Annotated in this window: 103 protein-coding genes and 2 pseudogenes (1 of these 105 only partly in view); 51 read left to right on the forward strand and 54 right to left on the reverse strand. The window is 64.8% G+C overall.

The genetic code is table 11. The annotated features are described in order from the left end of the window. Window positions 1-9 precede the first annotated feature (9 nt). A complete protein-coding gene (locus ACIBJI_RS09725; RefSeq protein ID WP_397083766.1) occupies window positions 10-3,756 on the forward strand; it encodes a type I polyketide synthase in 3,747 nt (1,248 codons plus the stop codon). A gap of 70 nt (window positions 3,757-3,826) precedes the next feature. Here the strand turns inward: ACIBJI_RS09725 and ACIBJI_RS09730 are convergent, their stop codons facing one another. After that, window positions 3,827-4,582 (reverse strand): alpha/beta fold hydrolase, encoded by a 756-nt coding sequence (locus ACIBJI_RS09730; RefSeq protein WP_364350660.1) that lies wholly within the window; start codon window positions 4,580-4,582, stop codon window positions 3,827-3,829. 268 nt (window positions 4,583-4,850) lie between these two features. Beyond that, entirely contained in the window at window positions 4,851-6,554 is a 1,704-nt protein-coding gene (locus ACIBJI_RS09735) for an MFS transporter (RefSeq protein WP_364350657.1), read from the reverse strand. A 125-nt stretch (window positions 6,555-6,679) separates the two neighbouring features. Here ACIBJI_RS09735 and ACIBJI_RS09740 point away from each other — a divergent pair, with 125 nt between their 5' ends. Beyond that, entirely contained in the window at window positions 6,680-7,570 is an 891-nt protein-coding gene (locus ACIBJI_RS09740) for a sigma-70 family RNA polymerase sigma factor (RefSeq protein ID WP_396955615.1), read from the forward strand. A gap of 115 nt (window positions 7,571-7,685) precedes the next feature. Here ACIBJI_RS09740 and ACIBJI_RS09745 read toward each other — a convergent pair whose 3' ends face one another. The 4 genes from ACIBJI_RS09745 to ACIBJI_RS09760 are packed head-to-tail and all read right to left on the reverse strand — an operon-like array spanning window position 7,686 to window position 10,837. After that, on the reverse strand, window positions 7,686-8,228 hold the full coding sequence (locus ACIBJI_RS09745; RefSeq protein ID WP_396955616.1) for an AAA family ATPase: 543 nt from the start codon (window positions 8,226-8,228) through the stop codon (window positions 7,686-7,688). Between the two features lie 6 nt (window positions 8,229-8,234). Further along, complete coding sequence (locus tag ACIBJI_RS09750) at window positions 8,235-8,732, reverse strand: hypothetical protein (protein WP_364350649.1); 498 nt, start codon at window positions 8,730-8,732, stop codon at window positions 8,235-8,237. After that, window positions 8,729-9,820 (reverse strand): MerR family transcriptional regulator, encoded by a 1,092-nt coding sequence (locus ACIBJI_RS09755; protein WP_397083769.1) that lies wholly within the window; start codon window positions 9,818-9,820, stop codon window positions 8,729-8,731. Before ACIBJI_RS09755 ends, ACIBJI_RS09750 begins: the two co-directional genes overlap by 4 nt. A 45-nt stretch (window positions 9,821-9,865) precedes the next feature. Beyond that, window positions 9,866-10,837: a cation diffusion facilitator family transporter gene (locus tag ACIBJI_RS09760; protein WP_397084227.1), complete on the reverse strand. Its 972-nt coding sequence runs from the start codon at window positions 10,835-10,837 to the stop codon at window positions 9,866-9,868. A gap of 302 nt (window positions 10,838-11,139) precedes the next feature. On the opposite strand from ACIBJI_RS09760, the gene ACIBJI_RS09765 reads away from it, so the two are divergent. The 4 genes from ACIBJI_RS09765 (at window position 11,140) to ACIBJI_RS09780 (ending at window position 14,306) form a co-directional block, all read left to right on the forward strand. Continuing rightward, window positions 11,140-11,949, forward strand: a complete 810-nt coding sequence (locus tag ACIBJI_RS09765) for an SAM-dependent methyltransferase (RefSeq protein WP_364350643.1) — start codon at window positions 11,140-11,142, stop codon at window positions 11,947-11,949. 24 nt (window positions 11,950-11,973) lie between these two features. Then, window positions 11,974-13,254, forward strand: coding sequence for a sensor domain-containing diguanylate cyclase (locus ACIBJI_RS09770; protein ID WP_364350640.1), 1,281 nt, complete (start codon window positions 11,974-11,976; stop codon window positions 13,252-13,254). A gap of 28 nt (window positions 13,255-13,282) precedes the next feature. Further along, window positions 13,283-13,630, forward strand: a complete 348-nt coding sequence (locus ACIBJI_RS09775; RefSeq protein ID WP_396955972.1) for a GNAT family N-acetyltransferase — start codon at window positions 13,283-13,285, stop codon at window positions 13,628-13,630. A gap of 175 nt (window positions 13,631-13,805) precedes the next feature. Next, on the forward strand, window positions 13,806-14,306 hold the full coding sequence (locus ACIBJI_RS09780; protein ID WP_364350637.1) for a CGNR zinc finger domain-containing protein: 501 nt from the start codon (window positions 13,806-13,808) through the stop codon (window positions 14,304-14,306). A gap of 62 nt (window positions 14,307-14,368) precedes the next feature. Here ACIBJI_RS09780 and ACIBJI_RS09785 read toward each other — a convergent pair whose 3' ends face one another. The 3 genes from ACIBJI_RS09785 to ACIBJI_RS09795 all read right to left on the reverse strand — a co-directional run bounded on the left by ACIBJI_RS09785 (window position 14,369) and on the right by ACIBJI_RS09795 (window position 16,523). Continuing rightward, window positions 14,369-14,767 (reverse strand): hypothetical protein, encoded by a 399-nt coding sequence (locus ACIBJI_RS09785; protein ID WP_364350634.1) that lies wholly within the window; start codon window positions 14,765-14,767, stop codon window positions 14,369-14,371. A gap of 36 nt (window positions 14,768-14,803) precedes the next feature. After that, complete coding sequence (locus ACIBJI_RS09790) at window positions 14,804-15,583, reverse strand: hypothetical protein (RefSeq protein ID WP_396955620.1); 780 nt, start codon at window positions 15,581-15,583, stop codon at window positions 14,804-14,806. 673 nt (window positions 15,584-16,256) lie between these two features. Continuing rightward, window positions 16,257-16,523 carry a hypothetical protein gene (locus ACIBJI_RS09795; RefSeq protein ID WP_364350628.1) on the reverse strand — a complete coding sequence of 89 codons (267 nt, stop codon included), beginning with the start codon at window positions 16,521-16,523 and terminating at the stop codon, window positions 16,257-16,259. Between the two features lie 239 nt (window positions 16,524-16,762). Here ACIBJI_RS09795 and ACIBJI_RS09800 point away from each other — a divergent pair, with 239 nt between their 5' ends. From ACIBJI_RS09800 to ACIBJI_RS09830, 7 genes are all read left to right on the forward strand, one after another. Next, a complete protein-coding gene (locus ACIBJI_RS09800) occupies window positions 16,763-17,845 on the forward strand; it encodes a sugar ABC transporter substrate-binding protein (protein WP_397083772.1) in 1,083 nt (360 codons plus the stop codon). Between the two features lie 76 nt (window positions 17,846-17,921). Beyond that, window positions 17,922-18,692, forward strand: coding sequence for an ATP-binding cassette domain-containing protein (locus ACIBJI_RS09805; protein WP_364350622.1), 771 nt, complete (start codon window positions 17,922-17,924; stop codon window positions 18,690-18,692). After that, the gene (locus ACIBJI_RS09810) at window positions 18,689-19,930 is read left to right on the forward strand and encodes a sugar ABC transporter permease (protein WP_397083774.1); all 1,242 of its coding nucleotides are present in this window, start codon (window positions 18,689-18,691) and stop codon (window positions 19,928-19,930) included. The genes ACIBJI_RS09805 and ACIBJI_RS09810 overlap by 4 nt, the downstream gene beginning before the upstream one ends. A 27-nt stretch (window positions 19,931-19,957) precedes the next feature. Continuing rightward, on the forward strand, window positions 19,958-21,151 hold the full coding sequence (locus ACIBJI_RS09815; protein WP_364350616.1) for an ROK family protein: 1,194 nt from the start codon (window positions 19,958-19,960) through the stop codon (window positions 21,149-21,151). Between the two features lie 270 nt (window positions 21,152-21,421). Beyond that, entirely contained in the window at window positions 21,422-21,886 is a 465-nt protein-coding gene (locus ACIBJI_RS09820; protein WP_364350613.1) for an Rv3235 family protein, read from the forward strand. A 394-nt stretch (window positions 21,887-22,280) separates the two neighbouring features. Further along, window positions 22,281-22,919, forward strand: a complete 639-nt coding sequence (locus ACIBJI_RS09825; RefSeq protein ID WP_364350610.1) for a class I SAM-dependent methyltransferase — start codon at window positions 22,281-22,283, stop codon at window positions 22,917-22,919. A gap of 3 nt (window positions 22,920-22,922) precedes the next feature. Beyond that, the gene (locus ACIBJI_RS09830; RefSeq protein WP_364350607.1) at window positions 22,923-23,633 is read left to right on the forward strand and encodes a haloacid dehalogenase type II; all 711 of its coding nucleotides are present in this window, start codon (window positions 22,923-22,925) and stop codon (window positions 23,631-23,633) included. A 1-nt stretch (window position 23,634) separates the two neighbouring features. Here ACIBJI_RS09830 and ACIBJI_RS09835 read toward each other — a convergent pair whose 3' ends face one another. Continuing rightward, window positions 23,635-24,489, reverse strand: coding sequence for an SAM-dependent methyltransferase (locus ACIBJI_RS09835; protein ID WP_364350604.1), 855 nt, complete (start codon window positions 24,487-24,489; stop codon window positions 23,635-23,637). A gap of 32 nt (window positions 24,490-24,521) precedes the next feature. Then, window positions 24,522-25,154, reverse strand: coding sequence for a TetR/AcrR family transcriptional regulator (locus ACIBJI_RS09840; RefSeq protein ID WP_364350601.1), 633 nt, complete (start codon window positions 25,152-25,154; stop codon window positions 24,522-24,524). A 487-nt stretch (window positions 25,155-25,641) separates the two neighbouring features. Between ACIBJI_RS09840 and ACIBJI_RS09845 the strand changes: the two are divergent. Further along, window positions 25,642-27,002: pseudogene (locus ACIBJI_RS09845) on the forward strand (lipase family protein). Window positions 27,003-27,087: 85 nt separating this feature from the next. Here ACIBJI_RS09845 and ACIBJI_RS09850 read toward each other — a convergent pair. After that, a complete protein-coding gene (locus ACIBJI_RS09850) occupies window positions 27,088-27,507 on the reverse strand; it encodes a nuclear transport factor 2 family protein (RefSeq protein ID WP_397083776.1) in 420 nt (139 codons plus the stop codon). Window positions 27,508-27,611: 104 nt separating this feature from the next. Between ACIBJI_RS09850 and ACIBJI_RS09855 the strand changes: the two are divergent. Further along, a pseudogene (locus ACIBJI_RS09855) lies at window positions 27,612-27,746 on the forward strand (Ada metal-binding domain-containing protein); the annotation flags it as partial. Window positions 27,747-27,797: 51 nt separating this feature from the next. Then, window positions 27,798-28,595, forward strand: a complete 798-nt coding sequence (locus tag ACIBJI_RS09860; protein WP_364350687.1) for a helix-turn-helix domain-containing protein — start codon at window positions 27,798-27,800, stop codon at window positions 28,593-28,595. Between the two features lies 1 nt (window position 28,596). On the opposite strand, the gene ACIBJI_RS09865 is transcribed toward ACIBJI_RS09860, so the two are convergent. From ACIBJI_RS09865 to ACIBJI_RS09880, 4 genes are all read right to left on the reverse strand, one after another. Next, window positions 28,597-29,517, reverse strand: a complete 921-nt coding sequence (locus ACIBJI_RS09865) for an alpha/beta fold hydrolase (protein WP_364350592.1) — start codon at window positions 29,515-29,517, stop codon at window positions 28,597-28,599. Further along, window positions 29,514-31,961, reverse strand: a complete 2,448-nt coding sequence (locus ACIBJI_RS09870; protein ID WP_364350589.1) for a glycoside hydrolase family 3 C-terminal domain-containing protein — start codon at window positions 31,959-31,961, stop codon at window positions 29,514-29,516. Before ACIBJI_RS09870 ends, ACIBJI_RS09865 begins: the two co-directional genes overlap by 4 nt. Window positions 31,962-32,058: 97 nt before the next feature. Next, the gene (locus ACIBJI_RS09875; protein ID WP_364350586.1) at window positions 32,059-32,649 is read right to left on the reverse strand and encodes a TetR/AcrR family transcriptional regulator; all 591 of its coding nucleotides are present in this window, start codon (window positions 32,647-32,649) and stop codon (window positions 32,059-32,061) included. 238 nt (window positions 32,650-32,887) lie between these two features. After that, complete coding sequence (locus ACIBJI_RS09880) at window positions 32,888-33,793, reverse strand: SGNH/GDSL hydrolase family protein (protein WP_364350583.1); 906 nt, start codon at window positions 33,791-33,793, stop codon at window positions 32,888-32,890. A gap of 620 nt (window positions 33,794-34,413) precedes the next feature. Between ACIBJI_RS09880 and ACIBJI_RS09885 the strand changes: the two genes are divergently transcribed. The 4 genes from ACIBJI_RS09885 (at window position 34,414) to ACIBJI_RS09900 (ending at window position 40,902) form a co-directional block, all read left to right on the forward strand. Next, complete coding sequence (locus ACIBJI_RS09885) at window positions 34,414-35,739, forward strand: cytochrome P450 (protein ID WP_364350684.1); 1,326 nt, start codon at window positions 34,414-34,416, stop codon at window positions 35,737-35,739. A 34-nt stretch (window positions 35,740-35,773) separates the two neighbouring features. Continuing rightward, window positions 35,774-37,174, forward strand: a complete 1,401-nt coding sequence (locus ACIBJI_RS09890) for a wax ester/triacylglycerol synthase family O-acyltransferase (protein WP_364350580.1) — start codon at window positions 35,774-35,776, stop codon at window positions 37,172-37,174. Further along, complete coding sequence (locus ACIBJI_RS09895) at window positions 37,174-38,631, forward strand: flavin-containing monooxygenase (protein ID WP_396955623.1); 1,458 nt, start codon at window positions 37,174-37,176, stop codon at window positions 38,629-38,631. The genes ACIBJI_RS09890 and ACIBJI_RS09895 overlap by 1 nt, the downstream gene beginning before the upstream one ends. Before the next feature lie 240 nt (window positions 38,632-38,871). Beyond that, a complete protein-coding gene (locus ACIBJI_RS09900; RefSeq protein ID WP_396955624.1) occupies window positions 38,872-40,902 on the forward strand; it encodes a CocE/NonD family hydrolase in 2,031 nt (676 codons plus the stop codon). Window positions 40,903-40,948: 46 nt separating this feature from the next. Here the strand turns inward: ACIBJI_RS09900 and ACIBJI_RS09905 are convergent, their stop codons facing one another. The 3 genes from ACIBJI_RS09905 to ACIBJI_RS09915 form a co-directional block, all read right to left on the reverse strand. Further along, window positions 40,949-41,584, reverse strand: coding sequence for a TetR/AcrR family transcriptional regulator (locus ACIBJI_RS09905; protein WP_396955625.1), 636 nt, complete (start codon window positions 41,582-41,584; stop codon window positions 40,949-40,951). A gap of 138 nt (window positions 41,585-41,722) precedes the next feature. Then, window positions 41,723-42,937 (reverse strand): Ig-like domain-containing protein, encoded by a 1,215-nt coding sequence (locus ACIBJI_RS09910; protein ID WP_364350568.1) that lies wholly within the window; start codon window positions 42,935-42,937, stop codon window positions 41,723-41,725. Between the two features lie 125 nt (window positions 42,938-43,062). Then, window positions 43,063-44,607 carry an LCP family protein gene (locus tag ACIBJI_RS09915; protein WP_396955626.1) on the reverse strand — a complete coding sequence of 515 codons (1,545 nt, stop codon included), beginning with the start codon at window positions 44,605-44,607 and terminating at the stop codon, window positions 43,063-43,065. A 205-nt stretch (window positions 44,608-44,812) separates the two neighbouring features. Here ACIBJI_RS09915 and ACIBJI_RS09920 point away from each other — a divergent pair, with 205 nt between their 5' ends. Together ACIBJI_RS09920 and ACIBJI_RS09925 are read left to right on the forward strand one after the other, a co-directional pair. Continuing rightward, window positions 44,813-45,466: an SDR family NAD(P)-dependent oxidoreductase gene (locus ACIBJI_RS09920; protein WP_396955627.1), complete on the forward strand. Its 654-nt coding sequence runs from the start codon at window positions 44,813-44,815 to the stop codon at window positions 45,464-45,466. A gap of 127 nt (window positions 45,467-45,593) precedes the next feature. Next, on the forward strand, window positions 45,594-46,724 hold the full coding sequence (locus ACIBJI_RS09925; RefSeq protein WP_397083779.1) for a serine hydrolase domain-containing protein: 1,131 nt from the start codon (window positions 45,594-45,596) through the stop codon (window positions 46,722-46,724). Between the two features lie 5 nt (window positions 46,725-46,729). Here ACIBJI_RS09925 and ACIBJI_RS09930 read toward each other — a convergent pair whose 3' ends face one another. From ACIBJI_RS09930 to ACIBJI_RS09940, 3 genes are all read right to left on the reverse strand, one after another. Next, the gene (locus tag ACIBJI_RS09930; RefSeq protein ID WP_397083780.1) at window positions 46,730-46,861 is read right to left on the reverse strand and encodes a hypothetical protein; all 132 of its coding nucleotides are present in this window, start codon (window positions 46,859-46,861) and stop codon (window positions 46,730-46,732) included. A gap of 162 nt (window positions 46,862-47,023) precedes the next feature. Beyond that, a complete protein-coding gene (locus tag ACIBJI_RS09935) occupies window positions 47,024-47,812 on the reverse strand; it encodes a hypothetical protein (RefSeq protein WP_397083781.1) in 789 nt (262 codons plus the stop codon). Window positions 47,813-47,993: 181 nt separating this feature from the next. Continuing rightward, window positions 47,994-49,451, reverse strand: coding sequence for an MFS transporter (locus tag ACIBJI_RS09940; protein ID WP_364350550.1), 1,458 nt, complete (start codon window positions 49,449-49,451; stop codon window positions 47,994-47,996). 53 nt (window positions 49,452-49,504) lie between these two features. Here ACIBJI_RS09940 and ACIBJI_RS09945 point away from each other — a divergent pair, with 53 nt between their 5' ends. The 4 genes from ACIBJI_RS09945 to ACIBJI_RS09960 all read left to right on the forward strand — a co-directional run bounded on the left by ACIBJI_RS09945 (window position 49,505) and on the right by ACIBJI_RS09960 (window position 52,951). Then, a complete protein-coding gene (locus ACIBJI_RS09945) occupies window positions 49,505-50,206 on the forward strand; it encodes a TetR/AcrR family transcriptional regulator C-terminal domain-containing protein (RefSeq protein ID WP_364350547.1) in 702 nt (233 codons plus the stop codon). 88 nt (window positions 50,207-50,294) lie between these two features. After that, window positions 50,295-51,395 carry an LLM class flavin-dependent oxidoreductase gene (locus ACIBJI_RS09950; protein WP_396955629.1) on the forward strand — a complete coding sequence of 367 codons (1,101 nt, stop codon included), beginning with the start codon at window positions 50,295-50,297 and terminating at the stop codon, window positions 51,393-51,395. 100 nt (window positions 51,396-51,495) lie between these two features. Continuing rightward, entirely contained in the window at window positions 51,496-52,044 is a 549-nt protein-coding gene (locus tag ACIBJI_RS09955; protein ID WP_364350541.1) for a YceI family protein, read from the forward strand. A 58-nt stretch (window positions 52,045-52,102) separates the two neighbouring features. Continuing rightward, window positions 52,103-52,951 (forward strand): NAD-dependent protein deacetylase, encoded by an 849-nt coding sequence (locus tag ACIBJI_RS09960; protein WP_364350538.1) that lies wholly within the window; start codon window positions 52,103-52,105, stop codon window positions 52,949-52,951. A 5-nt stretch (window positions 52,952-52,956) separates the two neighbouring features. On the opposite strand, the gene ACIBJI_RS09965 is transcribed toward ACIBJI_RS09960, so the two are convergent. After that, window positions 52,957-53,268 carry a pyrimidine/purine nucleoside phosphorylase gene (locus ACIBJI_RS09965; RefSeq protein WP_364350535.1) on the reverse strand — a complete coding sequence of 104 codons (312 nt, stop codon included), beginning with the start codon at window positions 53,266-53,268 and terminating at the stop codon, window positions 52,957-52,959. 99 nt (window positions 53,269-53,367) lie between these two features. Here ACIBJI_RS09965 and ACIBJI_RS09970 point away from each other — a divergent pair, with 99 nt between their 5' ends. The 3 genes from ACIBJI_RS09970 to ACIBJI_RS09980 all read left to right on the forward strand — a co-directional run bounded on the left by ACIBJI_RS09970 (window position 53,368) and on the right by ACIBJI_RS09980 (window position 55,636). Continuing rightward, window positions 53,368-54,207, forward strand: coding sequence for a DUF72 domain-containing protein (locus tag ACIBJI_RS09970; protein WP_364350532.1), 840 nt, complete (start codon window positions 53,368-53,370; stop codon window positions 54,205-54,207). 89 nt (window positions 54,208-54,296) lie between these two features. Further along, window positions 54,297-55,139, forward strand: a complete 843-nt coding sequence (locus ACIBJI_RS09975; RefSeq protein WP_397083782.1) for an alpha/beta fold hydrolase — start codon at window positions 54,297-54,299, stop codon at window positions 55,137-55,139. Between the two features lie 38 nt (window positions 55,140-55,177). Then, complete coding sequence (locus ACIBJI_RS09980) at window positions 55,178-55,636, forward strand: SRPBCC family protein (protein WP_397083784.1); 459 nt, start codon at window positions 55,178-55,180, stop codon at window positions 55,634-55,636. Here ACIBJI_RS09980 and ACIBJI_RS09985 read toward each other — a convergent pair whose 3' ends face one another. The 4 genes from ACIBJI_RS09985 to ACIBJI_RS10000 are packed head-to-tail and all read right to left on the reverse strand — an operon-like array spanning window position 55,637 to window position 58,639. Next, window positions 55,637-56,266, reverse strand: coding sequence for an MBL fold metallo-hydrolase (locus ACIBJI_RS09985; protein WP_397084230.1), 630 nt, complete (start codon window positions 56,264-56,266; stop codon window positions 55,637-55,639). Continuing rightward, window positions 56,260-57,345: an S-(hydroxymethyl)mycothiol dehydrogenase gene (locus ACIBJI_RS09990; protein ID WP_364350520.1), complete on the reverse strand. Its 1,086-nt coding sequence runs from the start codon at window positions 57,343-57,345 to the stop codon at window positions 56,260-56,262. The genes ACIBJI_RS09985 and ACIBJI_RS09990 overlap by 7 nt, the downstream gene beginning before the upstream one ends. 8 nt (window positions 57,346-57,353) lie before the next feature. Then, window positions 57,354-57,611, reverse strand: coding sequence for a hypothetical protein (locus ACIBJI_RS09995; RefSeq protein ID WP_396955634.1), 258 nt, complete (start codon window positions 57,609-57,611; stop codon window positions 57,354-57,356). A gap of 11 nt (window positions 57,612-57,622) precedes the next feature. Further along, on the reverse strand, window positions 57,623-58,639 hold the full coding sequence (locus tag ACIBJI_RS10000) for an alpha/beta hydrolase (protein ID WP_396955635.1): 1,017 nt from the start codon (window positions 58,637-58,639) through the stop codon (window positions 57,623-57,625). Window positions 58,640-58,803: 164 nt separating this feature from the next. Here ACIBJI_RS10000 and ACIBJI_RS10005 point away from each other — a divergent pair, with 164 nt between their 5' ends. The 5 genes from ACIBJI_RS10005 (at window position 58,804) to ACIBJI_RS10025 (ending at window position 64,827) form a co-directional block, all read left to right on the forward strand. Beyond that, window positions 58,804-60,099 carry an MFS transporter gene (locus tag ACIBJI_RS10005; RefSeq protein WP_397083786.1) on the forward strand — a complete coding sequence of 432 codons (1,296 nt, stop codon included), beginning with the start codon at window positions 58,804-58,806 and terminating at the stop codon, window positions 60,097-60,099. A 68-nt stretch (window positions 60,100-60,167) separates the two neighbouring features. Then, complete coding sequence (locus tag ACIBJI_RS10010) at window positions 60,168-60,569, forward strand: nuclear transport factor 2 family protein (RefSeq protein ID WP_364350508.1); 402 nt, start codon at window positions 60,168-60,170, stop codon at window positions 60,567-60,569. A gap of 539 nt (window positions 60,570-61,108) precedes the next feature. Then, window positions 61,109-62,683 (forward strand): hypothetical protein, encoded by a 1,575-nt coding sequence (locus ACIBJI_RS10015; protein ID WP_364350505.1) that lies wholly within the window; start codon window positions 61,109-61,111, stop codon window positions 62,681-62,683. Window positions 62,684-62,880: 197 nt separating this feature from the next. Then, a complete protein-coding gene (locus ACIBJI_RS10020; protein ID WP_397083788.1) occupies window positions 62,881-64,182 on the forward strand; it encodes a glycosyltransferase 87 family protein in 1,302 nt (433 codons plus the stop codon). 345 nt (window positions 64,183-64,527) lie between these two features. After that, window positions 64,528-64,827: a hypothetical protein gene (locus ACIBJI_RS10025; protein ID WP_364350499.1), complete on the forward strand. Its 300-nt coding sequence runs from the start codon at window positions 64,528-64,530 to the stop codon at window positions 64,825-64,827. 241 nt (window positions 64,828-65,068) lie between these two features. Here the strand turns inward: ACIBJI_RS10025 and ACIBJI_RS10030 are convergent, their stop codons facing one another. Then, on the reverse strand, window positions 65,069-66,502 hold the full coding sequence (locus tag ACIBJI_RS10030; RefSeq protein ID WP_364350496.1) for a cytosine permease: 1,434 nt from the start codon (window positions 66,500-66,502) through the stop codon (window positions 65,069-65,071). 125 nt (window positions 66,503-66,627) lie between these two features. On the opposite strand from ACIBJI_RS10030, the gene hutC reads away from it, so the two are divergent. Beyond that, window positions 66,628-67,383 (forward strand): histidine utilization repressor, encoded by a 756-nt coding sequence (gene hutC, locus ACIBJI_RS10035; protein ID WP_364350493.1) that lies wholly within the window; start codon window positions 66,628-66,630, stop codon window positions 67,381-67,383. A 334-nt stretch (window positions 67,384-67,717) separates the two neighbouring features. Here hutC and ACIBJI_RS10040 read toward each other — a convergent pair whose 3' ends face one another. The 7 genes from ACIBJI_RS10040 to ACIBJI_RS10070 form a co-directional block, all read right to left on the reverse strand. Further along, window positions 67,718-68,437 carry a Mut7-C RNAse domain-containing protein gene (locus tag ACIBJI_RS10040; RefSeq protein ID WP_364350490.1) on the reverse strand — a complete coding sequence of 240 codons (720 nt, stop codon included), beginning with the start codon at window positions 68,435-68,437 and terminating at the stop codon, window positions 67,718-67,720. A 43-nt stretch (window positions 68,438-68,480) separates the two neighbouring features. Continuing rightward, the gene (locus ACIBJI_RS10045) at window positions 68,481-69,089 is read right to left on the reverse strand and encodes a hypothetical protein (protein ID WP_364350487.1); all 609 of its coding nucleotides are present in this window, start codon (window positions 69,087-69,089) and stop codon (window positions 68,481-68,483) included. Window positions 69,090-69,092: 3 nt separating this feature from the next. Then, entirely contained in the window at window positions 69,093-69,596 is a 504-nt protein-coding gene (locus ACIBJI_RS10050; RefSeq protein WP_364350484.1) for a F0F1 ATP synthase subunit B, read from the reverse strand. A 6-nt stretch (window positions 69,597-69,602) separates the two neighbouring features. Then, on the reverse strand, window positions 69,603-69,860 hold the full coding sequence (locus ACIBJI_RS10055) for a F0F1 ATP synthase subunit C (RefSeq protein ID WP_040687366.1): 258 nt from the start codon (window positions 69,858-69,860) through the stop codon (window positions 69,603-69,605). A gap of 83 nt (window positions 69,861-69,943) precedes the next feature. After that, entirely contained in the window at window positions 69,944-70,615 is a 672-nt protein-coding gene (gene atpB, locus ACIBJI_RS10060; protein ID WP_364350681.1) for a F0F1 ATP synthase subunit A, read from the reverse strand. 113 nt (window positions 70,616-70,728) lie between these two features. Continuing rightward, window positions 70,729-71,133 carry a hypothetical protein gene (locus ACIBJI_RS10065; RefSeq protein WP_364350480.1) on the reverse strand — a complete coding sequence of 135 codons (405 nt, stop codon included), beginning with the start codon at window positions 71,131-71,133 and terminating at the stop codon, window positions 70,729-70,731. A gap of 451 nt (window positions 71,134-71,584) precedes the next feature. Further along, a complete protein-coding gene (locus ACIBJI_RS10070) occupies window positions 71,585-73,087 on the reverse strand; it encodes an FAD-dependent monooxygenase (RefSeq protein ID WP_364350477.1) in 1,503 nt (500 codons plus the stop codon). A gap of 92 nt (window positions 73,088-73,179) precedes the next feature. Here ACIBJI_RS10070 and ACIBJI_RS10075 point away from each other — a divergent pair, with 92 nt between their 5' ends. Next, entirely contained in the window at window positions 73,180-73,821 is a 642-nt protein-coding gene (locus ACIBJI_RS10075; protein WP_397083792.1) for a TetR/AcrR family transcriptional regulator C-terminal domain-containing protein, read from the forward strand. A 4-nt stretch (window positions 73,822-73,825) separates the two neighbouring features. Here the strand turns inward: ACIBJI_RS10075 and ACIBJI_RS10080 are convergent, their stop codons facing one another. From ACIBJI_RS10080 to ACIBJI_RS10115, 8 genes are all read right to left on the reverse strand, one after another. Then, window positions 73,826-74,281: a hypothetical protein gene (locus tag ACIBJI_RS10080; protein ID WP_364350471.1), complete on the reverse strand. Its 456-nt coding sequence runs from the start codon at window positions 74,279-74,281 to the stop codon at window positions 73,826-73,828. 12 nt (window positions 74,282-74,293) lie between these two features. Next, window positions 74,294-75,016 carry a metallophosphoesterase gene (locus ACIBJI_RS10085; RefSeq protein ID WP_364350468.1) on the reverse strand — a complete coding sequence of 241 codons (723 nt, stop codon included), beginning with the start codon at window positions 75,014-75,016 and terminating at the stop codon, window positions 74,294-74,296. 22 nt (window positions 75,017-75,038) lie between these two features. Then, entirely contained in the window at window positions 75,039-75,290 is a 252-nt protein-coding gene (locus ACIBJI_RS10090) for a BON domain-containing protein (RefSeq protein ID WP_364350465.1), read from the reverse strand. Further along, window positions 75,291-75,854, reverse strand: a complete 564-nt coding sequence (locus tag ACIBJI_RS10095; RefSeq protein WP_364350462.1) for a hypothetical protein — start codon at window positions 75,852-75,854, stop codon at window positions 75,291-75,293. A 74-nt stretch (window positions 75,855-75,928) separates the two neighbouring features. After that, complete coding sequence (locus tag ACIBJI_RS10100; protein ID WP_364350459.1) at window positions 75,929-76,900, reverse strand: SDR family oxidoreductase; 972 nt, start codon at window positions 76,898-76,900, stop codon at window positions 75,929-75,931. A gap of 9 nt (window positions 76,901-76,909) precedes the next feature. Then, window positions 76,910-78,670, reverse strand: coding sequence for a glycoside hydrolase family 15 protein (locus ACIBJI_RS10105; RefSeq protein WP_364350456.1), 1,761 nt, complete (start codon window positions 78,668-78,670; stop codon window positions 76,910-76,912). Continuing rightward, window positions 78,667-79,293 (reverse strand): UdgX family uracil-DNA binding protein, encoded by a 627-nt coding sequence (locus tag ACIBJI_RS10110; protein ID WP_364350453.1) that lies wholly within the window; start codon window positions 79,291-79,293, stop codon window positions 78,667-78,669. Before ACIBJI_RS10110 ends, ACIBJI_RS10105 begins: the two co-directional genes overlap by 4 nt. Window positions 79,294-79,300: 7 nt before the next feature. After that, a complete protein-coding gene (locus ACIBJI_RS10115) occupies window positions 79,301-79,630 on the reverse strand; it encodes a plasmid stabilization protein (RefSeq protein ID WP_364350450.1) in 330 nt (109 codons plus the stop codon). Between the two features lie 101 nt (window positions 79,631-79,731). Here ACIBJI_RS10115 and ACIBJI_RS10120 point away from each other — a divergent pair, with 101 nt between their 5' ends. Next, window positions 79,732-80,988 carry a serine hydrolase domain-containing protein gene (locus tag ACIBJI_RS10120; protein WP_396955644.1) on the forward strand — a complete coding sequence of 419 codons (1,257 nt, stop codon included), beginning with the start codon at window positions 79,732-79,734 and terminating at the stop codon, window positions 80,986-80,988. A 1-nt stretch (window position 80,989) separates the two neighbouring features. On the opposite strand, the gene ACIBJI_RS10125 is transcribed toward ACIBJI_RS10120, so the two are convergent. After that, on the reverse strand, window positions 80,990-83,839 hold the full coding sequence (locus tag ACIBJI_RS10125) for an FAD-binding and (Fe-S)-binding domain-containing protein (RefSeq protein WP_397083795.1): 2,850 nt from the start codon (window positions 83,837-83,839) through the stop codon (window positions 80,990-80,992). Between the two features lie 125 nt (window positions 83,840-83,964). On the opposite strand from ACIBJI_RS10125, the gene ACIBJI_RS10130 reads away from it, so the two are divergent. From ACIBJI_RS10130 to ACIBJI_RS10170, 9 genes are read left to right on the forward strand one after another with little or no spacing between them, the layout of a single operon-like run. Beyond that, the gene (locus ACIBJI_RS10130) at window positions 83,965-85,764 is read left to right on the forward strand and encodes a thiamine pyrophosphate-requiring protein (protein WP_364350441.1); all 1,800 of its coding nucleotides are present in this window, start codon (window positions 83,965-83,967) and stop codon (window positions 85,762-85,764) included. Beyond that, entirely contained in the window at window positions 85,761-86,327 is a 567-nt protein-coding gene (locus ACIBJI_RS10135; protein ID WP_364350438.1) for a hemerythrin domain-containing protein, read from the forward strand. The genes ACIBJI_RS10130 and ACIBJI_RS10135 overlap by 4 nt, the downstream gene beginning before the upstream one ends. After that, entirely contained in the window at window positions 86,324-86,788 is a 465-nt protein-coding gene (locus ACIBJI_RS10140; RefSeq protein ID WP_364350435.1) for a Na+/H+ antiporter subunit E, read from the forward strand. Before ACIBJI_RS10135 ends, ACIBJI_RS10140 begins: the two co-directional genes overlap by 4 nt. Before the next feature lie 5 nt (window positions 86,789-86,793). Then, window positions 86,794-87,057, forward strand: coding sequence for a monovalent cation/H+ antiporter complex subunit F (locus ACIBJI_RS10145; protein WP_364350432.1), 264 nt, complete (start codon window positions 86,794-86,796; stop codon window positions 87,055-87,057). Continuing rightward, window positions 87,050-87,346: a monovalent cation/H(+) antiporter subunit G gene (locus ACIBJI_RS10150; protein WP_364350429.1), complete on the forward strand. Its 297-nt coding sequence runs from the start codon at window positions 87,050-87,052 to the stop codon at window positions 87,344-87,346. Before ACIBJI_RS10145 ends, ACIBJI_RS10150 begins: the two co-directional genes overlap by 8 nt. After that, on the forward strand, window positions 87,343-87,585 hold the full coding sequence (locus tag ACIBJI_RS10155) for a hydrogenase subunit MbhD domain-containing protein (protein ID WP_364350426.1): 243 nt from the start codon (window positions 87,343-87,345) through the stop codon (window positions 87,583-87,585). The genes ACIBJI_RS10150 and ACIBJI_RS10155 overlap by 4 nt, the downstream gene beginning before the upstream one ends. Beyond that, window positions 87,582-88,322, forward strand: a complete 741-nt coding sequence (locus ACIBJI_RS10160; RefSeq protein ID WP_396955646.1) for an MnhB domain-containing protein — start codon at window positions 87,582-87,584, stop codon at window positions 88,320-88,322. Before ACIBJI_RS10155 ends, ACIBJI_RS10160 begins: the two co-directional genes overlap by 4 nt. Next, window positions 88,319-88,666, forward strand: a complete 348-nt coding sequence (locus ACIBJI_RS10165; RefSeq protein ID WP_364350420.1) for a cation:proton antiporter subunit C — start codon at window positions 88,319-88,321, stop codon at window positions 88,664-88,666. The genes ACIBJI_RS10160 and ACIBJI_RS10165 overlap by 4 nt, the downstream gene beginning before the upstream one ends. Further along, window positions 88,666-90,492: a complex I subunit 5 family protein gene (locus tag ACIBJI_RS10170; RefSeq protein ID WP_364350417.1), complete on the forward strand. Its 1,827-nt coding sequence runs from the start codon at window positions 88,666-88,668 to the stop codon at window positions 90,490-90,492. Before ACIBJI_RS10165 ends, ACIBJI_RS10170 begins: the two co-directional genes overlap by 1 nt. A gap of 161 nt (window positions 90,493-90,653) precedes the next feature. Here ACIBJI_RS10170 and ACIBJI_RS10175 read toward each other — a convergent pair whose 3' ends face one another. Further along, window positions 90,654-95,429 carry an HAD-IC family P-type ATPase gene (locus tag ACIBJI_RS10175; protein ID WP_364350414.1) on the reverse strand — a complete coding sequence of 1,592 codons (4,776 nt, stop codon included), beginning with the start codon at window positions 95,427-95,429 and terminating at the stop codon, window positions 90,654-90,656. A 268-nt stretch (window positions 95,430-95,697) separates the two neighbouring features. Here ACIBJI_RS10175 and ACIBJI_RS10180 point away from each other — a divergent pair, with 268 nt between their 5' ends. The 3 genes from ACIBJI_RS10180 (at window position 95,698) to ACIBJI_RS10190 (ending at window position 101,107) form a co-directional block, all read left to right on the forward strand. Continuing rightward, on the forward strand, window positions 95,698-97,545 hold the full coding sequence (locus ACIBJI_RS10180) for a hypothetical protein (RefSeq protein ID WP_396955648.1): 1,848 nt from the start codon (window positions 95,698-95,700) through the stop codon (window positions 97,543-97,545). A gap of 348 nt (window positions 97,546-97,893) precedes the next feature. After that, window positions 97,894-99,441 (forward strand): AMP-binding protein, encoded by a 1,548-nt coding sequence (locus ACIBJI_RS10185; RefSeq protein WP_364350409.1) that lies wholly within the window; start codon window positions 97,894-97,896, stop codon window positions 99,439-99,441. A 49-nt stretch (window positions 99,442-99,490) separates the two neighbouring features. Then, entirely contained in the window at window positions 99,491-101,107 is a 1,617-nt protein-coding gene (locus ACIBJI_RS10190) for an MFS transporter (protein ID WP_397083799.1), read from the forward strand. Between the two features lie 87 nt (window positions 101,108-101,194). On the opposite strand, the gene ACIBJI_RS10195 is transcribed toward ACIBJI_RS10190, so the two are convergent. The 9 genes from ACIBJI_RS10195 to ACIBJI_RS10235 form a co-directional block, all read right to left on the reverse strand. Next, window positions 101,195-102,232 (reverse strand): phosphotransferase, encoded by a 1,038-nt coding sequence (locus tag ACIBJI_RS10195; RefSeq protein WP_364350403.1) that lies wholly within the window; start codon window positions 102,230-102,232, stop codon window positions 101,195-101,197. Beyond that, window positions 102,229-103,299, reverse strand: a complete 1,071-nt coding sequence (locus tag ACIBJI_RS10200) for a phosphotransferase family protein (RefSeq protein WP_364350400.1) — start codon at window positions 103,297-103,299, stop codon at window positions 102,229-102,231. The genes ACIBJI_RS10195 and ACIBJI_RS10200 overlap by 4 nt, the downstream gene beginning before the upstream one ends. A 10-nt stretch (window positions 103,300-103,309) precedes the next feature. Beyond that, window positions 103,310-103,921: a TetR/AcrR family transcriptional regulator gene (locus ACIBJI_RS10205; protein WP_364350397.1), complete on the reverse strand. Its 612-nt coding sequence runs from the start codon at window positions 103,919-103,921 to the stop codon at window positions 103,310-103,312. Between the two features lie 255 nt (window positions 103,922-104,176). After that, window positions 104,177-105,415 carry an amidohydrolase family protein gene (locus ACIBJI_RS10210; RefSeq protein ID WP_364350394.1) on the reverse strand — a complete coding sequence of 413 codons (1,239 nt, stop codon included), beginning with the start codon at window positions 105,413-105,415 and terminating at the stop codon, window positions 104,177-104,179. After that, a complete protein-coding gene (locus ACIBJI_RS10215) occupies window positions 105,412-106,881 on the reverse strand; it encodes an aldehyde dehydrogenase family protein (protein WP_364350391.1) in 1,470 nt (489 codons plus the stop codon). The genes ACIBJI_RS10210 and ACIBJI_RS10215 overlap by 4 nt, the downstream gene beginning before the upstream one ends. A gap of 31 nt (window positions 106,882-106,912) precedes the next feature. After that, the gene (locus tag ACIBJI_RS10220; protein ID WP_397083802.1) at window positions 106,913-108,112 is read right to left on the reverse strand and encodes a thiolase family protein; all 1,200 of its coding nucleotides are present in this window, start codon (window positions 108,110-108,112) and stop codon (window positions 106,913-106,915) included. Continuing rightward, window positions 108,109-108,555 carry an OB-fold domain-containing protein gene (locus ACIBJI_RS10225; protein ID WP_364350385.1) on the reverse strand — a complete coding sequence of 149 codons (447 nt, stop codon included), beginning with the start codon at window positions 108,553-108,555 and terminating at the stop codon, window positions 108,109-108,111. The genes ACIBJI_RS10220 and ACIBJI_RS10225 overlap by 4 nt, the downstream gene beginning before the upstream one ends. Next, complete coding sequence (locus ACIBJI_RS10230) at window positions 108,552-109,763, reverse strand: CaiB/BaiF CoA transferase family protein (protein ID WP_397083804.1); 1,212 nt, start codon at window positions 109,761-109,763, stop codon at window positions 108,552-108,554. Before ACIBJI_RS10230 ends, ACIBJI_RS10225 begins: the two co-directional genes overlap by 4 nt. A gap of 100 nt (window positions 109,764-109,863) precedes the next feature. Continuing rightward, window positions 109,864-111,138 (reverse strand): cytochrome P450, encoded by a 1,275-nt coding sequence (locus ACIBJI_RS10235; protein ID WP_396955656.1) that lies wholly within the window; start codon window positions 111,136-111,138, stop codon window positions 109,864-109,866. A gap of 180 nt (window positions 111,139-111,318) precedes the next feature. On the opposite strand from ACIBJI_RS10235, the gene ACIBJI_RS10240 reads away from it, so the two are divergent. Both ACIBJI_RS10240 and ACIBJI_RS10245 read left to right on the forward strand, forming a co-directional pair. Beyond that, window positions 111,319-112,158: a mycofactocin-coupled SDR family oxidoreductase gene (locus tag ACIBJI_RS10240; RefSeq protein ID WP_397083806.1), complete on the forward strand. Its 840-nt coding sequence runs from the start codon at window positions 111,319-111,321 to the stop codon at window positions 112,156-112,158. A gap of 12 nt (window positions 112,159-112,170) precedes the next feature. Then, window positions 112,171-113,721, forward strand: partial view of an SMP-30/gluconolactonase/LRE family protein gene (locus ACIBJI_RS10245; RefSeq protein ID WP_364350373.1) — the 5' portion only. Its footprint extends 45 nt past the window's final position; 1,551 of the gene's 1,596 nt are visible here — the first part of the coding sequence; its start codon is at window positions 112,171-112,173; its stop codon lies beyond the right edge, outside the window.

A 113,721-nucleotide genomic window follows, 5' to 3' on the forward strand; every position in this document is an offset into this window, starting at 1 on the left:
ATGGAGCCGATGTTGGCTGAGTTCGCGACGGTGATCGAGGGTTTGGTGTTCAACCGGCCGAGTATCGCGTTGGTGTCGACGGTGACTGGTGTGCGTGTTGTCGATGAGATGTGTGATGTGTCGTATTGGGTGGGTCAGGTTCGTGAGGCGGTGCGCTTCGCTGATGCGGTTGTCGCGATGGCGGGTATGGGTGTGTCGAGGTTCGCCGAGGTCGGGCCTGATGCGGTGTTGACCCCGATGATCACCCAAACCCTCGACACCGCAACCACAATCGCTTTGACCAGACGCCACAACGCGGACCCATCGACCGTGTTGACCGGCCTCGCCCGGTTGCACGTCGCGGGTTCGACGGTGGATTGGACCAGGTACTACGCTGGTTCCGGAGGCGCGAAGACAGATCTGCCGACGTACAGCTTCCAGCACCGCCGCTTCTGGGTCACGGGTCAACCGCAGACAGGAGAGGCATCCGCGCTCGGCCTACGGTCTACCGAACACCCGATGCTGGGTGCATTGGTGGCGCAGCCGGAGGGCGGGGGCGTCAGACTCACCGGCCGCCTGTCGACGGTCACCCATCCCTGGTTGGCCGATCATGACGTGCTCGGCACGGTGCTGCTGCCTGGCACCGGGTTCGTCGAACTGGCCATGCACGCCGGAGACCAGGTCGACTGTCCAGAACTGGAGGAGCTCACGCTTCGGGCGCCGCTGGTGTTCGAAGGGCATGGCGGAGTACAGATCCAAGTGATAGTCGGTGACAGTGATGAGACCGGTCGCCGACGGCTCGACATCTACTCGCGTAAGGACCACGACGATCCGGCAGTCGCATGGACACACCATGCGCAAGGCAGTGTGCACCCGGGCAAGGAGACCGACGAGCCACAAGACTGGGCTGACTTTGTTCAGTGGCCACCGTTCGGTGCCATAAAACTGGAGTTGGATGGCGCCTACGATGAACTCGCCGATCACGGATACAACTACGGGCCCGCTTTTCAAGGGCTGCAAGCCCTTTGGCGCCGCGGCGAAGAACTCTACGCTGAGGTCGCACTGCCCGAGCAGGTCTCGACTCGAGGCTATGGCCTACATCCAGCCCTGTTCGATGCGGCGCTGCACGCATTGACCGTCGCCGGTTCGCGGAGCGTGGACGAACATGCCGAGCGGCAGACCCTCGTTCCATTCACCTGGTCTTCGGTGCGTTTACACGCCGAAGGCGCGCGGCGGGTGCGGGTTCGGTCGACCGTGCTGAATCAGGGTGAAGTCACCCTGGCAATGGCCGATTCAAGTGGCGCGCCATTGCTGTCCGCGCGGTCCCTCACGTCGCGCCCGTTGTCCGTCGAACTGCTATCGGCCGCAACCCTGTCCTCGAATGACGCGCTGTACGAGCTCATTTGGCGGCCCGGTCCGGAGCTGCGATCGGTGGCGGGAGTCGCCTGGGCCGAGTGGGGCGCGGCGGAGTCGGCCTCGGTCTTGCTCTTCCGGGCCCCGGTCGAAGGTGTGGACGTGCCGGTCCAGTTGCGCACGGCTCTGCACCGCACGCTCGGTGCCGTCCAGCAGTTCCTCAGCGAAGAACGGTACGCCGCAAGCACTTTGGCTGTGGTCACCGGCGCCACGGGCGACCCGGCTCAGGCGGCGGTGTGGGGTCTGGTGCGTGCGGCGCAGGCGGAGAACCCGGGGCGGATCGTGCTCGTCGAGGCCAGCGAAGCGGCAACGACGGATCATCTTGTAGCCGCGGCGCTGACAGGCGAGCCGGAACTGGCTGTCCATGCGGATGGAACACGGGTGCCGCGGCTCATTCGCGCCGCGTCGCCCGAATCTAAGCGGCGGATACCTTGGGATTCCGAACGGACCGTCCTGATTACCGGTGGTACCGGCGGGGTCGGTCGCCACATCGCCAAGCACTTGGTGAGCGAGCACGGTGTGCGATACCTGCTGTTGGCGGGCAGACGCGGACCGGCAGCCGCCGAGGATCTCATCGCGGAACTCAGTGCTCTCGGTGCCGAGGTTCGCGTATCTGCCTGCGATGTCACAGATCGTGACGCACTGCGTGATCTGCTTGCTTCGATACCCGCGGAGCATCCGTTGGGTGCGATCGTGCACGCGGCGGGCGTTGCCTACAACGGTCTGGTCGATACCTTGACGCCGGAGCAGATCGACCATTCGCTCGGCGCCAAGGCCGATGCCGCATGGTACTTGCACGAGCTCACCCGCGAAGCCGAGCTGTCCGCCTTCGTCATGATCTCGTCGGTGGCAGGTTCGATACTGCCCGCAGGCCAGGGAGGTTATGCGGCGGCCAACGTGTTCCTCGACGCTCTTGCGACGCACCGTCACGCCGAAGGCTTGCCGGCCACTTCGCTCGCCTATGGCATGTGGGACATCGCAACCGGACTTTCGCAGTGGCTCGGCGAGGTGGACCGGCAGCGTATGCGTCGCCAAGGTTTCACGCCGCTGACTGCCGATAAAGCACTCGAATTGTTCGATGCCGCATCGACTACCGAGCGTCCGGTGCATGTACCGGTCGAGATCGACCTAGCTGTCCTGCGCGCTCGGGACTCGGTGCCTGCGCTGCTCAGCGACTTGGCCAAGAAGACCGGGCGTCGGCCGAGCAGCAGAACGCAGGACGGGACAGCGCTTCGCAGGCATCTGACGCACCTGTCCGATTCCGAACAGGAGCGGTGGCTTCGGATGCACATACTCGAGAACGCTGCCCGTCTGCTGGGGCATGAGAGCGCCGAGGCTCTCGACCCCGAGCGGGACTTCCTCGAATCGGGGTTCGACTCACTGGCTGCCATGGAGTTGCGAAGTGCCCTCAATGCTTCCACCGGTCTGACGCTGTCGACCGCTGCGATCTTCGATCATAAGACGCCGGCGGCACTGGCCCGATACCTGCAAAAGGAGCTCAACACAGACTCACAGAAGGGCAATAGTCAAGTCGGCGAAGACGACTCGCTGTACGGGATGTTCCGTGGCGCGGTAGAGAACGGCCAGGCTCGTAACGGCTTTGCTCTGCTGAGGGCGGCGGCGGAACTACGTGAGCAGTTCTCTTCGGCCGACGAACTGGACCGATTGCCGGTGCCGTCACGACTGGCTTCGGGTTCTGTTCTGCCCCGCATCATCTGCCTCAATCCGCCACTGGCCACCGGTGGCGCGCATCAGTACGCCCGCATCGCATCGCATCTGCGAACTGCCCGCGACGTCGTGGTCCTGCCGCTGATCGGCTTCGGTGCGGGCGAGCCACTGCCAGCTACGCCGACGACGGCATTGGAAGGAGTGGCGCGCTGCCTGCTCGAGGCAGCGCAGGGAGAGCCGTTCGTACTACTCGGATATTCCTCGGGCGGCCTGCTGGCTTACCTCGTCACGGAGTTCCTGGAAGCCACCGGCCGCCCAGTGCCTGCTGGCCTGGTCATGTTGGACACCTACAGGATCCACGATGACGGCGATTGGCTGCTTCGGGAGATGGCAGAACACATGGTGTCGAACGAAGCTACGTTCGGTCGCTTCGACCAGGCTCGGTTGACTGGTATGAGCCGGTATGTGCAGCTGCTGCGCGAGATGGTGCCCGGCTCCATCGTCACGCCGACCTTGTTCGTCCAGTGTGTCCAGTCATTCCTGGGAAGCTCGTCGGATCGTGTGGACTGGCAGGCTCAACCGTGGGATTCGCAAACCGTTGTGTCGGTGCAGGCGGATCATTTCACGATGCTGGAGGACGGCTCAGTGGATGTTGCGGAAGCGATCGAGGGCTGGCTCGAAAAGGGTATGAGCTAGCAGTAGTAACGACTGGGTGAGCGAATGCTCACCCAGTCGTGGCTCCACCAAAATCCGCGACGACGCTCGTCTAGCTCAACAGCGCTTGTGAGCTGTGCTCGCGGATCAGCTGCGCGACGGGGCGGCGATTCGCATCGAGAAAGAAATGACCGCCTGGAAATGCTTTCGCGAGGAAGCTACCAGAGGTGTGCGAACTCCACGCCTCTACTTCCGTGAAACTTGCATCGGGGTCGCGATCGCCGACAATTGCCACCATGGGGCAGCTGACTGTCGCGTCCGGAGTGCACTCGTAAGTCTCGATAGCTCGGTAGTCGTTTCTGACGGTCGCCAGGATCATTTCTCGGAATTCAGGATCCTCGAGCAACGCCGATGGTGTGCCGCCGACGCTCAGTAATAGTTCACATATTTCTGGATCGCTCATCAGGTGCACTTGTTCGGAGTGCGTCGACGACGGGGCGCGTCGACCGGAGGCGAAGAGGACTCTCGCGGTCGCTCCTAATTCCTGCTCGAGCCGTCGGCAGGCTTCAAAAGCTACGACAGATCCCATGCTGTGGCCGAATATGGAAAAATTCTCGGCACCCTCAACCGTTTCTATCAGTTCAGGAAGTACGCCATCGACGAGGTCTGAAATATTATCGATGAGCGGTTCATGTCTTCTGTCCAGTCGTCCGGGATACTGGACAGCAAGAACGTCATATTCTGATCCCATGCACCCGGCCAATGGCCCGAAGGATATGGCGGAGCCACCGGCGTGAGGAAAGCAGATCAATTTATGGGACCCATTCCCCGGGGACGTGGACAGGCGACGTAGCCAGCTATTGCCCATATGGTAGAGAGCCTTTCGTTGGATTCAGCGAGACTGCCTCGAACAGGCGAAATAAATCCGAGCCGTCAACAACGAATATGTGACTCATGGACCAGGGGCATCGGAGCGGAGTGCATTCAACGAACATACCCGCCATGGGTGTATAGGCGGAGGCCGCCCTGGCTATGTGGAATTGGTGGTTTCGGCGCTGGCACTATTGCGGGTGCCCGACCGGATGGCTGGCTTCTTGCGGCCAGAGCCATGCGTTGCGGCGGCTGTCCGCGCCGTCTCAGTGTATGGCATCCGATGCAACCGAATCCCTACCGGGCCAACTTGTTTCGGATGCTGTGGTCAACCGCCGCGGCAGCGCGAACACTCCTGCGGCGACGGCGATCAGAATGCCGATGGCCCAGCACAGCGTTTGTGCGAAGGTGCGAGACATATTGTGCGCGTTGGCTTCTCGCCCGGCTCTGGTGAGTGCTTGCTGTAGTGGATCGGGTTGTCCGGATCGGGGCTGGCAGCTGGACGGCACGGCGGTGGGGTCGGTGGCGGTGGAGCGATCGTGTACGCAGGCGCGGAACTGACCAAGTATCTGGTCTCGAGCGGTGGCGGGGATATCCAGGTTGGTGAGCTGCTGTTGGAGCGTGGGGATGGTGGCAGTGGTGCCGTGGCCGGAGGTGTTGTCGAGTTGGGTGAAGAAGAACACTCCGGCCAGCGCGACACCGAGCGCCATGCCGACCTGCTGAATGGTCGACAACTGTCCGGACGCGGACCCGGCATCATGGCCGGGAACTCCGGAAAGGATCAGGTCGACTGTCGGTGCGACGAAGAGTCCGAACCCGAATCCGCTGATCGCGAGGGGTGCGAACATCCGCACGGAGGTGATGCCGGAGCCGTAGTGCGCGGCCAGATAGAGGTAGAGCCCGAACCCGGCGGCGTTGATCATCGCGCCCGCGAACAGCACCATCCGCCCGTAGCGCGGCACAAAAACCTGCACGCTGGATCCGGCTCCGGCCGCAGCGGCCACCGCGAAAGGCGATGCGCTCAGCCCGGCCCGCAGCGGCGTCCAGCCGAGCCCCGCTTGCAGATATAGCGTCCACACCAGGAAGTAGCCGCCGAGAGCGATCCAGAACAACAGCCACACAGCCATACCTACACTGAATGTGCGCTCCCGGAACAGATTCAGCACCACCAGCGGCGATCCGACGGTCGCGGTCCGGCGTCGCTCGAAGGCGACGAATGCCACAAGGACCAGCGCGGCGGCGGCGATCAGCGCGAAGGTCCAGACCGGCCAGCCGAGGGTGCGTCCCTCGGTCAGTGGGTATGCCAGCAGCAGGACCGCGCCGATCGCGAGGACGGTGCCGATCGGATCCAATCGATCCGCCGTGGCCGAGCGGGACTGCCGCACCAGCACCATCGCCGCGGGAATCGCGAGCATTCCGACAGGCACATTGACCAGGAAGATCGGCCGCCACGCCCAGTCGAAAAGGTTGGCCTGCACCAGGATTCCACCCACGATCAATCCGGCCACCGATGCCGAGCCGAGCACACCGCCCCAGATTCCGAGCACCTTCCCGCGTTCATCGGCGGGGAACGATACGTGCATGATCGCCAGGATCTGCGGGATCATCAGCCCGGCCGTCGCGCCCTGGACTATTCGTGCGGCGATCAGCCACGCCGGGTCCGGGGCGATCCCGCATGCCAGCGATGCGAGCGTGAACAGGGTCAGGCCGACAAGCAGGATAGTTTTGCGACCGACCAGGTCGCCGAGTCGGCCGCCGGTGATCAGCAACGCCGCGAATCCGAGCAGATAACCCGACACCACCCACTCCAGATCCGCGTAGGGTGCGTTCAGATCGCTTTGGATCGTCGGCAGCGCCACATTCACGATCGTCACATCGAGCAGGTCCATGAACCCGGCCACCAGCAATACCACCAGTGCGAGCCAGCGCCGTCGATCCGGTGTCGGGCGCAGTTCGGATGTCGTGCGCATCAGTTCGCCCTTCTGTCCAAGAGGGGGCCGCGGGCGTGTCATGTCACCGCGGTTTCGTCCGTCATAGATATGACGGAGCACGACCCGTCGACATGACACGCGAATCGGACGGAAGGAGATCGCCGATGTCCGAGGAGACCCAGTGGCTCGCGCAGCGCTTCGAAGACCACCGCGCCCACCTCGGCGCGGTCGCCTACCGCATGCTCGGATCGGCGAGCGAGGCGGACGACGCCGTGCAACAGGCATGGCTGCGACTCGACCGCGCCGACACCGAAAGTGTGCGCAACCTGCGGAACTGGTTGACCGCGGTCGTCGCCCACATCTGCCTGGATATGTTGCGGGCCCGCAAAGCCCGCCGCGAAGACCCGGTCGGCGCGCTACCGACCGAGTTGCCCGCCATCCCCGCGGACAGCGTGGATCCGGAGGAAGAGGCGGTGCTGGCCGACTCGGTCGGGCTCGCATTACTGGTCGTGCTCGACACCCTTACTCCGGCTGAGCGACTGACTTTCGTTTTGCACGACCTGTTCGATCTGCCGTACGCCGAACTCGCGCCCATCCTGGGACGTACGCCAGCCGCTGCCGCACAACTGGCTGCCCGCGCCCGCCGCCGTGTCCGTGGCGCGCCCCTGGCCGAGACCGACCGCATCGCCGATGAACGTGTGGTCGTCGATGCCTTCCTGCGGGCCGCCCGTAGCGGTGACTTCGATGCGCTGATCGCCGTACTCGACCCGGACGTCGAACTGCACGCCGATGATGTCGCTGCCCCCAGCGGACACCCGATCCGCATGAGTGGCGCTCGCCGCGTCGCCTCCAGCGCCCTGATGTTCTCCAGCCAGGCCCCCTACACCCGTCCCGCCCTCATCAATGGCCACATGGGCCTGGTCGTTGCCCCCGGCGGAAACCTGAACCTCCTTCTGGCCTTCACTATCACCGACCATCGGATAGCCACCATCGAGATCATCGCCGACCCGAACCGTATCGCTGACATGTCTCTCGCCGTTCCTGATGAGACGTAGGTCCGCGGACTCCGGAACAGTTCGTCGGGCTGATGACCTGGCAGGAATTCGATTTCGCTGTCGTGTTCGCGACGGCATGCCCGCCCGAGCGACCGCATTCGGCCTAGGAGATCGGTCATCCGTGGCCGTTGACGAATGCCACGATCTCATCGAGTCCAGGTCGATACCCGTCCGTCGTGTCGACCTCTATCGTCGGCACATCCAGCGATATACGGTCGAACACGCGGTGGACGTCGGATGCAACAGTGCCCGGCCCGGAATGTGCTCGCCGCAAAGGGTTTTCGCGCTGACGTCGATGAATTCGCGCCATCGCGATGCCAGGCTCTACCTCGCACTGCACCACTCGCATCGCGGCGAGACCACGTAGCGGCTCGAGCCCCGGCCGCCACAGGCGATCTTGAAATGCCGCCTCCGCTACCACTGTGACGCCCGCTCGCAACAACAGCTCCAGCACACTGAAGAACGTCGGCAGTGTGCGAAGACTCGACTCGTCGCCGGGCTTTGCCGCGAAATCCGGCCGCCCGTGCACCATGCCTTCCTTTATTTCGTCCCGGCAGATCGCGGGGCACCCCACCTTGGCGGCCAGCGCATGCGCGAGTGTTGTCTTACCGGCGCCCGGCGGTCCGCTCACGACAACGAGGGTGGGCAAGCGACTCATGGGCAGCTACCCGCGTCCATTTGGAGCGGAGACACGTCGAGCGGTAGTTCGCATCCGAATCGCTTCGGCGACTTCATCAATGGCGGTGCGGATCATTGCCCCGTAACCGTCATCGCCGAGCGTATCCACACACCCTCGCGCCGCGTCGATCTCGCACTGCGCCGCAGCGAATGACCCGAGCCGCCGATAGTTGTCCGCCAGATTCAAATGCAGCGACGGGTAGAAGCCCCGCACATCCAGACTCGCATCGTGCCGATGCAACCGTTCATCGGTCAGACTGTCCGCCGCGTCCAGCGCCCGAACATCCCAGCAAAGCGCCTGTGCCGCATCGTCATACAGATCCGCGAGATAGTGCGCCAATGTGCACCGATGCAATGGATCACCCTGCGGACCGAGCGTCGCCCATATCCCGAGCAGCGCCTCCCGCGCAGCGTCCGGCGAGCCTGTTCGCCCGAGCTCGACCGCCTGTGTGATGGCGGCCATGGTTTCACCAGCGGGATTCATGCGCCACACTCCTTCGAATTCGTAATGGCAGTCGGCATGACGAGCGTGGTCAGCTCACCGTCCGTCGCGGAACGAACGATCACCGGTGCGTTGGCCGCAGCGATATCGAGCATGATTTCCGGACCGATCGCACTCGCCAATGCGGGTCGTAATGTCTTGGGGGAGAAGGCAAGTTCGATACCCGGTCCGGTAACCACTGCCGGAATGTGCAGGCGTGCGAGTAACTCGGGATAGCCAGGCGAACCAGGCCTGAGTTGCCCATTGCAGCTCACAACAAGACCGGACCGATCGACGGCGAAGCCAACCGGCGCCGCGCCGCCCGCCTCGAGCGCTGCGAGCAGCGCACTTCGCCCCGCCACCACCCGTGTCCGAACCGTACCCAGCCCCGCCAACATCGCCTGATAGTCCGGAAACGCCGCATCGATGGTCCCGCACCGGCGCTCGGAGCCGCGACCGGTCACAACGAGCCCATCGTCCAGAGCACGCACAGTCACCTCATCCAATTCCCGCAGCCAGGAACCGATTCCACCCAACTCGCCCGCATCGACAACCACCGACCACGCCCCACCCGGCCGCACCGGCACCATCGCCCGCGTCGACAGCCGATACCGATCCGTAGCCGTCAACGTAACCGAATCCGCACGCGACTCCACCAAAACCCCAGACAGCACTGGTATTTCACGATCCAGAGCGGCCGCCGACCGTACCTGCTCGATGGCCGCCGCCAACACCGCGGCGGATACCACCGCGCCCGCCCCGACCTCCTCTTTGATCACCCGCGCAACCGCAGCCGCATCCCGGGCTCGCCGCGCAAGTTCCGCCACATGGTCGTCGAGCAGCCGCCCGGCCCGCGTCCCGTCCCCGTTCAAAATCTCCGAAACAACATCCAATGGCACCCCGATTCCCCGCAGCCGCCGAATCATCACCCCGCGATCGACCTGCGCGTCGCTGTAGTACCGATATCCGGTCACCTCATCCACCCGAACCGGAACCAGCAACCCGCAATCGTCATAAAACCGCAGCGCACTGGCCGTAAGCCCACAGGCCCGCGCCAACCCGCCAATCGTGATCAACCCATCGCCCGCCACCCGCTCATCATGGAGTCTCGGGTAGGTCGAAGGTCAAACGGGCGATCAGGACCGGTGCACCGGCCCGTGCGCATCGGCGCAGTGCGCATCGTCGGCGGAGACCTCCAGATCCGACGAGTGGTCCACTTGCAAAGTCGTATGCTCCAACCCGAATTCGTCGTGCAGCACGGTCTCGATCATCGAACGAATCGCATGACAGTCGGCAGCGTCGTCGACGAGGACATGCGCCGACAGCGACGCCTGTCCAGAGGTGATCTGCCAGACGTGCAGGTCGTGGACCTCGGTTACCTGCCGGACCGCCACGATGCGCGCTCCGATGGCGTCGGGATCGAGATGAGCGGGCGCGGCCTCCAGGAAGATCCGCCCCGACTCCCGCACCAAAGACCAGCCCGCCTTGATCATCAATGCCGCGACGACCAGCGCCGCGATCGCATCTGCGCGGGCGAACCCGGCCAGCCACACCACCGCGCCCGCGATAGCGGTTCCGATGAAGGCGTAGAGGTCGTTGAGGATGTGCTGGAACGCGCCCTCGACATTCAGGCTGGTCCGGTTGGCCCGGCTGATGCTCCACGCGGCGGCGATATTCACCACGATCCCGACCAGCGCCGTGATCAACACGAGCGGCCCTTCGACATCCGGCGGATTGATCAGCCGATTGATGCCCTCATACACGAACCACGCCGCAAGCAGCAGCAACGTGATCCCATTCGCCTGCGCCGAAAGGATCTCGACCCGCTTGAACCCGTAGGTGTATCGCCCATGGGCCGGACGTCGAGCCAACCGGATCGCGATCATCGCGAGCACGATCGAGGCGGCATCGGTGAGCATGTGCGCGGCGTCGGAGATCAGCGCGAGCGATTGCGCCAGCAGGCCGACCACCACCTCCGCCACCATGAACGCGACGATCAAGCCGAGCGCGATGGCCAGCCAGCGCGGATTCGAATCCGCCGAGACGCCGTGGTCGTGGCTGTGGCCGTGTTTGTCCGAATGGCCGGAGTGTGCGTGGTCATGATCCATGTGCTCAGCCTCGCCGACCACCGCTGCCGACCGCTTCGGCGACACGCACTGCTCGCCCATAGCCGAACGCTCCTTCCGCTTGATATTGCTGCCGTCCGACAGCGTAGTCGATGTTGCACTCATGCGCATGTGTGAATATGAATCGCCGCTCGAAGGCCCAGGTCAACAGTGGCGAATTCGTGATCATTCGGACCGACCGGCCCGACTACTATGCGGACTGCACCATTCGGTGATCAACAACGCGGTATCCGGCGGTGCGGACCTGGATGGGTTGGTCCGGTGGTGAATGCAGAGGGGATGCGATGGACAGGCCTGCGTGGGCGCCCGAGGGCGTGGATATGCAACAGGCGAGCCCGGCACGGATGTATGACGCCTTGCTGGGCGGCTCACACAATTTCGAGATCGATCGCAAAGCCGCCGAGGCCGGCAAACAACTGGTGCCCGACCTGCCCCGTCTGGCGCTGAGCAATCGGGCTTTCCTGCGCCGTGCGGTCCGCTTCCTGGCCGACCAGGGGGTGCGTCAGTTCCTCGATATCGGTTCGGGCATTCCGACGGCGGGCAATGTGCACGAGGTCGCACAGTCCATTGATCCGGAGATTCGCGTGCTCTACGCCGATATCGATCCGGTCGCGGTCGCCCACGCCCGCGCGATTCTGGTGGACAACGACAAGGTCGCCGCCATCGAAGCCGACCTGCGCAAGCCCGATGAGCTGCTCGCCCGAGTCCGCGAGACCGGCCGCATCGATTTCGCGCAACCGGTCGGGGTGTTGCTGGTTGCGGTGCTGCACTTGGTATCCGACGAAGAGCTGCCGGTCGAGAAGGTTTCCGCGCTGCATGCGGCTGTCCCCACCGGAAGCTACGTCGCGATCTCACACCTGACATCGGAGCTGCGCCCCGAGGACGCGGGCAAGCTCGGTCGCAATGCGGCCGATGTGACCCGCGTCGGCATCCACTTCCGCTCGAAGGACGGTATCTGCGCGATGTTCGACGGGTGGGAGCTGGTCGAGCCCGGTGTCGTCGAGTTACCTGCCTGGCGGCCGGAATCCGAACGCGACCTATACGAGACGCCGGGCCGATCGCTCGGCCTGGCGGGCGTCGGCCGGAAAGTCTGACCGGAGCCGTGGCAGGGGGTTCGTGTGGGGACGCGTGAGCTGGCGATGCGATGGGCGGATGCGCTCGACGGCGCTGTCGCTCCGATCATCACCCGAAGCCAAATCGAAACTCTGCTAGCGGAACTCGCCGATGTGCTGATCGCGGCCCTGCGCGGGACGCGGGAGGTCACGGTTGCCCAGGACGCCGCCGCGGTGCTCGTCACGGCGAATTATCGTGACCAGATCGCCGTCAGCCGTTCGGTTCTGGTTATCTGCCGGGATATGGTTCGTGAAATCTGCCCCACCGGAACCGAATCCGATTACGTGCCAGTTCGCGAGCGTGCGATAGTTGTCGCTGCCGAGTTCGCCGCGGGTTTCACCTCTGCGCTGCGGAACGCGGCATTAGGGGAGCAGGAAACCACACTCGCAGCGGCGTTTTCGGCCGCGCAGGAGGCCGAGGTGCGAAGGCAATTGTCGGAGGCCAGGTTCGAAGCGGTCTTCGCGGGAGCGTCGGTTGGGATCGGGACTGTCGACGTCACCGGTCGGGTACTGGAGGTGAACGCGGCCATGGCCGATATGCTCGGACTACCCGCGGCGATGATGCCCGGTCGGTCGGTCGCCGAATTGCTCGGTCCCGCGAATATCGGTGACGCATATGCCAATTTGGAGCACCTACTCAGCGGTCGGACCGACCGCTTCCGTCTCGAAACCGACCATCTCCGCCGCGACGGCACCATCACCAGCATCGACCTGTCCATGTCCGCGGTCCGCGACAGCAGTGGGCGGGTCCGCTTCCTGATCGGTGTCGCCGTCGACGTCACCGAACGCAAACAACTGGCCGACCAGCTGTGGCACGATGCCAACCACGACAGCCTGACCGGCTTGCCCAATCGTGTCCTGTTCTTCAATCGACTGGCCAATGCCATTCCACCAGTTGGTGTTTGCTATCTGGACCTCGACGGCTTCAAGGAAGTCAACGATGTGTGGGGGCATACGATAGGGGATCGGGTGCTGCGCGACGTTGCCCAGCGGCTTCGGCAATCCGCCGAATCCGTCGGCGGATTGGTCGCGCGAATCGGCGGCGACGAGTTCATCGTACTCGTCGAGAAGTGCACTGGCACAGAGCAATTGGAAGCAATTTCCGCGCTGCTGCTCGACGGGCTCGGCACGCCGATCCAGGTGGGCGGGCGGCCCGTGGTCGTAGGCGCCAGCATCGGAACGGTTTTCGCCGAAGACCGCCCCACCGATATCGACGAAATGATGCACGCCGTCGACACCGCGATGTACCGCAACAAGGCCATGGGAGGACGCCGGCTCCGGCATTAGCTACCAACGGGCGGCCGACACCGGCCGGATCTATGGGATCCGGTTGGAGGGCAAGTTGGTCGGCAGCGTCCTGTTCCGGACGATGGTCCTCGCACTCGGCGTCGCCGAAGCGGGCTGCTGGCTGGAGCCCTCGGCCGCGGGCCGTGGCCTGGCGACCCGGACCGCCCGCGTGATCATCGACTGGGCAATCCAGGAGCGCGGCATCCACCGCGTGGGGTGGCTGGTCGCGTCACCGAATCATCCCGGCATCGCCGTGGCTCGGCGGTTGGGAATGACCGAAGACGGTGTGCTGTGGGAGTTTTGCCCGCCTCGTGGGCAGCGGCTCGATGTGGAGGTCTGGTCAGTGTCGGCTCCGGAGTGGCGGGCGGGCAGCTAGGCCCATCGTGCTGGTCCCTGCCAGCGCCACCACGGAGCCGTGCTCGCTGATCAGCCACCGCCCGCAGATGCAACGCAGGTAGCTGATGGCGCCGTGCGACGACACGAGGGTAGGCGACGACCAGGAGCAAGACGGGCAGGTAGCGATCATGCATCCAGCCTGATGTAATGACTTAGTGCATTTCAACCCTTACGGAGGCGCGGCGGCCGAACTCGCCGCCCGACTGGTGAACGCGGACCCGCGGCAAGATCTGTTGCAGCTACTCGCCGATTCCGGATACAAGCCGCTCGGCACCCTCAACATCCGGCAGACCGCCGAGCTGCGCCGCTGGATCGCGCGGCTCGACGAGGTCTTCACCGAACCGAGCGTCGAGTTGCTCAACTCCCTATTGGCCGAAACGACCAGCCAGCCCTACATCTCCACCCACGACGGCCGCGCGCCGCACCTGCACTACGCCCGAGAGGACGCTCCGACCGATGAGCGCGTCAAGGCGTACACCGCGGCCGGGCTCGCGGAGCTTTTCTGCGAGGATCCCGGCCGCATCGGACGTTGCGCTCGCGAAGGGTGCGGCATTGTCTTCGTCGACACCTCACGCAACGGCAGGCGCAGATACTGTTCGACCCGCTGTTCGACCCGCGTGCACGTCGCCGAGCACCGAACCCGTCGCTCCGCCTGATCTTGGGCGAGCGGCTGACCGCATTCTGCTGGCGATCGCGTCCCCGTCGGCAAAGGATCCGCCTAGGCCTGGAGGTTGATCCGCTCCCACGACAGTGCCTCCCGCCACCCCGGCCGCTGAGAAGCCCAGTCCTGCACCACTTTCACTACCAACTCGAAGGCGGGCGAGTATGCACTGTCCCACGGCGCCGTATCGTGCACCGTGGCTCGGAAATGTTGATCGGGCCCGCCGTCGCGGTATTCGATGAAGTATCCGTGACCATCCTCCGGATCCACTTGGTCATCCATATGAACCTGGATGTAAAAGTGGCCGAGCGGCACCAGATTCGGGCGTTCGACAATGATGTACGGATACCTGAAGTTCATGTCGGCGAGCAGGTCGTGCACGGCTTCGTCGGACGGATTGTCGACCGCACGATCCGGAGCCGCGCTCGTCGCCCTGACTTCAACCATTTCGTTCATGCCATGCATTCTTGCCGAATTCTCCTGGGACTCGGATCAGTCCCGGAGCCGCACCGGCAACGCCTCCAATCCATGAGACCGCCATGATGCCCGATACTCCAGCTCGGATTCCGGCACAGCCAGGCGCACTCGCGGATACCGAACGAACAACTCCGGCACCACCGCGTCGACGATCAGATCGCTGACCTGTGCGCCCAGGCAATAGTGGGGTCCGCGCCCGAACATCAGGCTCGGTCGCCCATTGCGGGCAGGATCCGAATCGGCACCGAATACCGACAAGAGCACGGTGTCGCCCTTGGGGATGATCTGGTCGCCAATCATCAAGTCGCTGACGGCGAATCGCCGAATCGCGAACGGCAGCGGATTGGCAGCCTCCATCAACTCGCCACGCCGAGCCATCCAGTCGTCTGGTACATCAGCGGCCAAGAGCGCGGCAAATATGTTGCCGCACAAATGAACCACATTCTCCAGGCCGGCCAGCATCATCAGAAACGCCAGCGAAATCAGCTCATCCTCGGACAGGAGGTCCGCATCGGCACGTGCCCACACCCATCCACTGATCAGATCATCGCCCGGCTCGTCGCGTTTGGACCGCACCAGGCTTGTGAATGTCCCTGCCAGCCATTCGACCGCCTCCGCCAGTCGGCTGGCGGACTCCTTCGACGCAGTGTCGAACGTCACCATCGCGGTAGCGGCATCGCGCAGCGCGTCATGCCGATCAGCTGGCACACCGAGCAGTTCACCGATCACGAGTGCTGGCACCGGAACGCAGAGCTGATTCAGTAAATCGACTGTGCCACTGACCGTTTCGTCCATCGTACGAAACGTGGCGGCGCTGATCCGCTGAACTACCTCCCGAAGCGAATCGGCCGACCTCCGCGAGAACGCGGGCGCAGCGAGCCGCCGTATCCGAATATGCTCGGCACCATCCAAATTCAGCAGATTCCGATCCAACGCACGCGGCAACGAAAACCCCGAATACCCACCCCCTGAATACCGCTTATCCACACTCAGCCGCACATCGCCCAACAGCCCCGCTACCTCGTCATACCCACTGACGACCCAAACCGGCTGCCCTCCAGGAAGTTCGGCCCTGCGCACCGCCCCACGCCATGCACCGTGCTCACGCCACCGATTTCGACCAGAGACCCCAACAGGACATCTATCCACCGCAACTCCTCACGACCGTCCACTCCGAGGATATTGCGCCGGACAAGCCTGGAACGTTCCCGCCCCAGGCTCCGGCCACGTCACGAAGCACGTACCGTTCATCGACTTGGTCGCCGAGAGAACTCGAGGGGATGCGCCAACGGAGCTTGTTGGTTGTTGAAGACGGTGGGCCCTCGCCGTTCGCTGATTACGAATCGCTGCCGAGTCGCGGCTTCCGGTATGCGCTCGGGGTGCCGTCGGGGCCGAATTCCGGGCCGGCGAAGCCGGTGGGGTGGTCATCGGGTTCGTAGAGGAAACGGAGCACGGTGCCGTTTCGGGCTCACACCGCGCCTTGATCGGATTCGGGGCGCGGCACTGGCCCTCCGTCATCACCGAGCTTTCGGGTTGCGGCCTCGAGGAGGCTTGGATCCGCGTAGATCTCGGCGGTGTGGCGCCATTCGACGAGTAGCTGGGAGACCGGCGCGAGGTTGTCGATCGAAACCGATGCTTGCAAGGTCGAGACCAATTGTCGGAGGAGGTCTTCAACCGCGCTCCCGGGCAGGAACGTCGTCCATGGAAGCGCCGAGGGGAGGATCCTGCGCAGCATCGGAGGGCCTCCCCGCATCGTGCACGAGCCCCGATAGGAGTCGCGCCGAGAGGTCGACCACTTCGTCATCCTGAGTGGCGCGTTCTGCGCTTGAAACCGGATTGTTATCGCAAACAACAAATATCTTTGCGAAACGGCTGTGCTTCGGCCCGCGGTGCAATATGTTGCATCGAACAACATTCGCTCTTGCTCGACTGCCCGGCTTGATCGGGCGGTGGTTCGACGAAAGGCTCACCCTCATGCGTAAGGGGATCCTCGGCATTGCGGCCGTATCGGTCGCGCTTCTCACCTCGCTCACTGCCTGCGGGGACGACAACAAAGACTCCGGGGGTGGGGGCGCCAAGATCGGGGTGATCCTGCCGGACAGCAAGACCTCCGCGCGGTGGGAGACGGCGGATCGGAAGTATCTGCAGGCGGCGTTCGACGCGGCGGGGATCAAGGCGGATATCCAGAACGCGCAGGGGGATAAGAACGCCTTCCAGACCATCGCGGATCAGATGATCACCAATGGCGCCTCGGTGCTCATGATCACCAACCTCGACAGCGGGACCGGCAAGGCCGTGATCCAGAAGGCGAAGTCGCAGGGTGTGACCGTAATCGATTACGACAGACTGACTCTCGGCGGCGGGGCACCGTTCTATGTGTCGTTCGACAATGTCAAGGTCGGCAAGTTGATGGGGGACGGGCTGGCCAAGTGCCTCACCGATAAGAAGGCCGTCAATCCGATCATCGCGTATCTGAATGGTGGCCCGACCGATAACAACGCGACGCTGTTCAAGAACGGCTACGACAGCGTGCTCAAGCCGAAGTTCGACTCGGGTGAGTATGTGAAGGGGCCGGATCAGGCGGTGCCGGAGTGGGATAACACCAAGGCGGGCACAATTTTCGAGCAGATGCTCACCGGCACACCGAATCTCGGCGGCGTGGTCGCAGCCAACGACGGGCTCGGCAATGCCGCCATCGCGGTGCTGAAGAAGCAGAAGCTGAACGGCCAGATCCCGGTGACCGGCCAGGATGCCACGGTCCAGGGCTTGCAGAACGTGCTCGCGGGCGATCAGTGCATGACCGTCTACAAGGCCATCAAGTTGGAAGCCGATGCTGGTGCGAAGTTGGCGATCGCACTCGCGAAGGGTGAGAAGGGCGAGGCGAACAGCACCGTCGACGATCCGGAAGCTAATGCGAAAGTGCCTGCGGTGCTACTGGAACCGAAGGCCATCTTCAAGGACAACGTGAACGATGTTGTCGCGGATGGCTATGTCACCAAGGCCGAGCTGTGCACCGGCGAATTCGCCAAGCTCTGCGCGGATAACGGGGTCCGCTGATCGTGTTACCCCGCCCCTTCCGCGATTCGATGAGGGGACCGCGGAAGGGGCGCCCCCAACTTGAGGAGCTGCACCCATGCCGGATACCCCGGTCATCGAATTACGCGGGATAGAAAAGAGTTTCGGTCCCGTCCACGTCTTGCACGAGGTCGCGTTCTCCGCGTACTCGGGTGAGGTGACGGCGCTGGTCGGCGATAACGGCGCGGGCAAGTCCACCCTGGTCAAGTGCATCGGCGGCACCCACCCGATCGATTCGGGTGAATTCCTGTTCGAGGGCAGGCCGGTGCGTGTGCACAGTCCGCGTGAGGCAGCCGACCTCGGCATCGAGATCGTGTACCAGGATCTCGCGCTCTGCGACAACCTCGACATCGTGCAGAACATGTTCCTCGGCCGGGAGAAGAAGCACGGCCTGGTCCTCGACGAGTACGGGATGGAGGAGCTGGCCGGAAAGACTTTGGCGGGCTTATCGGTTCGGACGGTTAAGTCGGTGCGACAGCAGGTGGCAAGTCTGTCCGGCGGTCAGCGTCAGACGGTCGCGATCGCGAAAGCCGTGCTGTGGAACAGCAAGGTGGTGATCCTGGACGAGCCGACGGCCGCGCTGGGTGTCGCGCAGACCCAGCAGGTGCTCGAGTTGGTTCGCCGACTGGCCGACAAAGGCCTTGCGGTGGTGTTGATTTCGCACAATATGAACGACGTTTTCGCGGTCTCGGATCGGATCGCAGCGCTGTATCTCGGACGTATGGCGGCCCAGGTGCGCACCGCCGACGTGACGCACGCGCAGGTCGTCGAACTGATCACCGCCGGTCGCAGCGGAAGTCTCGGCCTCGGAAATGGAGCAAGTGTATGAGCGCCGTGGTTACGGATAAGTTGGAGGCCACGTCCTCGCCGGCGATCGAGCTGGTCAACACGTATATCGGGCGGGTGCGCAGCGGGAATATGGGTGCGCTGCCGTCGATTATCGCGCTGGCGGTGCTGTCGGTGGTGTTCTGGATCGCGCGGCCGGTGTTCATGACGCAGGGCAATTTCGCGAATCTCTTAACCCAGGGCGCGGCCATCGCGGTGATCGCCATGGGGCTGATCTTCGTATTGCTACTCGGTGAGATCGATCTGTCTGCCGGATTCGCCAGCGGTGTGTGTGCAGCGGTGCTCGCGGTACTGCTCACCGATAGGGGATGGCCTTGGTACGCAGCGATTCTCGCCTCGCTGCTCACTGGCGTCGCGATCGGGCTGACCATCGGCTCGATCGTGGTGAAGATCGGAATCCCTTCGTTCGTGGTGACATTGGCGGCGTTCCTGGCATTGCAGGGTGTCGCGCTGAAGATCATGGACAACGGACGAAATATCTCGATCCACGATGAGACGATCGTCGCGATCGCAAATAAGAATGTGCCGCCTTGGCTCGGCTGGGTCATGTACGCGGCGTTGCTGGCCGGATTCGCGGTAATCCAATACCGAAAACTGCGCGCGCGTACCAAGCTCGGTCTCACCGGTGAGACCGCGCCGGTGATCGCGTTGCGGATCGCGGCGGTTGCCGTGGTGGCGGGTGCGGCGGTGCTGATTCTCAATGACGAGCGCAGTCGCAATCCGGCGATCAACTCGCTCAAGGGCATGCCGATCGTGGTGCCGTTGATCGTTGCGCTGCTACTGCTTTGGACGTTCGTGCTCAACCGCACCTCGTTCGGCCGACATATCTATGCGGTCGGCGGCAGTGCGGAAGCGGCTCGGCGGGCGGGCATTCCGGTCGATCGGATCAAAATCTGTGCCTTCGTGCTGTGTTCGACAATGGCCGCGGTGGGCGGGCTGATCGCGGCATCACGGGCCAACTCCGTGGATCCGAATACCGGCGGCAGCGATGTGTTGCTGACCGCTGTCGGAGCGGCCGTGATCGGCGGTACAAGTCTGTTCGGTGGGCGTGGGCGGATGCTCGACGCGGTGCTCGGTGCGGCGGTGGTCGCGGTGATCAATAACGGAATGGGCCTGATGGGCTACAGCGCGGGCACCAAATTCGTTGTGACAGGATTCGTGCTGCTGTTGGCAGCGGGAGTGGATGCGCTGTCGCGCAAGCGTGCGTTGCCAGGAAGTTGACCGAGAACCGGGAGGAGGTTCGCCCGAATGAGAGCTGCACCTTCCCCGGACGAGATCCGGCGGCAGAACCTTGCCGTGCTGCTGCGGCATGTCCACTCGAGCGGACCCATGTCGCGGACGGCACTCGCCGAGCGGATGGGGCTCAATCGCAGCACCATTCTGGCGCTGACCGCCGACCTCGCCGCGGCCGGTCTGGTCAGCGAGGAGCTGCCGGGGCAGACGGGGAAGGCAGGGCGGCCGTCGTTGGTGGTGCGGCCGGAATCGGAGCGGGTTTATGGGGTGGCGCTGGATGTCGGGGCGGATCGGCTCGCGGTGGCCCGGGTCGGGTTGGGCGGGGTGATTCTCGATCGTCGGGAAACACGCCGTCCCAGCGGCGCATTCGATCCGAATGATGTGATCGGTGCGCTGGTGGATCTCGCGGAGAACATGATTCGCGGGTCCGGGCCCGAGACCATGTGTGTGGGTGTGGGAGTCGCGTTCTGCGGGATGGTGCGTGAGCAGGACGGGGTCGTTCGGTACGGGCCGAATATCGGGTGGGTGGATGTGCCGGTCGGGGCGAGGCTTTCGGAGCGTCTCGGGTTGCGCGTCGTGGTCGGCAATAATGCCAACCTCGGTGCGCTCGCCGAACGTGAGCGGGGTGTCGGCGTCGGGGTCGCGGACATGATCTATCTGCACGGCGAGGTCGGTATCGGAGGCGGAATCATCATGGGCGGCAAGCTGCTCGGTGGTGAGGGCGGTTATGGGGGCGAGGTCGGGCACATGATCGTCAATCCGGGTGGGCGGGCGTGCACGTGCGGGTCGCATGGTTGTTTGGAGGCCGAGGCGGGGGAGCTCGCCTTGATCGCGGCTGCTGGGCGGACGGATCTCACCGGGCGTGCGGCTGTGGAGGCGATTGTGGATGCCGCCGCGCGTGGTGATGCCACTGCCCGAGATGCGTTGCACCAGGTTGGGGATTGGCTCGGATATGGCGTTGCGAACCTGGTCAATATTTTCAATCCGACGATGATTGTGTTCGGTGGTGTGCTCCGTGAGATATATCTCGCCTCCGCTGCGCAGGTCCGAAGCCGGCTTGCAGTGAACGGCCTGCTCGCGGTCCGTGAGCGGGTTCGCCTGCGCACCTCTGCCCTCGCCGACGATGCCCCTCTGGTCGGTGCCGCCGAACTCGCCTTCGCCGACGTCCTCACCGACCCGCTGCAAACCCTCGCCCGCATCTCCACCTGACTCGTATCAAGATCAGGTGGAATATGTGCGGGCATCGGCCGACTTGGGCCTGCTCCACCAGTGCCACCTGACCTTGATTGTGTTGACGCCAGAGCGGTCGCTTGGGTGGTTTACCTGCGGGGATATTCGTGGAATGCTGGCGCGGTCCGAGCTCGGGGGTAGTAGTTCGAACTCAATTGGGGGTGTTGCATGGAGAGACATCCGTCGGGGCTTTCGTATGCACCGAGGACTGAGCCGCCGTTGTTGCCGTACCGTGCGGCCGGGAGCCGCGTGGAATTCGAGGATCCGCCGCGTGCGTCACCGTGCCGCACGCCGTTATCGCGGAATGATCAGACCGGACGATCCGGCCCGCCGGGTGTGCGGCGGGCGCTCAGTGCCGGGCACGCAGAGTTGCCTCCGGTCGTCGAATTGGATTCGACGGCACAGCAATTCGTTGAGCGTGCGCTGCGGCTGGCGCTCGAGATACTCGACCACCGCCGCCCCGTCGCCCAACTCGCCGGAATGGCCACGCCCGCAGTGGTCTCCGCGGTCCGGACCATAGTTCGAGCCGACCTCGCACCAGGCCGAACGCTCGGTGTCGCCGTGCTCCAACGTGCGAGCCTCATGATGGTCGACGCCTCGACCGCGGAAGTCTTCGCCTCCTACGACCGCGGCCGCCAACACTTCGCCATCGCCGCCCGCATCGCCCGCACCCGCTCAACGGACTGGAAATTGACTGTCTTTCGGGTGCGGTAAATCCCAACGCGCAGCCAGTAGTCGCCACGGTGCGGACTTCGGTCCGTGCCGTGTCCGGACTGTTCCTGGCGTGTCGATGCAATGAATCCGCGGACGGGCATCGGGTGGGCCCCGCTGATGCCTAGTTCGCGACCGTCCGCGTCCGGCGCTGCGACGTGGATGTCTGCGGACGCGGGCTGCGGCATGTGCCCGGCTTGGCGGTGCTGTCCTTGCCGTCGGCGTCGGCGTATGTGTGGACGCTCGGCGGTGTGGGCGGCGCGTGCCTCCACAACGGACGCCGACTACGACGGGCGCAGCCACATTCGAGGTTCGCCTGCCCTGGGCGCGCCGCGGTCTTCCCGAGGCCGTTAGTCCACGGCGGGCGCGGGGTGCGGGCCGGAACTACGCTGGCTGGATGATCGGCACGCGACGCAGTTATGACCTGGTGGCCGAGCGTTATGCCGATGAGCTTGGGGACGAGTTGCGGGGTAAGCCGTTGGATCGGGGGATCTTGGGAGTGTTTGCCGAGCTCACCAACGGGGGTGTGGTTGCGGATATTGGTTGTGGGCCGGGGCATGTCGCGGCGTATCTCGCGGGACGCGCGGTGCGGGCGGTTGGTATGGATCTTTCGCCTGCGATGTGTTCGGTGGCGCGGCGGACCAATTCGGTGGCGGTTGGTGCTGCTGACATGACTGCGCTGCCGGTGCGGGCGCAGTCGTTGGCGGGGTTGGTTTGTCTGTACGCGGTGATCCATTTGGACGAGCAACAACGGGCGGCGGCCTATGCGGAGTTCGCGCGGGTGTTGCGTCCGGGTGGTCATGCGCTCATTGCATTTCACACCGGCGACCCGGACATTCCGATCGGCGGGGCCAAGAGGCTTACGGACTGGTGGGGCCATCAGGTTGACCTCACCTTCCATTACCTGGACCCGTCTGCAGAATCCGAAGCCTTGGCGACGGCTGGTCTGGCCCTCGAGGCGCGCCTGGACCGGGAACCGCATCCGGATGCCGAACATCCGAGTCGGCGCAGCTATCTGCTGGTCCAGCGCGTATAGGGAATGGTGCGAATTATGTTGCGGGCATTGCTTTTCGATGTGCAGGGTACGGCCACAGACTTTCATTCGACCGTCTGCGCCGAAGCTCGAAGAATCGGTGGTGCCCGATATCGCCACATCGATTGGCCCGGTTTCGTAGACCACTGGCGTGCCGAGTACTTCGCCGCCCTGCGGAAGGCGAAGCCCGACCGAGACAACTGGGTCACCGTGCATTCGGTCTACGCCAACACGCTGGATGGCCTATTGGGTGACTACGGGATCGACCTATCGCCCGACCGACGCGCGGATCTCACCCTTGCCTGGCAGCGACTCGAACCCTGGCCCGATGTGGTCACCGGATTAAACAGGCTCGCAAGCAAATTCACGATCGCAACCTTGTCGAACGCGGATGTCGCCGCCGTGGTGAATATGTCGAAGCGCGCCGGGCTGCCGTGGGATGCGGTGTTCACCGCCGAGATGGCGGGCGCGTTCAAGCCCGACCCCACGGTGTATCGCATGGCCGCAAGGTATCTGGGGCTGGAACCTTCCGAGATCATGATGGTCGCCAGCCACAAGTACGACATTCAGGCGGCGGGCGCACTGGGTTTCCGGACGGCCTTCGTCGCACGTCCGCTCGAGTTCGGCAAAGGTGGTGACGTGGACGTCTCTTTCGACGACGATTTCGACATCAACGCCACCGACTTCCTCGATCTCGCAGATCAACTCGACTGCTGATCTACCCGGTTCGCATGGCACACAGCACATGTGGCGCAACAGCAGAAGCCTTTCGCGGCGCGATACCGAGGTAGCCGGCGATGAGGTGGGGTGCGTCACGATCGTCGAGCTGATCGAATCCTGTCTCCAGCAAGATATTTGCGATCTCATCGGCAGTGAAGAAGCTCAGCCATGGCTCACCGATCGATGCCACCAGATCGGCGCGCGCGGTGCGATGATCCATCTCCTCGGGCGTGGATGCCGAAGCGGGATAGAGATAGTCGAAGACCAACCGCACCGGTGTCGCCTGGCCCGCGACGAACCGTAGGGTGTCCAGGATCGTGTCGCGAGTCAGGTACATGATGACGCCGAGCCAGACGAATACGGCCGGTCGAGTCCGATCGAATCCGGCCGCAGCCAATCCTGCTGCGAGCGTTTGGCTTTCGAAGTCGACCGGGGCGAAGGTCAATGACGCCGGGAGTTCGATGCCCGCCGAATCGAGCTGCTGCCGCTTCCATTCCTGGGTATCGGGATGATCGACCTCGAATACCCGCACATCCGGATGCGGGTTGCGATAGGCGAATGTGTCCAGTCCTGCACCGAGAATCACTACCTGCCGGGTGCCCGTCGCTACCGCATCGGCAACGGTGTCCTCGGCGAAGCGCGCACGGGCGGCCAGGAACAGACGGCGTCGGCGGCGTAGGTCCGAGTCGTCCTGAATCGTCGCGGTCTCCAGATCGGCCAGTTGACCGGGCGTGACTCCCGCGATTCGAACGGCCAGCGGATCGGTGAAGATGCGCGGCTCGCTCGCGATCTGGTGGTAGGCGCGCGCGTAGGCCGTGGCCAGGGCGGTGCGACTTGGCTGACCGAGTTGCATACGCCGAACCTACGTGGCCGCTGCCCGCCGCGCTATTCCTCGGTGATGATCAGCGAGGTGGCGATGGGGGCGAGCACCTCGACCAGTTGCGTGATCGGCGGGCGTGGGTCGGCCAGAATCCATTCGTGCGCGACGCCGTTGATCGCGCCGATGAGTGCGCTTGCCGCCCAGGTGATTCCACCGCGGACGCGGATGTCCGGGCCCGCGATCGAGATGAGCAGCGCCTCGATTGCCGCTGCCCAGGCGTGGCGGCGCTCACGTCGGTGCTGTTCCATGCGTTCGCTGACCCCGACCACCTCGATGAAGGCGACCTTGGCCCGGTACGGGTCGGAGCTGATCGAACCGATGAACGCCGTCAGCACCGCGGTGAGCCCGGCTGCGATATCCGTATCCGGACCCAGCGCCGCGACGGCCTGCCCGACCACCGCCGCGGACTGGTCCTGGATGTAGTCGTAGGACGCGATGAGCACATCTTCCCTGGTCTGGAACTCCTCGTAGAACTGCCGCTTGGACAGCCCGGCCGCGGTGCACACATCGGCCAGCGAGCAGTCCGCGTAGCCGCGCTCGGCGAAGGTGCGGATGGCGGCGTCCAGGAATCGCTGCCGTCGCTCGGCCTTCCGCTCGCTCACTGCGCGGCCGCCGTACTGCCTGTCCACGATGGTCACAGCTGCACCTCGCAAGCGCTCGGCTGCGCTGCGACCAAGGGTGCTTCGCCTTTGGTTGCCTCGCTGTGCTCGATCACAGGCACCACGGTATCCGAGCGGTCACGCGGACTGCTCGGTGTGCTGTGGCGGCTCGGGTCAGCCCAGGATGAAGGCCCTGCCCAGCGCATCCTGTGCGCCATAGAAGAGCAAGAAGACGTAGTACAGAACCGTCGAGACCGGTTCATTGGGACCGTGCATATTTCCTCGGAGCTTCCCCAGCAAGCTGTCCGGCACCAACCGGCCGGTTCGGTGAAAGTTACGTCATCTGCGGCCGCTCGGCATATCGAGTCGCCAAATCAGGACTATGTCACTGCCCACCTATGCGGTCGTTGTTGCGATCCACATCACTCTTATGTCATAGTCGCCCACATGTGAGACGGAGTGGTCTCACAGTCTGTGAAGGGGATGGAAGTTGATCAATCCGCTGGCGGGTCGTGCCCGGCGAATCATGTTCTCGGCCGCAGTCACGGCCATCGCACTGCTCGCGACGACCGCGGTCACGGTCGCCGAGCCGCCGGGGGAACCGGTCGCGGTGCAACCTGCGGCACCGTTCCCGCTGCCGCCCGAATTGGATCCGGGTTTCTACCATCCGGCCGCCGAATTGGTGGCGAGCAAGGCGCCGGGCGAGATCATCGCGGCGCGGCAGGTGAATGTCGCCAACTTCGGGTTGATCCCGGTGAATGTCGATGCCTGGCAGGTCTCCTACCGCTCGAACAACAGCCGGGACGAGGCGATCGCGGCCGTCGCGACGGTGGTGAAGCCGCGCGGTTCGGCGCCGGACAAGCTCGTCTCGATGCAGATCGCCGAAGATTCTTTGGCTGGATACTGCGCTCCTTCCTATGCGGTGCAACAGTTTTCGGTCAGCCCGTTCGTCGGGCAGATCGTCGCGCCTGCCGAGTGGGTGATCGCGCAGGGGCGGTGCAGCAGGGCTGGGCGGTCGTCATTCCCGATCATCAGGGACCGAACAATGCCTATGCGGCCGGACCGCTGGCCGGGCGGATCACGCTCGACGGCATCCGTGCGGCGCGCAATCTGGAGCCGATGCGGCTCGCATCCGACGCCCGGATCGGTATGTACGGCTACTCCGGCGGCGCCATTGCCACCGGTCACGCGGCCGAATTGAAGCAGGGCTATGCGCCCGAACTCGATATCGTTGGTGCGGCCGAGGGCGGTGTGCCCGCCGATCTCGGTGTGACGCTGAATGTCGCGAACAATCAGCTCACCTCCGGTCTGGTCCTGGGCGCCGTCAACGGGCTCACCCGCGAATACCCGGATTTCGCCCGATTCATCGAGGGGAATATCGATCTGCTCGGTAAGGCGGTGTCGACCGTCCAGGGCGGGTTGTGTGTGCAGTATGTATCCGCGTTGCTGCCGTTCCTGAACCTGAAGGGCATGCTCCGGGTGCCCGGCGATCCGATCCAGCACCCGGCGGTCGTCGACGTGCTCGACAAGACCCGCATGGGTAAGTCGGTACCCGATATGCCGATGTACATCTGGCAGGGCAATCCGGATGAAATCATCCCGGTGGGGCAGGTGAATGCTCTGGTCGATGCCTACTGCCAAAGTCCTTCCGCGAGTGTGCAATACACCCGCGAGCACTTCGCCGAGCATGTTGTCACCGAGGTTTCGGGCACTGCGCCCGCTCTCCTGTGGCTGCGTGATCGGCTCGATGGTGTTCCAGCGCAACAGGGTTGCAGCACCGCTGATGTCGGCTGGTTGGCCTTGGACCCGAACGGAATCGAGCTGCTGAAGGCAACCTTTGGTGAGACCTTCGCTTCATTCTTCGGTAAGCCGATCGGTGTGAAGTGAGTTGAACCTCCGGTCCGATCCGGACCGGAGGTTCAATCGTCCAGGCTGCCGGAGATCGGGCCGAAGTTGCCGAGAGACGGCACTCTCAGTCGGCGCTGAACAATTCCTCCGCCCGGCGGGTGTCCATGTACTCGCGGACGCGGTGGATCAGGCCGTCGCGCAATTCGAAGACGAAGCAGTAGTCGTTGTCGTAGTGATTGCCATTCATCAATGTCGCGCGCATCCGCTCCTCGACGACGACCGTCGTGCCCTCGGCGATGATGGCGGTGAACTCCACACTTCGATCGGCGACGAAGACGGTCGGAAACTCCCTGGTCAGGAAGCGCACGATGCGGGCGCGGCCGACGAGGTGATGGGTGCCGTCGATGGCGCGGGCGGTGGCGTTCTGCGGCGGGGCGAGCCATTCGGCGTCCGGGGCGAATACCGCGGCAATGCGGTCGGGATCCTGCGTCGCGAATTCGCGCCAAGCCCGGATGATCGTATCTTTGCTCGTCAGTACATTCATTCGACCAATCCTGGGTGGCGCGGCGCCGCCGACCACGCCATATCCGGACAGGTCGTGTCCGGATATGGCTGGTCGGTGTGCGGCCCGGCGCGCAGACTCGGGGTATGGGATCGTTCCAAGGCGTCGTCACGACCGGCATCTACTGTTTGCCGCCGTGTCCTGGCCGTCCGCGGGCGGAAAATATCATCCCCTTCACCTCGGCTGCGGGTGCCGAGGCGGCGGGGTTTCGGTCCTGCCACCGCTGTCGGCCCTATCGTGGTGCTGGAAATCCCGCGATTGCGTCCGAATTAGTGTGTCGCGCTGTCGATCTCATTGCCGACGGTGCACTGGACGAGGGCAATGAGGCGGAACTCGCCGCGCGGCTTGCGGTTTCGGAACGTCATCTGCGGCGGATGTTCCATGAGCAGGTCGGCGCGACGCCGGATCAGCTGGCTCGCTCGCGGCGTGCGCATTTCGCGCGACGACTATTGGACGATACCGATCTGTCGGTCACCGATATCGCCTTTGCCGCTGGATTCGGGAGCCTGCGTCAGTTCAACCGGGTGATGGTCGCGATATTTCGCGCAACACCCGTCGAACTGCGCAAACGTCGGCGACGTGCGGACCGTCTGGTCGCCGATGGTGGTCTCGCGCTGCGGGTGCCGGTTGCGGAGGGTACGAATATCGAGCGGCGATTGGCACAGCTCGCGCAGACCGCTATCGCTGGTGTCGAAAGTGCAACGTCGACTTGCTATCGGCGAACGATTGTCATGGACGACGATCCGGGAGTTATCGAAATCTGCTCGGCCACAACAGATGCCGCGCGACTCGTGCTGCACGTGCCGCATATCGAAGGGCTGATCCACCTCGTGTCCAGAGTGCAGCGGCTGCTCGCGGGCCAGCCATGGGATCCATTCGAGGACGACATACGCGGCATGGTGTCGGACAGAGATGTTCTCGACGATCTCGTCACTGCCTATGGCACGCCCATCGGCGGCCTGCAGCAGTTCGGCCTTTCCTACCTCTTCCCGACGCCGACGGCGCTTGCCCCCGCCGACCTGAACGGTCTGGATGCCGTTGGTGCACAAGCGATGCTTTCGCCCTCGTGAACTAGCCGGTTGAGTCGTGCTGGCATGGAATCGGGCGCACGGTCGAATGATCGAGGGCATTGAGCACGAGTGCGGCGGTGGTAGGTGAGAAGACCGTGCCGTTGTGTCCGGCTTTGCTGGCGGCGCAGACGTTTTGGAGGACGTAGTTGTCGACACCGGGTTCCGCGAGTATGGCCTGGGCCTGGCCGAGGGACGAGATCGGGTCGAAACGGCTGCTGATGGTGGTGTAGGTGACGCCGGGGACGGTGATGGGGCCGGAGTTGAGCTCCTGTAGGAAGGCCGATCCGGCCAATAGATCCTTCACCGCGGGCGGGACCGGAAGTTCGTCGCGGAGGTTTCCGGTATTGAGGAGGGTCGCGCCGAGATTGCCGAGCGTGCCGTGTGTCGGCGAGGAGATGGTGGTCACCGAACGGACATCACTGGCGATATCCGGGTCGGTTTTCACGATGTACTGCGCCATGATGCCGCCCTCGGAATGACCGATCAGGTCGACCTTCGATGCGCCGAGCCGGGTGGTCAGCGCGGTCAGTTTCTGCTTGACCTCGATCGCCGAGTCGGCCAGCGGACCATTGCCGCCGCCCTGCATGGCATTGCTGCCCCCATAAGAGAAGGAATAGACACACAGGCCCGCATTGGCGAGGGCCGGTCCGAGATAGCCCCAGGCTCGGTACTCGTCGCCCGCGAAACCATGCAGTAGGACAACGGGAACCGCGCCAGGGACGGTGGGCACGCAGTCGTACCGGTTGACTCCGGGCGGCGTGGGCGCTTCGACCTTGCCCTCCTGTACCCAGCGGGTCTCCTCGTCCTGCACCTGCTCCCAAGTGGCGGTCGGATACGGTCCGGGCTCGGCGGCGGCCATCGGCATCGCCGCAGCGCATAGTGCAAATCCGGTGAGGAACAAGGTGATTCGGTGCAACCTCATGCGTGCAATCCTTGAATAGCGGTGGTCAGGCGGATATCGGCAACCGATCGGCCGGTCAGCAGGTCGTAGGCGCCGGTGGGTAGTACCCAGGTTTCGGTTGCCTCGTCCCAGGATTCGGCGGCTCGGCGGGGAATCGGGAGCGCCACCTCGGCGGTCTCCCCCGGCTCGGCTTCGACAACCGCGAAGGCGGCCAGCCGTCGGTCCGGTTGCGATGAATGAGCGATATATGTCTGGATCGTTTCGCGGCCGCGACGATCGCCGGCATTGCGAACGCGAACAGTCAGCGTGCCGAGCGCACGCTCGGCCAAGGGATCAGGATCGAACACAGCGCTCTCGTATTCCCAGTTGGTGTAACCGATTCCGTGTCCGAACCAATACGCCGGCGCGATCGAAAGTCGTTGCCACGCACGGTATCCGATGTAGGCACCCTCCTCGTAGGCGAGGGCACCGTCGGTCGGCGTGACATTCAGTACCGGCGCGTCATCCTGATGCGTGGGCCAGGTGGTGGGCAGCCGTCCGCTCGGCTCGGCTCGGCCCATGAGCACATCGGCCAGTGCGGCGCCGCCTTCCTGTCCCGGAAACCACGTGAGCAGGACAGCCGCGACATCCTCGGCCCACGGCATGTGTACGGGTGAGCCGGTATTCACCACGACCACGGTGCGAGGATTGGCGGCGGCGACCCGCGCGACGAGCTCGTCCTGTCGACCGGGCAGCGAAAGCGATGTGCGGTCGAAGCTTTCGCTCTCCACCTCGGGCGTAGTGGCGACGACCACCACGGCCACATCGGCCGAAGCCGCCGCGGCGACCGCTTCTTCGATGAGCGCCTCGGGGTCGATATTCGGTTCCTGATGGCCGAGCGAGAACTTCTCGAAGGCAATGGGCATTTCCGGCATCGTCGTGACGGTATGCGTAACATGCACCGAAACTCGCTGTCCCGCAGTAAGTTCGACATCGAAAAGCGTCTCCGGCGGACGGAGCAAGGCGGCCAGCGGATCGCCCTGCGCGACGATGGTTTCGTCGAAACAAGTCATATCGCCGATCGTCAGTCGGAACGCCCCGACGCCCGCGATGGCCATCGTATGCGTTCCGGTCGCTCGTGGCGTGAAGGTTCCGGTGACATCGACCCGATGCAGTTCCCCGACCGCGATACCGTCCGGGAATTCACCGATCCATTCGATCGCGGCTTCCGGCAGCGGATGCTCGCCGAGCAAGCGGTCACCGGCGCCATAGAGCTGGACCCGCAGATCGAAACCCTCCTCGGCGGCGGGAATCTTGACTCGGGGGTCCGCGCCGACGGCATAGACCAGTTCGGTATCCGCATCGAGTACTGCCCGCAAGCCCTCGAGTGGCGAGATAGTATGCGGCGGGAACACCTGGGCGCTACCGCCACCGAGCGCCCTCGGCTGGTCAGCGGTCTGGCCGATCACCGCGATGCGACCGACCGTGCCGAACGGCAGGACGCCGTTCTCGTTGCGCAGCAGCACAATCGAGCGTTGTGCGATCTCGCGAGCCAGCGCGTCGCCGTTGAGCGCCCCAGGCACGGTTGCGACTTGTGGTGGTGCCCCGGCCAACGCACCGACCCGAGCGGCGAGCCGAAGCATATGTCGCGCCATCTGCTCGATCGTCTCGGCCGGAACCTCGCCTGCGCGAACGGCTTCCGCGAGAGCCTGCCCGAAGACGCTCTGCGGACCCGGCATCGCGATATCGAGTCCGCCGACGGCCGCACCGACGGTATTGCGAGCCGCCGTCCAGTCGGACACGATTGCGCCATCGAAACCCCAACGCGCACGCACGATTTCGTTCTGCAATGCGCTGTTCTCGGTCATCGTGACCCCGTTGACGCTGTTGTAGGCCGCCATCAATGCCCACGGCGAGGCCTGCTCGACCACGGTTTCGAACGGGGCCAGATATAGCTCATGCAGTGCGCGCTGGGATACCCGCACGTCGACGGTGAATCGGTCGGTCTCGGAATCATTGGCCACGAAATGCTTCGGTGTCGCGGCAACACCACCCTCCTGAACACCGGTCACATAGGCCGCGCCGATAGCCCCGGTCAGCAGCGGATCCTCCGAGTAGCACTCGAAATGCCTGCCGCCCAACGGACTTCGATGCAGATTGAGCGTGGGTGCCAGCAGCATGTGCACGCCCTTGCGTCGTGCCTCCTGCGCGAGGAGTTGCCCGGCCTGCCGAGCCAGAGTCGGATCCCAGGTCGCGGCCAGTGCGGTCGGGCTCGGCAGGGCGATCGAAGGGTCCTCCGGACTCCAGTGCACACCGCGCACGCCGATCGGACCGTCGGACATCACGACGGACGCCAGCCCGATCTCCGGAATCGCGGGCAGGGACCACATGTCCTGTCCGGCGAGCAGGCGGCAACGGGAATCCAGATCCAGTGCGGCCAAAGCCTTTTCGACTACTGCCTCGCGGTCGGCTCGGTGATTCGCCATGTCGGTCGACTCCCTTGTTCGGCTGAAGCGCGGGCATCTAACCTCGAAGTATGAAGGCTTTACCTAGCAGGCGGTAGGTAAAGTAATCAATACGTTATCATTGCGATTCTGGGCGGATCAATTGCAGGAACTTGCGCAGCAGCGCGGACATATCCACATCATCCGGCGATAGCAACCACTGCTGTTGCAACCCGTCCAGCACCGCGATCAGCAACACTGCGGCATCTCTATGTGAGACACCGCGCGGCGGATCACCGCCCAGATCACGCTCCAGGAAGGCCGTCAGCATTTCCCGGGCCTTTGCGTATCGATCGACGAAATACTCGCGCGCCGGATGATCTTGGGTGACGCTTTCGGCCGCGAGCACCGTGAACGACTGCACGATTCCGGGTCGCTCGGCATTGCGTTCCACCAGTTCGGCGAGGATTTCCAGGGTTGTCGAACGACCCTGTGCGGTGGCGAGCAGGACATCGAGATCGTTCTGATCCCGCAGTGCGAGCACATTCGCCAGTAGCGTCTGCTTATTGGGGAAGTAGTGCAGCACACCCTGCTGGCTGAGCCCGACCCGCTCTGCGACGATCGCAATGGTCGCGCCTTGATAGCCGCGTTCCGCGAAAACCTCGAGGGCTGCCTCCAGGATCGCTCGACGACGATCCTCGTGACCGGCCCGGCCCGGGGTCCGTCTCATGCGGTGCGCTCTTCTGCTGCGTCCATTGTTCGCAGACTAGCGAATCGCCATTGACAGCGGCGGTTTCGGCGCGTCTACCAGCTATCAATGCTAGATCTAGCATTGATAGACCTCACGCGGTGCGGTCTGGGAGGAACTGGGCATCAACCCTGCTCGGCTGACCGATCGGCTCGCGATTCACGACACCGCGTCCCAGTGACGGGACACTGGGCGCTGTACCGCGCCCAGTGCCGCGATCTCACCGCAGCGCGGCGACAACCTGCTGTGCGATGTTCTGCTCACCGAAAGTGTTGGGATGCAGCGGGACGATGGATGGAGTCGACAGCGAGGGGATCAGCCCGTTGATCCACTGCTGCTCCGGTGCGGCGCACATATCGTGTCCGATGCTGGAGGTGGCCGTGTCGACGAAGATCGCGTCGTGTGCGGCGGCGACATTGCGCAACAGCGTATTGAGGTTGACCAGCACATCCTGGAGGTAGTCGGCGTCGCGCGGCCATGCGGGCTGCTGCGCGGGACAGGCTCCAGCGCGCGACGCGGTCGGGTAGCCGACGATCACGACCGTGGCTTCGGGTGCGCGCGAGCGGATTTCATCGATCGCGTTCCCGTAGACGGGTGCCAACTCGCTGGTTCGTTCCGCGAAAGTGTCGACGCCGTTCGCCGTGAAGGTGTCCGTGCACGACGTGCCGTAGGGTTCGGGCAAGATATTGCCGCACAGCAGAGCCTGCTTCGCCAGACCGATATCGTTGCCGCCCATGGTCATTGTGACCAAGGTTGTGTCGGGTGTCAGCGCATCGAACTGGGGGGCGGCGGTTCCGGAGACGACGCCGCGCTGCGGGCTCGTGAGGTCGTCCAAGGTGGCCCCGCCGCAGGTGACGTCCTTGAAGGTCGCGACGCCGAGTTCCTTCGCGACCAGCGTTGGATAGTTGACCGCAGACCGTGAACATGTGGCGAGTTCGGTTTGCGGAAATACGCCCGCGCCCGCGGCGAAGGAATCACCGAGAGCCACATAGTGCGTGTCCGCGGTCGGTTCGGCGCTCGCTTGCCCGGTGATAGCGGCGCTCGCCGCGACTGCGATCGCGGCTGCGGTGACCGCCGGTCGCACCTTTCCGAGTGGGTGGGTCCAGCTGCCGAAAACTTGCATCATGTCTCCTCGTGAACCCATGACCGGACGAATTCGGATCTGAACTCCCAGGAGTAACTCGCGCCGACGGGATCGAACCTGGACATCCGACCAATCCGGACTGAGTCTAGCGCCAATTCGTCAATCCCGAATAATTTTTGGTTTTCCCGCTGCCATTTTCTGGTCGCTGCGCTCGGCTGCACGCCGATGCCTCGGGCGATGTTGGGGGATAGCGCATTTCGCGACGCTGTCAGCGACTAGGCATCGTTTCAGATCCATGTCGTCGGGTGGGGCACTGTTGCGTTCCTCACTATTCAATCTCTACCTGCGGAAAGTCCACGATGACGAATCGTCTGGGTTGACACCGCCTGCCCGCACTGGCTAACGTCGCCATTGTTCATGCTGAGTCATCGCCCGCCTCGGCATTCTTGGCAGCAGGCTGCCCACATGGTCTGGCCAAATATTTCGACTGCGGGGAGGCTGTCGTTATTCTCCGACTCTGGTCGCATTCACGCAGAAACTCGGCAGACCTTTCTTTGTGCTCCGAGACTAGATTCTCGCGCTTTTTTCTAGACCAAGCCTCCATCAGATCCGTTCGACGTTAGGCGCCGGTTTTGTCCGTCTCGATCTCACCTGCCAAGACCGTGGATGATCTCCCGGGGCCGAGCCGGTGGCCGTTGCTGGGGAATCTCCCACAGATGCGCCCCTCGTTGCTGCACCGTCAGTTCGACGAGTGGTGCGATGAGTATGGCCCGCTCTACCAGTTGCAGATGCCGGGACGGCGCATCGTTGTCGTGAGCGATCCCGATCTGAACAGGGAGATCTTCCGGGACCGACCCGGTGGATTCCGGCGGCAGTCGGCAATCGAATCGGTCATGGACGAAATGGGTTCGAACGGACTGTTTTCGCTGGAAGGGGAGGCATGGCGGCTGCGTCGCAAGCTGGCCATGCCCGCCTTCAATGCCTCGCATCTGCGCAGCTTCCACCCCACCCTGGAGACGATCACCGGACGGTTGCAACGGCGCTGGGAACGGCAGTCGCCCAAGGATATTCGCGCCGACCTGACCCGCTATACGGTGGACGTCACCGCCAAGCTGACCTTCGACTACGACATCAACACCATCGAACAGTCCGGCGACATCATCCAGCGGCACCTGGAGCTGATCTTCCCGCTCATCAACCGGCGGATCAATAGCCCGCTCCCGTACTGGCGCTATGTCAAACTTCCGGACGACCGGGCGCTGGAGCGCGCGCTGGCCGCACTGCGCACCGATCTCACCGGCGTCATCAGCCGCGCCCGCGCGAATCTGCCTGCGGTGCCGACCAATTTCATCGAAGCCTTCCTCTTGGCGCAGGACGGCAGCACCTCCTTCACCGATGACCAACTGTTCGCCGAGGCGCTCACCATCCTCATCGCCGGTCAGGACACCACCAGCAATGCCATGGCCTGGCTGCTTTACCACCTTGCGGGCAATCCGGCTGTGCAGGAACGGATTCGGGAGGAAGTCGCCGAGATTCCCTCGGCACTGGACCGACAGCCGTATCTGGAAGCCGTTGTCGCCGAATCGATGCGGCTACGGCCGACGACACCGATCGTCGGACTGGAGGCCGCCGTCGACACCACGATCGATGGTGTGCACATCCCGGCGGGCACCTGGGTAATCGTCAATGTGCAGCATGCGAGCCTGCAAGAGAAGAACTTCGAGGACGCGTTGCGCTTCGATCCGGATCGCTGGCTGCGCAGCGGCCACGGCACTCATCGGCCCGAGGTCTCCACTCCGTTCGGGGCCGGTCCGCGGTTCTGTCCGGGACGCGGGTTGGCGATGTTGGAGATCAAGAATGTGACCGGCATGGTCTGCCGCAACTTCGAGGTGCGTCTGCCCGCAGGTGCGCAGCCGCCGAGGGATCGCTTCCACTTCGCCGTCATCCCCATCGATCTCGATCTCGAACTGATCCGACGGCCCGCCTGACTCCCCATTCGCCGAGCACACTCTAAGGATGTAGATGTCGTTGCATCGACTGACCGCGACCGACGGTGTCTGGCTGTCGCTCGAATCACCCGATATGCCAATGCATATCGCCTTCCTACTGGAATTCACCGCGCCCGAGGGCGGGGCGGCCCAGTTCCTGCGACAGTGGCGGGCCGGACTGGACGCACCGGCGAGCCTGCCGCAACCGTGGAACTTCCGCCCGCTGAAGTTCCCGCCGCCGGGTGTCGCGGCCATGGTGCGTGAGGTCGACGATATCGACCTGAGCGAGCACATCCGGGAGTGGACGCTGCCGGAGCCGGGCAGCCAGGACCAGTTGACCGAGCTCGTGTCGTCGATCCATCAGAAGCAGCTCGATATGAGCCGTCCGCCATGGGAATTGCACGTCATCGAAGGACTGGCGCAGGACCGTTTCGCGCTGTTGCTCGAGGTGCACCACAGCCTGCTCGACGGCGCATCGGCCATGCGGTTGTTCACCGATACGTTCACCGAGGATGCCGACGCCCGCGATGTGCCGGACCTGTTCACGGTGCGCCCGGCCGCCGAATCGGCGGAAGCCGATAAGGCGAATCCGTTCCGTGCCCTGCTCGCCGCGTTGACCGGCGTACTGGCTTTGTTGCGCGGTGTCGGATCCGCCGCCCGCGATGCATTCCGACGTGCACGCGGCGATAAGACGATGGCGCAGAAGGCATATCAGCAGCCGGAAACCGTTCTCGACGGCACCATCACCGGTGCGCGCGATCTGTCCAGGCGTCGCTACGACCTCGCGCTGTTCAAGCGATTGGCGAAGGCGGGTGACTGCACGATCAACGACATCGTGCTGTACCTCGTGAGTACGGCACTGCGCGGCTACCTGACCGATCACGCTACGTTGCCCGAAGAGTCGTTGACCGCGGGCGTGCCTACCGATCTACGCGAGGAGGACGACGCTCGCGCCGGTACCCGCGCCGGCATGATGTTCACCGCGCTGGCCACCGATATCGCCGATCCGCGTGATCGGCTGAGTGCGGTCAAGTACTACATCCGCGCCGCGAAGCAACATATGGGCGAGATGGCTCCGAACGAGGTCATCGGCTACGGACTCGCGGTCACCCTGCCGTGGATCCTCGGGCTCAGCTTCGGCTTGACCAACACCGCGTCCTCGCACCCCATGGGCATCTCCAATGTGCCGGGACCACGAAACCCGCTGTACTGGAACGGCGCTCGACTCGAGACGATCTATCCGATTTCACTGCTGATGCACGGCAATCCGCTGAACTTCACCTGCATCGGCTATTCGGGTGGGCTGCATTTCGGCGTCCTCGGTGTGCAGGACAAGCTGCCGCCGATGTCGTACCTCACCGCGGCCATGGACGCCGCGCTCGATGAACTCACCGACCTGCTCCTGCCGGACCGTACACAGTTAGCCGCTGGATAATGTCGGATTTCGATGTAGCGATTATCGGCTCGGGCTTCAGCGGGCTGGGTGTCGCGGTGAACCTGCGCCGCCTCGGCAATGACAACTTCGTCATCTTGGAACGTGCCGACGCCATCGGCGGCACCTGGCGCGATAACGTCTATCCCGGCTGCGCGGTTGACGTGCCATCGGTGCTGTACTCGTATTCCTTTGCGCCGAACGCGGATTGGACCCGCGTGTACGCGACCCAGCCAGAATTGCGCACCTACACAGAGCAGGTCGTCGATACCTTCGATCTGCGACGGCATGTGCAGCTGAACAGCGACGTGACCGAGGCCGATTTCGACGACGAGGCCGAACAGTGGGTGCTGCGGCTGAGCGATGGCAGACTGGTCCGGGCGCGTACCGTCGTCATGGGGTACTTCTCGCTGCACGCCGAAGCGATTCCGGATATCTCCGGTCGCTCCGATTTTGCTGGGCCGCAGATGCATTCGAGCAAGTGGGATCCGTCATTCGAACCGCCGGGCAAGCGGATCGCGGTGGTCGGGGCCGGGGCGAGCGCGGTACAGATCGTGCCCGCGCTGGCGAAGTCGGCGGCTGAGCTCATCTCGTTCCAGCGCACTCCGGCCTGGGTGATTCCGCGTCTGGACCGGCCGATTCCGCCGACGGTGCGCAAGATACTGCGCACAGTGCCACCGATTCGCCTGGCGGCACGTGGATTCGTCTTCCTGTTCCTGGAGGCCATGCATTTCGCCGAATTCCATCCGCGGCTGGTTTCGGTATACGAGTGGGTCGTCCGCAAGGTGCTGGCCGAACAGGTGCCCGATCCCGAGCTGCGGCGCAAACTCACGCCCGATTATGCCTTCGGGTGCAAGCGACCGATGGTCTCCGACGAGTACTACAGCTCATTCGCCCGCCCGAATGTGCGGCTGAGCACCGAGAAGATCACCGAAATCACCGCGACCGGCATCCGCACCGCCGACGGTGACTTGCATGAAGTCGATGCGATCGTGTGGGCCACCGGATTCCACGTCCAGGATTCCATCGCGCACTTCCCGGACTTCCGTACCGCGACAACTTCGACGCGAAAGAAGTTCCAGCACGATGGTTTTCGGGCCTACCGCGGCATCGCATTCGCGGGCCTGCCGAATCTGTTCGCGGTCACCGGACCGAATACGGCGCTGCCGCATACCTCGCAGTTCCTCGCCATCGAACCGACGACGAAGCTGATCGCCAGGACGATCGAGTATATGCGGGCCAAGGGAATTCGCCGCTACAGCCCGTCCGAGCGAGCCGAGCGCGAATGGGTCACGCGCGCACGGAAACTGCTCGGCACCCGGGTGTGGTCGACCGGCGGTTGCACCAGCTACTTCATCGACGAGGACGGTACCAACACCCTGACCTGGCCGGGCGGAACGTTCAGCGTCCGACGCGACCGGCGTCGCATCCGGCCGGGGGATTGGGATACTGGACGGTAAGCGGGGCGAGTCCTGCGAAGAATCCCCAATGTAGGGGCTGTGGCAAGGGGACGCCGGTCCGCTTGCTGCACCCCCAATTAGGGAGAATGCACGGCAACTTAATTGCGGTCCACAGTGCAAGGCGTGCTGCACAGAGCGATGTAATGAGTCACGGTTGCGTACCAATGGTGATGCACGTTACTGTACCCACTCGATGATGGGAACGGGGTAGTTCCTCATTGCCGGGAGGGTTTGGCAAACATGATCCGACGTCGACGTCCGATTAAGGCAGTGGCTGCTGCGATAGCCACCTTCATCGTGTTTGCCGCAGCCGTGGTCGCGGCCGCGCCGACCCAGGCCACCCTGGGCCTCGATGCGCAATTCACCGCGAACTATGAAGGGTCGCAACAGTATCCGAACGTCTACATCGACTGGGACATTCCGATCACCATGAGTGACGGTACGGTGCTGAAGGCGAATGTCTACCATCCGGCCGACGCCTCCGGCCGCCCGATCGTCGAGCCGACGCCGACCATCGTGAACCTCACGCCCTACACCAAGCTGATGGCGAATATCGCCGACTCCGTGCTGGCCATCCCGGGCCTGGCGGAGCCGCTGATGCAGGCACTACACAGCTTCGATCTCTCGGCTTACGGCCTGAGCGGAATCAGTGATCTGGCACAGGCATTGGCGGGCGGCACCGCGCGCACCTTCGCCGTGGATCGCAAACTGGTGCAGAGCGGCTACACCCAGGTGGTCGTCGACGTGCGCGGCACCGGCTTCTCCGAAGGCATATGGCAGGTGTTCGGCGATCGCGAGCAGCAGGACGGCGTCGAGGTGGTCGACTGGGCGGCGACGCAGCCCTGGTCCAATGGCAAGATCGGGATGAGCGGCATCTCCTATTCCGCTATCAACCAGTTGCAGACCGCGGAGCGCAGACCCGCTGCGCTGCAGGCGATCTTCCCGATCGTGCCGGGCAGCGATCTGATCCGCGACGTGGCCGCACCCGGTGGCGCACTCGGCATCGGTTTCATCCCGGAGTGGCTGCTCGCCGTGGACGGCACGAAGCTGATTCCCGATGTGGTGTCCATGCTGGCGGGCAAGTTCGACTGGACCTGGCTGGCGGACCGCGTCCGTGACCCGTTCACCTTCTTCAATATGATCATCATGGCGCTGGGCACTCAGAGCATGGATCAGATTCCGCCCGAGATGCATTCGGTACTCGACGATGAAAGTCCATTGCGCACCGCCTGGATCGGACATCCCGATCGCATCGATGTGCCGACCTTCGTCTACGGCGGCTGGCAGGACATCTTCGCCTACTCATCGCCGCGGGTCTACAACGCCATCAATGTGTCCGATAGCCAGAAGAAGCTGGTGATGGACAACAATTACCACATCACGACCGGCTCGGGCATGGGTGACTCCGACGGACCGGCGGCCCTGGACGTATTGCAGCGCGCGTGGTTCGACAAGTGGCTCAAGGGCATCGATAACGGTATCGATGACTACGACCAGGTCACCCTGTGGCAGCAGGGCGGCGGCTGGACCCACACCACGGCCTTCCCGCGGCCCGATATGGATTACCGCCGTATGTATTTGAACGCGGCGGCCTCCGGCACCGCGCCGGGCAGCGCCTACGACGGCAGCCTCACCGGGCAGCCGGGCGCACCAGCCCGGGTTACGATCGCGCCCGGCCTCACCACGCTGTGCTCACGCGACGGTGCACAGGGGACGGCGGGCATCCTGCCGCTCCCGGATATCTGCACGAAGGATTCGCGGATCGCCGAGACCAATGGTCTGACCTTCACCAGTGCGCCGGTCGCCGTGCCGACGCAGATCTCCGGCCCGATCGCCATACACCTCGATACCGTCCTGGATGCCACCGACGGGTACTGGAACGTAACCCTGAACGACGTTGCGCCGGACGGACGTTCGACCCAATGGACACACGGCCAACGCACCGCATCCCTGCGCGCCGTCGACCAGAGCAAGGCCACCCGCTCGGCCAATGGCGACTACACCGACCCGTATCCCTATCTGACCCTGGACACCCGTGAACCGATCGTGCCCGGCCAGCCGACGGTCATCGATATCGGCCTGTTCGCCACCGACGGTGTGCTGCAGCCCGGGCACCGGCTGCGCGTCGACATCTACGCCGGAAACTTCCCGAGCAGTCTTCCCTTGCGCCCCTTGCTGAATGAGAGCGGCTTGCGCCCCCAGCACCTCGACCTGGACCCGAATCAGCCGAGCTGGCTGAACATTCCAGTCGACACCGACCCCGGCTGGTAGCCCGGTCTCGCCGCGATGACGGTGTCAACCATGGTCGAATGGTCGCTCACGGAGTGGGCTCGGGCCGCCTTTCGACTACCGTCGGTGCGGCGGTGGTCGGGGTGGGGCCGGAACCGAGTAGGAGTAGGGCGGCGCGGGTGAGGGTGGGGGCCAGCGCCGGTAGGTTGTGCGGGCCGGATTCGATGAGCGTGGCGCGGACGCGATCGTCGATACCGCCGAGCAGGACGTCGAGCAGTCCCGGGTCGGGTTCGGCGCGAAGTTCGCCTGCGCGCACGCCGATTCGGGCCGCCGCGATCATTCGGTAGCCGAACATCCGATGCGTGCGGGCCCGGCGGGCGATGAGTCCCGGTCCGGCGGCGAGGGTTTCGATATGCAGCGCCCGCGCGGCGGCGGGCTCGGCCGCGAGGAACTCCAGGTAGGTCTCGAGCGTGGTGCGCACCAACTCATCGAAGGTAGCAGCGCCGGATTCGGTGACCACCCGGTCGAGCTCGTGGGTGATCGTATCGACCGCGAAATCGAAAGCGGCGGTGAAGCATTCCTCTTTGCTCTCGAACAGCCCGTAGAACGTCCGCCGGGCCACCCGGGCCCGACCGACGATATCGGTGATCGTGGTCGGGCCGTAGCCGAGTTCGGCGACCGCCTCCAAAGCGGCGAGATATAGCCGCTCGCGCTGTGACGTCACGACTTCGTCCCGGGTCAAGCGATGCGGCCCTCGGGGTAATCGGTCCGGAGAAGCGCTGGTCAAGACGGTCATAATGCCGACGATTCTGCCACACCGGATACTTTCGTCCGGAAATTCTGGTGCGGCCCGCAAAAGAGGTCAGTGCAGGGCGCTGCCCTGGAGCCACTCGTCCCACGGCATGCCCCAGTCGCCGTTCTGCCAAACCTCGAGCGGTGCGCCGCCGGTATTGCGGACCTCGACCACATCGCCCGGAATAGAAAAATTGTAGAACCACTGGGCATTCGTGGCGCTCAGGTTCAGACAGCCGTGCGAGAGGTTCTGGCTGCCCTGCGCCCAGACTGTGGAATCGAGCTGGTGCAGATAGATGCCGTCGGTGCTGATGCGGGTGGCCCAGCCGATGGCTTCCTTGTAGCCGAGCCGGGAATTGACCGGCAGGCCATAGGTGGAGGAGTCCATGATCACCGGATTGCCCTTGTCCATCACGGTGTAGATGCCCGGCTGGGTCCAGAAGGTCAGCGTCTTACCCCCGATGACCTCGCTGCCGCCCCTTCCCATCGAGGTGGGCATGGTGCGGATCAGATTGCCGTTCTCGAAGACCTGCACCTGTTTGGTGTTGTCATCGGCGATGGAGACATGCGATGGGCCGATGGTGAAGGTGGTCTTGGTGTCCTCCTGGCCGTAGAGGCCGCCGCCGAGGTCCGCGCCGTAGATGTTGGCCGCGGCGGTCACCTTGGTGCCCGGTGCGAAGTATTGCTGCGGCCGCCAGTGCGCGTTGCGCCTGTCGAGCCAGTACCAGGAACCCTCGACCGGCGGGTTGGTCGTCACCGAGAGCCGCTTCTCCGCGACGGCCTTATCCGGGACATCCTCATCGAAATGCGCGACCACAACGGTGCCGACACCGAAGGTGCCACCGTCCGCCAGCGGTGTGCCGCCGGTGGTGGTCATATACACCTTGGTCTGGTTGTTCGGCGCCAGCGTGCTGAAGGTCGAGGTGGTCGGCCCGACGCGGCCGGTGATGGTGAGGCTTTCGGCGCTGATCGTGTAGGTGTGCCCGTAGCCGAGCGGATCGACAGGCTTCCACGCCGTCTTATCCGGCGTGTAGATGCCCTCGATCGAACGGCCCGCCTCATTGGTGAGCTTCACCGAGGTGAGCATGCCGTCATTCGCGGTAACCACGACCGGTGCGAGCGGATCGACATTGTTGCCACCGCCCGGAGTGATGACGATCGGGGGCGGCGGCGGTCCGGCCTGGGTGGTCGGCGTTTCCGACTTCGACGAACACCCGGCGACGAGCAACGTCGTCACCAATGCAAAACCCGCAGCGACTTTCCACCGGAAGCGGCGACTCGACATGACTCTCCTGTGTTTCGCCGTACGTTCCCTGCGGCGTACCTACGACATACTGGCCCGTGCCGTAGTTTACCGGCCGTTTCGGGTCCATTTCGCCGCTGCGGGTGTGACCTGCGCGGACTCCGGCGTCAGTTAACGCATGGCACACTGCTGCCGATCGTGGTCGCGACCGGCTTGCCCGCATCGGGCACGGGCTCGGCGGAGGTGGTGGTCCGCGCCGCGCTGGTGGTCGGCACGAGTTCGGCGGGCATGGTGAAATCGGTGCCGACGACCACGGTGATGTGGCCGGGTTCGGCATTCGGCGATGCGGTCGGGGTAAGGCCGATGAGGTCGCCCAGCTGCGCGGCATCGGTCTCGGCGCCGATGCCGTAGGTGAGGGTCGAGGTCGTACCGTCGGCGCGGGTGCCAGTGGCCACGGTGCCCGCCGGATAGCCGCGCTTGGTGAGCGCGGTGGACAGCTGGGCGGCTCGGCCGCTGTATCCGCTCGCATTGTGGACATCGACGATGCTGGTCGGGGTGCGCGTCGAGGTGGCAGGTGTGGTTTCGATGCCGAAGGCGGCGCGCACTTCCTTCTTGATGGCCGCCGGATCGACGATATTGACGTCCTGACCGTCGATATTGTCGTAGCGCAGCACCGGCAGTGTCCGGAATTCGACCGAGATCGAGCCCGCCGAGCCGAGGTCACGGGCGAAGTCGAGCAGGTTCCAGCCGTCGGACAGCACGATATCGCGGTGCGCCACGTCCATGAGTCCGGAGAGCTTGCTGAAGTTGGTCAGCGTGCCGGTGTCCTTCAGCGATTTGGCGACCGAGGTCAGGAAGGCCTGCTGGCGGTGGGTGCGGTCGAGGTCGCCGTTCTCCAATCCGTGGCGTTGGCGCACGAAAGACAGCGCATTGGCGGCATCCAGGTGCTGCGGGCCCGCGGGGAAGACCGCGCCGGAGTAGTAACTGTCGTCGACCGCGTGGTTGAGGCAGACATCGACGCCGCCGAGCTTATCGGCGAGGTCGTAGAAGCCGACGAGCGAGATTTCGGCGAAGCGGTCGATGGGGACGCCGACCAGATTGCGTACCGTTTGCACGATGGAGGCCCGCCCCGCCTCGCGGCCCGCGCGTTCCAGAGCCACCTTGTCCTTCATGCCCGCGTTTTCCAGCTTGGTCTCGGTGGCGGCCTTTTTCAGCCCGTAGGCCTCCTTGATCTTGGCGTGGTCGTAGCCCGGAATGCCGGATACCGCGACATAGTCGTCGCGCGGAATGGAGAAGGCGACGATTTTGTGCATATCCGCGGGAATGTGCAGCAGGATGAGCGAATTCGCGTTGTAGCCGCCATTGTCGCCGTCGCCGGCGTGCAACTGGTCCAGGATTGCCTTCGGCAAGTCGTTGCCGTCGAGGTCCTTGCGGGTATCCAGGCCGATCAGCAGGATATTCAGATCGCCGCCGAGTGAGTGTGGCGCATCCTTGCCGATCGCATCGGTGTGGGTGAAACCGTTATCGAATTCGGTCTTGGCCGACCAGGCGAACCCAGTGCCGGACAGGACGGCGAGCGCGGCGATCGAGGTCAGAACGCGCATCGCGATCTTTGCCGCATTGCGGCCGCGATGGGGTTTCGGTTCGGCTCGTCGGTGTCTGGGGCGTCGAGTTTCGGTGATTTTGGGAATCTCGACGGTGTCGTCATCCATGGCGGCGACCTGGGTCCCGGATCATTCTCGCCGCCTCAGCTTTCGTTTCGGGTATTCGACACAGCGCACGCCCGGGTTATGCCCGCTACCGACTAGTTGCACTCGCTAGGGTCTGCTCAACCTTTCCAGTCTTACCGACGCCGCTCGGGGCGGGCAAGAATCGGACAGTGTGATCTGCACGGATTCACGATCTAGTCTCGTATACATGGCTGCTCCAGTGTTGCTCGTCCTCGGTGCCGGTCCCGGCGTCGGATTGTCCGTCGGCCGTCTTTTCGCGCGCGATGGATATGTGGTGGTGTTGGCCTGTCGGACCGTCGCGGAGGCCGAGCCGTTGGCGAAGGAATTGCTGGGCGAGGGTTTCGATGCCGAAGGTGTCGGTGTGGATCTGGCCGATCCCGAGGATGTCACTCGTATTGTGACCGAGGTGGGCCAGCGGCACGGGCAGATCGACGTGCTGCACTTCAACCCGAGCATCTTCCGGCAGGCGGATCCGCTGCGGTTGACCGTCGCGGAACTGATCGAGGACTTCACGATCGGCGCCGCGGCGTTGCTGCCCGCGGTGCAGGCCGCGCGGCCGTTCTTCGCCGATGGTGCGCGTGTGCTGGTAACGGGCAGCGCGGCGGCGGATAAGCCGTGGAATCAGGCCGCCTCCCTCGGCGTGCAGAAGGCGGCGGTGCGCAATCTCGTCACCAGTCTGGACACCACCATGGCACCCGATGGTTTCCGGGCCGTCGCGGTGCAGATCAACGGTGTACTCGGTGCGGGGGCATTTACTCGGGAGCGGGTTGCCGCGGCATTGCACACCGCCGCCGTCCGCCCCCTCGACGACTGGACGCCGCATGTGTCCTATGACGGCTGATCCGACGAGACATTCCGACCAACGACGCGCCCGCGCCGGTCTCTTCTGCGAACCGGATGGGACCCCGCGCGGGTATCACCGTCCGCGCCGAAGCAAAGGCCGCGCGGACCCTGGCGACGGAGGATGAATGCGGCGGTTCAAGGTAACGACGGCTTTGCTCGCCGCACTGATGATCTCGGTGCTGCCGCATCTCGCGGCGTCCTCGGCTCTACCGGCACCGGTGCGCCTCAACGTGCTGCAAGCCGGGCTGGATGGCCTGGTCCATTCGGCTTTCGTTCCGGGTGCGCAGCTGGTCGTCACCGCAGACGGCGACGCGACCCAGTTCGATAGCGGTGTCGGCGATCTCGTGACGCACGAGGCATTTCCCGATGACGCACAGGTCCGAATCGCCAGCAATACCAAGACTTTCGTGGCGACCGTGGTGCTGCAATTGGTGGGGGAGGGGCGAATCCAGCTCGACGCTCCGATCGAGCATTATCTGCCCGGTGTGGTGCGCGGCCCCGGCGGTGACGGGAATCTGATCACCGTCCGAAATCTGTTGCAGCACACCAGCGGTATTCCGGACTATCTCGTTCGATTGGACTGGGGGTCGGTCGAGGCATTGCAGCGGTACCAAACCGCGGATCAGCTGATCCGACTCGGTTTGGATATGCCCGCTATGTTCGCGCCCGGTTCGGCTTTCAGCTACTCCAACACCAATTACCTGTTGGCCGGAAAACTGATCGAGCAGATCACGGGACGGCCGGTAGGTGCCGAGGTGACCTCCCGGGTTCTCGACCGCCTGCAACTGCGCGACACCTATTGGCCCGCATTCCCGCAGGAGAATGTGATTCGCGGTCCACACCCGCGCGCGTATCAGATCTTCAACGGCGTGCAGGTCGACATCACCGATATCGACCCGGGCTGGGGCCTGGCCGATGGCGCGCTCGTCTCCACCGATGCCGACCTGAACCGCTTCTTCACCGCCCTGCTCACCGGAAAGCTGCTTCGCCCAACCGAACTTGCCGAAATGCAGCACACCATCCACGGCGGCGATCCAGCCTTGCCCGACGATGTCGGTCTCGGTCTGTTCCATCGCACCAACGGTTGCGGCGTCGATATCTGGAGCCACGGCGGCGCCATGGACGGGTTCTTCGTCTTCGGTGGCTACACCCCCGGCCGCTCGATAACCGTCAGCCTCAACCAAGTCCCGCCCTTGTTCGGCCTCGGCTACAAGCCCGCCCTGGACGGCCTGGTAGACGCCGCCTTCTGCGGGTGAGGGAGTCAGGTGTGCGGTACGGCGGTCAGGAAGGCCGACATTGCCGTGGCGACGGCTTCCGGGCGGTTGAGCACGGACGGGACGTAGGCGTCGTCGACCTCGACCAGTTTGCCGTTCGGCAGTAATTCGTCCGTCACGGACTCGACGCCCCTGAGGCGCGCCGATTCGCCTTCGCGCTGTTGAGCGCACTCGAGGGTGCGTTCATTCTGAGCCGCACCCTGTACTCGGGCGAACCGCTGCGCGCGGCAGGGCGGTCGCTGGCCTTTCGGTTGGCCAGCGACCCGCGTATACCCGATGACCTATTTCGGCGCGGCCGTAGTGGTCGGCGCGGGTTGGGTCGTCTTATCCGCGAAACGCGTGGCGCCGTCCGGAGCCAACATCGTATTGACGTAATCCACGCCGGACGCGATCAGTACCGGTCCACCTATGGCTATCGTGCCGACGATCCCGCCGAGGGCCGCACCGGTGGTAAGGCCAACGATGCAGCCGGCGGCAATGGTTGCGACACATCCGATGACCGCGCCGATGGCGGTCCCGACGAAGCCGCCGACCGCTGAGGCCAGGCCGAATTGCGTGGCGAATTCATCACGGGCGCGCTGGTTTTCGGGCATCGATGCCACCGGCTTGACGGCCAGCGGCTGCGAGATGTCGAGTCCGGCGGGCTTCTCCGGCGCCAGTTCCAGTACCGTGCCGTCTTTTTCGACCACGGGCTTGACCGGGATCTCGGTATCGGCAATCCGGAATCGCAGCGGCAGCGTCATGACGACGTGGCCGTCGGTATCGGCCAGATCCACGACATCGACCACATCGGCGAGATCGGCGGCCTTGCCGTCTTTATCGACCAGCGTGCCGTCTTTGTCGACCAGCCGCCCCTCGCCGCCCGCCGCGAGCTCGCTTTCCGCCGCCTTGGACAGGGTGAAGGTGCCGCCGCGCACGCTGGCGACGACGGTCTTGTCGGCTAGCTTGACCGAGTAAGTGATGTCCTGCCGCGGGGGGGCGGCGACCGGCTCGGCATGCGAGACTCCGGCGCCCAAGGTCACGGCACCGATGACAAGGATCGCCGCCGCAGTGCTATCGCAAAGCTTCATTCGGAATTCCGTTCAGTCATCAGATTATTCGCTCTTCGCAAACGCCCGCGCAGGCTCGACGCTCCTGCTCGAGATGCTTCCCGCGCAAATGTACTCAGATGTGCGGGCAGCGAGGTCGAGGGGAGCCTAGCCGAGCCTGCGGTGCGAAACCAGCTGATTCGGAACGAAAAATCGATGTCAGCTATGACACGGTTACTTCCTCCGGCGTGTCGATCTGGGGCGCGGGACGTGTCCGCAGCAGCGCCAGTCCCAGTAGGGCGGCGGCGATGCTGAAGCCCGCACTGATCCAGGCGCCGGTCGACATCGCATCGGTGAACGCTTCCTTGGCCGGTTCGGCATATCCGAGTTGGAAAGCGGCGCCGATGGATTCACGGGCGGCCTCGGGCGTGTCGTCGGGCATATGCGCGGTGAACACACCGGCCAGTACGCTGCCGAGGATCGCGATGCTGATCGCCATGCCGACCTGCTGCAACGTATCGTTCATGGCCGAGCCGACGCCCGCATGTGCCAGCGGAATGGCGCTCATGATCGCGGCATACGCGGCCGGACCCGCCAGACCGCCGCCGATCCCCATGACCAGCATGCTGGCCAATACCGCGAAATATCCGGAACCGACGGCCAGAATCGCGAACGCCCCGCCCATGACCAGTAGACCGGCGACGATGAGTGTCTTATTGCTCAACTTCTTGCCCAGCGTCGCGCCGAGACCGTTGCACACCGCTGCGGCCACCGCATACGGCAGCAGGGCAAGACCCGCCTTCATCGGTCCGTAGCCGAGCACGAACTGCAGATACTGGGTGAGCATCAGCATGATCGCGCCCATACCGAACACCATCAGCAGCAGTGTGCAGCAGGTGCCGGTGAAATCGCGATTGCGGAATACCGCCAGCGGCAGCATCGGATGCGCGGACCGGCTCTCCCAGACCACGAATGCCAGTCCCGTGACCACGGCGAGGCCGATCATCGGAATATTCCACTCGCGCTCGATGATCACGTACACCGTCGAAGTGAGCGCGACGATGGAAAGCAGCACGCCGATCAGGTCGACCGGTCGCTGCTCACCGGTGGATTCCGGCATCAGGACCAGCGCGGCGACAATCGCGAGCGCCGCGACCGGGATATTGAGCAGGAACACCGAACCCCACCAATAGTGCTGCAGCAGAAAGCCGCCCAGCGTCGGCCCGAGGACGATGCCGACCATCGAGACAGTGGACCATGCCGCCATCGCCTTACGGCGCTCGTCCTCGGCGAAGGTGGTCATGAGAATGGACAGGGTCGATGGCATCAGCAGTGAACCGCCGACGCCCATCAGTGCGCGGGCCCCGACCACTTGCCACGGCTCGGTGGCCAAGACGGCGGCAAGGGACGCAGCGCCGAACAGCGCCAGCCCGAGCACCAGCATGCGCCGCCGCCCGAACCGGTCGGAGAGGCTGCCCGCGGTGAGCAACAGTCCAGCGAAGACGAGGACGTAGGCGTCGAGGATCCACTGGATATCCGACGGCGTCGCGTCGAGTTCCCGGATCAGGGACGGAATAGCGATATTGAGCACAGTGCCGTCGATCATCAGCACCAGCAGCGACAGACAGAGGACCCCCAGAATCCACCAGCGGCGAGGATCTCGTACAACGTTCGATTCCACTCGAACACCGTACGATAGAATCGCACAATGTGCGAGAGAATTATGCTGACCGGGTGACAAAGCAGCAGTTCTCCTCGGTATGGACCCGCGAGCCACGCCAGCCGAAGGCGGCCGGACTGCGCCGCGACCAGATCGTCGCCGCCGCAATCGAGGTTTTGGATGCCGAGGGCCTCGGCGCGTTGAGCATGCGCAAGCTCGGAGCCAAGCTCGATGCGGGCGCGACCAGTCTCTACTGGCATGTCGCGAATAAGGATGAACTGCTCGAACTCGTCCTCGACGAGATCTGGGGTCTGGTGCGAATCCCGGATCCCGACGAGGCCTCGTGGCGTGAGGTCGTCACGACCTATGCCTACAACTTCCGGCTCACCATGCTCGACCACACATGGGTGACCGCCTTGATCGGCTCCCTGCCGAGCGTCGGCCCGAAGGCCTTCGAACTCAGTGATCGACTGCGCCGCACCTTCATCGACGCCGGATTCACGGGCGTCGATATCTACCTCGCGAGTGGCACCGTGACGAGTTACGTACTCGGGCAGGTCATCCCGGAGATCACTGCGGCGAAGGCATTCGGCGACAAGGGTTTCGACAAGGACATGGTGCTCGACGTCATGGATGAGCTCGCCTCCGACTATCCGGAGATGCTCGACGACTACCGGAAGATGCAACCCGCCGATTATCAGACCGCCCGCGCGATGGCCTTCGATTTCGGTCTGCTCTGTGTGATGGACGGCCTGGAATCGCGGCTGCGCAAGTGACCGGTAACCCTCGGGAATAGATGACGACACCGCCCTGTTGGTTGCCATATCCACCAAATAGGTGTCAGACTTTCCGAGAGGAGGCGACGTGCAGTTCGGAATTTTCACCGTTGGCGACGTAACGGTCGACCCGACGACAGGTCGGGCCCCGACCGAGCACGAGCGCATCAAGGCGATGGTCGCGATCGCGCGCAAGGCCGAAGAGGTCGGCCTGGACGTATTCGCCACCGGCGAGCACCACAACCCGCCGTTCGTGCCATCGTCGCCGACCACGATGCTCGGCTATATCGCGGCGCAGACCGAGCGGTTGCAGCTGTCCACCGCGACGACACTCATCACCACCAACGATCCGGTGAAGATCGCCGAAGACTTCGCCATGCTGCAGCATCTGGCCGACGGTCGCGTCGATCTGATGCTCGGACGCGGCAATACCGGTCCGGTCTACCCCTGGTTCGGCAAGGACATTCGCGAAGGCATCCCGCTGGCCATCGAGAACTACCATCTGCTGCACCGGCTTTGGCGCGAGGACGTGGTCGACTGGGAGGGCCGATTCCGTACTCCGTTGCAGGCGTTCACCGCCACGCCGCGACCGCTGGACGGCGTAGCGCCGTTCGTCTGGCACGGGTCGATCCGCAGTCCGGAAATAGCCGAGCAGGCCGCCTATTACGGCGACGGCTTCTTCGCGAACAATATCTTCTGGCCGAAGGGCCACTTCCAGCGCCTGATCGAGCTGTATCGGCGCCGCTACGAGCATTACGGCCACGGCTCCGCCGACCAGGCCATTGTCGGCCTGGGCGGACAGGTGTTCATGCGCAAGAACTCTCAGGACGCGGTGCGCGAATTCCGGCCCTACTTCGATAACGCGCCGGTCTACGGCCACGGCCCGTCGCTCGAGGACTTCACCGAGCAGACGCCGCTGACCGTCGGCAGTCCACAGCAGGTCATCGAAAAGACCATGACCTTCCGGGAAAGCTTCGGCGACTATCAGCGACAGCTGTTCCTGATGGACCACGCGGGTCTACCGTTGAAAACGGTGCTCGAGCAACTCGAACTGCTCGGCGCGGAGGTAGTTCCGGTGCTGCGCAAGGAGTTCGACGCACTGCGTCCGGCTCATGTCCCGGATGCGCCGACTCATGCGTCATTGGTCGCCGCCCGGGATCGAGGCAAGGCCGTGGAGGTCGCGCAGTGACCTGATCCCCGGTGCAACGGCGCGCCGGTCCTGATCCCAGAACTGAATACCTGTTTCATATCCAAGTAATTGAAATCTCAACTACACGAGGAGACCGACAATGTCGACCACCACCGCAAAAGCCCTGACCGCAGGCACCTGGGTCATCGATACCGCTCACTCCACCCTCGGATTCACCGTGCGTCACCTGATGGTCAGCAAGGTTCGCGGTCGGTTCGCCGACTTCTCCGGCAAGCTGGTCATCAATGAAGACGGCACCGCCTCGGCCGAGGCCGAGATCGTGGTCGATTCGGTGACCACCGATAACGAGCAGCGCGACGCGCACCTGCGCACCGCCGACTTCTTCCACGCCGCCGACTTCCCGGTAGCCACCTTCAAGTCGACCGGATTCCGTGTCAATGGTGAGGATTTCGTGGTCGACGGTGAGTTCACCATCCGCGGCACCACCCGTCCGGTCTCCCTCGACGTCGAATTCCTCGGCGTCAACCCGGGCATGGGCCAGGGCCCGGTCGCCGGTTTCGAGGCCAAGACCGTCATCAACCGCCGCGACTTCGGCATCACCATTGATATGCCGCTGCCCGACGGCGGCGCGGTGATCGGCGACAAGATCACCCTCACCCTGGAGATCGAGGTCGGCCTGCAGGCCTGATCGGACCGCGTCGCCGCCCGGGGTTACCGATCGGGCGGCGACGCTTACTCTGAATTCCATGTCCGCTGATTCCGACGCATCCGCTGTCGAGCGCTTGTCCGGGCTGCTGGCGGGGCGGCGGGTCGCGGTGCTGACGGGGGCAGGGGTGTCCACCGACAGTGGGATTCCGGATTATCGGGGGCCGGGGTCGCCGGTGCGGACACCGATGACATATCAGCAGTTCGTGGGGGATACGGCATTTCGACAGCGGTACTGGGCGCGCAATCACATCGGGTGGCGGGCCATGGACGGGTCACGGCCGAATGCGGCGCATCGAGCGTTGGCACGGTTGGAGCGGGCCGGCATCGTCACCGGGTTGATTACGCAGAATGTCGATCTGCTGCATACGAAGGCGGGGCATCGCCAGGTCATCGATCTACACGGAACGTATGCGCGGGTGCGCTGCCTCGGCTGCGCCGCTTTGATTTCGCGGATGACCCTGGCCGAGCGGTTGGAGGCGGCCAATCCGGGTTTCGCCGCATCGGCGACAGCCACCGGGGTGGAGGTCGCGCCCGATGCGGACGCTGTGGTCGCAGATACCGTGAATTTCCGGATGGTGGACTGCGCGCGCTGCGGCGGCATGCTCAAACCGGACATCGTGTACTTCGGGGAGAACGTCCCCAAGGAGCGCGTCGCCGCCGCATTCGAAATGGTCGAGGCGGCCGACGCGCTGTTGGTTGCGGGATCGTCGTTGACGGTGATGTCCGGGCTGCGGTTCGTCCGATATGCGGCGAAACAGGGCAAGCCGGTCGTCATCGTGAATCGCGGCCGGACCCGAGGTGATGAACTCGCCGCGCTCACCGTCGGTGCCGGGTGCGCGGATGTGTTGACCGCGCTGGCAGATTCCCTGGGTGCGGTCCCCGTCTGAGCGGCTCAGCCGAAGTGGCAGACGTAGTGCACCGCCGAAAGCACCTCGATCTCGAATGAGCTGTTGCCCGGCACCGAGAACGATTCGCCGCCGCGGTAGGTCACGGCTTCGGTTTCACCAGCAAGGGTGACGTTGCACTCGCCCTGGATCAGCTCCATGATCTCCGGCTCGACCGTGTTGAACGTCAGAGTGGACGGCAGGATGACGCCGACCGACTTCGCGGTGCCATCGGCCAGCTCGATGCTGTGGCTGATGCACTTGCCGTCGAAGTACACATTGGCCTTCTTGGCCACACTGACGTTCTCGAACCGCGTCATGATCTCTTTCCCGAGGTGCTGGAGGTGCAGCCGTCAGCGTACGTGAACCCGCCTCGACCGCCCGGATGGGTGGCCGGTGGGTGCGTTAGCGTCGCTGTCATGCGGCTTCACGTGGGATGTGCGATGTGGACGCACGCGGCATGGCAGGAATATCAACCGGTTGCGGCCGAGCGGTTGCGGCACTACGCCTCGTGGTGCACTGCGGTGGAAGGCAATACGACGTTCTATGCGACGCCGACGCGCAACACTGTGGAGTCGTGGGCGAAGCAGACCGATCCCGACTTCCGATTCGTCATCAAACTGCCCAAGCCGATTACGCACGAGCGCAGGCTGCAGGGTGTGGAGGTCGAACTGCGCACTTTCCTGGATGCGATGCAGCCGCTCGGTCCGCGCATCCACGCACTGTGGGTGCAGTTGCCGGGCTCATTCGGACCGACCGATCTCGGGACGCTGGCCGGATTCCTGCGCACGTTGCCCGACTCGTACCGATCCGCCGTCGAGGTCCGTCATCCCGCGTTCTTCGAAAATGACAGCGCCGCAAGGCAATTGGAGCAGCTGCTCGCGCGCATAGGTGCCGAATGGGTGCCCTTCGACACCACTTTGCTTTTCGAAGGACCCGCCGAAAGCGCCGCGGAGGCCGAGGCGCGGGCGAAGAAACCGCGGGTGCCGCGCCGTACGCAAGCGCTCACCGAATTCCCGATCGTCCGCTATCACGGCCGCGATTCGGCCGAGCGCACGATTGCCGGCTGGCAGCCGTGGCTCGAGATCGTCGTCGCATGGCTGCACGAGGGCCGCTCACCAACGGTTTTCATCCACACCCCGGACAACGCCTCCTCCTTGCATCTCGCCCGCCGCTTCCACGACGAGGTGCGCGCCCGCCTGCCCGAACTCGAGCCGCTGCCCGACCCCATTCCGACCGAGCCGATGACCTTATTCTGAAATATCTCGAATAAATAACAATCCCGAATGTGCGCTCGGCTAGAATGGAGGTGTTGCCGCATTAGTGCCGAGCACGATGGAGGAAACCGATGAGCCACGCCACCGCGCAGTCCACATCCTTCACCCTGCACGGCGGGGCGGGCACACTGGCCGCCTGGGAATCCGTGCCGCCGCACGACGTCGAGATGCGTGGCACGGTCCTATTGGTCCCCGGCTTCGCCGGCTCCAAAGAGGACTTCGAGGCCATGCTGCCGATTCTGTCCGCAGCCGGATTCCGTTGTGTCGCTTACGATCAGCGCGGGCAGTGGCGGTCCGACGGTCCCGATGACGTATCCGAATACACGATGGCCGGTTTCGCCGACGATCTGATCATCGTCGCCGACCAGATCTCGAATGACACACCGATTCACCTGGTGGGCCAGGGGTTCGGCGGCTATGTCGCCCGTGCCGCACTTGCCGCGCATCCGGACCGCTTCCGCAGCCTCACCCTGCTCGCATCCGGTCCGTCCTCGGCCTCCGGTATCAACTTCGCGCCACCACAATTGGTCGCCCGACTCATCGAAAGCGGTGGCCAGCAAGCGCTGTGGGAGCAGATGAGTAGGGCTGTGGCGGCGCTGGTTCCGCCCGCCGAACTCGAATTCCTGCGCAACCGCATCTTCACCACCAAGAAGGCGAATTTGGTCGGCATCATGCGGGTCATGGAGGGCCCGGCCGACTGTACCGCCGCGCTGCGCGCCACCGGCCTGCCGATTCTCGTCGCCTATGGCAACTCCGGTGATCTGTGGCCGCCGAGCGTGCACGAACGCTATGCCGAGGAATTGGGTGCGCGTACCGCGGTTTACGACGGTGTCGGACACCTGCCGAATGAGGAGCGCTCGGCCCGCGTCTGCGCCGACCTGGTCGCCTTCTGGACCGATATCGATCCGCACTGAGCGGACCTGTCTGAGAAGGCGCCTGCTAGCGTGCAGGCATGCACGATAGCGTGACGGTTCGAATGGCAGCACCCGCAGACAAGATCTGGGGGTTGGTCAGCGATATCACGAATACCGGGAAGTTCTCACCGGAGACCTTCGACACCGAATGGCTCGGTGGGGCAACGGCTCCCGCCGTCGGCGTCAAGTTCCGCGGGCACGTCAACCGCAATGGCTGGGGGCTGACGTATTGGACCGTCTGCCGGATCGTCGCGTGCGAGCCCGGACGTGAGTTCGCATTCACCGTGCTCGGACCGCGCGGGACGGCGGTCAATACCTGGCGCTACCGGTTCACGCCCGTGGAGGGGGGCACCGACGTGACCGAATCGTTCCAGTTGAACGAAAACAACCTCCCGCTGCGCCTCTACTGGCGGGTGGCCGGGCGCGCCCGCGGTAAGACGAACCGGGACGGCATGCGTCAAACCCTCGAGCGCATCAAGGCATACGTCGAGCAGTAATCAGTGCCCGCGGGCTATCCAGTCGGCGAGTGCGGGTTTTTCGGTGCCGATGGTGGTGCCGTCGCCGTGGCCGGTGTGGACCGTGGTTTCCTCCGGGAGGGTCAGCAGGCGGTCTCGGATGGATTCGATGATGGTGCCGAAGTCGGAGAACGAGCGGCCGGTGGCGCCGGGGCCGCCGTTGAACAGGGTGTCGCCCGTGAACAGGGCGGTGGCCTCGGGCAGGTAGAGCGAGACCGAGCCGGGGGAGTGACCGGGTGTGTGCAGGACCTCGATATCGGTGCCCGCCACGGTGATTCGCTGAATATCGGCCAGTGATTGGTAGTCGACGTATGGGTGGGTCATCCGCCAGAGCGGATCGTCGCCGGGGTGGAGCAGGATCTGGGCGTCGAGGCGTTTCGCGAGTTCCGGTGCGACGGTGACGTGGTCGTTGTGACCGTGGGTGCAGACGACCGCGCCGACATTGCGGTTGCCGACGGCTTCGATGATCGCGTCGGCATCATGGGCCGCGTCGACGATGAGCACCTCGGTATCGTCGCCGATCAGCCACACATTGTTGTCGACATCCCAGGTGCCGCCGTCGAGTGAGAAGGTGCCGGAGGTGACGACGCGATCGATGCGCAGGCTCACCAGACCACCACCGAACGCAGCACCTCACCGGCATGCATTGCGGAGAAGGCCTTTTCGACCTGGTCCAGGGCGATGCGCTCGGTGACGAAGCGCTCCAATGGCAATCGGCCCTGCAGGTACAGATCGACCAGCATCGGGAAATCGCGTTCGGGCAGACTGTCGCCGTACCAGGAGGATTTCAGCGCGCCGCCATGGGAGAACAGGTCGATCAGCGGCATATCGATGGTCATATCCGGGGTCGGGACGCCGACCAGCACGACGGTGCCCGCAAGATCGCGTCCGTAGAAGGCCTGCTTCCAAGTCTCCGGGCGTCCGACCGCGTCGATGACTACATCCGCGCCGAAACCGTCGGTGTATTGCTGGATCTGCTCGACGACGTCGGTCTCGGTCGCATCGATTGTGTGGGTCGCACCGAATTCCGTTGCCCAGCTGAGCTTCTGGGGATCACGGTCGATCGCGATAATGGTCCGCGCACCCGCCAGTCGCGCACCGGCGATGGCGGCATCGCCGACACCGCCGCAGCCGATGACCGCGACCGTATCGCCGCGCGACACATTGCCGGTATTCATTGCGGCGCCGAGACCGGCCATGACGCCGCAGCCGAGCAGTCCGGCGACGGCCGGGTCGGCAGCCGGGTCGACTTTCGTGCACTGACCCTCGTGCACCAGCGTCTTATCCGCGAATGCGCCGATGCCGAGGGCCGGGCTGAGTTCGGTGCCGTCGGCGAGGGTCATCTTCTTGCTCGCATTGTGGCTGGCGAAGCAGTACCACGGGCGGCCACGCTTACACGCCCGACATTCACCGCACACCGCGCGCCAGTTCAGAATGACGAAATCGCCCGCGACAACATGGGTTACCGCATCCCCGACGGTCTCCACGATGCCCGCCGCCTCATGCCCGAGCAGGAACGGGAACTCGTCGTTGATACCGCCCTCGCGATAGTGCAGATCGGTATGGCACACCCCACAGGACTGGATGCGCACCACGACATCGTGCGGCCCGGGATCCGGGATCACGATATCGACGAGCTCGACCGGTGCGCCCTTACTACGGGCAACCACGCCACGCACGGTTTCGGACACAAATCCTCCTAGATGTCGCCGAGTGCCCCATAAGTATCGCCGTTGTCGATTGCCGAGGTATAAGAGATCGTCGGGCAGTATGCGAAAAGGTTTTGTGCTGCGTGAGCGAGCGTCAGAGCTCGGAAGTCTCGCCGGCCGAGTGTGCGGACCCCGTCGGTTTCGTAGTCGGCCGCCAAGGCGACGATGACGGCGTCGGCGAGGTCGAGACGCAAGGACGGGTACAGCCTGCGGACAGCGTTCGCCTGGTCGAGTACGTCGGGCGTCACACTCAGGGGGTTCAGGCGCCGAGTCCATTAGCGAGAACCGGCCAGGAATCCTTCAGTGCGTGTTCCCAGTAACCCCATGAGTGGGTGCCGGTGGGTTCGAGGTCGTAGGTGGCGGGAATACCGAGCTGATTCAGCCTGGTCCGCATGTTGCGGGTGCACCAAGCGGTCGACCCTTCGATCGCACCGCCCATCGTCACCTGCAGGGGCAACCCACCCTCTGCCCAGCTCTGGGTATGCGGATCGGTGGGATTGTCGTACGGCCCGGGCAGTCCACTCCCCGCCGAGAGGTACAAATTCAGCCCGCGCAGGGCTTCGGCATTGACATACGGATCGTTTGCTGCCCACATCGGATCCTGCGGCGGTCCATACATATTCACCGGATCACCGCCGCCCTTGCGCACCGACAGCGCGACGAACGCCTGCCCGACCGGATCACTGATCTGCGCGCACCCGCTGAATGCGCCGACGGATCGGTACAACCCGGGATTCGAAATCGCCAGTGACAGCACCGAGGTACCCGAAGTGGAGATCCCCGCAATGGCATTGCGCCCATTGGTGCCCAACGCAGCGTCGATCAACGGCGGCAATTCCCGAGTCAGATACGTCTGCCACTTGTTGACCCCCAACACAGGGTCCGCCACTCGCCAATCGGCGTAATAGCTGTAGGCCCCACCGAGCGGTTGCACCACATTGACGTTCTTATCCCCGAAAAACCCCATGACATCGGTCTTCGTACCCCATGTCGCGCCATCCTCCCCACCATCGACCCCGGCCAGCAGATACAACGTCGGCCGTGGCGCCCCGGTATCCGCAGGCCGCTGCACCTGCACCGAAAACTCCCGTCCCATCGCCCCCGAATACACCGTCAACGTGAGATGCCGATCATCCCGAACCCGGATGTTGGTAATCCTCGACCCATCCCCGGTCACCACCGATCCCGGTGTCGCGTACGAACGAGGTCCTGCCAGAACGGATCCGAGCACAATGGCGGCGACAACCGAGGCCAATCGAAGACCACCAACACCCATCGACTACCAACCTCTCCCGGCTCGGCCTTTCCCGATGTCACGCCTGTCTGCGACAGTAGCCGGGCGGCCGGTAGGTCGACTGCCGGGTCCGCCCGTCGCTGCACATTCGTATCGCCGGGCCTGGGAAGTTGACTCCAGGGTGGACGCGGGTCGAGAGTTCGCGAATGGATGGAACGCCCGAGGTGTCCCGCGCGACGTTGCGCAAGGTCACGATTCGACTGGTGCCCTTTCTCGGGCTGCTGTATTTCATCAACTACCTGGACCGGGTCAATATCGGATTCGCCGGGCCCAGCGGTATGAAAACGGATCTCGGTCTGACCGAGACGGCCTTCGGTTTCGCCTCCGGCATCTTCTTCATCGGCTATCTCGTACTCGAGGTGCCGAGCAATCTGGCGCTGCACCGGTTCGGCGCCCGCCGCTGGATCGCCAGAATCATGGTGAGTTGGGGTGTGGTCGCCACCGTCATGGCATTCGTGCCCAACGAAACCTGGCTCTATATCCTGCGATTCACCCTCGGCGTGGTGGAGGCCGGATTCTTTCCCGGCATCCTGCTGTATCTCACCTACTGGTTTCCGCAGACCCAGCGCGCGAAGATCGTCGCATTGTTCATGACGGCGGTGCCGATTTCGACCGCCTTGGGCTCGACGGTATCGAGCCTGATCATCCAGTACGGCGACGGCGTCTTCGGCCTCAGCGGCTGGCGATTCATGTTCCTGGTCGAGGGCGTGCCCGCGATCGTGCTGGCGGTGGTCACCTGGTTCTTCCTCACCGACCGTCCCACACAGGCCAAGTGGCTGTCCGAGGCCGAAAGAGATTGGCTGACCCGCGAACTCGACAAAGAGCAGGCCGCGCGGGTCGAACACTGGACGGTGCGCAAGGCGCTCACCCATCCCCGCGTACTCGGCCTCGCCTTCATCTACGGCGGCATCGTCTACGGCCTGTACGCGCTCGGATTCTTCCTGCCCACCATCATCAACGGCTTCCAACAGCAGTACGGCACCCACTATTCGGTGGTGCAGCGCGGGCTCATCAATGCGGTGCCCTACGTGATCGGCGCCGTCGTGATGGTGCTGTGGAGCAGGCACGGCGACCGAACCGGAGAGCGGGCCTGGCATGTCGCACTACCCGCGTTGGTGGGTGGGCTCGCCATCCCGGCGGCACTGTATCTGGGCAACCCGTTCGCCGCCATGGTCGCGGTCACCGTCTGCGCCGTCGGAGTGCTCGCCGCGCTGCCCACCTTCTGGGCGCTGCCGAGCAGCTTCCTCTCCGGTGCGGCCGCGGCGGGCGGTATCGCCCTGATCAACTCCATCGGCAATATCAGCGGATTCGTCGCACCGTATGTCACGGGTGCGCTGAAGGACCTCACCGGTACCCAGCGAGCCGGACTGTGGGTCGTCGGCCTCGCCATGATCGGCTCGGCCGCGGGCGTACTCGCATTGCGATCCCGCATCCGCGACTGACGAGTTGTGCCACGGATCACCGTCTGCCGCCTCTGGTCGATATGGAACGATCACTCTAATATGAGGATATGAGCAACCGAGACGTAGTCGAAAAGTTCTATAAAGCAACGCAATCGGGGGATCCCGCAGGCATCCTCGATGCGCTGCATCCGCGCTTCCAGGGGTGGGTGGCCCCGGGGATGCCCAGCGTGACCGTCACGCAGGCACAAAGCCCTGAGGCGGCGCTCGCAGGTATTTGGCAGCCGGTGTTCCGCGAATACGAGATCGCGCCCTTCGCCGAGGAATGGTTCGACGCACACCCGGACACCGTGATTGTCACCGGCCACTACCGCGGCACCGCGCGCGCCACCGGCAAGCATGTGGCCGCCGAATTCGCCCACATCTGGCATATCGCCGACGAAAAGCTCCTCGTACTGCACCAATACACCGACACCTGGCACTGGCACGAGGCGCTGTCGGACGCGGCCTGAACCAATTCCGACGACGGCCGTCCAGGGGATGGCTGCATGTCAACGGATCTCGCCGCATTCGTTCGCGGCCTGCCCAAGGCCGATTGCATCTGCATCTGGAGGGACGCTGGAGTCGGAGTTGAAGTTCCGACTGGCGCAACGCAAGGGCATCGAACTGCCCTCTACGTCGCGGCGCATCGCCCGAGCGGATCCGAAATCGCCTGACCTATCGACCAGTTGGCGACGACACGCCCGAATGTGTCGACACCCCTTGGGGAAACCGACTGGTTGGCTGTTTTGCCGGCGGCGAGCAGTCGTGCCGCAGCTAGTCCGGGCCGGTGAACCGTACGTTCATTGCGCCGCGAGCGGCGTTCGCGAGTGCCGAATCGTCGTTAAATCGAAACTTCGCATGCGTGTGTCGCGCGCGGCGCGCCGGAGGACAACCCACCGGCGGCAAATTGACAGTTTCGCTGGCAACGGTGAATCGACTATGAATGTCTGGTGCCGTTCCCACGCGTGATCACTTGTCTGCCGTCGAATCTCTCCCGCGGGGAGTCGAATTGACCATCGAGCATCATCCCGTCGAGGACGAGGTCGGACAGCTCGCGAGAAGGGTCGAGCGGGCCCGGGGTCGACTGGCCTACCAGTTCGATCCCGCGCTTACCGAGGCGCTCTCCGAGGACGAACTGGTCGCCGAGCGTGAGCTAGCGGAGAAGATTCGCGGCGAGGATCGCGCGCAGCGATGGAAACAGGTTCAGGCCGCGGCCTCCGCGGCCGACCGCGCCAGGCAGACCACGGAAGCGATCGAGAAGGCCGACATCAGAGATCTATTGGTAGCCCGCAAGGCAATTGCGGCACAGCGGCGAGAGTCCAGCCCGCATGCCAAATTGGCGTCGCTGTACCGGCACCGGGGATGGTCACTGCGCGCGCTGGCGGGCGTGGTGGCGGCGGGCATGCTGTGGTCCGCGGTCAATGTGCAGCACAACATCGCGCCGGGCGGACCGGGCGATCCGCTGTACTGGTTCAGCTACCTCATCGAGGCGATGATCAGCGTCTGCTTGATCATCATCATGGTCGGCACCAATAAGGTCGCCGAATGGGGCGTGATCGACAACCGCCGACAGGTCGCCGCGGCCGAAATCGCCCTGCTGTCACTGACTGTCACCCTCAACACCTACCCCTACCTGCGCGACGGGGAATGGTACGAGACCGGTGTGCACGCGGTCGCGCCGGTGATGATCGGTGTCGCCCTGCTCATTCACGACGCGGCCAGCGCACGCTACGGCCTGGCCATCTACCGGGCCACCGAGCAGGTCCGCGAGTTGCCCGATCCGGCCGAACAACTCAAGCAGACGATGCCATCGATCGCGTCCTATCGCGCGAATACCCAGGCGGCCCTGGTGGCGCCGGGTGCGGAGAAGGAGTCCGCGGAACACGGGGTGCTGACGGCTGCCGAAAGTGCCGAACAGGACGCCGAACTGGCAGCCGACGAGATCGTGGAGGCCGAAGCGGTGGAGGTCGAGGAGTCGACCGACAGGGAAAGCGCTGCCGCGCAAGAGGGCTCGGACGCACCCGAGAAGCGTCCCGCGCCGACCAACGGTCAGGCGCCGGACAATGCGGAGCCTCAGCAGCGGCCCGCTCCGGCGAAGACCGAGAACCGCGCCGCTGTCGTCAAGGAGCCGACCGCGCCGGTGGCCGCGAAGCCGGTGGTCCCGAAGAACAACCCCTTCGCACCGCCCGAGCCGGAACCGATCGCCGAGACCAAGCCCGTCGCGAAGGCCGAGAGCCCAGCGCAGCCCGCCAAGGCGCCCGCGCGCAAGGCCGCCCCGGTGAGCCAGGACAAGCCCGCCGCGGAGAGCAAGCCGTCGGTCGTGTCGGCACTGCGCAGGGGCAACGGGTCGAGCGCGGCCACGGCGCGCAAGCCCAGTTCGCTCGAGGGCCGCAAGGACAGCAGGACGACCGAGAACTCGCGCGGCAAGGGCAACGCCCCCGCCGAGCCGGATTCGCACCTGCAGGTGGTTCGCACGCCCGATATCCACGACACCGGGCAGTTCCGCATCGCCGAGATGCTCGAACAAGAACTTGCCGAACTACAGGCGGAGCGCAGGCGGGCCAGGGCCAGCCGGCAACGATGACCCCGCCGCTTGCTTGCCCCGGCACTTCGGGGCATGATGCAGGCGCGGGTCATTAGGTACGGTAAAAACTGGCTATCGCCGTAGTGCAGCAGGTGCGGGACGAAGGGATGGATCGGTCGTCGTGATGAGGTCTTATCACCCAACAGGATCCTGTACCTCGAATCCTGCGACGGTGTTGCCTCGGTCGTAGCGGATCGGTGCGAGACACCCGGAAGCTGGAGTTTCCGCGTACGGGACCAGCGATATACCTGCTCGCCGGGAGCGCCCTGCTGTCGGCGATCCTGCTCTTCACCACCATCGATCCCTTCCTGGACAAGGGCGGGTTCCTGGTCGGCGGCTTGGACGTGCACATCTATCGGGACGGTGCGTGGCGCATCGTGCACGATATTCCGCTGTACACCGAGCCGACCATGCGCGGCCTGCTGTACACCTACACGCCGTTCTCCACCATCGCGTTCGTGCCGATCTACATGGTGCCGTGGGGGTACGTCACGAACACCTGGCTCGCGGTCAACCTCTCGGTACTCATCGCCTGTGTGCTGCTCAGCTGGCGGCTGCTGGGCTATCGGATCACGACTCGGCTGGTAGTGGTCAGCGTGCTGATCGCGGCGACCTGCGTATTCATCGAGCCGGTCCGACAGACGCTCTACTTCGGCCAGATCAACCTGGTGCTCATGCTGCTGGTGCTGTTGGACGCGCTGCGCGAGGACCGAAGCAAACTGCGTGGCCTCGGCGTCGGACTCGCGGCGGGTATCAAACTCACCCCGATCTACTTCGTCGCCTACTTCGCCGTCCTGCGGCAGTGGCGCGCGGCGCTTACCGCATTCGTCACCTTCCTCGCCTCGATCGCCTTCGCCTGGGTCATCCTGCCCACCGATTCCCGGCAGTACTGGACCTCGACGTTCTTCCAATCCAACCGGATCGCGGCCGACAACCACCCGTCCAACCAGTCCATCCGCGGTGTCATCGCGCACCTGCTCGGCGGTCCCGCGCCGGTGTGGTTGTGGTTGCTCATCGCGATCTCGGTCGCGATCGCCAGCCTGACCGTCACGACGGCGCTGTATCAGCGTGGTGAGCGGCTGCTGTCGATCACCCTGGCCGGTCTCACGGCGTGTGCGGTGTCGCCGTTCTCCTGGGGCCACCACTGGGTGTGGTTCGTGCCGCTGTTCGTCTTCCTCGTGCATAAAGGGCTGGACAACTGGCGCTGGTGGGTGGCGGCGGCGGTGCTGTTCACCGTGACCGCCGCGTGGACGTACCACTGGAGCAAGACCTGGGTGTCGATCGGAGTGTTCCTGCTGCCGCCGTGGTGGCCGATCACCAAGGTCTTGATCAACGGCTACGTCATCGAATTCCTCATCGTCCTGATCGCGGCGTGGATACACCTGCGCAGGGACGGTTGGTCGGCGCTCAGCGAGCACTCGGCCGAGCGTTCGATCCGGTTCCCGCTCCCGCGCCGTCGCAACTCGGACTCCCCTTCGTGCCCAACGCCTTCCCCCTGACCAATCCCGGAAGCCGGTAGCGCGGGCCAGGTTTCCGGAGTGCCGGCGCTGGATGGAGATCGGGCCGCGGCATGGGAACCGCGCCGGAAACTCGTTTGCTGTGGCCGAAATCAGGCAGGCGTTCAGTGTGGCGGCACAGGCGGCCGCCCCACCATACCGACGATGCGGCTAGGTCCTTTGCGATCTCTTTACCTGCGGATTCCCTTCGGTTTCCACCCGAAAACGGACTCTTGCCGGGCGGGTCGGCCGGAGTTACGGTTGCTTCCTGCGTCGCGAAGCAATCGGTCACCAACCGGTTGCTGAAGCCGCACGAACATTTCGCTCTAGGGCTGGAGGGTTCCCGCTATGACGAAGAAGAAGGCTCAGCCCAACCCGATGTTCGCGGTGACCATGGTCAATGCCATCCATCAGGATGTCGATGGTTACGGGGACAGATGGGTAGCCACCGTCGACCACGGGAATATGCGGGCCGACTGGATCGCCGAAGCCGTTGCCAAGGACGCGCGTACGGTCCGGATCTGGTGCGACGACTGCGGCAACAGCGTCCATCTGTGTGCGGAAATCCGGGATTACCTGCCCCACGACGTGCGCAAGTCGCTGGCCGACGCCTGGGAGCACTACCACCCGACGCACCACGCGTCGTAGGTCGGGGTCGCGAAAACAGCGGTCGCTCGATCGAATTCGAGCACCCGATCCAACCGGCGACGCAGCGAAACGCCGTGGCTTGATCCCGGTCACCCTGGGACGTGGGCCCCGGCCCTGTTGCGGGTCGGGGCGGTCGGCCTTTCAGGACAACTCGGTTGGCACGGGTATGCGGCTGCCGCTCATGCTCTTCGAATGCCGCGCGGTCGCGATGGAACTCGCAAAAGTTCCCGAGTGATCGTTCTCAGGACACCGGAGCATCCACGGTGTCCGTGGGATTGATCATCCGGTCCGGCGGATTGCTCGTGCGACGTGCGAGCGGGTAGTAGATGGCCGCCGTGAAGACGATGCCGACGATCCAGGAGATATCCGCGCCGCCGAGCATATCGGTGATCGGGCCGGTGTAGAGCTTCTGTGCGAGGAACGGGATCTGGGCGAGAATGCCGAGGGTGTAGCAGGCCAGGGCGGTGACGTTCCAGCGTCCGTAGCGGCCGTCCGGATTGTAGAGCGCCGGGATGTCGATGCGCTCGCGTGAGATCAGGTAGTAGTCGATCAGGTTGATCGCGCTCCATGGCGTGAACACCATCAGCAGGACGAGCACGAAGTTCTTGAAGTTATTGAGGAAGTCGGCGCTGGCCCCGATGGCGATCAGCATCGACACCACGGTGAAGCCCACGATATAGGCCGTTCGCGTGGCCTGGGTGGTGCGCGACTGACCGCTGAACGCGGTCACCGAGGTAAGGATCGACATGAACCCGCCGTAGGCGTTGAGACAGTTCACCGTGAGCTTGCCGACCACGATCACCAGGTAGATCAGCAGCGCGATCGCGGATGGGCCCGCGAGATCGCCGATGAATCCGACTTGATTGCCCAGGAACGCTTTTCCGGCGACGGCGGCCACCAGCGCGCCGAGCGTCATCGCCCACTGCGACCCGAGCACGCTGCCCGCGAAGGTGGACCAGAAGGTGGTCCGCGCACTGGTCGTGCGGGGCAGATAGCGCGAATAGTCCGCGACGTACGGTCCGAAGGTCAGCTGCCATCCGGCACCGAGGGAGACCGCGAGGACGAAGGTGACGATGTCGAAGGATTTGGTACCGACGTAGGCGCTGACGTCGTATTCGGCGAACAGGCGGATCGTCAGGTAGGTGAAGCCGATAGTGCCGACCACGGTGGCGATTCGCCCGATGACGTGGATCAGCCGGTAGCCGGTCACTGCGACCACGGCCGTGAGCGCACCGAAGACGAGAATGCCGATGTTCGAATTGTCTACGTGCAGAATCTTGTTCACCGCCTGACCGGCCAAAACCGTTCCGGTCGCGGCAAAACCGAGATACATCACGATTACGAGCAATAGCGGCATCACCGCACCGAGGACGCCGAATTGCGCTCGGCTGGAGATCATTTGCGGCAGCCCGAGCCGCGGACCCTGCGCCGAATGCAGCGCCATGACTATGCCGCCGAGAATATTGCCGAGCAGCAAACCGAGGATCGCCCACAGCGCATCGGCGCCGAATACCACCGCGAGCGCACCGTCGACGATGGCGGTGATCTGCATATTCGCCCCGAACCACAGGGTGAATTGATTGCGCGCGGTGCCGTGGCGTTCGGCATCCGGAATTACTTCGATGGTGCGGCGCTCGATCTGCAGTCCGGCGTCGAATTCGTCGTTGTGCGGCATGGATCCGCCTTCCCTCAGGAGAAGGGCAGCTGGGGCAGCCTGCCCAGATGCATAGTCCTGTATATACAAGTGACTGTCAACCGGAACGGCTAAGGTTGCGGCCAGGCTAGTGAGAGGTGGTGGCGATGGCCCGCCCGGTGGGCGATGCAGATCTGGCGGTCTTGTTCGCGGCGTCCGGACCCGATACGGCACCGGCGTACGAGCGGATCAAGACCCTGATCCGGATGCAGATCGGCGCCGGACGCTGGGTCGCTGGGGATCAGCTTCCGTCGGAGCATCAGCTGGTCGACGCGCTCGGTATCTCCCGCATGACGGTCAACCGGGCGCTGCGTGAGTTGGCCGCAGCCGGTGTGGTCGTTCGGATGATGGGGGTCGGCACCTTCGTCGCGCCCGCGAAGGTGGCATCGCCGCTGTTCGAGGTGCGCAATATCGCCGATGAGATCCAGCAGCGCGGCCACCGGCACCGCACCGAGGTCATCTTCCTGCGCAGCGACCCCCTCGACGCCGCCAACCCACTGCTCGACGATTGGCCGACCGATTCGGTATTCCATTCGATGCTGGTGCATTTCGACGACGAGGTGCCGATCCAGGTGGAGGACCGCTACGTCAACCCCGCCGCCGCACCCGGCTACCTCGACCAGAATTTCACCGCGATAACCCCGAACCGGTACCTCAGCGAGGTGGCACCGCTGGTACGCGGCGAACATGTCGTCGAGGCGGTGCAGGGCAGTCAGGAGGACTGCCGACTACTGCGCATCCGCCGCACCGAACCCTGCCTCCAGATCCGCCGCCGCACCTGGTCTGCCAGTGCGCTGGTGAGCGTGGCCCGCCTGGTCCATCCCGGCTCCCGCAGCCGCCTCGAAGGCGCTTTTGGAGCCTGATCCAGCTGGGCGAGAACGGCTCCCGCGCATTGATCGGCGCGCCACGCACGTTTTGGCCCACGATTCCGTGCGCGGCGTAAAGAAAGGTGCGGGGTGTACGGAAGGTACCTGGCGTGGGCGCCCTGCCCCGGCTCCCGAGGCCGCCTCGAAGGTGCATTCGGAGCGTGATCCGGCTGGGCGAGGACGGGTCCCGCGCATTGGTCGGCGCGCCACGCACGTTTTCGTCCACGATTCCGTGCGCGGCGTGAAGAGAGATGCGTGGCGTGTGGCAGGTGCCTGGCGCGCGAGGGTTCGTGGTGAGCGAAGGTGCCGCGCGAAGGTGCGTGGCGATGCTTCAGGTGCCGAAGCGGAGGGCGTGGGTGACGATCGCGTCGAGACGCGCGTGATGCGCACCCTTCCAATAGGTTCGGCCACAGTCGACGCACTGTGCGAACGCGTCGTAGGTGCGTTCGGTCTCGTTCGGGAGTTGCCCGCGCAGGGTCCGCTTATCGGTCACGCGCAGGGGGCCGTTGCAGGCCGTACAGCGGGTCCATGGCGCAAGGGGCGGTGCGAAACGCGATAGCACGTCGTCGAGCTGTTCGACGGGGCGATGACTGTAAATGTAGGCGCCAGCGAAGATTTCGCGTCGACGCAGCAGTCCGCGGTCGCGCGAGAGCAGGATGCGATGTTCGGTCGCCGAGCGCGTGGCGAGTGCGGCATCACCGATATCCGGATTCTCGTAGGCGGTGTCGACGCCGAGCAGCCGCAGCCGTCGCGCCAAAGTGCCGAGGTGGATGTCCAGCAGGAAGCGCAGCGGTTCGTCGAATCGCTGCGGACGCACCACCGCGCGCACCGACACCGCTTCGCCATCGGCGGGCTTATACGCCGGGCTCGTCGACCGACCGTCGACCAGCAGTCTGCCCACCTCGGTTAGCGGCACGCCGAGCGCTTCCACGATATGTCCGAGCGTCGACACGCTGTCGATCCGCACGGCAGAGCGACCGTCCCGCTGTGCGGCCGCGACGAACAGCCGCAATTCGGGCGCGAAATCGATCGTGATCTGCGCGGTGCTCACGCGGCCAGCATGCCAGGGCATGCGGTCCGGCGACCACCCGGTTTTACAATGCCCAGGGCTGGGCGCGGCGTCGGACCGGCGGTTCCGCGTTAGCCATGGCCTCGAGGTCCTCGAGGAATTTGTCGATGCTGTCGGCGGCCACGTGGGTGGCGCCGATCTCGTAGCGCACCTTTTCCTCGGTGCTGTCCATGACCGTGGTGATCAGCTCTTCCTTCAGATCGCGGATGAGCTGGGTGCGCATCTGGGCGATCTGATCGCGGCCCTGGCTGCGGACCCGTGCGACCTCGGCATCGGCGAATTCGCGCATCTTGGCGATGATGCGTTCGGCGTCGGCACGCGCATCCTCACGGATGTGCTCGAGTTCGGCCTGGGCGTCGGTGACCGCATTGTCGTAGGCACGTTTGGCCTCGACGAGGCGGTCGGCCGCCTGCTGGTTATCCTCGATCTGTTTCTGAATATTGTTCTGCGCCTTGGCCATCAGCCGTTTCACCGGCGGTGCCACCCATTTGACGATGACGAAGATGATGACCGCGAAACCGAAGAGCTGGCTGAAGAAGATCGGCCAGTCGAAGGTGATGTGGAAGATGCCCGAATCCTCGGACCCGGCTGCGTGGATTGCCCCTTCGGCAAGGATGCCGCTGTTGAGGTTCATTGGCTACGCTCGTCCTGACTGATGGCCGGCGCTGGAGCCGGCGTGCCGATCCTTGATGCCGAGCACTCGATCGGCCAATGTCTCGGCGAGCGGTTCGACAGCCTCACGCAGCTCCGCGGCCACCTGGTCCGCCTGAGCCCGCAGTTCCGTCGCGGATTCCGCGACGATCCTGTCGGCCTCGCCCTGCGCCTCACTTCGCAACTGCTCGAGGATAACTCGGCCCTCGGCCCTTGCCTGGTTCCTGATCTCGACCGCCTCACTGCGCGCCTGCGCGACGGCCGCCTGGTATTTCGCTTCGGCGTCGGCGAACAAGGCTTTGGCTTCCTTGTTGTCGACCGCGGTCTCCGCGACTCTCGTCTCGCGTTCCGCCAATACCTTGCGTATCGGCGGAACGACGAACAGCCACATGACCCCGAGCACGATCAGGAAGATCAACAGCTCGGCGAAGAATGTGCCGTTGGGGATCAGGAAGTTCCCCTCGGCCACAACATCCGTTCGCGGAGTCATACTTAATTACTTACCTGGAGTAGCGAATACGAAAAGCGCCATGAACGCTAGATTGATGAAGTACGCCGCCTCGACCAGACCGACGGTCAGGAAGAAGTTACCGCGGAGGCGACCTTCGGCTTCCGGCTGACGGGCAACGCCGTTGATCAACGCGGCGCCGGCGAGTCCGTCACCGATTCCCGCGCCGATGGCGCCACCGCCCATAATGATGCCGCCGCCGATGAGCGCGCCCTGGACGATGGCTGCCGTTGTTGCGTCTGCCATTTTTCACTTCCTGTTCTTTACTGAGCTCGATCGGCGGCGCCGATCTGTCGTTGTTTAGAGCGACCCGAAAGTAGTCGCCAGGGCTAGTGTTCGTGCTCCAGCGACATCGATTGACTGAAGTAGAGGACGGTCAACAGCGAGAAGATGAATGCCTGGATGGCTCCGACGAACAGATCGAAGAGTTTCCAGACGGCATTCGGCCCCCAGCTGATCCAGAACGGGAACAGTGCGATCACCGAGACCATCACGCCGCCCGCGAACATGTTGCCGAACAATCGAAGCGACAGCGAGAGCGGTTTAGCGACTTCCTCGATGACATTGATGAAAACCATCGGGCCCCATCCGGTGTGGCCCTTCAGCAACTGCTTGGCGTGCCCACCGGGGCCGCGCCGATACACGCCCGCACCCTGGTACATGAAGAAAACGAACAGTGCCAGCGCGTATACGAAATTGACATCCGAGGCGGGCGGTGCGATCAATTCACCGTGTCCGTACTGCACCGGCAGCACCGACAACCAGTTCGACAACAGGATGTAGATGAACAGCGTGACGGCCAATGGCAGCGCGAACGGCGCGACCTTCATGCCGATGGCGCTTTCCACCTGGTTGCGCATCTGGACCGTGACGGTCTCGAAGAACAACTGCACGCCGTTGGGTACGCCCGAAGTCAGCTTCGCCCGCAGGTAGAACGCCAGACCGAGCACGATCGCCGCCGCGATGGCGGTCGAGATGATCGTGTCGACATTGAAGTCCATACCCCACAGATGCGCGACCGCGTGTTCGCCGACCTTGATTTTCGGCTCTTCGGCGGGCGCTTCCTCCGCGAGGACGGGAAGCGCCGACTGGGCGATGAAGGCGAGTTGATTCGTCATGATTGCTGGCGAAGCTCCTTCACTTCAGGCAAGACGGTGACCAACACCAGAATCACTTGAAAGGCAGCCAGGCCGAAGAAGATTCCGATGCCGTGCGGCCTTGCCAGGAAACCCACTGCGAGCGAACCGCCGGTTATTGCGATCAGTCGAGTTGCCGAGGAGAGGTACAACCCCTGTTTCCTCGGTTTCTCGGCGTCGGCGACCCGGTTGACCGTCAATCTGGTCAGTTGTGCATTCACCCAACCGAGTCCGAGTCCGATGCAGATGAACAGGCCGAGCAGCAGCCGGTCGAGTGGACCGGTAGCTGCCAGGGTCAACACGCCGACGCCGATCGCGAAGACAGTCGCACGGCGCATTCGGAGTGCGTTGACATCCACTGCGACACCGCCTTCGCCGGTCATCCCACCTCGTAGTGGGGTCTTAATTGATCGATAGCATACACATTAACAACCCTTTTGGAAGGCAACGTTTTTGATCTTTCTCGGGCGAGATTTCGGACGATGTCCATTGGGCGACAGTGTCACACGGGGGACGGCAAGTGCAATCAGTGCTCTCGGCCGCGCCGAGTTGAATCGGACAAAACGGTCATTGGGTCGACTGTCGCTATTTCCCGGTTTATTCGATCAGCGTGCATAACTTTGGTCATGTCTTTGTAAAGGAATTACAAAGAGACGACCGATACTCCGAGCTGGCGTCGGCGTACGGCATCGAATCGCGTGTTCGCCGCGATATCACGGTATCGCGTCCTAGCGGCAACTGTTGATTGCTGGCGCGCTGCCCCTGGTGGCGGTGGCTCGAGTGCCGTTGAGGCCGGTGGTGCGGATGCGCGGTGGGTCGAGTTGGTGGGCAGGGTCATCGACCAGTTGAGCCGCCAGTGGATTCGGTGCCGCCGACCCAGGTGCCGAGTGCTTCGGTCAAGCCCGCGGTGGTGGCTTCGCCGGCAGCCCATGCGACGTAGCCGTCGGGGCGCAGCAGGACGGCGGCGGGGGCTTGGATCGCCCCGAAACCAGGGATGGCCCAATGCTCGGCGCGGCCGACAGCGCTGATGATCTCGACCCGGTCCTGCCATTCCGGGACCGCAGGAACGTCGTTTCCATTGAGCACCAGCAGGACCGGGCGGCCCGCGCGCAGCAGCTCGTGTACCCGAGTGTCGCCGTCGGCGGTGGTGAGGTCGGCATCCGGGACGCGGCGGCCGACGAGCGGGTGCTCGCCCTTGATGTCGTAGCGGATATCGAGTGCGGTGATCATCAGGCCGAGGCGGTGGCGTACCTGATCCATATCGATCAGATCGCTCATGATGTCGCGCAATGCGTCGGTGTGCGGGCCGGGTCGTCCGAGTGCGGTCTGGGCGCGGGTGTTGTGCAGGACGCGGGTGGCGATGGGGTGTCGCTCGGATTCATAGGTGTCGAGGAGTTCGTCGGATGCGTTGCCGCGCAGGGTGGCGGCGAGTTTCCAGCCGAGATTCATCGCATCCTGCAGTCCCAGATTCTGGCCCTGACCGCCCGCGGGGTAGTGGATGTGCGCCGCATCCCCGGCCAGGAATACCCGGCCCACGCGGTAGCGGTCGGCCTGGCGGGCGGCATCGCCGTAATGCGAGATCCAGCGCGGGCTGTGCATACCGAAGTCGGTGCCCGCGATCTCGGTGAAGTTGGCGCGGAAGTCCTCGAAGCTCAGTTCGGTGCCGCGCTCCAGGACGAGGTCGTGGCGCTGCACCATCAGTCGGTACCAGCCGGGCTCGAATTGCACCGCGGAGAAATCGCCCGCACCGGCGCGGTGTCCGAAGAAGGGCTGTGTGGGCGGATCTGCCAGTTCGACATCGGCAAGCATGCCCGTTACGGTCGCGTCGGTGCCGACGTAGTCGATGCCCGCCAGCTTGCGCACCGCGCTGCGGCCACCGTCGCAGCCGACCAGGTAGGCCGCGCGAATCCGGCGGGGATTCGGACCGCCGATCTCCACCTCGACACCCGATGCGTCCTGCTGGAAGCCGATAACGGGTGACCCCCACTGCACGATCGCACCGAGTTCGGTTGCTTGCCGGTCGAGTTCGCGTTCGATCACCGACTGCAGCACGGCGAGGGTGAACGGGTAGCGGGTATTGAAGTCGCTGAAATCCAGGGGCAGGCCACCGAAATGCCCGGCCTGCATTACGCGGCCGAGCGGGAGCAACTCGTCGAGCAGGCCGCGCTGATCGAGGATTTCCATGGTGCGGGCGTGGATGCCGCCCGCCCGCGATTCGCCGGTGCGCGCCGCAAGTCCATCGACGACCGCGACATCTGCACCGGCCAGGCGCAGTTCGTAGGCCAGCATCAGCCCGGTCGGTCCGGCCCCGGCGATCACCACATCGGTCGTTTCCATGTCGGTCTCCTTAACATTGTTAAGCGATTTAACGTTGTTAAGGAGAACAGAACATTGTTAAGCTGTCAAGCGTCGGACAGCAGGAGGTGACAGTGAAGATCGATGCGACGGTGATCGCCGAGGCAGCGTTGGGTTTGCTCGACGAGGTCGGTCTCGACGGACTGACCATGCGGAAGGTGGCCGCGGCCCTGGATGTGCAGGCACCCGCCCTGTACTGGCATGTCAAGAACAAGCGCGAACTGCTCGATGCGATGGCCCGGCGGGTATTCGTTTCCGCTGTCGACGGGATCGAGGCGCCGCGGCAGGGCGAGGACTGGCAGGACTGGGTGGTGGCGGTGGCCGGGCGGTTGCGCCGGTCGATGCTGCGGTATCGGGACGGGGCGAAGGTGCTGGCCGGAACCTATGTCAGCGACGAAGCCATGTGGCGCACCGTGGAACTGACGTTGCGCACGCTCGAGGACGCGGGTTTCGCGCTGGTGGATGCCGAGCGGGTGTTTCCGACACTGCTGCACTACACGATCGGATTCGTTATAGAGGAACAGGCGCAATCCGGCGCGGAGTACGCCGATGGCAATCCCTACGATCCCGCGCGGGTGGCGCAGTCCGTCGATGCCGAGCGCTTTCCGCGGACGGCCCGGATGGTGGCCGAGCTGTTCGACGCCGATACAGATGTGGAATACGAGCGCGGACTGCGGGTCATCCTGGCCGGAATCCGCGCCACGCTATCGTCATAGCCGCTCAGCGGCCGAAGCCTGCGAGCCCGTCGGCGAGGGTGCTGATATTCAGTGCGTCGAGCACCTTTTGCCGGACGTCCGGACATTGGGTGGTCGTGATGCGATCGACGATCGCCCGGTCCTTCAGGACGGTGTCATTGAGGCCGCCGTTGCGGGCCGCCCAATCGTGCACTGTGCCGTTGAAGCCGAGCTTGCCGAGCTGGGCACCCTCGGTGCGCCACCGGTCGACCTCTGGTTCGAGCATGTCGCACAGCTGTTTTGCCGCTGTCGGGGTGATCTCGTCCGGATTGGGCACCTGTGCGGAACTGCCGGGGGAGGAGAAGGTGATGGTGATATTCGGGTGGGAGGTCGGGGTGGCGGGCACCGCCGGGTCCAGGGGGCCGTTGCCGCCGCAGGCGGCGAGCAGGGCAGCCGCCACGGTCGCCGCGGTCAGCGTGGCGATGGATCCGATCGAGGGCATCGGTACTCCTTATTATTCTTTTGTTTCCGGCTTCAGCTCGTAGACGACATAGGCGGTGCGCACCACCGGTAAGGCCACATTGCGTACCCGGATGCCGCCCGGTGTGGTGCCGCGTTCGATACCCGCATGCGCATGCCCGTGGATCGCGAGGTCGGCGTGCTGGTCATCGATGGTTTCGCCGAGCAGATAGGACCCGAGGAACGGGTAGATTTCGCGCGGTTCGCCGTGCAGGGTGTCGCTTATGGGGGAGTAGTGGGTCAGCGCGATGGTGATATCGGTGTGCAGGCCCGCCAGCGCTTCGCGCAGCATCTCCGCGAGGTCGACGGAGTGCGCGGCGAATTCACGCATCACGCGTTCGCCGAAGACGCTCGCGCATTTACCCGCGAAGCCACCGCCGAAGCCCTTAGTGCCCGCGATGCCGAGGGTGTGTCCATCGACCGCGAATTTCGTCGCGGTGCCCTCCAGTACGGTGATGCCGTGATCAGTGAGCTCGGCGGTGATCTCGTGCTGTGCGTCGCTGTGATGGTCGTGATTGCCGAGCACCGCGACGACCGGAACACCGAGATCGGCGAATTCCGCGGCCACGACGCGGCCCTCCTCGATCGTGCCGTGCCGGGTGAGATCACCGGCTAGCAGCAGCACATCGGCGCGGTCGGACAGTTCCGCCAGCGCCGGGCGCAGTTCGCCGCCCGACTCGGCGCCGAGATGGACGTCACCGATTGCCGCGATCCGCATCTGCCGCCCTCCTTTTCCGGTGTCAGTCCGCCAGCGCCTCGGCGGCCCCCGGCGCGCATGGCGGCGTGACGTGCACGTCGTTGTGGATGCGGGCGCGTGGAAGCTGTTCGCGCACCACGTTTTCCATCTGCAGCTTGCGTTCGATACTGCTCACCTCGCCGCCGAGGACGACGACATCGCCACGGATGGTCACCTGTACACCGAGTTCGGCGGTGCGCGGATCCTCTGCCAGCGCCCGGCGCAGATGTGCGACCAGATATTGCGGTTGTTCCATTCACACCACCCGCTTCGACTCGATTATTCCGAGATCGTCCAGCAGCCCGAGGAAGGCTCGGGCATACGGCGAAACGTCGGTTTCCTTGCGCACCCGTTCCCACTCCACCTGTTCGCGTAGATCGCGTGCGATCGTCAGCAGCGGGCTCAGGTCCAGTCGGTGCGCGTCGAAGACCAGCAATTTGTCGATCATCAGGTCGCTCGCGCTGATCACCGGCGCCATCGTCGGGCCGATGCGCATCATGTCGGCTCGATCGAGTAATTCGTCGGTGACTGGTCGATTGTTCGGCCGGTAGATCAGGTCGATGAGGACACCGCCGTCATAGACCTTGGTCAGCCAGTCCTCGGGCGGATCGGCGACCCGCAAGCCGCCGCGGGTCAGCGCGCTGCGGGCCTCTGACAGGTCGGCGGGTTTGATGAAGATGTCGACATCGTGCTCGGATGCGGGCCCGCCGCGCGCGTACACCGCGCAACCCCCCGCGACCGCGAAGCGGATATCGGCATCCACCAGCGTATTCACCGCGCGGGTGAGCGCGTGGAGTAATTGGTCGATCGTCGGGACCATATGTGCGCCATACCCGCGCTCGGTTCGGCTAATCGCGTCTTTCTCGTGTTCGCGCGCAGCCCGACCAGAGCGCCCTAATGCCGACGTAACCCGCTGGCCAATGACTCGAGCCCACGGCTCAACCATGCCTGCGTACTGCGCCGATGCGCACGATCATCGAACTCGCCGTGCGCACCGAAGTCATGTCCGCCGGACCGGTCGACCGGCTCCCAGAGGTTGTCGGCCCGTGCGTCGGCGTCGGCATCGGTCTGCTGCGACTCGTAGCCGGTGCGAGCGAGATAGCGGTCGAGCAGGCTGGGCGCGAGCCGTTGTGCGAGCAGTGTCCCCGTTGTGCTCGCGCCGACCCAATACTCCTTGCGCTCAGGATGTTTCGCTGCGAAGGCGATCGAGCGCGCAATGATCTCGGGTTGGTAGATCGGCGGCACCGGCTGTGGCCGCTTCGGCAATCGCGACAGCACCCAGGAGAATTGGGGGGTATTCACCGCGGGGGCCTGCACCAGCGTGATGTGCACATTGCTGCCCTCGTGCATCAACTCGACCCGCACCGATTCGGTGAACCCGTTGATCGCATGTTTGGCTGCGCAATACGCCGACTGCAGTGGAATCGAGCGGGCGCCGAGCGCCGAGCCGACCTGTACGACAGCGCCGCGATCGCGCGCCCGCATGCGCGACAGCGCGGCCATGGTGCCGTGCACGGTACCGAGATAGGTGACCTCGGTGACCCGCCGGAACTCCGCGGCCGCAATCTGCTCGAAGGGGGCGAATACCGAGGTGAAGGCCGAGTTCACCCAGACATCGATGGGCCCGAGCACCTCCTCGGCCCGCGTCGCCGCGGCCTCGACCGCCGCGTAATCGGCGACATCGACCGGAATCGTCAACGGCTCACCACCCGCGGCGCGCACATCATCGGCCGCGGCGGCAAGTCCGGCATCGCCGCGGGCGAGCAGCGCGACTTTGCAACCGCTCGAAGCGAATTCGCGCGCGGCCGCGCGACCGATGCCCGCACTCGCCCCGGTGATCACCACTACTCGGGGTTCGAAGCTCATCACAACTCCTTACTCATGGTCGTCGCCGAATCGGGTGAGCTGGATCGAGGATTCGAAAAGCGTCGCGTGCACGAAGGCCTGCGGCATATTGCCGCGCAGCTGACGCTGCCGGACATCGAATTCCTCGGCGAACAATCCGGGCGTACCGCACGCCGCGCGATTGCGTTCGAAGTAGCGTGCCGCCGAAACATGGTGTCCCAGTTGGGCGGCCGCGATCGCCATGATGAATCCGCAGAACAGGAACGCGCCCTCGTTCGTCTCCAGCGGCTGCTCGTCGTGGCGGTAGCGATAAACGTAGTAATCCGTGCACAATTCGCGCTCCACGGCCCGATAGGTGGCGAGGCTGCGCGGATCGTCGAGAGGTACGCCGCCGCGGATGGCAGGCAGTAGCAGGGCAGCGTCAACACCGGCCGCATCCGGGGCCTGCTGCCACGCGCCGCCGCGATGCACACTGGTGCGGGCGGTTTCGGCCATGATTGTGTCGGCCAGTGCCGTACAGAACACGGGGTCGGCACCGGTATCGGCAATGGCGGCGACCGCGCGCAGACCGCTGACGCAGGCCAGCCGGGAATGCGTCCAGTGCCGGTCCTCGGTTTCCCAGATGCCCGCATCCGGTCGACGCCAGCGTTCGGCGATCGCGGCGACGGCCACCGAAATCGCCTTGCGGCTGTCCTCGGTGAGCCGGTCGTGCCGCGCGCCCGCGGCGAACAGGAGCAGAGCCTCGCCGAATACATCGAGTTGGGATTGATCGCGCACCCGGTTGCCGACGACGGTACGACCGCCCGGATACCCGGGTAGGTCCAGGTTGCTCGGCTCCGGGATCGGTTGGCCGGTGACCGTATACGCCGGCAGTATCGTGGGCCCATCGACGAGCAGTCGTTCGCCCACGAACTGTAACGCATTGTCCAACAATGGATGTGGGCCGTCGGCGGCCACCGCCTGACCGGCGAAACATTGGTCGCGGATCCACACATAGCGGTAGTCGTAGTTCTCGCCTAGGTCCGCGCGTTCAGGCAGGCCGGTGGTGGCCGCGGCGACCATCCCATTGGTGGAACTGGTCATACCGCGCATGACCGCGTAGGCCTGTGCGGTATCGCGGGACGCGGCACACGGGCCCAGCTTCGGCACCCCACGCTGCCAAGCGGATTCGGTCTGTGCCCATGCGGTGTGCGGATCCGGCGGTTCGTCGGGCAGTGCGATATCGGACAATTCGAGGACGAGATCATGAATCTCGCCTTGTCGCAGCGTTATCCGATCGGTCCAGCCGCGGTCGTCGCGGACCGACGCGGCCGCCCCACCCGTCCAACGCAATGCGAGGTCACCGACGCGCGCGAGCCACAACCCGTCGTCGGTACGGTGCAGGTCACTTGCCTTCGCCTTGCCGAACTGCCCGGCGGGCCGCAGCACCACATCGACCTCGGCATCGCCGTGCACCGCGACAATCCGGCGCAGCACCACGACCCGATGCGGATCACCAGGAAAGGCCAGCGCCTCCCGGCATTCGATCACCGAGGAGCCGACCAGCCAGTGCGAATTCCAGATCAGGGTGCCCGTCTGGTAATACCCGCCCCACACGTACCGCCCGCACGGTGTCACCGAATACGCGCCGTCCCCGCCGACCAGCGCGGCGAAAACCGCGTCGCTGTGCCAACGTGGTGCACACATCCAGGCGAAGTCACCACGTGGACCGACCAGCACACCGCGCTCGCCGTCCGCGAGGAATGCGTATTCGCGCAGTACATGCGGCCGGGTGATATTTTCGGCCGTCACATCGGCCGTATACCACCGCAGACCGTTCGCAACCTTTTCAAGTCTGCGACGAATCCGGTGTAGGCCTCGTCGCGATCGGGCGCGCGCAGCACCGACGACGGGTGCACGGTCGCTAGCACCGCGTAATCCGGCGTCGAGATGAGCTCTCCCCGCCGCTCGGAGACCTTGAACGAGGGACCGAGCACGGCCTTTGCGGCAATCGCGCCGAGACAGACCACCAGTTGTGGCCCGATGACCCGCAACTCGGCGTCGAGCCAGGCCGAGCAGGCGACGATTTCGGTGCGTCCGGGTTGTTTGTGGATACGGCGCTTACCGCGTTCCTCGAATTTGAAGTGCTTCACCGCATTGGTCACATAGATCCGGTCGCGGTCGATCCCGACCTCGGCGATCGCACGGTCGAGCAGCCGCCCGGCGGGGCCGACGAACGGATGTCCGCGCACGTCCTCCTGGTCGCCGGGCTGCTCACCGATCATGACCACGTCTGCGTTTTCCGGGCCTTCTCCGAAAACCGTCTGGGTGGCGTGCCGGTAGAGATCGCAGCCGTGGCAGCCGCACGAGGCCTGCCGCAATTCGGCGAGGCTCGCGTGCGGCGGCACGAACTCCGCGGCGCCCGGCACGGCCATCTCGGTCTCAGTCCTTGCCGAGCGCCCGCGCGAGCTGACGCTTGTTCATCTTCGAGCGGCCCTTGATATTGCGGTTTTTGGCCTCGTTGTACAGCTGGTCGCGGGTCGGGCCCTTCGGACCGCTGCGGCCCGAGCGCTGCCCACCGCGCTGCTGTGGCGACTTATCCTTTACCGAGGAACGGCTGGCGGTCTTCGACTGCCCGGATTGGGCGCGATTCTTATTGACCGTCCGCGCGGCGATTTCCTTCGCCCGCTTCTGGCTCTCGCCCCGGTCCTCTGCCGAGTCCTTGATGTGCTCGTACTGCCGTTCCTGCTTATTGCTCCATTCCTTTGGCATGTCACACCTCCTGCCAGCCGAGTACCCCGGCTCGCCGCGCGAAACCAGCACTGCGGCGTGGGCTCGATCGGCGGCGAGATCAGCGTCGATATGCTGGCCGAATGAAGGTGGTCCCTGGCACGTTGGTGACCGTCGCCGATGATCTGGACGCGGTGACGACAGTCGGGCACGAGGACGATCCGGCCGATGCTGGGTTGACGAACGCGGATGTCGCGGCGCTGTGGACATCGGTGCGGGCGTGGTACCGGATGGGGACGACGCCCGCTATTCAGACCTGTCTGCGGCGCAACGGGAAGGTCGTGCTGAACCGAGCGATCGGGCACGGCTGGGGGAATGCGCCGAAAGACGGTCCGGATGCGGAGCAGATACTCGCGACGCCGGAGACGCTGTTCTGCGGGTTCTCCACCGCCAAGGGCGTATCGGCGACGCTGATGTTCATGCTGGTCGAACAGGGTGCGTTCGCGCTGAATGATCCGGTGTGCAAATACATTCCGGAATTCGCGGCACACGGCAAGGATGCGATCACCATCGGCGATGTGATGTCGCATTCGGCGGGTGTGCCGTTCATTACGCCGCCGTACAAGGGCGTCGAGTTGGTGCTCGACGAGGAGTTGGCCGTACAGGGGCTGGCCGATCTGGTGCCGAGTTGGCGGCCCGGTCGATTCCGTGTCTATCACGCGTTGACCGGCGGTTTGATCCAACGGCTGCTGGTGCAGCGGGCCACCGGGAAGCGGATGCGCGAACATCTCGCCGAACAGGTACTCGAACCATTGGGCTTCCGCTGGAACAACTTCGGGGTCCGTCCCGAGGATGTCGACAAGGTCGTGCCCAGCGTGAAGACCGGCCCGCCGCCGTCACGAATGTCGATACTTTTGGCGCGCAAGGCACTCGGCGGGCGGATGGACGGTGCGACCGCCAAGTCCGCGAATCGGGATTTCCTGACCGCCGAACTGCCGTCGGGCAATATCGTCACGACCGCCTACGAACTGTCTCGCTTCTACGAAATCCTCACCCGCGGCGGCGAACTCGACGGTGTTCGGATCATCGAGCCCGAAACCCTCCGCGAAGCGATCCGCCCCGCACCACGCCTACCAGGCCTGGCCGGACGCGTAAGCCGCGCTGGTTTCGAGCTGGGCGCTCGTCGCTCGAAGTTCGGGAGAAATACCCAGTCGCACTTCGGCCGCAGTGGCCTGACAACCCAATACGGCTGGGCCGACCCCACCCGCGGACTCGCCGGTGCGATCCTGACCAGCGGCAAGGCCACCACCGACACCCAGCGCCCCTGGGCCCTGGTCGCCCAGATCTCCAATACCATCGGCCAGCTTCCGCGCGCCGATCGGCTGTTCGACACCGACTGAATTACTCGCGGCGCAGCGCCTCGGCGAGGACTTGTGCCGCGTGCTGCGGTCGGGCTTGCGGTTGCAGGTGTTCGATTTGGGTACGGCAGCTGAAACCGTCTGCCAGGACCAGGGTTTCGGGGTCGCGGTTGCGGATGGCCGGCATCAGTTTGTCTTCCGCGCAGGCTACCGAGACGTCGTAGTGGCCGCGTTCGAAGCCGAAGTTTCCGGCCAGGCCGCAGCATCCGGCATCGAGTACTTCGACGTCGAGTCCGGTTGCGGTCAAAAGCCTCTGGTCGGCGTCATAGTGCAGGATCGCGTGCTGGTGGCAGTGTGGTTGGACCATGGCGTGGGCGTCGATGCGCGGGGGTTCCCAGTCGTCGGCCTGTTCGGTGAGGATTTCGCCGAGGGTGCGGACCTGATTCGCCAAGCGGTGGGCGTCTTCGTCACCGGCGAGTAGTTCGGTGAGATCGGAGCGGAAGACGGCGGCACAGCTGGGTTCGAGCACGACGATGGGGGTGCTAGAGCGCAATTGGGGTTCGAGCTGACGCAGGGTTCGGCGCAGTACTCGTTTCGCGGTGGGGAGTTGGCCGGTGGAAATCCAGGTCAGACCGCAACACACGGTGCGCCTTGGTATTTCGATTTCGAACCCGGCCGCATCCAGTACCGTCACCGCGGCTTCGGCTATTTCGGGGGCGAAGTTGTTGGTGAAGGTGTCGGGCCACAGCAGCACTCGGCCACGGTGGCCGCGCTCGTCCGGTGTGCGACGGGCGAACTTCTCGGTGAAGCGCTCGCGGGCGAAGCGCGGTAGGTCCCGGCGCGGGTCGACGCCGCCGAGACGTTTGAGCAGCCCACCCGGGCCCCGGCTCTGAGCCAGCGCGTTGGCCGGTGCGGACACGGCGGTGGCGAGCCGGGCCCACATCGGAATCCAGCCCATCGAGTAGTGCGCCATCGGCCGGACGCGGTGTTCATAGTGGTGGGAGAGGAATTCGGCCTTGTAGGTGGCCATATCGACATCGACCGGGCAGTCGCTGCGGCAGCCTTTGCAGGCCAGGCACAGATCGAGGGCATCGCGTACCTCGGTGGAGCGCCAGCCATCGGTGATCACCTCGCCCCGGAGCATTTCGAACAGGAGTCGGGCGCGGCCGCGGGTGGAGTGTTCCTCCTCCCTGGTCGCCCGGTAACTCGGGCACATCACACCGCCCTCGTGACCGCGGCACTTGCCGACGCCGACACAGCGCGCCGCAGCCACGCTGAAGCGATGGTCATCCTCCGGGAAAGTGAAGTGGGTCACCGGATTCCACGGCCGATAGTCCGCGCCTTGGCGCAGGTCCTGATCCAGTGGTCGCGGGTGTACGACCTTGCCGGGATTCATCCGGTTGCGTGGATCGAAGAGATGTTTGACCGCGCCGAATGCCTCGACGACCCGATCGCCGAACATGATCGGCAGCAGTTCGCCGCGCGACTGACCGTCGCCGTGTTCACCGGACAGCGATCCGCCGTACCGCGTCACCAACTGGGCGCTCTGCTCGGCGAAGCTGCGGTACCTCGAAATGCCTTCCGCGCTACGGAGATCGAACGGTATGCGGGTGTGCACGCAGCCGTGGCCGAAGTGGCCGTACAGCGAGGACGACTGGTAATCGAAATCGTCGAGCAAACTTTCGAAGTCGCGCAGATAGTCACCGAGCCGGTTGGGCGGTACCGCGGCATCCTCCCAACCCTCATGGGTTTGCGGACTGTTGGGCGGATAGGCCGTGGCGCCCAGGCCTGCCTCCCTGGCCATCCAGATTTCCGCCTCCCGTGCGGGATCATCGATCATCGTCGAGGTCGCACCGGTTTTCATGGTCACTTCCTCGACCATCGCCTGGGCCCGTCGGTCGGCTTCGTCCTGGTCGGTGCCCTCGAATTGCGCCATCAGCCAACCTTTTCCATCCGGCAACTGTGCGATGGCACCTGCGGCCAGATGTTCGATATGTTCCAGATCGACCAGTCGGTGGTCGACACCTTCCAGCGCTGTCGGGTTGTGCTGCAATACGATCGGCACCGCATCGGCGGCATCGTATATATCGGGGTAGCCGAGTACGGTCAGTGCCACCGCTTTCGGACGTTGCACGAGTTGGATTTCGGCACGCAGCACCGTTACCAGCGTGGACTCGCTGCCGACGAGCAGTTTCGCGAGATCGAAGCCGTGCTCCGGCAGCAGGGAATCGAGGTTGTAGCCCGACACCCGGCGCGGAATATCGGGGTAGTGCGCGCGGATATCCGCCGCGTATTCATCGCGGATCCGCCGCAGGCCGTCGAGTAGTTCGGGAAACTCATCCGGGGAATCCGCGCCGACCCAACCCCGTAACCCGTCGTAGGTCAGGATTTCCAGCCGCCGCACCGAATCGACCATCTTCCCGTACGCCTGCGCGGTAGATCCGCAGGAGTTGTTGCCGATCATCCCGCCGATCGTGCAGCTGACATGCGTCGAAGGTTTCGGGCCGACCATCAGGTCGTACCGCGCCAACAGCGCATTCAGCGGGTCCAGTGCGATCCCTGGTTCCACGATCGCGGTGCGGGCCGCCGTGTCGACCGAGATCAGCCGATCGCAGTACTTGCTCCAATCCAGCACCACGGCCGCATTGCAGCATTGACCGGCCAGGCTGGTGCCGCCGCCGCGCGAGAGCACCGGCATATCGTGCTCGCGGCACACCGCGATCGCCGCGGCCGCATCGTCCGGTGTGTGCGGTAGCACCACGCCGAGCGGTACCGCGCGATAGTTCGAGGCATCGGTGGAGTACGTGGCTCTGGATCCGGGATCGAAACGTACTTCCCCGGAGACCTGCTCGGTGAGTTCGGCCGCGAGTCGCGTCAGCGGGAGATCAATCATTCGGCACCCCTCCTGTCTCGGCACAGTGCGGCTACCCACTTCGGCGCGCGGCACACCCTCTGATTGCCTGCCCATTCGCTGGGTATCACCCGTCTGACCAACCCGGATACCTACAGGAGATCCTCATGAAACAACAGGTTGGTGACTACGTCCTGCAACGACTACGGGAGTGGGGCGTTAACCAAGTCTTCGGATACCCCGGCGACGGCATCAACGGTCTGGTCGCCGCTTTCGGTCGCGCGGATAACAAACCGCAATTCGTGCAGGCCAGACACGAGGAAATGGCGGCGTTCCAAGCCACCGGTTACGCCAAGTTCAGTGGGAAGGTCGGCGTCTGCACGGCCACCTCGGGACCCGGCGCGATCCATTTGCTCAATGGCCTCTACGACGCCAAACTCGACCATGTCCCGGTCGTCGCGATCGTCGGTCAGACCGCGCGCAGCGCCATGGGCGGCAGCTATCAGCAGGAAGTCGATCTGCAGAGCCTGTTCAAGGATGTCGCCAGTGATTATCTGGTCGAGGTCAATGTCTCGAGCCAGTTGCCCAACGCGCTGGACCGGGCGTTTCGCACGGCGATGACCCGGCATTCGCCGACCGCCGTGATCATTCCCGCCGATCTGCAGGAAGAACCCTACGAACCGCCCGAACACGAGTTCAAGCAGGTGCCCTCCAGCCCACCACATGCGTTGACCGCGACGGTGGTCGCACCGTATCCCGAGATCGAACGCGCGGCCGAGATCATCGACGCCGGATCGAAGGTCGCGGTGCTCGTCGGTCAGGGCGCGCGCTCGGCCGCGCGCGAGGTGGTCGAACTCGCCGAAATCACCGGTGCGGGTGTGGCGAAGGCATTGCTCGGCAAGGATGTGCTGCCCGACGACCTGCCCTTTGTCACCGGGTCGATCGGGTTGCTCGGTACCAGGCCGAGCTATGAAATGATGCGCGACTGCGACACGCTGATCATCGTTGGGTCGAATTTCCCCTACACCCAGTTCATGCCGGAGTTCGGTCAGGCGCGCGCCGTGCAGATCGATATCGACGGCACCATGATCGGCATGCGCTATCCGACCGAAGTGAATCTGGTCGGTGATGCGAAAGCCACACTGGCCGAACTCGTTCCGCTGCTGCGCCGCAAGGAGGAGCGTTCCTGGCGGGAGAAGATCGAGCAGAATGTGTCCCGCTGGTGGGAGACAGTCGAGCGGCAGGCGATGTTGCAGGCCAAGCCGGTCAACCCGATGCGCGTGGTTTGGGAACTGTCGCAACAGCTTCCGGATAATGCGATCGTCACCGCGGACTCCGGCTCATCCACCAACTGGTACGCCCGCTGCCTGCGATTCCGCATCGGTACGCGCGGCTCGCTGTCGGGCACCCTGGCGACCATGGGACCCGGCGTGCCCTATGCCATCGGCGCCAAATTCGCGCATCCGGAACGGCCGGCGATCGCGTTGGTCGGTGACGGCGCCATGCAGATGAACGGAATGGCCGAACTGCTCACCATCGCACGCTATTACCGGCAGTGGAGTGATCCGCGGCTGATCATCTGTGTCTTCCACAATAACGATCTGAACCAGGTCACCTGGGAGCTGCGCGCCATGGGTGGCGCTCCGAAATTCGAAGAGTCACAGATACTTCCGGAGACTTCCTACGCGGATCTGGCGCGCTGTATGGGGCTGCCGTCGATCGCGATCGACGATCCGGAGAATCTCGCCGACGCGTGGCGGCAGGCGCTGAGCGCGGATCGTCCGGTACTGCTCGATGTGCGCTGCGATCCCGAGGTGCCGCCGATTCCACCGCATGCGACCTATGAGCAGATGAAGGACACCGCCGAGGCGGTGATGCGCGGCGATCCGGATGGCTGGCATCTGATGTGGCAGGGCACCAAGACCAAGTTGCAGGAATTCGTGCCGCATCGGAATTCGTCATCATGACTTTGCCATCGACCGAGGACGTCGTCGATCTGCTGATGGCACAACATAGGCAGATCAAAGGCTTACTCGCCCAACTGAAGTCCGGGCAGGGCGATAAGTCGGAGCTGTTCAAGGAACTGGTCCGGTTGCTCGCGGTGCACGAGAGCGCCGAAGCGGAGGCCGTGCACCCGGTCGCCGCCCGCGCCCGTTTCGGGGCGGACCAGATGGTCGGACAGCGCCGGCATGAGGAGAACCACGCCAAGCGCGCGCTGGCCAACCTTTACGACCTCGGTGTCGACCATCCGGATTTCGATGCCGAGCTGGCCGAATTCGCCGAGGCGGTGATCGACCATGCCAGCCGCGAGGAGCACGAGGAATTCGCCCTATTGCGCCAACAGTTTTCGGCGCATCAATTGGAGCGGATGGCGGGTTCGGTGCGGGCCGCCGAAGCGGTCGCGCCGACCCGTCCGCATCCGAAGACCGGGGAATCCGCGCTGGCGAATCTGCTGGCCGGTCCGCCGTTGGCGATATTCGACCGGGCGCGTGATGCGGTGCGGGACTGGCATCGAGAAGACGACAAATGAGCGGGCGCATCGCAGCGGCGGCGGAAGTCCTCGGCTGGTGGGCGGTGCTGGTGTTGCTGTGGCTGGCGACGCTGACCACGTTCAGTCTCCAAGAGTTGCTCGCGGCCGTCGTGCTCGCATTACCCGCTGCTTGGGCGGGTCGTCTGGGACGTATCGCGGTGCAGGGCAATTGGCGACCGCCGGACAAGATTCCGCAGCTGTTGGCCGCGCTCCCCAGCGCGATCGTGCGCGATAGCTGGGCCGCCCTGTCGATCGCCGCGCATGGCAGGCCGGTCGGGAGGTTCGAGGAGAACGAACTCGACGCGGAAGCCGATGCGCGGCGGCGAGCGGGGCGGGCGGCACTGATCACCGGTGTGCTCTCGGCGACGCCCGGCTCGCTGGTCATCGATGCTGACGATGAGCTGCTGCTGCACGTATTCGCGACACCCGAGACTCGACTGCGACGGATGTTCGGGGGCTGATCGAAATGTCCACCGCGCCTTGGCTGGTCGCGTCGGGTGTGCTGCTGGTCGGTGGGATCGGGCCTGCGCTGTTGCTGTCCAGCAGGGGCACGGCGGCGCATCGGCTCGTCGGGCTGCAATTGGTCAGCTCGCTATTGATCGTGGTCTTGATATTGCTGAGTCTGGGACTCGGGAGACCGGACTATCTGATCGTGCCGTTGGTGGTGGTCTTGCTCTCCTTCGCGGGCACCCTGGTTTTCACGCGCCTGTTGGGGGTGCGTGATGACTAGTTTCTTCGTCGACGCACTGCTCGCAATCGGCACGCTGGTCGCGGTGGCCGCTTCGATGGCGGCGCTGCGGCCGCGTTCGGTCTATGCGCGACTGCACTATTCGTCGATTATCAGCGCGGTCGCCGGACCGTTCATCGCACTCGCGGTGCTTATCGCGGAGGGGCCGGGGCTGACCACGGCGATCGTCGTGGTGACCCTCCTGCTGCTGGCGCTCACCGCCCCGGTGCTGAGTGCCGCCATCGGCAGGCTCAATGCCCGCACCGACGGCCGGATCGAGGCCCCGCAATGAACGCCCTGATTGTGATCACGCTCGGACTGGTCGCGGTGGCGGGCACGGTCGTCGTATTCACCGACCAGCCGCAGCGCCAGGCAGTATCGCTGGCGGTGTTCGGTGCGCTGTTAACACCGGCATTTCTCGTGCTCGGTGCGCCGGATGTGGCGTTGTCACAGGTCGCGGTGGGTACCGCGGTGGTGCCGCTGATGGTGTTGCTCGCTGTGCGGGCCGTGGAGCGGAGACGACGGTCGTGAAGTACGGTGCGCGACTGGTGATCTTCCTCGTCGGTGGGGTCGGACTTGTCGTATTGCTCGGACTCGCGCTGTTCGGTATGCCCGGGTTCGGCGGTACCGATCATCCGTATCGCGACGCCGCGGTCCAGGCGTCGCTGCAGCAGCACAGCCCCAATGCGGTTTCCTCGGTCAATTTCGATCAGCGTGGCCTCGACACCTTCGGCGAGGAGGCCATCCTGGTGGCGGCGGTGCTCGGTGCGGCGACTCTACTGCGTCCGGAAGGGCCACGGCCGCAACGACAATCGGAGGACCTCGGTCGCATTATGCAGGCGACGCGATTTCTGGGCTATGCCTTGCTGCCGGTGACACTGATGATCGGTGCTGATGTGGTCGTGCACGGACATCTCACGCCGGGTGGCGGCTTCCAAGGCGGTGTGGTGCTGGCCACCGGCCTGCACTTGCTGTACGTGGCGGGCAATTACCGCGCGCTGCGGCGGCTGCGTCCGTTGGTTTGGTACGAGTTCGGCGAGGCTGTGGGCATGGGCACAGTGGTCGCCCTCGGGCTGGCCGGAATCCTCAGTGGCGCTGGATATCTGGCGAATATTCTGCCGCTCGGGCAATTCGGCCGCCTGCTGTCGGCCGGTACGCTGCCGCTGTTCAGCGTGGCGGTCGGGCTCGCGGTCGGCAGTGGTGTCGTCGTACTGCTCGCGCAGTTCCTCGACGAGTATCTGACTACGGAGAGGCAGGCGTCGCGATGACCGTATTTCCCTATGTGATCGCCGTTTGGCTCTTACTGATCGGCATTTACGGCGTGGTACGCAGCAGACATCTGGTGCATACCGTGGTGTGCGTATCCATCGGACAATCGGGAACCTATGTCCTGCTATTGGCCATCGGCTACCAAAAGGGCGCTTCGGCACCGATTTTCGGGTCCGCGAATCCGCCGGGCTCGCCGGTGGTCGACCCGGTGGTGCAGGCGATGGCGCTGACCGACATCGTCGTCTCCGCGACGGTTACCGCATTGCTGCTGGCGCTGGTCGTGCAGATCGCCAAGCGACACGGCACCGTCCAGCCCGACGAACTGCACGCGCTGCGTGGCTGATGGTCCCCCTCGATCAGGCGCTCCCGGCACTCGTGATCGCGCTGCCGGTCGCCGGTTCCTGCCTGCTGCTCGCTCTCGGGCGGGTATTGCCCAGGCTGCTGATCGATGTGATCGGCACCGGGACCGCGCTTGCCGGGACGATCCTGGCTGGATTGCTGCTGTATGAGACCGGCACCGGCACGGTGTCGTCCTGGTCCGGTGGGTGGAAGCCGCGACCTGGGCTGACCGTCGGCATCGTGTTGGTCGCCGATCGGCTCGGTGCCGCAATGGCTTTGCTGATCGCATTGCTCACCACGACCGCATTGCTGTTCGGCTGGCGCTACTTCGACAATCTGCATGCGCACTATCCGGCCCTGGTTCTGCTCTTTGCCACCGGTATGACCGGATTCGCGCTGACCGGTGATCTTTTCGACATGTTCGTATTCTTCGAGTTGATGGGCGTGGCGGCGTATGCGTTGACCGGACTGAAGATCGAGGAACCCGAATCTGTGCAGGCAGGGCTGAATTTCGGGGTGGTCAATTCGCTCGGCGCGTACCTGTGCCTGTTCGGAATCGGACTTTTGTATGCGCGGACCGGGCAACTCGGCCTGGCACAGTTGGGAATTGCGGTCGAGGCGCGGGCGGGTGATGCTCTTGTTTTGGCGGCATTCGTGCTGATTGCCACCGGATGGTTGGTCAAGGCGGCGGCGGTGCCATTCCATTTCTGGCTGGCCGATGCGCATGCTGTGGCACCGTCGCCGGTCTGTGTGCTGTTCTCCGGTGTGATGGCACCGTTGGGTGTTTATGGGCTGGCACGGGTGTATTGGACGGTGTTCGATACTGTGCTGCCCGCTCCTGGCGTGCGCCGAATGTTGTTGGTGCTGGGCATTTCTACCGCTGTGCTCGGTGCGGTGATGTGTGTGCTGCAACGGCATATCAAACGGCTGCTCGCGTATTCGACGATCGCGCATATCGGATTGTTCATTCTCGGACTCGCCGCACTGTCACCGCTTGGTGTCGCCGCATCGGCGCTGTACCTCGGGGGTCATGCTGCGGTCAAGGGTTCGCTGTTTCTGCTGACCGGTGTGTTGCTGTCGCGGTATCGCAGTGTGGACGAGTTCAGTTTGCATGGGCGGGCGCGTGGTCAGCGGACTATCGGTGTGCTGTTTGTGCTTTCGGCGTTGGTATTGGCCGGGTTGCCGCCGTTCGGTGCGGGGCTGGGCAAGGCGTTGCTCGAGGAATCCGATGGGTCGAATTTCCTGGTAGGGCTGGTGATCGTCGTTTCGGCGATAACCGGCGGGGCGGCGTTGCGTGCGGGGCTGCGGGTGTGTTTCGGTGTGGGTGAGGTGCCCGAGCACAAACTCGATCCCGAGGAGACCACCGGGGAACACGAGGTGCCCGATGTCGCCGCGCCGCGCAACCGGACGCCGATCACGATGCTGGGTGCGGTGCTGGTTTTGTTGCTCGTCGCGCTAATACTGGGTCTGCCAACGGGATTCACAACCGCTATCGGTCCCGCCGCCGCGACGTTCGTTGATCCCGAGGCTTACCGGGCGGCGGCGCTGCTCGGTAATACGACCGCCCATCCCGGCGGAGTTCCGCAGATCGAATGGAGCGGAGCAGGCTTGGCGCTCGGTCTGTTGTCGACTGTCCTGGCCGTGCTGATAGCACTTGTCGCGCTGCATTTCGGCACGTTGCGCGCTCGCGGAAAGCCGCCGATTCGTCCGGTCACCGTGGCCGCGACCGCATTACACCGACTGCACAGCGGGCATGTGGGGGACTACGCCGCCTGGCTTGTCTTCGGCGCGGCAGTGGTCGCCGGACTGGTTGCCACCGGCTGGCTGTAATGGGCCTGGTAGCCAGCAGCTGTCCGGGAGACCGGCGCGCTCGGTGGAAACGAACGGCGGCCCGCGGGAACCAGCGGCGCTCCGTGAAAACCAGTCGACTCGGTGGAACCAGCGGCTGTCCGTGAAAGCGGGAAACCTAAGGCGAGGTGGCACCGGCGCGGTCAGCTTTCGCCAGCGTCGGGCAGTAGACGCGGAAGGACCGTCGAGCCCGCGGTTGCCGCGGCGGCGGAGGTGGTGGCGATGGTCCAGCCGACGGGACCCAGTGGCGTGCAACCGAAATAGGCCGACACCCCCGGAACCATGACCACCGCGCCGAGAACCAGGCCGCTGGCGGCGGTCGTGACCCAGACCAGGGGACTGCGGTGGCCGGAGAGCAGTGTCTGCCCGAGTTGGGTACCGATGAGCGCCACCAGTCCGATGGTGGCCGCGCGGCGCTGGGTTCCGGTGTAGCGGCCGACGGTCCACGCTGTGCAGGCACCCGCCGCAGTGGCTATGCCGCGCACCGCGATCGTGCGGGCGAGATCGGGACCCAGACTGGCAGGCGGGATTTCGGCCAATTGCCGCGCCCGTTGCTCGGCACCGTGCTCCGCATCGCGCGGGTCCGGGCTGTCGCGATCCGGTGAAAGGGCAAGGGCCAGTGCGGGAAACATATCGGTGAGCATGTTCACCAGCAGGAATTGCCTAGTACCCAGCGGTGCCCGCCCGCCGACCACGGTGCCGTAGATGGTGAATGCGATCTCCCCGGCATTGCCGCCGACCAACACGCCCACCGCGTCGGTAATGCGTTGCCACATGCCGCGTCCCTCTACCAGCGCGTGCAGCAGGGCGAGTGGATTCGGATCGGTGAGCACCAGATCCGCGGCATTACGGGCGGCCGCGGAGCCCCTTGCGGCCAAACCAATTCCGATGTCCGCGCTGCGGATGGCGGCGGCATCATTGCTGCCGTCGCCGGTCATGCCGACCACATGACCATTGCGGCGCAAGGCGGCCACGATGCGGACCTTCTGCTCCGGACCGACCCTGGCGAAGACGGTGCTGCGTTCGATGAGTTCGGCCTGCTCGGTATCGTCGAGCCGATCCAGATCGGCACCGGTGGTGACGGTATCCACGGCAATGCCGAGTTGGCGGGCCACCGCCGCCGCCGTGACCGGATGGTCGCCGGTGATCATGCGCACGCCGATTTCATTGTCCTGCAAGGCCGTTACCAGCGGCAACGTCTGCGGGCGCGGGGTGTCCGCGATGCCGAGGAAGCCGAGGAGGGTGAGTTCGTCGACGGCGCGTTCGACATCATCGGGTTGGTCGGCGAGGTCGCGGCGGGCGACGACGAGGACGCGCAGGCCTTGTTCGGCGAGGTCATCGATGACTTCCCGCGCGCGCTTGCGCACGTTGTCCGAGAATGGTTCCGCGGTAGGAGCTTTGGTGCAGCGGGGGAGTACCACCTCCGGTGCACCCTTGACGATCAGGCGCAATTTTCGTGTCGTCTGGCCGAGTACCGCGGCGTAGCCACGATTGGATTCGAACGGGATCTCCTCGATCGGATCCCACCGGTGCGCGTCGTCGCCGAGCCTTTCGGCGGCATCCAGGACCGCGCGGTCGGTGGCGTGCAGCACCGGACCGTCATCCGGATCCGGGCAGGCACGGGCGGCGGCGCGTAGCAGTCGGCGCGCATCATCGGATTCGTCATCGGGTGACCACTGGTTGTCCAGGTCGGCCAGCATGGTGAGCCGCAGCCGTCCTTCGGTGAGGGTGCCGGTCTTATCGAAGCACAGGGTGTCGACGCGGCCGAGAGCCTCGACGGTGCGGCTGGCGCGGACCAGCACGCCGTAGCGCGACAGTCGACGCGCGGCTGCCAGCTGCGCCACTGTGGCGACCAGGGGCAATCCCTCCGGCACCGCGGCTACCGCGACCGCGACGCCGTCGGAGATCGCATTGCGCAGCATCCGGCCGCGCAGTCCGCCCAGCGCGGTGACCAGCGCCCCACCCGAAAGGGTGAGTGGTAGTGCGCGATTGGTGAGCTGCCGCAGCTGGGCCTGCACGCCGCCCTTATCCGGCGGCACCGCGCCCGCGGTCGCGCGTCCGGCCTGGGTATCGGCGCCCACGGCAACTACGACGGCCAGTCCCCTTCCGTTCACGACGGTGCTGCCCGCGAAGATCATGCAGGCGCGTTCGCCGAGGGCCGCGCTGGGTGTGGCGGCGAGATTCTTCTCGACCGTCACCGATTCGCCGGTCAGACCGGATTCGTCCATTTCCAGTTCGTCCACGCGCAGCAGTCGCGCATCGGCGGGAACCACATCGCCCGCGTGGACGACCAAGACATCGCCGATGGCGAGAGCGTCTGCGGGCACGGATTCTTCGTTCTGTTCGGCCTCGTCGATCGCCGCGCGGTCGATCAGGCGGCCGGTGAGTTGTTCGCCTTCGAGCAGGTCTTGCAATTCGCTTTCAGCGCGCTGGCGCTGAGCGGCCGATATCACCGCATTCACCGTCAGCACGGAGGCGAGAAGTATGGCGTCGGACGGCTCGCCGAGTATGGCGGTGGCGACGGCTCCGACGCTGAGGATCGGCGTCAGCGGGTCATCCAGCTCGTGGCGCAGATGGCGGGCGAAGGACGTCATCGGTGCGAGAGTTTTGGTGATCAGGCTCTGTTCGGCTCGGGCCGGGATCGCCCGCTCGTCGAGGGCCGGGGGCTGCGGTAGGCGTGCGAGCACTTCATTGGGTTCCAGTGCGTGCCAAGGCAATAGGGGTGCAATAGTGGTGGGTGGTGCGGATGTGGCCGCTCGAATGCCGTTGCGCGCCCCGGTCATCAGCGCAGTCAGCTGTGCGGCGACCATCGGTGTTGTTCGAGCCTTCCTGGTCGGGGTGACAGCGAGCAGCAGGCCGCCGAGCGCGCACGCCGACAGAGCCAGGGTGCGCCCGCGTTCACTGACCTGCCGCGCGGGCGCGACTGCCGCGAGCACGCGCTGCACCTGGTCGAGATCCCGGCAGATGGCATCGGCGGCCCACGGTGGTTCGCAGTGATGGGCCCTGAACAATCCGAGTGCCAGGTCGGCTCGGGCCAACGCTTTGTGGGCGCAGGGGCTCAGCATCGCCACCACCTGGCCGTCCTGCTGCAGCCGCTCGACCTGCTTGCTCATCGACGTCGTCGCGGAAACGAATTCATCAGCGAGCGAACGTAATTCGTTCGCATCCTCATGTGCGACGAGCACCACCCGCAACCCAGCCCGCCGCGCAGCGGTCAACACATCGTGCGCACTCGGATCGAGCTCCCGACCGAGCAGCACACGTCCCACCGTGCGGTCACCGGCACGCAATTCGCGCCAGACCGGCCGGATGGTGGCCCCGCGATCACGAGCCCCGCTCTTCGGATGCACCAGTCGCAGTGCCGCGTGCTCTGACGCGGTCGCCTCGTCGCCGTCGGTTGCGGCTGCCTTGTAGTCCACGATGGCGGCTTGCTTGCTGCCATTCGTCGCGGCTTTCTTGTTGCCCGCGGTTGCGGCGTGCTTATCGCCCTGGAGTGCGCTCTCCTCGCTATCCCCCGATGCGGCCTGTCCGTTGCCTTCGTTGGTAGCCCCCTCCTCACCCTTCGTAGTGGCGCCCCAGCTCTCTGTCGGGGTCTGCTCATCTGAGGACCACAGCAATCGCTGCGCTGCGCTCCAGACCTTCCCCATCGACCATTCGTCATCGGCCGACTCGACATCGAGCACCAGTCGACGTGACGTGAGCAGCGCTTCGCCGTCGATCACCAGCGTGGTGAGCCGGTCCAAGCGCCGCCACGCACCCCGGTGCAATGTCAGTACTCCCGCACGCGCGAGGGCCATGTTCACGCTGGCGGCGTAGGCCTCGCGGCAGGCTCGTGCGGCCTTCGGTGCGCCGAGTCCGAGGGCGTCGGCGGCATCGCCGAGGCGGCCGAGGCCGACGAATGCGGCGGTGCCGACGAGCGATCCGGCTGCGGTTTCGTCGGCGACGCGCTCGATCGGGCCGCCCGGTATGTCGGTGGGGCGGGTGTAGGGCGGTAGGGGCTCGGTTACGTCGGGTTGTTCGCGGCACACCATTTCGGACTCCCAGTTGCGCCACTCCAAACGCTGGGCGATGGCCTCGCCGAGTAGAAAGGTGCGCTGGGCAGTGTCGGCAAGCAGACTCGAAATTCCGTCGGCGGCGTCTTCGCCGAATGCGGTTCCGATCGCGGTGACAATCGTCAGGGCCATATCGGCGCGGGAACGGCCGAATCGCGATTCGAGCATTCCCCGCAGTCGAGGTTGGGTGTCGACGAAGGTGGCCGCCGCTCGCACCGCGCGCGCCGGACCACCGAACGGTAGCCGTGCGCCGACCGTGGACACCGCAATGGCGAATACCTCGCTCGCCACTTGAATTCCCGCCGCCAGCAACGGTTCCCGGTCCTCCGGATATTCGACGCTGCGACTCCAGTCCACTTCGGCGACATTATTATCGGCCTCGATCCCCTCGATGGCCTCGAGCAGTTCTGGCAGCGCGGTCGCGCCGTCGCGCAGCGTGGCGACCACCCGACCGGTCACCGCATTCACCTGTGACCACCGCACACCGCGTAACTTGCCGAGCCGCTCGTCCAATATCCGTGCCAGCGCCGCGCCACGCTCGGAGCTGAGCCCACGCACTTCGATCGTCGCCTTGTTGTCACGCAGGGCCACCCGACGGTTGGCCCGACGCTCATGCGGATCGACCAGATCCAGCAGGTCCTCGCCCAGCGGGCTCTCCGGTGTGGAAGCCAATTCGTCGACTCCGGCGGCGGTCGTGTCGATGACCGATGTCGCGGCATCGGCCACAGCTTCGGCCGCATGCAACGGTGCCTCGACGAGTTGTACGCCCAGTCCGACGGCTGTCGAAACCCCGGTGCGCACCGCACCGGTTATCGCCGCCGTCGGCGCCTCGATCCACCACGGGGCCAAACCATCACGCCTACCCATACTCGGCAACTACCCGGCGTCACTGGATGCAAACGGGCATCGAAAGTGCCTGTCGGCTGGGAGTTCAGCCAATCCGCCAGGGCGCTCACCGGCACCGGATTGACCCTCTCGCCAGCGGGTATGCGACATACATGCCGACCTTCGGAAACTGAAGGTCCAAGTGATATGCGGGGCTGCCCGGCACCGTCGATGAGGACGAGGCCCGCAACGGCGCGGACTGCGCACGGTTAGCCACGCGAGGATCGCCAACACCGGAAAGTGTCAGGTGATGAGGCAGGTAACAGCGCTATTTGCGCGGGGGTCCGAGGGGGGTGGAGCCGCACTCGACCAGGTCGCGGTGCTAACCGGCACGGCGATCGCCATCGCGGCCGTGCTGGTCGTCGTCGGGTATCTGCACCGCACCCGCCGCATCACCTGGCTACAAACTGCCGCCGATCGGCTCGGGCGGCTGAGTAACCGGCCGGGTTGGGTCGCGCTGCCGCTCGCGCTGTTCATCGCCACCATTCTCACCGCGCTATTCGGCTTCATCTGGGATGTGAGCCTGCATATCGGTAAGGGCCGCGACGAGGGCCCGCTAGCGAATCCGGCGCACTACTTCATCATGATCGGCCTGTTCTTCCTGTTCATGGCCGGAATGCTGGCCATCATCCTGCCGCTGGACCAGAAACCGGGTCCGGCCGCCATTCGGATCACCCGTGACTGGTACGCGCCGGTCGGCGGCGTACTGATGGCGGGGGCCGGCCTGTACGCCCTTATCGGCTTCCCACTCGATGACATCTGGCACCGACTGTTCGGCCAGGACGTCACCCTGTGGGGTCCGACGCATCTGATGCTGATCGGCGGTGCCGGATTGTCGCTGGTCGCCGTGCTGCTGCTGGAATTCGAAGGCCGCCTGGACCGCCCCGATCCGGATCGCACCGACGGACCACTGCTGTGGCTGATCCGCACCTTCGCCTTCGGCGGTCTGCTGATCGGCCTGTCGGTGTATCAGGTCGAATTCGATTTCGGTGTCGAACAATTCCGTCTGGTTTTCCAGCCGATGCTGATCGCGGCCGCGAGTACGATCGCACTGATTTCGGCGCGCTACACGCTCGGGCGCGGCGGTGCATTGGCGGCGGTGGTATTCGCGATCTTCGTCCGCACCGTTTTGGCGGTCTTGGTCGGTCCGCTGCTCGCTGCGCCGCACAACGTATTTCCGCTGTATCTCGGTATCGCGCTGATCGTGGAACTGATGGCGCTGCTGCCCATGTCCAGACCCGTATGGTGGGGTGCGCTGACCGGACTGGTCGCGGCCACTATTGGGCTCTGGCTCGAATCGCTATGGGTGGCGGGGGTGTTCGTGGATTCCTGGCCGAGCGGTATGTGGCCGGAGCTATTGCTCATGGCGCTGCCCGTGGGTGTCGCGGGCGGTGCGGTCGGCGTCCTGCTCGGCATGGTCCTGCGGGGTGAAGAGCTTCCGCGCATCGTGATTCGCCGTGGCATCGTGATAGCCGCGGTGCTGATCACTGCGGCTGCCACGGCGAATGGCCTACGCGTCGATGTTCCTGAAAATGCCTCCGCGACAGTCCAATTGCGTGATGCCGCAGCGGCATACGCCGGTCGGATGGTCAACGCCGATATCACGTTGGCACCGAAGGACCTGGTCGGTGCTGATCCCGAGTGGGTGCAGATTCTGGCCTGGCAGGGTGGCATCGGGTCCTCGAGCCCTGGTCGCGGACTGGTGATCGATCAGCTGCGCAGGGTCGGCCAGGGACATTATGTCAGTACGAAACCGGTTCCGGCATACGGTAATTGGAAGACAATCCTGCGGCTGCACGACGGCCGAATGCTCACCGCACTGCCGATCTACATGCCTCATGACCGCGGCATCGATGCCGCCGAAGTCCCGGCACTGGACCAGTTCACGCGCTCCTTCGTCCCCGAAATCACTGTGCTCCAACGTGAGCGCTCATTCGATCGCCCCTCCTGGCTGATCGACGCGGCATCGACAGTCGTACTCATCTGCTCGCTGATCCTCATCTGGGCGCTGTCCTGGGGTGCGGCTCGGATCAACCTCGCCTACCGACGCGAGGTGCGCGCCGAGTCGGCGACCGCCGTCGCGCCAGGACGGCGATGACCATCCGCTGAACGTGTCCGAACGAGCGGTATGAATCGGGGCCGCCGTCTCCTCTGGGCTGCAGCGGTCGGATTTCTGATGCTGGGGTACCAGGATCGCCCGGCGTGCTTCGGTCCGGGCGGATTCGCCGCGAGCGGACGCGGCCTCCGAATCCCGCATCCGCATGACCGTGACGCGAATGGAACTCTGACAATCTGCCAATTTGACATTCAGAAACGAGAATTACGTTCTACTCTGAAGTAGAGTCGGACTCTCGCCGTCGGGTCGGGCCCGGCGATCCTGCATCTCCCGACGGTGCGGCGGAGTGAATCCGCCGGTTCCACGTCACGGGCAATTGGAGCTTCAACTATGCGCACAGTCCCTCCCGATCTGGTCGAACGATACGAACGTGCGGGATGGTGGACCCGCCACAGCATCGGGGAACTTCTGGCCGGCGGACTCACCGCCGCACCGGACGCCCGATTCGAGGTGTATTCGGAGGTTCGGCCGTGGTCGGGAACCTTCGGCGAGGTCGAATCGGTCGCCCGGCGGTTGGCGGCCGGGCTGCGCGCCCGGGGGGTCGGGTCCGGCGATGTGGTGGTTTTCCAGCTGCCCAACTGGATGGAGGCCGCCGCCGCATTCTGGGCGGCGGAGTTTCTCGGGGCGGTGGTGGTTCCCATCGTGCACATCTACGGTCGTAAGGAGGTCGGATACATCCTCGACCAGGTGCGGCCGCGGGTGTTCATCACGGCCCAGCGGTTCGGCAAGCTCGACTACGACCCCGCGGTGGCCGCGGACGTTCCCATTGTCGGTGTGGTGGACGGCGATTGTCCCGGCACCGATTTCGGCACTCTGCTCGCCGACGCGCCGTTCGTGGGGGTCGCGGAGGTGGACCCGGCAGGTCCGGCGTTGATCGCGTTCACCTCCGGCACCACCAGCGCGCCCAAGGGTGTCGTGCACAGCCACCGCACCCTCGGGTGCGAAGCCCGCCAGCTCGCTGCGCGTCGCCCGGACGACTTCTACCCGCAGGTGACCGCCGCTCCGGTCGGTCACTTCATCGGCATGCTCAATGCGTTTCTCGTTCCGGTTCTGGACGGTAAGCCGGTCGATCTTGTCGACGTGTGGAATCCCGATCTGATCCTCGACCTGATGACGACCCGCGGCATCAGCGTCACCGGCGGCGTCCCCTACTACTTGACCAGCCTGCTCGACCACGAGAAGTTCACCCCCGCGCACCTGCGGCTGCTGAAGTACGCCGGTCTGGGTGGGGCGCCCGTGCCGGCCGCCGTCGCCGAGCGGCTCTCCGCGCTCGATATCAAGGTCGCGCGGTCCTACGGCAGTACCGAGCACCCGTCCATCACCGCGTCCGAGTACTTCGTCCCGCAGAGCAAGCGGCTGTACACCGATGGTGACCCTGAGCCGGGCGTGGAGATACGTCTCGCCGACGACGGTGAAATCCTCAGTCGCGGACCGGATCTGTGCTTGGGCTACACCGACGACGCCCTTACCTCGGCCAAGTTCGACGCCGACGGCTGGTTCCACACCGGCGATGTCGGCACGCTCGACGCCGACGGCTACCTCACCATTACCGACCGCACCACCGACCTGATCATTCGCGGTGGCGAGAACATCAGCGCCCTCGAGGTCGAGGACATCCTCATCACCATGCCCGGCGTCGCCGAGGCCGCCGCCGTGGCCGCCCCCGACGATCGCCTGGGCGAACACGTCGCCGCCGTGCTCCGGCTGCATTCCGGCGCGGTCGCGCCGACTCTCGAGGACCTGCGCGCTCACTTCGCCGATGCGGGACTCGCCAAACAGAAATGGCCGGAGCAGATCCTCATCGTCGCCGACTTTCCCCGCACCGCCAGCGGCAAGGTGCGCAAGTACCTCGTTCGCCAGCGCCTGCGGGACCTGTGAATTCGCCGATTCAGCCCGTGTCCTCAGTCACTCATCTCCTGGAGTTCTCATGTCCACCATCGAATCCACTCCCGCGTCGGGCGAGACCGGCAGACCGGAAACCGGCCGGATGGACGGCGCGTCCCGGCTGCGCATCGGTGTCGTCCTGGCCGTCGTCGTCCTGTACACCGAGGTCGGTCCATTGCAGTACACGATGGTGGTCGCGGCATTGCAGCCGATGACCACGACCTTCGACACCGTCGGCGGCAATATCACCTGGGCGCTCATTATTCTCGGGCTGGTCGGCGTCGCCGCGAACCCGTTGCTGGGCAAGGCCAGTGATATCTGGGGCAAGAAGAAGATCATGCTGCTGTGCGGGACCCTGTTCCTCCTCGGCAGTGTGATCTGTGCGCTCACCAGCAACTGGACCGTCTTCCTGGTCGGGCGGGGGCTCTCGGCGTTCGCGCTGGCCACCCAGGTCATTGCCTTCGGGCTGGTCCGAGACCTCTTGCCGCGCAAGTATGTTCCGATCGGTCTCGCCCTGATCGGTACCGGTGTCGGGTTCACCGGCGTCGTGGGTCCATTGGTGGGCGGCGTACTCGTCGACAGCTTCGGCTGGCGGGCACTGTTCTGGTTCATGGCGGCGTTCGTTCTCGTGCTGACGCCGCTGCTGCTGACCGTGGTTCCGGAATCCCCGGTTCGAGTGCCGGACCGGGTCGACCCCTACGGCGTGGTGCTGTTGTCCGGCGGCGCGGTGCTCACCCTGCTCTACCTGGACAACGGCCAGGATTGGGGCTGGGGCACGCCGAGCGGGCTGGCCTGGCTGATCGCCGGCCTGGCTTTGCTGATGCTGTTCTTCATTGTCGAATCACGCGTCCGGCGGCCGATTATCGATATGAAGCTGCTTCTCGATCCGAAGCTCGGCCTCGTATTGCTGGTGGCGATCTTCAGCATCGGCATCACCGCCGTGCAGCCGATGGCCCTCGGGTACATGACTCAATCCCCGAATCAGGATGGACTGCGCCAGAACGTGATTGACGGTGTAGTCGACCAGGCTCAGGCGAAGGGCGCGAATCTGCCCGCCGCGACGGTCGAGGTCACCTTCGATCCGGGCTACAGCTACGGGAACGGCTTCAGCCTGTTGGAGTACGCGCTGCACATCGGCATCTGGGCCAGCCTGATCGGTATGATCGTCGGTCCGTTCGCCGGGTTGCTGACCCGGCGGGTGGGTGCCCGTATCCCCGCGATCATCGCCTTAGGCCTGCTGGCCGTGTCCGGCCTGGGATTCGTTGTCGCGGACTACAACTGGGTGACCTACCTGGCGCTGTATTCGGTGGCGGGGGTCGCCTTCGGGTTTCTCTGGGCAGCCTTGCCCAATCTCATCGTGGAGGCCGTCCCGCCGGAGCAGCAGGGCATCAGCGCCGGCATGCTCGGGGTCACCTTGGCGCTGGGCAGCGGAGTCGCCATGGCGATCGCCACCGCGCTGCTGAACAACAGTCCGGTCGTCGCGCATATCGATGTCGCGGGTGAGTCGTCGACGCGGGCGATACCGCACGTGTTCGCCGACAGCGGCTATACCCAGAGCTTCTGGGTTGTCCTCGTGACCACCGTGATCGCCCTGGTCATCGCGGTACTCATGCGGCACGGCCGCAAGCCCGCCACCGGTGGCGCGGACTCTGCGGTGTAGTCGATATGCGTCTAGTGGGTGCCGCCGGATGGCGGCACCCACCAGAATGAGGTCGGATAATGTTGCAGGAGTGGGGTCTCGACGGGCTTATACGGCGAGCAGGTCGAGGCTGCGGTGCCGTTCGACCGCCTGGCCCAGCCGTACGGTGAGATGTTCGATAACCGGCCGGTCGACCGCACGGGTGATCGCCCACATGAACAAGCCGTACGGCAGATACGCTCGATACAGCGACCAGGCCCGGTTCCGATCCGGCGGCGTGACGCCGTGGTTGGCCAGCCGGTCGAGATAGTGGTCGAGCAGCGCACGCTCATGGCGGGCGAGCTCGTCCGGGTCCAGCACCGTCGCCAGGTGATAGGCGACGTCGAGGGCCCACACCCCGTGCTGGACCACCTGCCAGTCGATGAGACCCGGTCGGCCGTCGGGCAGCTCGTAAATATTGCCGGTATGCAGGTCGCCGTGCACCAGACACACCGGCTCCGCCGCGCGCAGCCGGTCCATGGCCGCCATCGCCGCAATGAGGCGGTCGGCGCGGCGGACGTCCTGCGAAATCCCTTGTGCCCGCCCGTCATCGAGCAGTCCCTGGAGCTGCTCGGCGCTCAGATGACCCGACAATCGAACGAGGCGAGGGGGAAAGAGCACAGACAGCTCAGGGCGTTTCCCGTCCCAGCTGGCCGCGTGCAGCGCGGCGAGCTGCTCGAGTGTCGCGGCGGCTCGCTCGGCGCTGTAGGTCGTGGTCGGATCAAGGAACCGGGCCCCGGCGGCGACCAGATCGTGCATGAGAATCAGGGCATGTCCGGTGTCGTCGTCGACCGCGGCATGCACGCACGGCGGCGTGCGGACCGGAAGATCCTGTGCGACAAGGCGATAGAAATCGCCCTCGGCGCGAGTTGTACGTCGGCGCGCCGGGTTGAAATAGCCCTTGGCGCACAAGGCGGCGGGGGCGTCGGTCTGCTGTGCGTAGTCGACGCGGAACCGCAGTTTGGTAGCCACGGTCTCGAGTCGCTCGACGATATGGGTGCCCGTCGCGACGGCATTCGGATAGCGTCGGCCCAGCGTCGGGGTGAGCCAGTCGGGCGACAGCACCACCGCTTCGTCGGCCGGTGCCGAATTATTCGCCGTACTCATCGAACGTCCTGCGCCACAGTGATTCCCGCGAGGTCGCACGCCTGGTGCAGATAGCCGAAGTGGCGGGCGCCCGCATCGGTCGGTAGTCGCATGGTGCGCCGGCTGCGCAGGCTGAGCAGTCCGGCCTTGACTCGAGCGAATACCTCGTGCCAGTGCAACTGGTCGATCGAATGGCCGGTCTGCTCCTGCCACAGCGCGATGGTCTCCGCGCGGGTGCCGAGTCCGTCGAGCCGCGGTACCCCCTGACCGACCGACAGCGACTCGTCGAACAGCAGCCACCAAGCCAGGTCGGCCACCGGGCCGGCCAGCGACGCCTGCTCCCAATCCATTACCCCGACGACGTGGAAGTCGTTGTCGAACATCATATTCCCAATGCGTGCGTCGCCCCACGACACTCCGGGCCGGGTCAGCGGCGGCCGGTGCTCGCCCAGCCAATCCAGCAGCGCCTGCACGACATCGGGAATGTCCTCGCCGAACGCCCAGTGCGCATAGCTGCGCCAATACGACAGGTGCTGTGTGTCACCGGCCGCGCCGTGCTCGGGCCGGTCGAAGAACGATACGGTCGTCACGGGCAGCCGGTGAATCGCGGTCAGCTGGCGCATCGCGCTGTCCCACAACGTTCTTCGCTGCGTGGGAGTCGCCTCGGCGAGCCAGCCGGAGGAGTTGTACGGCGGCATGCTGACCGGCACGCGACCGTGCATGCGCCGCATGACATAGAAAGGGCGTCCGAGAACCGCGGGGTCGTTCTCGAACCAGAGGGCCCGCGGCACCCGCACTTCGGGGTGCCCGTCCAGAGCTGTAAGTATGTCGTACTGGATATGGAATTTCGGTTCGAAGAACACCTGATGTTCCGGAGCCGGTGCGATGCGCACGACAAGCTCTTCGACGCACTGCCCGGTGCGAGCCGTGACCAGGATGGTCTCATTCGAAAAGCCCGCGCCGCGAGGGTAATCGGGCCGATCGATCTCGACCGTGGCGACGCCGAGTCGATCGGCCAGCCAGGGGCGCAGCGCGGCGACCGTAGCGTCGAGATCGCGGCCTTTGGAAAACAGGGGCCCATGCTCCATTGCGGTCCGGTTACCTTTCGATGGGGGGACCGCCGAAGGCGGTCAGGCAGAATGCCCACACCTGTTCTGCGACGTCGTCGACGCTGGTGGGTGCGGGTGCGAACGCGTAGTGGTGGAAGACGGCCGTGACCAGTTGCAGCGCCAGCCAGGCATCGGTGGATGGATCGGCGGGGCGGAGCAAACCGGCGGCCGCGGCGGCTCGCAGTTCCTGCTCCACGAGATCGACGAAGGGCCGGTTGGCCTCGGCAATCTCTACCGGAAAAAGCTGGTACAGCCGCCAATGCTCGGCGGTGATGAAGCGCGCCCCGGTTATGCCGCCGCCGTCGCCGCGCAGCGAGCGCAGTATCTCGAAGAGATAAAAGCGCAGACGTGCCACGGGGTCCGGCAGCTCCCGCGCGGCGGCTTCCACCTCGCCGGCCCGCTCGCTGACGACGTCCTCGAACACAGCCAGGAGCAGCTGATCCTTACCTGCGAAGTGCCGATAGAAGGTTTGCAGGGCGATGCCGGCTTCCTTGGACAGTTCCTGCGTGGTCAGCGTGGCGCCCTCGGTCTGCAACAGTCGGCGTGCGGCCGCGACGATCGACTGCGTCTGCTCCCGGCTGCGGGCCTTGGACCGCTGCACCGAGCGGGAGCGTTCCGCCGCCCGGTCGGCCCAGAGTGGCGCCTCCGCGGGGGAATCGGGGGCAGGGGGTTTCTGTGTAGGCACAGCAGTTGTCCTCTCGCGTCGGGGCGAATACGACGACCGTAAACCGCGGTTGGTTCCTGCCCGACATCCGTGGTCGGCCCTCGGTGGTGTCGGCCCGACCGGCACCGTTCGGCCACGGTGCCGGTCGGGCCGGTGCCGATCGCCGACCGGCCGGGATGGGCAACAGTCGGATCAGACTGCCGCCAGCACCGGTGGTGCGGCCGGAGTGAAGCGGTACAGCCGTTCGGCATTGCCGCGCAGAATCTTGTACTGGGTTTCCGGTGGCAGGTGGCCGATGAGGTGTCTCACGCTCTGGATGCAGTTGGGCCAGGTGGAATCCGAATGCGGGTAATCGGTTTCGCACATGATGTTGTCCTCGCCGAGGACGTCGATGCTGGCGATGCCGTGGCTGTCCTCGATGAAGCAGCCGAAGATGTGGTCGCGGAAGGTGGCGCGGATATCGAGGGTATCCAGATCGATGTTGCCGCTCGCCGCGTGTTCGCCGAACCGCACGCCCTTCTTCACCCAGTGACGTTGCTTGTCGAGCACTTGCTCGGCGCGTTCCAGGAAATACGGCATCCAGCCGATCTCGCCTTCCGACAGCGCTATCTTGAGTTTCGGGTAACGCTGGAACATTCCGCTGAACAGCCAGGACAGCATGGCTCCCGAGGTGCGGGTCGCGCCCCAGGCGAGATTCGCGAGAAACGGTGCGTCGGGAGCGATCTGGGGCACGGTCGACGACGATCCGACATGCATCGACACCACCATCTCCAAATCGTTGGCCGCGGCCATCACCGGATCCCAGTACCCGCCGGCGTCGTGAATCGTCGGAAGGCCCAGTGGCGCGGGGTTTTCCGAGAAGGCGAAAGTGGTCGCCCCCTTGGCGGCGCAGCGTTCCAGTTCGCGGGCGGCCAGTTTCGGATCCCAGAGTGGAATGAGCACCAGCGGGATGTAGCGGCCCGGTGCGGCGGCGCACCAGTCCTCGACCATCCAGTCGTTGTACGCCTGTAGGCAGACAAAGCCGAACTCACGATCGCTGGCCTCGGAGAAGAGCTGGCCGCAGAACCGGGTCACCGTCGGAAAGCACAGGGAAGCAAGGATTCCCGCGCGGTCCATATCCTCGATACGGGCCTTGGCGTCGTAGCAGCCGGGTCGCATCTCGCTGTACGGCAACGGTTTCGGGCTGAACTCCTCTTTCGACTTCCCGGCGACGGCGCTCAGGCCGGAGCTGGGGAAGCGTTTGCCGTCGTATACCCAGCAGTCCATACCGTCGGCGTCGACCTCGATATGGGGTGCGCGCTCGCGATCCGCGCGCGGCACCCGGTCCAGCCACAGGTTGGGGGGTTCGAGAATGTGGTCGTCGACCGAGATCAACCAATCGAGATTCAGGTCGGAGGGCACGATTACTCCTTCGGGTCGGGCTTCGGTCATCGGAGTTCTCCGATGACAAGGTGTTTGAGTTCCTGAAATGCCCGGATTCCGTCCGGGCCGCGTTCGCGGCCGAGGCCGCTGTGCTTGTAGCCGCCACTGGGTGCGTAGGCGCTGAACAGTGCCGTGTTGACGTTGACCGCTCCCGTGCGCAGTCGCCGGGCGATCGCGGTCGCGGCGGCGGCATCGGTGCTGTAGACCTGTCCGGACAGGCCGTAGTCGCTATCGTTGGCGATTTCGACGGCGTGGTCGAGATCGCGGTATCCCAGCACCGCCAGGACCGGGCCGAAGATCTCTTCCCGCGCGGCGGGATTCGAGTTGTCCGGCACATCGAGCACGGTCGGTTCGATGTAGTAGCCGCGGTCGAGTCCTTTGGGCCGTCCGCCGCCGTACCCGACGATGGCGCCCGCGCCGACGGCCTGTTCGATCAGCCGCTCACAGCGTTCCCGATGCGCGGCGCTGATGAGCGGGCCCATCGCGGTGGCCGGGTCGGTCGGCGCGCCCACCGTCAGATTCGCGTACGCGCGCGAGACGGCCTCGAGCACCTCGTCTTTGTGTTCTCGCGGTACCAGCATCCGGGTCGCGGCGACGCAAGCCTGGCCGGCCATCCGGGCGACCACCGCGGTAGCGCCCGCAGCAGCCTTCGTGACCGCGTCGGCGAGATAGATCTGTGCCGATTTGCCGCCGAGCTCCAGCGCCACCCGCTTGATGGTCGGTGCGGCCTGTGCCCCGATTCGGGCACCGACAGCGGTCGACCCGGTGAACGAGACCATGTCGACCGCCGGATGGCTGGTCAACAGCTGCGCACCGGCCGATCCGGACTCCACCACGACACTGAAGACGCCGGGCGGCAGGCCCGCCGCCTCGGCCGCGGAGCCGAAGATGAGCGAGGAGATCGGTGTCAGTGGACTCGGCCGCAGGATGACCGAATTGCCGGCCATCAGGGCGGGCATAATCTTCTGCAACGCCAGGACGAACGCCGCGTTATAGGGCGTAATCACGGTGACCACACCGACCGGCTCGTGGCGGCGGACGCTCAACGCCACCCGGCCTCGCGTGAGTTCGTCGACCGGGACTTGGCCGGCCTGCTCGTGCCGCATCGAGAGGTACAACTCTATTGTGTTGCGGGCCAGCATCATTCCGGACAGGAACTGAGACTGCTCCGCGAACGCGAGCGGCTGGCCGGCCTCGGCAACCATGGTCGCCACTAGTTGCTCTCGAGCCTTTTCGACATGATCGAGAAAGGCATGTAGCGTCTGGGCGCGTTCGGTCGCCGGTGCATCGGCCCAGACTCCGCTGTCGAAACTTCGGCGCCCCTGAGTGATCGCGCGTCCGATCTCGGTCAGCGGAGCGGCGGCGAGTTCGGTGACGAGTGATTCGTCGGCGGGATTCTCCACGGCGACAACGTCATCACCGGTCACCCAGGAGCCGGCGACATATGATCGCCGTTCGGCGAGGATCATCGCCATGTTCTGGTCTCCATTTCCCTTGCAGTGCAGGTCATAACGGCTCGCTGGTGTAGACCACGGCGCCGCCGTAGTGCGGTGAGGAATGGCAGGCGAGGGCGACCGTGGCGGCGCGCTGCCGGGCGCCCGCCCGCCCGGCCAGTTGCAGATAGCACTCGAGCATCTGTGGAATGCCATGCATGCGGCCGTTGCCGAGGGCGCCGCCGCCGGAGAGAATCGGAAGCCCGGTAGGGGAGTCGCTGTCGATGCCGCCGTCGCGGACGAAGCGGTGCGCCTCGCCGACGGGACACAGGCCCAGTGCCTCCAGCCAGAAGTAGACGAAGGGTGAGAACCCGTCGTACAGCTGCGGCAGGTCCACCTCGCGGGGGCCCACCCCGGCGGCCGCCCATAGTCGCCGCGCGGTTTCGGCGCCACCGGCCATGATGTCGTCGAGCGGCCAGTGCGACGGCAACCGCGGCGGTGTCGGGCCGCTGCTCGCGTACCCGGCGATGTACACCGGTCGGTGCGGCAGGTCGCGGGCGCGCTCGGCGGAGGTGAGCACGAAGGCCGCCACGCCGTCTACCGGAATATCGCAGTCCGGGCGCCGCACCGGGTCGCTGACCATGGGCGCCGCAAGATAGTCGTCGGTGCTCAGCGGCCGTCCATGCCAGTACGACCACGGGATGGTTGCCCCGTTCTTGCGCGCCTCGACCACCACGGCCGCCATCGCGTCCGGATCGGCGCCGTACCTTTGCAGGTATTCGTTGTAGGGCAACGCGATCATCGGCAATGGGCCGCCGTAGCCCTGCGGCACGGTCCACTGCTGCGGCCCGGCGACGGCAGTCAGCGGATTGTCGTGATAGCCACCGGCCGGATTGTGCAGAGCCCGATGCAGCACAACGTAATCCGCGGCACCGGCGGCAATGGCGTTGACCGCCAACGCCACCGAACCCGGTATCTGGCCGACACCCTGGAAGTTCGCCACGTACCGCGGGCCGGTGCCGATCCGGTCGGCCAGCCAGTTGGCGGTTACGGTGCTGGTTCCGTCACTCACGGCGTGTGCGCCCGCGGTCGGAAACATGGCGGAGGTTACGAATCCGTCGATCGCATCGGGTGTGAGTCCGGCGTCGGCGATCGCCGTGCGTGCGACGTCGACGGCTACCGCGCCGAGTGGGCGATCGAATCGGCGTCGCACGGCGCTGTGTGCGTATCCGACCACGGCGACCCGGCAGCCCGCGGGGAATCGCCCGGTCACGAGGTCACCGCTGTGCTGCCCGCGTTCGTCGCGAGCTCGAAGGCCGCAACAGCGAGGTCATCGGTGAGGTCCTCGAAGGTGACCCGTACCGGATCGCCCACGCGCACAACGGTTTCCGGACCGCTCAGCAGCCGTCCGATCATGCGGATTCCGCACGCCTCTACGAGTTCGACATCGACGAGTAGGTACGGCACCTGATCGGCGAAGCCGAGCAGCGACGCTTTTCGGATCACCGTCCACGACCGCACCGTGCCGCGCCCGCTCACCGGCTCGTACCGGAAATCGGGTGTGGAGGTGCCGCACCGACGGCAGGTTTCCCCGGGCGGCAGCGCGAACCGGTCACACCGGCCGCATCGAGCCAGAGTGAGGACGTGCCGCCCGGCTGCCGACCAGTAGTCGGCGGTGAGGGCGTCGGGGATCGGTAGTGGACGCGCGACCGTCACGGGATCACCCGCGCGTCCTTGAGCCCGATGATCCCATCCCACGAGTAGCCCAACTCGAGTAGGAACTGCTCGGTGTGCTCGCCGTGTTCGGGTGCGCGCCGCAGGGTGGGCGGTCGTTCGTCGAACTGCACCGGTCCGGTGGGCAGGGGGTAGGACTGGCCGTTGTCCATATCGACCTCGCCGAGGTATCCATTGGCCAGCACCTGCGGGTCGTCGAGCAGTTCCGCCACGGCCTGCACGGGCGCCCATGGCGCGTCCAGTCCCGACAGCAGTTGCTTCCATTCGTCGAAGGTGCGATTGGCGAATTCCGTCTCGAGTTCGGCCACACAGGCGTCGCGGTGCGTGGCGCGGGCGGCCAGATCCACGAAGCGGGAATCGTCGACGAGGTCGTCGCGCCCGATCAGGCGGCAGAATTCCGCCCAATACCGGTCCGACTCCAGGAAGACCAGTTGAATGTGCCGCCCGTCCTTGGTTCGGTAGGCACCGACGAGCGGATTGACCGAACCGCCGCGGCCGGATACCGCCTGTGGCGGGTTTCCGGCCAGCGCGGAGAGCACATCGGAGGACAGCATCCACATGGCAGTGGCCAGCAGTGAGACGTCGACGACCGTGCCCGAGCCGGTGCGCTGCTGCCGCAAAAGTGCCGCTGCGACGCCGAAAGCCAAGGCCATCGCGCCGTTTCGGTCGCCCATCGCGCCGCGCTGGCTGATCGGGTAGTCCCGCTCCGGTGGGGTCAGCATGTGGGCCACGCCGCCGTGGGCCCAGAACGCCGAGGAGTCGTAGCCGGCCTTATCCGCGCCGGGGCCTCGGCTGCCGAAGCCGTGGCCCCGGGCGTAGACGAGCCGGGGGTGGCGCCGCGTCAGCCTGTCGGAGTCCAGTCCGAGCCGGCGCAGCGCGCCCGGCCGGAAGTTGGTGAGGAAGACGTCCGCCGTGGCCAGTATCTCGTCGAGCAGTTCGCGGCCGCGCTCGGAGTGCAGGTCGATGGAGATCGATCGCTTACCCCGATTGGCCAGGGCCACAGAGAGATTCACACCGGCGCTGTCGCTGCCTATGCCCTGCGTGGCCAACTGGCGATACGGATCGCCGTCGGGACGTTCGACCCGGATGACCTCCGCGCCCCAGTCGGCCAGCAGCGCACCCGCCACGGGCACGAACACCCACTGCGCCAGCTCGACAACCCGCACGCCGGTGAACGCGTCGGAGTCCACTGATCACCTCCCGCATAACGTATAGAACGCGACTATCGCAATTAGTAGAACGATACTCTCGAATAGGGTAGAACGTGACTCTCATTTTGGGAAGACCGCATTAGGCGGAGAAGGCGATGTGGAGCTCCCGCAGTCCGCGTAGCAGAAAGGTCGGCTCGTACTGGTAGCTGCGGTTGCCCGCGGGACCGTGGAAGGTCTCGTCGATGGTGATGTCGATGACTCGATCAAGTAGCCGGTTCAACGTGACCTGCCCTTCCATCCGAGCCAGCGGTGCACCCGCGCAGGTGTGGATGCCGCGGCCGAACGCGATGTGCTCGCGGGCATTACGGCGGTAGAGCTGGAACTCGTCGGGGTCCTCGAACTTGCGGGGATCGCGATTGGCCGCGCCGATGCACAGCATCACCACGGTCCCGGCGGGGACGTCCACACCGCCAACGGTGGTGTGTGTGCGGGCGAGCCGGAAGTCGACCTTGGTGGGGCTCTCGATGCGCAGTGATTCCTCCATGAACCCGGCGATCAGGCTGCGGTCCTCGCGCAGCATCCGCTGGTACTCGGGCTTCTCGGCGAGGACCCGCACCGCTGCGCTGAGCAGTTTGGTAACCGTCTCCTGTCCAGCCGCGAACAGGAACGTCGCCGGTCGCACGAGTTCGATCACCGACGGTTCGGACCCATCGGGATACAGCGTCGACGCCAGGGTGCCGAGAATGTCGTTGCGCGGCTTCTTTCGTCGCTCGCTGATATACGCGCTGAAGGTGTCGTCCAACCACTCCAACGGATTGGTGCCCGGTGCGTCCTGGTACATCGATCCTTCGATACTGCCCGGAGTCGTTTGACCGGCCAGCCGGGCCCGGAACTCGTCGCGGTCGCCGTCGGGTACGCCGAGGAGGTCGGCGATGACCAGCGTGGCGAACGGTTTGGCGTACTGACCGAGGAATTCGCAGCGACCGTTGGCGAGGAACTCGTCGAACTGCCGATCGGCCTGATCCCACATGAACTCCTCGTTCTCCTTCAGCCGCTTGGGCGTCAGAAGCCGGGCCAGCAGCGCACGCGTGCGCGTGTGATCTGGGGGATCCATGGTGACCATGTGTTCGGAGATCCGGAACTGCGGCCGATGTGCCTCGATCTGGGCACTGATGTCCTCGCCTTCCGGCTGGAACGGCAGCGGCGGGAACGGCCCGCTCACCGAGAGGCAGGCCGAGAAGTCATCCGAATTGCGGAAGACCTCGATGGCCTCTCGGTATCCGGTGACGACCACGACCCCGTGGTGAGGCTCCCGGAATACGGGGTTCCGACTGCGCAGGTAGTCCAGGTATTCGTACGGGTCTTGAGCGATGGCCGGATCGGAGAAGTAGTCGACGGACGCCAGGTCGGTCATGTTTCGTCAGCCTTTCGTGGCGAAGAAGGGCGGCGGCGATAACTCGAGAATGCCACTCTCGATTAGAGTAGAATGATACTCTCGCATTCGGGAGTGAAACTCTTGAGAATCGGTCAGTGAACGACTGACAGATGGGTATCGAGCATCGACGTGCTCGATCTGCGACGAATGAGGTTATTCATGAGCGGGCGGGTCGACGGCAAGGTCGCCTTCATCACCGGTGCGGCACGCGGTCAGGGCCGTAGTCACGCGGTGCGGTTGGCGCAGGAGGGCGCCGACATCATTGCGATCGACGTGTGCAAACCGGTCGGTGGAAGCAGCGGCATTCCGGCGTCCACACCGGACGATCTCGCCGAGACCGCGGATCTGGTGAAGGGCCTGGGCCGCCGCGTCATCACGGCCGAGGTCGATGTCCGGGATTTCGACTCGCTGCGGGCCGTAGTGGACAGTGGTGTGGAGCAGCTGGGCCGGCTGGACATCATCGTGGCCAATGCGGGTATCGGCATCGGTGGCGCGACACTGGACCAGACCGATGCGAAGGACTGGGACGCCGTGATCGACATCAACCTGTCCGGCGTCTGGAAGACGGTGAAAGCCGGTGTGCCCCACCTATTGTCGGGCGGGCGCGGCGGGTCGATCATCCTGACCAGCTCGGTGGCGGGACTCAAGGCTCACCAGAACATCGGTCACTATGTCTCCGCCAAACACGGGGTTGTCGGCATGATGCGGAGCTTCGCCGTCGAATTGGGACGGCACCGCATCCGGGTCAACACCGTGCACCCGACCAATGTCAACACCCCGATGTTCATGAACGACAGCACACTGCGGCTGTTCCGTCCGGATCTGGAGAACCCCGGCCCTGACGATCTCGCCCCGGTCGCGCAGCAAATGCACGTGCTCCCGGTCGGCTGGGTCGAACCGGTGGATATCAGCAATGCGGTGCTGTTCCTGGCGTCGGACGAAGCCCGATATGTGACCGGTCTACCTATGACAGTCGATGCCGGGAGCATGTTGAAGTAGTTGGGGCCCATCGTGTTTCACGAAACGCGCTACACCGGCACCGCTACACCGAGCCTGGCCGACGGCTGGCGGCTGGAACGGCTGACTCCACCGAGCCGATTGTTCGGTGCGAACGGCCTGCGCACCGGTCCGGACGGCCGCATCTATGTGGCGCAGGTCACCGGCAGTCAGATCAGCGCCCTCGATGTCGAGACCGGCCTACTGGAGACCATCAGCGCCAAGGGCGGCGATGTCATCGGTCCCGATGATGTGGCCTTCGGCCCGCAGGGCGACCTCTTCGCCACCGAGCCCATGGAAGGCCGCGTGAGCATGCGCGGCACCGATGGCCGCACCCGGATATTGCGCGACGACCTGCCCGCCGCGAACGGCATCACCGTGCACCGGGGGCGTCTGTTCGTGAACGAGTGTCGTGTCGGCGGCCGCCTGATGGAGCTCGATCTGTCCGGCGGCGCGCCGCGCGTACTGCTCGACAACCTCGCCATGCCCAATGCCATGGAGGTCGGACCCGACGGCCTGCTGTATTACCCGGTCATGGGAAGCAACGACATCTGGCGGATCGATCCCGAGGGCGGCGAGCCGGAGCGGGTCGCGGGTGACCTCGGCGTCCCCGATTCCGTGAAGTTCGATTCCGAGGGCTTCATCGTGTCCACCCAGGTGTATTCCGGCGAGGTATTGCGCATAGATCCCCGCACCGGTGCGCGCAGTGTCCTGGCCGCCCTCCCGCCCGGACTCGACAACTGTACTTTCGTGGGCGACCGGCTGTTCGTCTCGAGTTTCACCGGGGAGATCACCGAGATCCTCGGCGGTGGTGAGACTCGAGCGATATTGCCCGGCGGATTGAATTGGCCGCTGGATCTGACCGTCGATGAGGACGGCAACCTCTATATCGCCGACTGGACCTATTTCTATGTCCTGCGCCCGGGAGGTGAGCCGCGAATACTGGGAATGCTCTCTTTGCCGGGCTTTCCGGGACACCTGCGCGGTGTGAGTGCCGTCGGTGGCGGCGAATTCATCGTCACCACCGCCAATGGCGCGGTCGCCCGTTACCGCCCCGCGAGTGGCGACAGCGAAATCCTTGCGCAGGGCTTCGATCAACTCTACGGCGTGGCCGTCGCACCGGGCGGGCTCGTCGCGACCGCCGAGTTCGGCACGGGCAGAGTGCTTTCGGTCCGGTCCGGCCAGGTCGAGGTGCTGGCCTCGGGCCTGCGGGAGCCGGTCGGCGTGGCGTTCGGTCCGGACGGCACCTGCTACGTCGCCGAATCGGGTGCCGGACGGATTGTCTCGATCATCGGCTCCGGCGTCGACACGGTGGTGGACGATCTGAACCAGCCCCAGGGCATCCTGGTACGCGGCGGGCGGCTCTATCTCGTCGATGCGGGGGCCAAGACTCTGCTCAGCGTCGATCTCGACAGCAACGCCCGGGAAACCATAGCCCGTGGTCTGCCCGTCGGGGCTCCGCCCGGTATCACCCCGAAACCACTGCGAGGGATACCGCCGTTCTTCGGGCCGGAGGGTCCCTTCGCCGGGATCGCGGCCGGGCCGGACGGCACCCTCTACCTGTCC

Origin of the sequence: Nocardia sp. NPDC050408, from assembly GCF_044458905.1 — a bacterium.
GTDB lineage: Bacteria > Actinomycetota > Actinomycetes > Mycobacteriales > Mycobacteriaceae > Nocardia.

What these genes read in the sequence shown, in the direction of transcription:
- ACIBJI_RS10215 (WP_364350391.1), bottom strand. Translation starts at nt 106,881, where the DNA reads ATGGCGATGATCCTCGCCGAACGGCGATCATATGTCGCCGGCTCCTGG.
- ACIBJI_RS10070 (WP_364350477.1), bottom strand. Translation starts at nt 73,087, where the DNA reads ATGGAAACGACCGATGTGGTGATCGCCGGGGCCGGACCGACCGGGCTG.
- ACIBJI_RS10150 (WP_364350429.1), top strand. Translation starts at nt 87,050, where the DNA reads ATGACTAGTTTCTTCGTCGACGCACTGCTCGCAATCGGCACGCTGGTC.
- ACIBJI_RS10110 (WP_364350453.1), bottom strand. Translation starts at nt 79,293, where the DNA reads ATGGCCGTGCCGGGCGCCGCGGAGTTCGTGCCGCCGCACGCGAGCCTC.
- ACIBJI_RS10055 (WP_040687366.1), bottom strand. Translation starts at nt 69,860, where the DNA reads ATGGCAGACGCAACAACGGCAGCCATCGTCCAGGGCGCGCTCATCGGC.
- ACIBJI_RS09760 (WP_397084227.1), bottom strand. Translation starts at nt 10,837, where the DNA reads ATGGATCATGACCACGCACACTCCGGCCATTCGGACAAACACGGCCAC.
- ACIBJI_RS10170 (WP_364350417.1), top strand. Translation starts at nt 88,666, where the DNA reads ATGGTCCCCCTCGATCAGGCGCTCCCGGCACTCGTGATCGCGCTGCCG.
- ACIBJI_RS09900 (WP_396955624.1), top strand. Translation starts at nt 38,872, where the DNA reads ATGATCCGACGTCGACGTCCGATTAAGGCAGTGGCTGCTGCGATAGCC.
- ACIBJI_RS10210 (WP_364350394.1), bottom strand. Translation starts at nt 105,415, where the DNA reads ATGACCGAAGCCCGACCCGAAGGAGTAATCGTGCCCTCCGACCTGAAT.
- ACIBJI_RS09895 (WP_396955623.1), top strand. Translation starts at nt 37,174, where the DNA reads ATGTCGGATTTCGATGTAGCGATTATCGGCTCGGGCTTCAGCGGGCTG.
- ACIBJI_RS09745 (WP_396955616.1), bottom strand. Translation starts at nt 8,228, where the DNA reads ATGAGTCGCTTGCCCACCCTCGTTGTCGTGAGCGGACCGCCGGGCGCC.
- ACIBJI_RS10005 (WP_397083786.1), top strand. Translation starts at nt 58,804, where the DNA reads ATGGATGGAACGCCCGAGGTGTCCCGCGCGACGTTGCGCAAGGTCACG.
- ACIBJI_RS10185 (WP_364350409.1), top strand. Translation starts at nt 97,894, where the DNA reads ATGCGCACAGTCCCTCCCGATCTGGTCGAACGATACGAACGTGCGGGA.
- ACIBJI_RS09750 (WP_364350649.1), bottom strand. Translation starts at nt 8,732, where the DNA reads ATGAATCCCGCTGGTGAAACCATGGCCGCCATCACACAGGCGGTCGAG.
- atpB (WP_364350681.1), bottom strand. Translation starts at nt 70,615, where the DNA reads ATGGACTTCAATGTCGACACGATCATCTCGACCGCCATCGCGGCGGCG.
- ACIBJI_RS09830 (WP_364350607.1), top strand. Translation starts at nt 22,923, where the DNA reads ATGGTGCGAATTATGTTGCGGGCATTGCTTTTCGATGTGCAGGGTACG.
- ACIBJI_RS10135 (WP_364350438.1), top strand. Translation starts at nt 85,761, where the DNA reads ATGACTTTGCCATCGACCGAGGACGTCGTCGATCTGCTGATGGCACAA.
- ACIBJI_RS10100 (WP_364350459.1), bottom strand. Translation starts at nt 76,900, where the DNA reads ATGAGCTTCGAACCCCGAGTAGTGGTGATCACCGGGGCGAGTGCGGGC.
- ACIBJI_RS10085 (WP_364350468.1), bottom strand. Translation starts at nt 75,016, where the DNA reads ATGCGGATCGCGGCAATCGGTGACGTCCATCTCGGCGCCGAGTCGGGC.
- ACIBJI_RS10200 (WP_364350400.1), bottom strand. Translation starts at nt 103,299, where the DNA reads ATGGAGCATGGGCCCCTGTTTTCCAAAGGCCGCGATCTCGACGCTACG.
- ACIBJI_RS09735 (WP_364350657.1), bottom strand. Translation starts at nt 6,554, where the DNA reads ATGCGCACGACATCCGAACTGCGCCCGACACCGGATCGACGGCGCTGG.
- ACIBJI_RS09815 (WP_364350616.1), top strand. Translation starts at nt 19,958, where the DNA reads ATGAGAGCTGCACCTTCCCCGGACGAGATCCGGCGGCAGAACCTTGCC.
- ACIBJI_RS09980 (WP_397083784.1), top strand. Translation starts at nt 55,178, where the DNA reads ATGCACGATAGCGTGACGGTTCGAATGGCAGCACCCGCAGACAAGATC.
- ACIBJI_RS10240 (WP_397083806.1), top strand. Translation starts at nt 111,319, where the DNA reads ATGAGCGGGCGGGTCGACGGCAAGGTCGCCTTCATCACCGGTGCGGCA.
- ACIBJI_RS09890 (WP_364350580.1), top strand. Translation starts at nt 35,774, where the DNA reads ATGTCGTTGCATCGACTGACCGCGACCGACGGTGTCTGGCTGTCGCTC.
- ACIBJI_RS10030 (WP_364350496.1), bottom strand. Translation starts at nt 66,502, where the DNA reads ATGCCGCACAACGACGAATTCGACGCCGGACTGCAGATCGAGCGCCGC.
- ACIBJI_RS10010 (WP_364350508.1), top strand. Translation starts at nt 60,168, where the DNA reads ATGAGCAACCGAGACGTAGTCGAAAAGTTCTATAAAGCAACGCAATCG.
- ACIBJI_RS10130 (WP_364350441.1), top strand. Translation starts at nt 83,965, where the DNA reads ATGAAACAACAGGTTGGTGACTACGTCCTGCAACGACTACGGGAGTGG.
- ACIBJI_RS09725 (WP_397083766.1), top strand. Translation starts at nt 10, where the DNA reads ATGTTGGCTGAGTTCGCGACGGTGATCGAGGGTTTGGTGTTCAACCGG.
- ACIBJI_RS09785 (WP_364350634.1), bottom strand. Translation starts at nt 14,767, where the DNA reads ATGAACGAAATGGTTGAAGTCAGGGCGACGAGCGCGGCTCCGGATCGT.
- ACIBJI_RS09765 (WP_364350643.1), top strand. Translation starts at nt 11,140, where the DNA reads ATGGACAGGCCTGCGTGGGCGCCCGAGGGCGTGGATATGCAACAGGCG.
- ACIBJI_RS09850 (WP_397083776.1), bottom strand. Translation starts at nt 27,507, where the DNA reads ATGAATGTACTGACGAGCAAAGATACGATCATCCGGGCTTGGCGCGAA.
- ACIBJI_RS10180 (WP_396955648.1), top strand. Translation starts at nt 95,698, where the DNA reads ATGAGGCAGGTAACAGCGCTATTTGCGCGGGGGTCCGAGGGGGGTGGA.
- ACIBJI_RS09825 (WP_364350610.1), top strand. Translation starts at nt 22,281, where the DNA reads ATGATCGGCACGCGACGCAGTTATGACCTGGTGGCCGAGCGTTATGCC.
- ACIBJI_RS10080 (WP_364350471.1), bottom strand. Translation starts at nt 74,281, where the DNA reads ATGCCCTCGATCGGATCCATCGCCACGCTGACCGCGGCGACCGTGGCG.
- ACIBJI_RS09865 (WP_364350592.1), bottom strand. Translation starts at nt 29,517, where the DNA reads ATGAGGTTGCACCGAATCACCTTGTTCCTCACCGGATTTGCACTATGC.
- ACIBJI_RS10115 (WP_364350450.1), bottom strand. Translation starts at nt 79,630, where the DNA reads ATGCCAAAGGAATGGAGCAATAAGCAGGAACGGCAGTACGAGCACATC.
- ACIBJI_RS09965 (WP_364350535.1), bottom strand. Translation starts at nt 53,268, where the DNA reads ATGACGCGGTTCGAGAACGTCAGTGTGGCCAAGAAGGCCAATGTGTAC.
- ACIBJI_RS09975 (WP_397083782.1), top strand. Translation starts at nt 54,297, where the DNA reads ATGAGCCACGCCACCGCGCAGTCCACATCCTTCACCCTGCACGGCGGG.
- ACIBJI_RS09810 (WP_397083774.1), top strand. Translation starts at nt 18,689, where the DNA reads ATGAGCGCCGTGGTTACGGATAAGTTGGAGGCCACGTCCTCGCCGGCG.
- ACIBJI_RS09955 (WP_364350541.1), top strand. Translation starts at nt 51,496, where the DNA reads ATGTCGACCACCACCGCAAAAGCCCTGACCGCAGGCACCTGGGTCATC.
- ACIBJI_RS09875 (WP_364350586.1), bottom strand. Translation starts at nt 32,649, where the DNA reads ATGAGACGGACCCCGGGCCGGGCCGGTCACGAGGATCGTCGTCGAGCG.
- ACIBJI_RS09910 (WP_364350568.1), bottom strand. Translation starts at nt 42,937, where the DNA reads ATGTCGAGTCGCCGCTTCCGGTGGAAAGTCGCTGCGGGTTTTGCATTG.
- ACIBJI_RS09870 (WP_364350589.1), bottom strand. Translation starts at nt 31,961, where the DNA reads ATGGCGAATCACCGAGCCGACCGCGAGGCAGTAGTCGAAAAGGCTTTG.
- ACIBJI_RS10045 (WP_364350487.1), bottom strand. Translation starts at nt 69,089, where the DNA reads ATGAACCTCAACAGCGGCATCCTTGCCGAAGGGGCAATCCACGCAGCC.
- ACIBJI_RS10235 (WP_396955656.1), bottom strand. Translation starts at nt 111,138, where the DNA reads ATGACCGACCTGGCGTCCGTCGACTACTTCTCCGATCCGGCCATCGCT.
- ACIBJI_RS10065 (WP_364350480.1), bottom strand. Translation starts at nt 71,133, where the DNA reads ATGACCGGCGAAGGCGGTGTCGCAGTGGATGTCAACGCACTCCGAATG.
- ACIBJI_RS09880 (WP_364350583.1), bottom strand. Translation starts at nt 33,793, where the DNA reads ATGATGCAAGTTTTCGGCAGCTGGACCCACCCACTCGGAAAGGTGCGA.
- ACIBJI_RS10190 (WP_397083799.1), top strand. Translation starts at nt 99,491, where the DNA reads ATGTCCACCATCGAATCCACTCCCGCGTCGGGCGAGACCGGCAGACCG.
- ACIBJI_RS09960 (WP_364350538.1), top strand. Translation starts at nt 52,103, where the DNA reads ATGTCCGCTGATTCCGACGCATCCGCTGTCGAGCGCTTGTCCGGGCTG.
- ACIBJI_RS10145 (WP_364350432.1), top strand. Translation starts at nt 86,794, where the DNA reads ATGTCCACCGCGCCTTGGCTGGTCGCGTCGGGTGTGCTGCTGGTCGGT.
- ACIBJI_RS09915 (WP_396955626.1), bottom strand. Translation starts at nt 44,607, where the DNA reads ATGGATGACGACACCGTCGAGATTCCCAAAATCACCGAAACTCGACGC.
- hutC (WP_364350493.1), top strand. Translation starts at nt 66,628, where the DNA reads ATGGCCCGCCCGGTGGGCGATGCAGATCTGGCGGTCTTGTTCGCGGCG.
- ACIBJI_RS10195 (WP_364350403.1), bottom strand. Translation starts at nt 102,232, where the DNA reads ATGAGTACGGCGAATAATTCGGCACCGGCCGACGAAGCGGTGGTGCTG.
- ACIBJI_RS10140 (WP_364350435.1), top strand. Translation starts at nt 86,324, where the DNA reads ATGAGCGGGCGCATCGCAGCGGCGGCGGAAGTCCTCGGCTGGTGGGCG.
- ACIBJI_RS10050 (WP_364350484.1), bottom strand. Translation starts at nt 69,596, where the DNA reads ATGACTCCGCGAACGGATGTTGTGGCCGAGGGGAACTTCCTGATCCCC.
- ACIBJI_RS09800 (WP_397083772.1), top strand. Translation starts at nt 16,763, where the DNA reads ATGCGTAAGGGGATCCTCGGCATTGCGGCCGTATCGGTCGCGCTTCTC.
- ACIBJI_RS10125 (WP_397083795.1), bottom strand. Translation starts at nt 83,839, where the DNA reads ATGATTGATCTCCCGCTGACGCGACTCGCGGCCGAACTCACCGAGCAG.
- ACIBJI_RS09795 (WP_364350628.1), bottom strand. Translation starts at nt 16,523, where the DNA reads ATGCTGCGCAGGATCCTCCCCTCGGCGCTTCCATGGACGACGTTCCTG.
- ACIBJI_RS10000 (WP_396955635.1), bottom strand. Translation starts at nt 58,639, where the DNA reads ATGGGTGTTGGTGGTCTTCGATTGGCCTCGGTTGTCGCCGCCATTGTG.
- ACIBJI_RS10095 (WP_364350462.1), bottom strand. Translation starts at nt 75,854, where the DNA reads ATGGTCCCGACGATCGACCAATTACTCCACGCGCTCACCCGCGCGGTG.
- ACIBJI_RS10120 (WP_396955644.1), top strand. Translation starts at nt 79,732, where the DNA reads ATGAAGGTGGTCCCTGGCACGTTGGTGACCGTCGCCGATGATCTGGAC.
- ACIBJI_RS09970 (WP_364350532.1), top strand. Translation starts at nt 53,368, where the DNA reads ATGCGGCTTCACGTGGGATGTGCGATGTGGACGCACGCGGCATGGCAG.
- ACIBJI_RS09805 (WP_364350622.1), top strand. Translation starts at nt 17,922, where the DNA reads ATGCCGGATACCCCGGTCATCGAATTACGCGGGATAGAAAAGAGTTTC.
- ACIBJI_RS09730 (WP_364350660.1), bottom strand. Translation starts at nt 4,582, where the DNA reads ATGGGCAATAGCTGGCTACGTCGCCTGTCCACGTCCCCGGGGAATGGG.
- ACIBJI_RS10155 (WP_364350426.1), top strand. Translation starts at nt 87,343, where the DNA reads ATGAACGCCCTGATTGTGATCACGCTCGGACTGGTCGCGGTGGCGGGC.
- ACIBJI_RS10165 (WP_364350420.1), top strand. Translation starts at nt 88,319, where the DNA reads ATGACCGTATTTCCCTATGTGATCGCCGTTTGGCTCTTACTGATCGGC.
- ACIBJI_RS09835 (WP_364350604.1), bottom strand. Translation starts at nt 24,489, where the DNA reads ATGCAACTCGGTCAGCCAAGTCGCACCGCCCTGGCCACGGCCTACGCG.
- ACIBJI_RS09925 (WP_397083779.1), top strand. Translation starts at nt 45,594, where the DNA reads ATGCGGCGGTTCAAGGTAACGACGGCTTTGCTCGCCGCACTGATGATC.
- ACIBJI_RS09790 (WP_396955620.1), bottom strand. Translation starts at nt 15,583, where the DNA reads ATGGACGAAACGGTCAGTGGCACAGTCGATTTACTGAATCAGCTCTGC.
- ACIBJI_RS10175 (WP_364350414.1), bottom strand. Translation starts at nt 95,429, where the DNA reads ATGGGTAGGCGTGATGGTTTGGCCCCGTGGTGGATCGAGGCGCCGACG.
- ACIBJI_RS09920 (WP_396955627.1), top strand. Translation starts at nt 44,813, where the DNA reads ATGGCTGCTCCAGTGTTGCTCGTCCTCGGTGCCGGTCCCGGCGTCGGA.
- ACIBJI_RS09740 (WP_396955615.1), top strand. Translation starts at nt 6,680, where the DNA reads ATGTCCGAGGAGACCCAGTGGCTCGCGCAGCGCTTCGAAGACCACCGC.
- ACIBJI_RS09935 (WP_397083781.1), bottom strand. Translation starts at nt 47,812, where the DNA reads ATGAAGCTTTGCGATAGCACTGCGGCGGCGATCCTTGTCATCGGTGCC.
- ACIBJI_RS10025 (WP_364350499.1), top strand. Translation starts at nt 64,528, where the DNA reads ATGACGAAGAAGAAGGCTCAGCCCAACCCGATGTTCGCGGTGACCATG.
- ACIBJI_RS10090 (WP_364350465.1), bottom strand. Translation starts at nt 75,290, where the DNA reads ATGGAACAACCGCAATATCTGGTCGCACATCTGCGCCGGGCGCTGGCA.